The following is a 115,343-nucleotide window of genomic DNA, read 5'->3' as shown; positions in this document are numbered from 1 at the left end:
AGAAACCATCGCTGCCATTAATTGTTGCGGAACAACTTTAAAAGGCAGTCGGTGGATGTCGGAATTGGGATTGCAGGCTATGTCGGCGGCGCGCTGCAATTCTGCTATGGTAATGTCTCCGAGTCCGAGGTTGTCTAAAGTTTGGGGTAATCCAATCTCGCTGTAGAATTTTAGCAGTTGCTGTCTGGCGCTAGCGGCGAGTTGATTGTTTTGCAGCATTTCTTCTAGTCGCAGTTGTACTAAAATGCCGTAAGCGACTTTTTCGCCGTGCAATGTGCCGTGACTTGCTAATAGATGAGTTAGGCCGTTGTGGACTGCGTGGGCGGCGACGGTGCGACATTGGGCGCCGCCAATTCCGCCGATTACTCCTGCTAGCAATACGGCTGCATCTGTGACTTCTTGCCAGGTTTCGTTACCGGGTTCTTTGAGGGCGGCGGCTGATTTTTGGAATAATATATCGCGCAGTATTCTAGCTTGTTGAACGGCGGAAATGATCAGGGTTTGTTCGGAGTGTCCGCTGCTGACTGATGCTTCGTACCATTTGGCGATCGCATCTCCAATTCCTGCTACTAATGTCCGCTGTGGTGCGGTTTGAATTAAGCCGTAGTCGAGTATTAATAAGTCGGGACATCTGGCTAATGTGACATCGTATTGGAATGCACCTTGTTCTGAATAAATGTTAGAAAGGGCTGTCCAAGCTGCACAGGTGGCTGCTGATGTGGGTATGGTGACAATCGGGAGTTTGCACTGATAAGCGACGAGTTTGGCTGCGTCTAAGGCTTTGCCGCCGCCGACACCGATGATGAAATCGGCTTGATGGGTTTGGGCTGCTGCGCGCAGGGTTTCGAGGCTGGTTTCGCTGCAATCCTTGCCGTAGGCTGTTTCGGCGGATTTTAACTGCTGCTGTTCGAGGATTGGTTGCAGGTAGGTTTGGGCGGCGGTGAGGGAGTTGCTGCCGCCGACGATTAGCGGCCGCTTTCCGAAACGGGCGATCGCATCTCCGGCTTGTGCGATGGCCGATCGACCCCGCAATACACAGGCGGGAGCAATTGTCAAGGAATAAATTGCAGTTGGGGTGGCGGTTTTAGTGCTTTGGGTTTGAGTCATCGAACCACTGGATAAGTGACGAGAAGGTTGACGCTTTGCAGGATTGCTGGATTTTCTAGGATAACTCTAATCTATGCGGAAATGGTAAGTTTTATAAAGTTTTTATTAAGTATTGTTGGGCTGTTGGGGGATGGGAGAGGGGAGTTGAGGGGCGATCGCTATGATAAATTTAGGAATATAAGCAATTTCAAGGATAGGGCAATGCTGACTAAACAAGATTGGGACTGGTTAGCAGTGTGTTCTCATTATCAAACGGCTGTCACAGTCCAGACACTTCTCAAAGAAGGAAAATCTATGGAAGCAACGGCAGGTTTAGAATCTTTAATTGAAGCAATGGGGAGAACCGAAAAACGAGCATTAAAAAGCCAGTTGATTCGTTTAATGCTTCATATTATTAAGTGGAAATCTCAACCTGAAAAACGAACTGCTAGCTGGGCTATTAGTATTCGTTCGGCGCGGCGAGAAATTGAAGAAAGTCAAGAAGAAATGCCGAGTTTAAATCGTGATTTTATTGAGTCTATCTGGGAGAAATGTTTTCAAGTGGCGGTGAAAGATGGCGAGGATGAAATGGGTAAAAAATGTCAATTAACCTCACTTGCTTGGTCTGAAGTTTTTGAGGATGAATATAGTTTTGAGAGTTTTTGAATTCTGTCATCCTCCCAGTCTTCGCCATCGAGTACCGAAAACTCGCTTAATTCAGGATATGTCAAAAAATCTTCGGCTGTAGCAGGTATAAATGGTGCTAGTATTTTATGGCGTTCTGCTATTGGCAGGCTAGCAATTTCTCGCTTGTGATAGCTTGAGACTAGGTTCGGTTATTGACGAACTGTTAGACTCGGAACTTTCGCTGAGTAACTGCTTTTTCTGTTCCGTTTTTTGCACGAGGAATTGTGCAAAGTCTAGCACTTCTTGTTGTTTCTCCCTTGGCAACAGTCGCAGATTCTCTAACACTGTTTGCTCAAAATTAATTGTTTCTGACATTTCAATTACTTCCCTTAAGTGTTTCTCGGTTTATTTCTCACGCAGTCAAGTTTTGTAGTTCCATGTTTGCAAATCGCGCCAGAATCTTCATCTTTCCGTCTTACTTCACCCATCACACCGCCAAATCTTAATACTCTCATCATTACTGCCACTAACCAGAGTGTTTCCCTCCGGGCTAAAACAGACAGCATTAACCCCGGATGAATGTCCCATGAGAGTGAAAATTGTTTCTCCATCTTTTAGATTCCATAGTTTGATTTTATTGTCATAACTGCCACTAACAATAATTTGCCCATCCGGGCTTATAGCTACAGAGTTAACATAGTCTGAATGCCCTCTGAAAGTGCTAATTTCCTGTCGGCTTTTCAGATGCCAAAGCTTGATTGTGTTGTCTCCACTACCACTAGCAATAATTTGTCCATCCGTGCTGAAAGCGACAGAATAAACTGACTCTGAATGCCCAGTAAAAGTGCAAATCTCCTGTCGGGTTTTCAGACTCCACAGTTTGATAGTTTTGTCGCAACTGCCACTAGCAATAGTTTCTCCATCTAGGCTGATAGCGACAGACGAAACCGAGTTTGAATGTCCAGTGAGAGTGCGGATTTCCTGTTTGGTTTTCAGATTCCACAGTCTGATAGTATGGTCACCACTGCCACTAACAAGAGTTTCTCCGTCTGGACTAAAAGCAAGAGACCGAATTAAACCTGAGTGACCCTTGAGAGTGCTAATCTCTTGTCCAGTTTCCAGATTCCACAGCTTAATTTGTTTGTCATAACTTCCGCTAGCTAAAATTTTTCCATTAGGGCTAATGGCAACGCAATAAACCGCACCTGAATGCCCAGAAAAAGTACGAATCAGCTCTCCTGTATGGAGATTCCAAAGTTTGGTGCAATTTCCACTGCTGTTACTAGCAAAAGTCTTGCCATCTGGACTAATAACTACGCAATCAACAGATGAAATAGCTACGCCATTAAGAGTTGTTACACATTTGAAGGAGTGAGCTTTTCTAATGATTTTTTCTTCTATTTGGTGTTGGCGTTGGGCTTCAGCTTTGGCAGCTTTTTCTATTTGTTGTTGGCGTTTTACTTCAGCTTTGGCAGCCTCTTGAGATTGACGTTCGGCTTCTACTTGCTCAATCAGCTTTTTTAACTCCTGTTCATACTGTTCTCCCTGTCGCCGCTGAATATCCTGAAGAATATCAAAATAAGGTTTCACCCACTCTGCTGCCAACCCATCTTCAGCCAATTCCTCCTTTAAATTAAACAACTGAGGTTCATAGCAGGGGTCAATATTGATATAATACAAATCCGCTAAAAATCCCGCCAGTAACTTGTGAATCGCCACAATCAACTGCCGAATCATGCGGAGGGCTTTTTTCTCACTTACCCCAGATGCTAAAAGTGCATCTTTTGCCTCTTCCCAGTCAAAAACTTTGGTAGAAAACAGGGAAACTTCCTGATTATTCAGGAATCCCCAAAAGCCGACGCGGAAAGTTACGGCATAATCGCTGATATCGCTATATAAAATTGTAGTCGGAACCGGAGATAAAATTCGCTGCAAGCGTTCCACATCAATATCACCGATAGACTCAGTGAAATAGTCGCTATAAAACTTAACCGGGCGTAAGACATCTTGTTGAGGATAATGCTGTCTGAGAAAATCTCCCACACTTCTCATCTCAATTGGCAAATCTTGACAGAAGGTTTCCGGGCATCGCTTGCTAATTTTGGGCGGTGATAGTAAGATTAATAGGCGGTGTTGCTGCTGGAGTAAAATCTGCTTAGTTTCCTCTCGATTTAACTTAGAAAACCAAGTATCTTTATCCCAAATTGTTTGAATTTCAGCCAGCTTGACCTGAATATCCTTTGCTTGCAATTCCCGCATCAAATCCCGCTGCAAGGCTGCCAACTTCAGTCTGTCTCGCTGTTCCTGTTCCTGCAACTCAAGGCGGCGTGCTGTTTGTGCTACTGTTAGCTTTAACAATTCCCTGTCTCTGGTATCTTTGGCCTTCGCGTATTCCAGCATTTCTTGAGAATAACGCTGTTTTGCTTGCTCTATCTCAGCCGAATCCGATGAATTATTGGGAGCGGGAATCAGAATATCTCGGTACTTTTGAGAGTTATTGCCGAAGGCTTCTCCTAGTGTGTAGCCGATATTTCTGGCGATGGGTGAGAGCACTTCCGAGATGTAGGGAGCGATAGCGAAAATTGCTTTGGCGAGCATAAATGTGGGTGAGGATGCGGTTATTAGTAGTGTAGCAGCTTGTAAGTTGGGGGAGGAATATAACCAACTCAATCTTTTTTTTCATCACTCTTTATCGTAGGTAAAGGAGAGATGAACTTTCTACGTGGGGGATTAGCACGTCTATGACCAGTGCTGCTTGCTTGATATAAATAGAGCGAATCATTGAGTTGAACTCCATCGACGCTTCTAATTTTTTCTTGATTTTCACTGTTTTTCGCCCTAGTGACAGGAACCGTTATAGAAGCAATAAATGGCTTTTTTGAAATTTCTTTTCCTGCCCAATTTCCCCTCCGTTTTTGGATAAATTGTGGCAAGTCTGACCTTCGCAGAAGGGCATATAAATAATTACCTAACCGCGATTTATAGGGATTTATAACCCGTTGCAGCAATTGACTAAAATAAACAATTTCGTAGTCATCCCCCAATTCCTTCTGAAGTTGTCTCCATAAACTAATACCTTCTCTTTCAAAAGCTATCTCTTCCTGTGTACTCGCAAAACCAGCCGAAGCCGGATCATCCCAGTCAATAATTCCATCATAAATCTTTTGCCAATTGAGTAACCGTTCAATTGTTGCCTCACTCAGCATTAACTCTCTTGGATCGATATCGCCAACGTCATCCATATCCCAGAGAGGATAATAGTTATAATCAGTCATCAGCTTTATTCTTGTGTACATGACTATTTTTCCTGAGTTAAACGGCGGATTAATGTTGTTTTGGTAGGGTTTGCCCCGACAATATAGCCATTACTAGCTATATCTACAGAAATGTATTGAGTATCGTCATTAAATTGTACCTCATAGATAGCCCTAGTAGTTCCTTGAGTTCCTAAAAATCTGCCCCTAGTAACAGCAGCGATAACTGCATCAATAATCTGATTTTCAGAAATGCCTCGATTGGCAAAGTCATTAGCGTGTTTATTCCGAATGTGTTGCCACCCAGAACGATCATTACCACTCTCCAAAAAAACAATTTTAGCATCCGACAATCTGGCAATCCCGAGAATGTCATCTGGGTTATGCTTAACTCCACTGGCCAGCAGTTGGGCAATTAACTCCTCTCTCTCAACCTCATTCGTCAATGAAATTACCTCTAAACGTGCGATAATTTGAGATTATCACGAACTCCCTAACATGATCGAACAATCAACCGCAACCTACCGCACTGAAAGCGACTCGATGGGAGACAAACAAATCCCATCTACTGTGTACTACGGTATTCAAACTCTGCGCGCCGTCGAAAATTTTCCAATTAGCAGCCTTAAACCTTTATCAACTTACGTCGATGCTTGCGTTTTAATTAAAAAAGCAACGGCGATCACCAATGGCGAACTCGGCTGCATTCCCCAAGACATCAGTCAAGCAATTGTCCAAGCAGCAGATGAAATCCTAGCTGGCAAATTGCGCGATCAATTTGTAGTTGATGTCTACCAAGCCGGCGCCGGAACTTCTCACCACATGAACGTTAATGAAGTTCTTTCAAATCGCGCTTTAGAAATTATGGGCGATGAAAAAGGCAACTACAAGCGCGTTAGTCCTAACGATCATGTAAACTACGGTCAATCGACAAATGATGTGATTCCGACAGCGATTCGTATCGGCGGATTGTTGGCACTGGAAAAGACTCTGTTTCCGGCTTTGTCCGATGCCGTAGTCGCCCTAGAAAACAAAGCAGAAGAATTCAAAGATATTGTTAAATCTGGCCGCACTCATATGCAAGATGCCGTACCGGTTCGACTCGGCGATACCTTCGGCGCTTGGGCGCAAATTCTCAGAGAACATACCTTGAGAATTGACAGGGCATCCGATGATTTGAGATCTCTGGGATTGGGGGGAAGTGCGGCCGGAACAGGCTTAAATACTCACCCAGAATATTGTCAAAAAGTTGCTGAAATTCTCTCGGAATTAATCGACCACCCCCTGAAACCAGCAAGGCATTTAATGGCAGCTATGCAGAGTATGGCACCGTTTGTAAATGTCTCCGGTGCACTGCGAAATCTCGCTCAAGATTGCGTTAAAATGTCCCACGATTTGCGTTTGATGGACTCAGGGCCGAAAACGGGTTTGAAAGAAATTCAACTGCCTCCTGTGCAACCTGGTTCGTCTATTATGCCGGGAAAATACAACCCTGTGATGGCAGAAATGACATCGATGGTTTGTTTTCAAGTTATGGGTTACGATAGCGCGATCGCCCTGGCCGCCCAAGCGGGACAATTAGAATTGAACGTGATGATGCCCCTGATTGCTTACAATCTCATTCACAGCATCGAAATTTTGGGCAATACCATCAGCGCGCTGACTACACAATGCCTCGCCAAAATTGAAGCTAAGGGCGATCGGTGTCTCGCTTACGCAGAAGGCAGTCTCGCCCTCGTTACCGCCCTCAACACTCACATCGGCTATCTCAACGCCGCCGCCGTCGCCAAAGCATCTCTAGAAACTGGCAAATCTCTGCGGCAAATTGTGTTAGAACAGGGTTTAATGAGTGCAGAAGACTTGGCAAAAGTTCTAGATTTAGAGAAAATGAGTGCGATGCCAACATCTTCTGCTAACGTATAGGATCTCGCAGGTATCAGTTAGACACTAGAAGGCTGAACTCGATTTAATTCTGCCTTCTGTCTTCTGAGTTCTGCCTAAGCCCTGTCACAGGTTAAAGTTAAACAATTCAGAATTCAATTTTCTTAGATTTAATTCTGGATTTTTTATAGTCTAAAGTTTGGGAGCAAAATTTATGCGCGCAGGTTCTTTTGCAAAATTAACTCAAGATAAAGAGAACACAACTCAAGTGACATTTCATTATGTGGAAGGTCACGCAGAAACCTTTACTATTCCGATGCCTGCACAAGAATTCCAAGAGGAAGTGCTGCATTTGTTAAATCAACCTTGGTTGACTTTCCATTTAGCAGATCAAACGGTTTTTATCTGCACTGCCCGGTTGGTGAAAGTAGAAGTAAAACCGGCGATTCCTGACCTGCAAGGTCAAGGAGTATTCTCTAACTCGCTGCGAGTTAGTACCATGCAGCGGGCGGCAGTTGGTAGATTGCCGATGAATACTTAGGACTCATTTGTATTGAGATTATTCTTGGTAAGGTGCGCGCGGATCACCCTGCTTAGGGTGATCAGTGCGTGCGTTACATTGAGATTATCCCCGCATCGATAACCAATTACAAATTAATTCATAATTATGTGTGCTGTTAGTTTAATTCGTGCCAATTCATACGATCGCCAAATCTTGCAAGCATCTTTAGAAAGTTTGCTGGCACCCTTGGGCGGAATTTCGGCTTTTGTCAAATCGGGCGATCGGGTTTTACTCAAACCCAATCTGCTGACAGGTTCTCGCCCTACAAAAGAATGCGTCACCCGCCCGGAATTGGTTTACTGCGTCGCTAAAATGGTCATTGAAGCGGGAGGAAAACCCTTTTTAGGCGATAGTCCAGCTTTTGGTAGCGCTATGGGTGTAGCCAAAGCCAACGGTTATTTGCCGCTGTTGGAAGAACTGAATTTGCCAGTAGTTGAGTTTCAAGGAAAACGCTACGAAACTGTCAGCGAAGATTTCAATCATCTGCGAATTTGCAAAGAAGCAATGGAAGCGGATGTAGTGATTAATTTGCCCAAACTCAAATCTCACGTTCAATTAACCGTGACAATGGGCGTGAAAAATTTGTTCGGCTGCGTCCCAGGCAAAATGAAGGCTTGGTGGCACATGGAAGCTGGCAAAGATAGCGCCAGATTCGGTGAAATGCTTGTAGAAACTGCCCGGGCAATTAACCCAAATTTGACGATTTTGGATGGCATTATCGGCCACGAAGGTAACGGGCCAAGCGGCGGCGAACCTAAGTTTTTGGGAATTTTGGCCGCCTCTGATGATGTGTTTGCTTTGGACAGAACTTTAGTGGAAATCATTAATGCCGATCCTGCGGCGGTTCCGACTGTAGCTGCGGCGATGAGATTGGGACTTTGCTCGAATTTAGAGGCGATTGATTTTCCGCTTTTGCAGCCGGAAACTCTCAAGGTTTTGGATTGGAAGTTGCCCGAAACCATGATGGCGATCGACTTTGGTATGCCCCGCGTGATGAAGTCGGCTTTCAAACACCTTTATATCCGGTTTATTAAAGAAAAGTTCAGCATCAAGGCTTCGCATTAGCGAAGACAGAAGCGTAAAATTTCTTTTTTTTATTCCTTCTGCTTTCCATTGCTAATTGTAAAGAAATATTATTATTTTACAACATATCTATTTATGTAAAGTTTTAATAAATTTGTTATAAGTTTATGGTTTAAGTAGGTAGGCGGGATTAAACCGCATAATGTAACACTATGTAAACAAGTTTAAGTCAGCCAGTTAGTAGGTAGGCGGGACTAAACCGCATAATGTAACACTATGTAAACAGGCTTAAGTCAGCCAGTAGAGAGCATTTGGAGACTTGACCCTCATTTACCTAGGGGCGTTTTTTCGCGCCGACTTACTTAAAGCATTTGCCTCGCGGTACTCGCAACTCACGCTCATTCTTGCTAGCTAGAAGCAGTTAGATAATTTCATTTAAGTATAAACACTTGTAACAGCCCTTGGTTTAACCAAATTTACCCTACAATTGCGCTTTTCTTTATAATTGACCGCTCAATTATAAAGATTGAGTAAAGCTCGTAAAAGGTTATTGACAGTTATACGTAGATCGCAGATGATGGCGACATATCAAACAGACCTTACCTTAAATAATAAAGGTCTAATCCAGTTGCTGCGTCCATCTTAAGTATTAGATATCTCCCAAACAGAGTCTGAAATGTTGCTTGTATCAGGCGGCGAAATTTAAATTCGGTAGATGTCTGTTATATAGATCGATCAACAGCCCTTGCCAAGTACAGCAAAGATTCACTACCGCATCCGTAAAAACTTCAAATCAGGAACTACCTTCCCTATGCTGACTAACAACAATCTGACAATCGTACAGCCACTAAAAGCCAAGTTTTTGCCAAACGGTGAAGTTTTACTCACCCGCAAATTGATTGAAGCAGTTGGTGAGTTAGCCAAGTATTGGTCGGGTGATATTACTGTGATGATGGAAGAAACGAAAGAAGACAACGACCAGATGGATGCAAAAATATTCAAACTTGATCTATTGCCATTCAAACTGGAAATAATTTGTTTTGATAAAATTACCCCAGCTTTACTACATCAGCATCAGAGTGCGCTGGTATTGGCAGCCCCGGAATACAGACAGAACCATATCAGTAAAGTGTGTAAAATAGCGGGAGTACCGTGTATTTACGTTTCCGAATACAGTCTGAAAACTCGCAAACAGATCGTGAATGTGAGTACGAGAAATCCCCTGATTCGCTTGCGGAGAATAATCTGGACTTACAGTCAGGAATATAAGCAGCGCAAGGCGATCGCAATGGCAGAGGGATTGCAGTGTAATGGCACCCCTACATACCAAGAATACAAGCATCTCAATCGCAACCCAGAGTTGTTCTTGGACACGCGGATTAGAGAGGATATGTTAGCAACAAAAGCTGACATTGAACGGCGCACTGAAAACCGCTCTCAAGATATGCCTCTCCGGCTAGTATTCTCAGGTCGCCTTATTAAGATGAAGGGGGCCGATCATTTACTTGAGGTTGCTAGAGAACTCAAACAACTGAAGGTGAAATTTGAAATGTTCATCAGTGGTATTGGTGACTTAGAAGAGATGATGCACCAGCAAATAGCTGCAAATCAACTTAATGATTGCGTGAAAATGCTCGGAGTGCCTGACTTTAAAACAGATTTTTTCCCCTTTGTTAAGAACAATATTGATTTGTTTGTTTGCTGTCACCGGCAGGGCGATCCTTCTTGTACTTACATAGAAACTATGGCTGCTGGCGTGCCAATTGTTGGGTATGCTAACGAAGCATTCCAGGGAATTGCAGAAATGTCGGAGACAGGATGGGTTGTGCCAATGAATCAGCCTAAACAGATGGCGAAGAAAATTGCAGCACTCAGCTACAACCGGGAAGAAATTAAATCGATGTCGTTGAAGTCGCTGAAGTTTGCTCAACAGCACACATTTGAGAAGACTTTTCAAGCTCGCATAAAACATATGCAGGCTATTGCTTACTCAACGCGGCCTCATCCAGTCACCGAAAGTCAAGTATGTGAGGCTCCCGATATGGTTTTGGCGTACACTCAACTGCGTTAAGAATCCTTCTGCCTATGATTGAGACAGGTTTCATTAAGGTAGCCACGGTAATTGGAGGTCTTGTAAAGGCAAGGGTTGGGGTGAGCGATCGCCATTAGATTTAGATGTTTTTTTCAAACTTAATAGCATCAAATTCTACTGGGCGATCGCACTTCTTCCATATGTTCTCAAGTCTCCTTTAACGGGTTAAATTTTCTTGGCAACTACCCGCTTCCACAGCAACTCTAAACCATCGAGTGACCAACTTATTTTCCTTTCCACCGGAACTGGCAAAACTAACAGGGGTTTTAGTTTAAATCTTGTTAAATCAAGTGCTTCATTATTTACTAGGTATATGCACAAATGCTTTTATTAGTATCATACTTTAGAGGTATATGATGTTTCTAACTTAATGTATACTTTAATTATTGCTGAATTCTTGACTAGAGAAAAACTTACTCTCCGCCCGCTCGCGGAAGGTATAGTTTTTTATCAAAAGTGACAAAGCCAGCTAAATGCGTTAACTTAAATTCGATGTTACCTGTAAACCACGCCTCAGTAATGAATGGTATTCCCAAAATTTCATAAATTTTAGGCATTCATCTCCTGTATTGAGGATAACACAATTATCACTCGCACATAAAGTCCCGGAGTGATCTAACATAAGCGGTTATTAATACATCCAGTTCCTAAGTAAGGAAAACTAAAATGCAAAGTCAAACGTGCTTAAGCCCTACCGTCGTCTGCCCGATATCGGGACAGAGTATGAAACCGTGGCTATTCATACCCGGTGATTGGCGCAGACCTCCAAACAATGAGTCATTTCAATTGTACTGGTGCGAAAAGTCACAACTTGGGTGCATTCATCCTCTACCCGAACTCAACAAAATCGCCAGCTTCTACGACATCGATGAGTATTATACTCATCATATAGACTTTACAGGCTTCGGATCTGCCTCTTCTATTTCCTTCTTCGATAAATTGCGTACCCATCTAGCTTGGCGTTTCGATCGCGGAGTAGATGTCACAAGTAAATGGTGGAAGCAACAGTTCGGGACTGCTTCCTCCTCGATCTTAGAAATTGGTTGCGCCAACGGGCACCTGCTGCAAGAACTGCGAGCAGATGGTCACAAAGTCTGGGGCGTAGAACCCGATCAACAAGCTTTAGTGTTGGCCCAGCAGCGAGGTCTTAATGTACTTTATGGTACTGCTGAATCTTTGCCCCCGGAAGTCCAGTCTAGACAGTACGACATAATTGTGATGAACCACGTACTCGAACATACCAGAGATCCTTTACTTGCACTCCGCAATGCCATGCAGTTGCTCGTGCGTGGCGGCAAATTGGTGATGGAAGTACCAAATAACTCTTGTATTGGGCTGAAGTCCTCAGGGATTGCATGGATGCATCTAGATGTACCAAGGCATTTGTATTTCTTCACACCGCAGAGCTTTCGCGCTATCTGTGAAAAAGTAGGATTTGAGATAATTTCTACCCAGTTTAATGGCTACTATCGCCAATTTGAAAACACTTGGATCAATGATGAAAGAAAAATTTTCAGTGTGTTCGATTCAATGGCATCTCATCAGATAGTAAAGCCCAAGGAAAACAGTAAAGTCCAAGCTTGGAAGCTACTGCTGAAAACAATTTTTGCTGCTGATGAAAACAAGTACGACTCGATCCGGATTGTGGCACAAAAGCCATAGCAATATCGAGGTAAGGGCAATAAACTTTGGCTTTGATTATCAAGTTTGGTTACACACTCACCATACTTTTGCGAGCCTCTGCCATCATCGCCCATGCCAGGAGTACAGTCAAACCAAATGCGACTATTGACCCAGCAATCCACCTGACTCGATCGAGACTGACGCACAAACTTTGTATGTAAGGTGTGCAGTCCGCAGCTTACCACATAGATAATGTAAAAAGTGTTTTCTGGCGTAATATAGTTTCGGGTTGCATCGCAATAATATATTGGGATAATGTCAGTGGGAGCTTAAGAGAGCGCTCCCAAAATCGCGTTCTTTTAAGCTCCCACTATAATTCGGAGGCCACCGGATTTGATATAAATTTTATTGAATATGCGATCGCAGTTGCACCTCAGAACGATTAGTTACGATATGTTTGCTTTTTTAATTTTTTCTTGTGAGTACCCATAATTCACAAGAAACTTTTAAATTTCAACCATATAATACTTCTTCTACAGGCGGCGTGGCGTCTGTGGGGTCGAACTGTTTGATTTTCAAAGCTTGTAGCAAAAACAGCCAGATATAAAGCGGATTCAAAAAAACATACCGCTGCCAAAGGCGCCGAGGTTCCTTAATCATCCGAAACAGCCATTCCAAACCTATTTTAGATAAAAAGTCAGGAGATTTAGCCAAATTACCCGCATGAAAATCGTAAGCAGCACCTACAGCAATCAGCGGCATTGATAACTCATCGCGGTATTCGTAAGCCCAGACTTCTTGTCGCGGACACCCCAAACCGACAAAAGTAATTGCTGCACCGCTGTTGCGAATTTGCTCTGCAATTTCTTGTTTCTCTTGGGGCGAAACGTGCCTAAATTTAGAAGGCTGAGTTCCAGCAATAATTAACTTGGGAAAACGCTGGCAAAGATTGCGAGATAAAGCTTCCAGTACAGAAGCTTGAGATCCGTACAAATAGATAGGTAATCCTTCTTCCGCCGCACGTTCGCAGATTTGTAACATCGCATTCGGCCCGCAAACTCGATCGGGCAATTCCGTATGGTAGAGCCAATTTAAAGCCCACCTGACGGGCTGTCCGTCTGGCAATACTAAGTCAATGTGATTAATCCGATAACGATGAGTGCTGTCGAGGACCCCAGTCATTACCCCGTGAACCGCTAGAGCAGAAACTGACATTGGTTTTCCGGCGCTGGCTGCTGCAATAATTTTGCTAACAGCCGCTTCATAATTAACGGCATTTACTAATATGCCCAGTACATTCTTTTTCCCTTTATCAATCATGGAGCACCTCTTTAAGTCAACGCTCGCAGTTACACTCATAAATCTCCCCTAAGATTTGTTTAACCTTGTATTCTTCAATCTTTTACCGATATTCCCAGCACATTCTTTTTGCCCCGCTCAATCATTGGAATCCTCTTTCAGCCAACGCTCGCGGTTACATTCATAAATCTCCTGTAGGATTTGTTTAACGTTATATTTCATTTTCCAGTTGGGATAGTGACTGGAAAATTTTGAATTGTCGCTAATCCACCAAATGTGATCGCCAATGCGATTCCCTTCAGCGTAAGTCCAATTAAATTTGCGTTCTGCAATTGCCTCACACATCTGAATCGCTTCTAACATCGAACAATTGCTGTACCGGCCTCCTCCTGTATTATAAACTTGGGCGCTTCGGGGAGCTTTATAAAATTCATAAAATGCCGAAATTAAATCTGCGCTATGAATGTTATCGCGAACTTGCTTGCCTTTGTAGCCAAACACGGTGTAAGGAGTTCCCGTGACAGCACACTTCATCAAGTAGGCTAGGAAGCCGTGCAATTGAGCTCCTGAGTGGTTTGGACCCGTCAAACAGCCGCCGCGAAAACAAGCGGTGTTCATATTAAAATATCGACCGTATTCTTGGACTAAAACGTCAGCAGCTACCTTAGAAGCACCAAACAAACTGTGCAGGCACTGATCGATTGACATATCTTCCCGAATACCGCTTTCGTAAGTATGGCCTGGTTCAATTTCCCACCTGTATTCTAATTCAATTAAAGGCAAACTGTTAGGCGTATCGCCGTATACTTTATTGGTAGAAGTGAAAATGAAAACCGCTTTAGGACAGTACAAACGAGTTACTTCTAGAAGGTTGAGAGTGCCGTTGGCATTGACGGTAAAGTCTATTTTCGGAGCACGGGAAGCCCAATCATGACTGGGCTGGGCTGCTGTGTGAATTACTAATTCGATCGACTCGCCGTACCGCTGAAAGATATTGGTAATCGCTTCATAGTCGCGAATGTCCACATCTAAGTGATAATACTTGGTACCCAAAGACTTTTCTAGCAGTTGGCGGTTCCAGTTTGTAGAACCATCAGCACCAAAAAAGAACTGGCGCATATTATTGTCGATCCCAACTATATCTAAGCCTTGTTTGGCAAAGAACTGACACGCCTCAGAGCCAATTAAACCCGCCGAGCCAGTAATGATTGCAACGCCCACGTTTCACCGCCTGAAAAAATATAGTTTTCTTTGTTTTGCCCGATCGAACCCATCAGAAGTTATCCTGATTTTCCATCGAATACATCTTCGCACAATTGGGCAAAGAATAAACCTTTAACATCCCAATCATAGATTTCCCTGACGCGCGTTTGACCCGCTCGACCCAAGCGATCTCGCAATTCACGATCGTGGGCTAAACACACTATAGCTTCTGCTAGACCTTGCACAGTGCGATCGGGGTCAGTAGCAGCCACTTTAATCCCCGTTTGAGCCGTCACTTGAGTAGCCGGTCCGCCCAAATCCAAACAAATCGTGGGACGACCAACCCCCATCATTTCCGTGCAAACAAAACCACCAGAGTCATGCAAACTCGGATGGAGGAGAACGTGAGACTCCCCCATTTTAGAAAGAGTTTCAGTGCGAGATAAAGTTCCCCAAAAAAATACTTTATTTGCCAGTCCCAATTCTGTGGCCAAAGCTTCCAAACGCTGCCTTTCCGGGCCGTCTCCGACAATCCAGTATTCCGATTGTTCCAGCTTCGCCTCCGCAAATGCACGGAGTCCCAAGTGCACCCCTTTCCAATGTAAGAGACGACCAACACTGATGAATCTAATTGGTTGCTCAGGCGGGGTAGAAAATTGCTCTAGTTCTTGAATTTCCTGCTGCGACAAACCGACTTGCGAGAAAATCTTCACGTTTTTTGCTTTGAGAAATCGCAGTCTGGCTGCGGTTTCTTCCGTAGTCGCCAGCGCCACGGCACTGCGACGCGCCGTCAGACCCACAAATGGATCGCGTTCTCCTAGCCTTTGAGCCAATGCCCGCAGCGTTTCGTAAATTTTTCCCCGGCGGCTAAAATCTTGCCAAAAAGCCTTTGGTGCTGCTTCTGCACCCCCCACCGGCCCCCAAATAAAAGGATGTGGCAACAGCGCCAAGAAACTGGGAGACCAATGTTTGACATAAGTTACGTGATGTACTATGTCAAAACCAATTTCGCGATCGAGCTTCCGAGCGATAAAATAAGCCCAGATTTGCCACAGATAGTAGTGAAGTTGCAGCAATCCTTGTTTCCCCTTCCAATCTTCGCTCCACCCAAACGGATCAAAATAAACAAAGTGCAGGTTTGGCACTGGGTTCCGCTCTAGTTCGGCTTCAATGTACGATCGACAAAACGTGCGAGTAAACACCCAACTTTCGTGATGTTTAGCAGATTGGATAACAGTATTCCATCCTACTCCCTCTTCGGAGCCGAGATTCGGTTCGCAAGCAAACGCAGATAATAAAACTTTCATGGCTAAGTGGTAATTGCTAATTGGTAATTGCTAAATTTTTCCTCTTCCCTCTTCCCTCTCTCCGTTAAATCCTTTACACTCATCCGTTTCCGAACTTGCTTCACCTATTCTCCATCAAAAAAGATGTAACTTCGACGTAAGCTTTAGCTGCTGTTTCGGGAGTTTTTTGAGAAATTATCTGTCGTGAACGCTCTCCCATCGACTCAATCAAATCAGGATCATCTAGAAAAATTTGCATTTGAGCCGCTAAGTCTTGAGCACTGCTAGGGTCGAAAATATAACCGTTCTCCCCTGAAATAATTAACTCACAGGAAGCTGCACCATTTGAACACAATACAGGTTTTCCCAACACCATCGCTTCGGGTACAACCATACCCCAGACATCCTCAAAAGTAGGAAACACAAAAATATCAGCTTGCTGAAAATAAGCACCTAAATTTCCATATTCCACCCATCCCGCCCACATGACTTGCTCTTCAAAATCGCACTCTTTAATAAATGCTTCCAGTTCTTCCCGCTGATCTCCCTTGCCAATAATTAACAGCGAATAATCAACATAACCTAGACTTTTAAGAATAGCGCAAGCTTCTAAAAGCGTTTTAATTCCCTTTCTCGCCGTTATGCGCCCTACATATAGAAAAATCGGGCGTTTTAACTGCAAGTTGGGTGGCTGAGTTTGATCTAATCGTTTCAGCAACGCTCCCGCATCAGGTACGAGATAGGTTCGGGTAAAAATTTTATCCTCCGGTACGTTTAGAACTTCCATCAGATATTTTTTACCTGCATTGCTATTGGCAACAAAAGCATCGGCAAACCGCACAAGAATGCGGCGCACAAATGTCCTAAAACTGGAATCTCGAAAGTCTGTATTTGGGGAACTACCATCGTAAATGATCGCAATTTTCCACCTCAGTAGCGGTTTTAAAAACGCAACAATTACAGTCCACAAAGAGAAAGCTTGGGGAAAGACCACGTGAGGTCTAAATTTTAGTAAATAGCCGATAATACTAGGCGATACTACAATGAATCCGCGATCGTATCCTGTTTCTATCTTTTCCGTCTCGACAAATGTAGTCTCCCCTACCAACTGAATTGCCGATGCTCCCGGCAGCGTAGGATCGAACCCAGACCAAACACGACCAGTATAAAATACAGTATTCTTAAAAATTTTTGTAAATTCCCTCAAAACAGGCTGCCAGTAAGCTCCCAGTTCCACTTCCGGGACAAGCCAAGCAATGCGGAGTTCATTTCTATCAACCATCCTATTCACCTTGAGTTTTGTTTTTAGTCAATCCCAGTTTACTCAACACTGAAAGCCAAACTAACCTGCGATAAGGTAGCAGCCAATAAATTGGCCACAACCAGCCACCATGCCGCTGAGTAAATACTTTCCACTCTTGAGCCGGTTGCAGAGTAGTATCTTTGAAGGATAAACCTTTGGGTTTACTCATTTTATCTAATCCTTCACTTAAATTATCAGCAGCCGTTTTGGTCACCTGGGGGTTGAGATAACAAGTTCCTAAATAGCCAGGAGCGATCCAAACTGTACATCCTTTCTGTCTGGCTCGTAAACCATAATCCCAATCGCCAATATAATGGACAAAAGCTGGATCGAGGTTGCCGACCTTTTGCACAACGCTGCGGGGAATTAATACGCAGTTGCCGTGCATAGTATCGCACACCTGAGGCTCTTTTGTTGGTTCGAGGATACCATATCGGAAGGGGTGCAAAGGGTTATTTCGCACAACACCTCCGTATGTTGTTTGACCCGTTTCCGGGTCGCAGGTAGAACCGCCAATGATGGCTTTGGTTTCTCCTTTTTCTAATAATTTTTGAGTTGTTTCTAGCAAGACACTTACGGTGTCTCGATAAATAAGAGTGTCATCATTTAACCATAAGTAGTAGTCGGGATCATCTTTCATTGCTTCGGTGAAAGCCCCACGCATTCCCCCGTTCCAAAATAAGTTCCCATCGCCGGAAAAAATATTGACTTGAGGATAGATTTGACGAACTGCCTCGCTGGTGCCATCGGTACTAGCGTCATCGACTAAATAGGCTAAAATATCAACATCTGCTGGAAGTGCCTGCTTAAAAAGAGCCTGTAAGCAAGCTAATGTTTTCTCTTTGCGGTTGAAGCAAGTTAAAAGGGCGGCGATTTTAGTACGGTTCATTATTCGCAATTTGGTGGCTTTTAGCGATAGCCAGGTAAAATTTACTACGTAAAATCTGATTTTTTCTTTGGAGTGGACACAAGATCGTTAAAAACAGACAAATAGCGATTTGCTTGTATGTCTAAAGTAAATTCTTGTTCCACTTTCTGGCGGGCGCGAATACAAAGTTTTTGATGCCGATTGGGATCTTCTAAAACCCAAGCAATTCCTCGCGCTAAGTCTTCTGTTTCATAAGGTTTAGCTAAATAGCCATTGGAGCAGTGTTCGATCAGATCGGGCAGTCCCCCAATATTAAATGCGGCGCTGGGGATGCCACAAGCAAGGGCTTCCATGACTGTATTGGGCAAGTTATCTATCACGGAAGGGGCGACAAAAATATCTGCTGCTGCATAAACCGTTGCTAGGGAAATATCATCTGCGAGTTTCCCCAAATAGTGAGTTTTAAAACCCAGTTCAATGGGATTTTCGGGTTGAGAAGAGCCAAAGACCAGCAACTCTATCCGATCTTTCCAGCCTGATTTACTGAGGCTTTGTAAAGCGGGTACGAGCAAGTTAAATCCTTTCCAGCGATCGCCTGTTCCACTTGCACCTCCAAAGAGTACAATTTGTTTATCTTGAGGTAAATTCAGGATTTCTCGCGCCCAGTGACGATTTATGGGTTTGTACTTTTGAGTATTGATGCCATTAGGAATTATTTCAACTCGAAAATCTTTGAATAAAGAACTAGAATGAGCGCATTTCGCTAACCAAACACTAGGGCTAACCAAAGTTAGGTTAAGCTTATCCCAAGCTTTAGCTTTCCGCTGCCACACCCACCGCGACAAATCCGAATCTTTATTACTGTGAAGTTGCGGACAACTACCACAAGATTGAGTGTAGCGATTGCAATCTTCACTATAGTGACAGCCACCTGTAAAAGGCCACATATCATGCAGCGTCCAAACTAAGGGCTGCTTAAACTTGGGAATACTTTCTACTTGTAAATAGCCCCCACAAACCCAGTGTAAATTAATAATATCAGGAGCGAGTAGATCCAGTCGATTCGATAGAGCGTCTGGCAGCAGTTCTGTAGAAAATATAACGGGGTTTCTCTTAGGGTAGAGCCGCAATGGTGCGTTAGATAAAGTTGAAATAATCTTGTCAAACTTATTCGCAATACTATTCTGTGACGAAATTACATTGCGATCGGCACTACTCTTATTTTTTACCAGCATTTGCGAAGACACACCAATCCCCTGGAAACCTTGGTGGAGTCGATAAGCGGCGCGGGCAGCCCCCCCTTCACTATCAGAACTATTGAGAAGTACAACTTTCATTTCCCCTGCCTCTCCTCTAAATTTCTAGGTGACTTTGCCTGATTTTTTCAAAAGTTTATTGACTTTTTTTTGCACCTTCCTTAGCAAGGGCGGATCGTAATCATATAAAGTGTTTTCCGTAAAATTATCTGCTTGCACATCCCGAATGGCAAAGGCTGGGTGTTTCATGGGAAATGTTATAGCTTCTACAGGCATATTATTATAAGGACTGTTGACATCATCCGTATTAGTTCCCCCTACACCATGTCCGATATTAGAAGCTAAATTGACATTTGCAAGAATATTCATACCATTTTGAATAAAACTAGCAAATGTCCACTGAAAAGCCCAACTCTGTAATTTTTTTTCATAACAAAGCTGAAAAGTATTTGTCCAAACTTTTACAGCATGGGAGTCTCCTAGTACATCCATCAAAAAATTACCATCCCGAATTTCCGGCCACAACTTCATATCTAAATCATAATGCTGCCAAGCTCGCCTCCAACTCGCCCAGCTCCAGCAGTGATTATAGCGAGAAAAGTAGTAACTATAATCAGTTCTTTTTCGCCCAAACTGAACATTTTGACCAGAGATTGACAGAATCCGCTGATCGTCTCGGTAACGCTCCAGCAATTCTTCAGCGAAGCGGAAAAAAGTAGGATGAGGGAGACAGTCATCCTCAAGAATAATTGCCTCTTCCACTTGATCAAACACCCAGTTCATACCGCTAGAAACCCGCAGGCGACAACCGAGATTTACGTCTGCGTAATTCTTCAAAACTTCGCAGTCCCAATCTACTTGGTCAATAATAGCTCTAGCAGCAGCACATTCTTGATCTTCTCCAGGCCTATCTGGACGTGGGCCGTCAGCAATTACTAGCAATTTGGGAGGTTTGGCATGACGAATTGCCTCAAATACTTTAGCCGTTGTATCTGGACGTTTGAAGATGATAAAAGCGACGGGTGTTTGGATTTGGTAATTGAACATTTATGCGACTATACTTTTTCTAGTAGTCTTCAACATCGGAATTAACAAGCTCAGCAGTCATCTGTGATTTAAAATTAAACCACTTCTGGAGCATCACAGCCGCTATGTATGCCAGTGTATCATTGCTAGTCTGATAGGGCAAAAATCTATAGCGAAAACTAGCCATTCTGGGGTCACGTTCTTGGTATAAAATATCTTGGGCAAAGTTCCCCCAACGCTCATCTATCAAATCAATTGTCATACCAGCATGAGCCGAAGGTAGCAACATATTAGAGCCGTGAAGACCAATTACTAAGCGGCTTTGTGAATAAACACGGCATATTTCCTTTTCAACTTTTTCATTAAAACTATCCACTCTGTAATCTTCAATCCATTCTGGAAACTTAGTTTTTGTCCCCAAACCAGCTACTGCAAATTTTGCTTCTGGTACTTGCAACCTAATTTTCTCAAATAACTGCTGAATTTTTAAATTTTGCAATGGCAATGCCCTTTCTCGTTGATTTAGCTTTTTCAGAATTCGGAACAGCAAACCGTTAACTAATAAACGATCTTCCCGCCAAATAAAAGTGATTCTTGTTTCTGGCTCCTCAAATTTGTGTTTGGGAACTCTAGTAAACCGCGTGATGTCAAACTGGCTAGGATGAGAATGGGCTTCGCTGACATAAATTTCATCAAAGCGTTTAGTTTCTTCCTCTACAAACTCGGCGAAGCTGGGATAGTAAGTTTGACCATTTTTTAAAGAAATAGGTACTGTCCAGACTTCTGCAACTTCATCAGGAACCATCCACCTTAGAAACTTAGGAACTATCACAACTAACCCGAAGTCCGAGTTGCATTCTAAGTGCCTTTGTGCATTTAGCAACTTCAGCAGGGAATGACCATAAAGATGATCGATACAGTTTAAGATAATTACCCGCTTGCTGGGTTTAAAAATCTCTTTTACAATCTCCAGTTTTTCTGAGTGAGGATTTTGGAGTGAATTGAGTAATGGTTTGCCTAGCCATTCTTTTATGTTAGCAAATTTTGCAAAAACTTCACCTTTGTTTGTATCAACTTGGACAGAGTTTCTGACTCCATGACCTACTCTTAACTCGTCGAGTATTTCGCTACCACATCCCGCACACTTACAGTCCAGAACAATATGTATCCCTTGCCACAAAATTTTTTTGGCATTGAGTTCAGTGTCGCAATAGGGGCAATTCGAGCGCTGTTCGATTTTAGGTTTAATTTGAATCACTTTACTAATCCTCTGATTCTACAAGCTGCCTTGTATAAGTTAAGCGAGCGCCAGATGAAAGTTGCGAATGGGCGCAATTCCTTAATCAAGAAATTGACTAATATAATTACGTAAAAATAAGTTATCAGAGTAGCTGTGGTTGCTCCCAAAGCTCCATACTTAGGAATCAGCAAAAAGTTCAACCCTACATTTAAAGTAGATCCGACTACAGTCAAATAAAGACCGTAGCGCAACTGACCTTCTATGTTTAAATATGTGCTCCGTGCTACTCCAAAGTTACTGCCAAATTGCGCCCAAACATAGATTCCAAGCACCGCTGCTGACTGTGCATATTTGTCACCGTAAAGTAGATGCACTATCCAGGGAGAAAGTAATGATATGGGTAGGGCAACTCCCAACCACAAAAATATCATTATATCAGAATAAATTTGAAATTTATTTAGATATTCTTCATAATTTGTCTTTCTCAAATTCGCTAATTTGGGAAAAATAGAGCTGGATATGATCATCGGCAAAAAATCGCAGATTTCCGAAATTTTAACAGCGGCAGCATAATAGCCCAGTTCGGCATTTTTATTCATCGCACCGAGCATTATCTGATCTGTTTTTGAGTACACATAAACTGCAAATCCCGACAAAATTATTGGCCAACTCTCCGATAGCAGTTCCTTACACTTTTCCCAACTGAAGTGCCAATCCTTAATTTTATTCCCCGTAAGCTTATAAAAATATACATAAGCGATTCCTACCAATGCGACCTCTGTCAATCTAACCCAGGCGAAGGCAAGCAGGGGGGCTTTAATTGTTACTAACGCAATTCTGACAGCAGCAACTAAAAAACATACCGAATTTTTAGCCAACACTGTATATTTTGACTGGATTTGGGACTGGAACCAAAAATTGATAGCCTCAAAAGCATTAAAGATAGTTCCTGCTGCGATGATACCTACCAGCCACCGAGTCAGAGTGTCGTTGGGCTTGACTAGCGCAATCACGGTGACAGTTAACAACAAAGTGATGCAGCCACCAGTAAATTGCAGTCCGAAGGCCGTTCCCAGGGTCTCATTTTTGCATTCTGGGTCGCGAGCGATATTCCTCACTACCAGAGTACCCAACCCCATCGTTGCCACCGAACTAAACAGCGACACAAAGGCGATCGCGTAGTTGAGCAATCCAAATTGTGTCGGACCAAGATAGCGAGCTACCCAAAGGCCGACAAACAGGCCTAGACCCATCTGCAAGATTTGATCAGTGAACAGCCAAGCTATGTTGCTGAGTACCTGGCGCAGATTAGGGCCGAGCCTTTGACTGACCGCAGTTAACTTATCTAGCATCAGAATATTTTAAATCTTTACAAAACACAAACGCGGTTCTAGCAGGGTCGGCAATCTCGCAAAACTAGACTGGTTGATCCTATAACAACATATCACAACTTGAGGGAACATCTCACTTTTGCAGCAGACCTAGAAATTGGAGTTTTTAGGCAGAAGGCAGAAGGAAAGAGGAAGAAGGAAGGAGCCAGAAGAAGTGTTTTGACAAATATGAGATGTTCCCCAACTTGACCCACGCTCCGCCCAATAAAGCTTACTTCAATGGACAGTGCGAGCTAAAGAACGCCTTTGAGGGTTACTGGTGCTAATGTTAGAACTATTGTTAGCATTATCTATCGCAAGTCGAACAGTCAACATTACGTAACTCAGCCAAGGATTTCCTATATCTATAATATAACCTTCTGTGATGTTGCTCATAATAATAGAGACTAGAAAACAAATAGGTATTCCCGCTCCTTCCAACGTGCTACGACTCAAATACCGAACTGCGTAAGCTAAATTGAGCAGCAAGGAAGTCATCATTAAAATTAATCCCGGCCAACCGAAGGCTAACAATATCCCAATCCCCCCATTGTGAGGGTTTTCAGGTTGAAATCCACTAGGAGTATAAATAAAATAAGCAGGAGTACCCGCTCCTAACTTATCTTGTTGAAAAAATCCATCGTATCCGTAGCCAAACCAGGGACGCTGATTGACGGCAGCCATTAACTGCGGCCAGAATTCTGTCCGCCCAGTTAGAGTCAAGTCCTTGCCTAACCCACCTACAATAATATCCTCTAGGTTGTCTACTACAAAAACAGTCATAATTATGCTGACGACCAGGAAACATATAATCGCAGTAAATGCCCACTGAAAAGTTAATTTTTTTAAAAAATTTAGTGAGGACACTGCAATTATTAATATGATAGTAATCACTAGAGCAGATCCCGATTTATTAGCCCTTACTAGGTAAAATGAAAAGAACATCATTCCCAAAGCAATCCAGCGGTCTTTCTGAGTTTTAGCTCCTTGAGAATAGTGCAAATACCAAAATGCCGTACAGAGAGCTAAGACTCCCCCCAAAGAATTTTTAGATTGGGTTAAGCCGACAAAATCGCCTGATCCAGGGGGTTTCATTACAAAACTTGCCAAACCGATTGCCGTGTATCCCCAGCGCCAAAAACGAGATAAATCCTCCCATTTATATTGGGCTGCAATGTAAAACCCGAAAGCAGTAAATCCTGAAAAAGCTAGCCCTGCTCTTAGAGTTTCTTCAGGAACTAGAGACCATAATGTAGATAGTAATGGAAGTAATGTATAAAGTAAAAAAAAAGGATTCATCCTCAATATCTTGGCAAAAATCTCTATAAAATTGCTACTAAAAACTTTAACCCTTGAAGTTAAAATTAATACTACCCAGGGGTAAAAAAAATAAGGTATGAGTTTTAAGATTCCACCATCGGGATCTTTCAAGTTAACAAAATGCAAGTAATTAAAAGGAGGTTGTGTCAGAAATGGAGAGATAAAAATGTAAACCCCAGCAAAGCTTTTTTCTAAAGCCAAACCTACTTTTTTATAACTAGCAAATTGAAATAATAGTAGAGTTACTATCACGACTATAGCAATTAGCATCCATGTCAAGGAAGAAGTACCTAAAATCAGCTCTTTCACCATATTTGGTATAGACACTGGTTGAGTCATAATTGCTTTCCTTTGTCATCAACAATATCAAATTATATAGATATAAAATATAGCCGTCAACCCGCAACCACGCTAACACAGAAATTAGCGATAAAGCCAAAATAGAGCATCCTTTTTTCGGCGATAGCTTAAAATAATGAGCTTTTTGCCCCGCACTCAAAAGGCTACACTTATATAAATCATAGTCAATAAAATTAGGTGGTGTATGGTTAACACCCATTTTCCAAAACAGATAGCCCGGTCGGTTGTGGGTGTTGTCTTGTTTGCTTCCACTGTTATCGCTGACGCCAGAAGCACCCCGGCACAACTTCCCATCCCCCTAGGCGCAGACCAAGCCCAGACGGTTCCGCCCGTTAGGAGAGCGCCCGAAAGCTATAAACTCGGCGGTGGCGATCGCATCCAAGTAGAAATACTCGAAGTACCCGAACTCAGCCGCGGCTACGAAGTCCTTTCCGACGGTTCAGTCAACCTGCCCCTGATCGGCTTGGTCTCTATCCGTGGCCGCACCTTAGTAGAAGCCACCAACATCATCCGCAACGCCTACCGCCGCGTCCTCAAAGACCCCATAGTCACAGTCAGCCTCGTCGCCGCCCGCCCTCTCAACGTCGGCGTCATCGGAGAAGTAACCAGGCCCGGAAACTTCACTATTACCCTAACTCCTGGGCCGGGAGCCTCGCCGAGTGTCCAGTACCCCACCGTCACCCAAGCGATCAGACTCGCAGAAGGCGTCACGGGTGTCGCCGACATCCGCAACATCCGCGTCCGCCGTCCCCAACGAGACGGCCCCGATCAAGTGCTCAACGTCAACCTGTGGAAATTCTTGCAAGAAGGAGACATCTCTCAAGACATCATTTTGCAAGACAGAGACACAATCGTGATTCCCACAGTCGCCAACTTCAACCAAGCAGAAGCTCGTCAATTTGCCACAGCAAACTTTTCGCCACCCCCAGAAAAACCTCGATCGATCTCCATTGTTGGTCAAGTCACCCGCCCAGGGGCTTACGTCGTCATCGGTGGCAACACCACAAACGACCTCAGCCGCGAAGGTTTCCCCACCGTCATCCGGGCCATTCAGCTAGCCGGCGGCATCACCTCCGATGCCGACATCCGGCAAATCCAAGTGCGGCGCGTCACCAGAAGAGGCGAACAAATTATCCCAGTCAACCTGTGGCAGTTCCTAGAGTCCGGCGACGGCGCCCAAGATACCATCCTCCAGGAGGGAGACACGATCATCGTTCCCAAAGCTACGATCGTCAACCCTGCAGAAGCTGGTGTGCTCGCCAACACTAACTTTGCCCCCGTCGGCATTAACGTTTATGTAGTAGGAGAACTCAGAACATCCCTCGATCCCTTAAGGCTCCCAGCTAATGCCACACTGAATCAAGCTTTAATTTCCAGAGGATTTTTTGGCTACGAGAATACCAGAGCTAGAAGGGATAAAGTTGAGCTAGTCCGCCTCAATAACGACGGTACAGCTACTAAACGGACGATCGAAGTCAATTTAACTCAAGGAATTAACGAAGAAACAAATCCTCAACTTCGCAACAACGACATGATTATCGTATCTCGCAGGGGGCTCGTCAATTTTGTCGATCGCATGAACGCTGTAATAGGACCTGTCGGGCCAGCTACGGGAGTGTTAAATTTTATAAACGTTCTCCGATTTTTATTCAGGTAAGAAGGCGGCGGGTGAGGTGGATAATTCCTGGCAAAGGCTAGAATAAACGAAACAATAAGATTACCCAGCCGCGACCTGGCCGCTTCAAAAATATCAACCTCAAAAACATCAACCTCAAAAATACCCTGGCTGAATATGGATAGCAGACAAGATTACCAACCCTTCACACCCAAATCGAATGCCAAACTGCCTGAGTTATCGGCTCAGAACTACAGAGATCACTTCGTAGAGGAGAGAGAAGAAGAAAAGCTAGACTTGTCCTGGCTGTTAGGCGTCGTGCGCCGTCGCTTCCTGGTCATGGCAGCAGCCACCATAGCTTTGAGCGCCCTGGCAGGAACAGCGATCGTCGCCACTTCTAAAAGCATAACGGTCGAGTATGAAGGCTCCTTTTCCCTGTTAGTAGAACCAGCCACGGCTGAAGGTTTGCAATCCAAACAATTAAACAACACCCAAGCTGCCGACTTAGCAAGAATTAATATAGAAGGAATTAGCTTACTAGACTACGAAACCCAAATTAGGATTTTGCGAAGTCCCAAAATGATGCAGCCAGTGATTGAGGAATTGCGGGCTTCGTATCCCAAAATGAACTATAGCGAACTGATCTCAAAAATGTCGATCCAGCGCATCAGCTACACGAAAGATGGCAAACAGCAAGGCACAAAAATTTTACAAGTTCGCTACAAAGATTCAAACCGAAAAAAAATTTACCGCGTATTGGACAAAATTTCTAAAGCTTATCTAGATTACAGCTTGCAGCAACGGCTGATGGGCATTAATCAAGGTATTAAATTTATAGATACGGAGATGCCCAAGCTCCGAGAAAGAGTGGAAGTTCTGCAACTGCAAGTCCAAAGACTGCGGCAGCAAAGCAACTTGTTTGAACCTCAGATAGAGGGAAAATCTCTGTCTGAACAAGTTCAAAGCATTCGGGGTAAGCAAGTAGAAATTAGAGTTCAGCTAAAAGGGATGCGAAACCTCTACCAAAGCTATGAAAAACTACTCAACGAAAATAACCCTCAAGGGCTGCTGATGACCCAAGGACAAGCTTACGGCGCACTCTTAGGTCAAATTCAGAGAATCGACTCGGAATTGTCATTAAAATTAGCTCAGTACAGAGAAGACAGTTTGCCAGTTTTAGCGTTGCGAAAAAGTCGGGAAGAACTGGTTTTAACCGCCACTCAACAAGCAAGAGAAGTGGTGATGGGAAATTTAGAAACCCAAATTAAAGAAGTTGAAGCGCGTGATCGCGAAATGACTGCTTTGCAAAATGCTCTCAACCAAAAAATCAGAAACTTTTCAGTTACAACCCGACAATACGACAATTTACAGCGGGAACTGCAAGTAGTTACTAAGAGTTTGTCGGACTTCTTGGCAAAACGAGAAGCCTTGCGGATTGATGCGGCTCAGCAGCAAATACCCTGGGTGCTGATAAATCCTCCGGAAATTCCGCTAGACAAATTTGGCAGGCCTATAACAGCTACCGTCAAACAAACCAAAAAACAGTTAGCGCTGGCAGTAATTTTAAGCAGTCTACTGGGCATAGCAGTCGGCTTGCTCGTAGAGGTACTAAATACTGTGTTCCACACTCCAGAATCACTGAGAATGGCCACAAGATTGCCAATACTCGGGGCGATTCCGTTTACCAAAAAAGTCAAGCGCAGACCGCCAGCCAGACAGAGAAAACTAACATCGGCTCGATCGAACTCGAAAGTGGAAGTAGTCGAACTGGGCGAACCTAGAGATACTGGTTCGATGAGCGGGGGACCAAGTATTTTGAGCGACTTGGACTATCAATTTTTAGAAGCATTTCGATCGCTCTACACGAACATTCACTTGCTCAGTGCAGGCACGGCGATTCGATCGCTCTTAGTCGGCTCAGCCGTAGCCGGAGACGGCAAATCTACAGTAGCTTTGCACCTGGCAGCCACAGCAGCAGCAGTCGGACAGAGAGTATTGTTAGTAGATGCAGATTTGCGCTGCCCGCAACTGCACGCTAAGTTAGGACTGCCAAACGTGCGTGGCCTGGGCGATGCCATCTCCACGGATCTCAGCCTCAACGACGCAATTCAACGAGCCCCGAACCAAGAAAATTTGTTCGTACTCACCGCCGGCCAAATTCCCCCCGATCCGATCAAGCTTCTTTCTTCCAAAAAAATGCAGTATCTGATGGAGCAATTTCAAGCATTTTTTGATTTAGTAATTTATGACACCCCGCCACTAGCAGGCTTGGCAGACACCCACTTGATCGCAGCTCACACAGACGCTACGATTATGGTCGTCCAAATTGGGCAAACAGACCGAGCGCAAGTTCGCAAAGTTTTAGAAGAATTAAAAATTTCTGGAGCTTCCGTCTTGGGAATCGTTGCTAATGGCTGCAAAAACACCGGTCACAGCTACCGCCAGCGCCCGGTCGTTTTAGACACGCTCTACGACCAAAAACTATCGGCTTTAGGTACGAAAAATCCTAAGTAGACAAATGTTGATGCAGGCGGCCGAGCGCCGCCGTCCTCAACCGGAAACGCACAACCAAGCTATACCCTCATTTTTGGATAATAGTACCATTTGAGAAAGAAAATGATAGACTAACGGACATAGCCTTGTGTGTCAACCGAGATTGCGCGGATCTTTAAATTTGGCGGTAATTACTCAGAAAATGATTGAGAAATCAGCAAAAGTGGGTAAACTACATCTAGCAAAGCGCAATCTCAATCAGGAAAAGCACCTTTGAAGGTGAACGTTAGTGTAAACGTTAATGTGAACGTTTCAACCCAGAAACTTGGTAGGGATTATTCTATGAGTACAGTTATGGTTGTTGATGATAGCGTCACTCTGCGGGAGATGATCGCCGACTTGCTCAAAGGTAGAGGACTCAACGTCACGGTAGCGAGTGATGGCGTAGAAGCTCTAGAGCAAATCAAGGCTAACCGCCCAGATTTAGTCGTTCTGGATATCGTGATGCCCCGGATGAACGGCTACGAAGTCTGTCGCCGGCTCAAAAGCGACCCTAAAACCCAAAATTTGCCGGTGGTAATGTGTTCTAGCAAAAGCGAAGAGTTCGATCGCTATTGGGGGATGAAACAAGGAGCCGACGCTTACATCGCCAAGCCATTTCACCCTCAGGAATTGGTCGGCACTATTAAGCAATTGCTGCGAGGTTGAGGTTGAGGAATAGGGACAGGAAAAAAATTGTCTTGAGCGCTTATTATTTCTGCTCCCGTAGCCTCTCTAAACTACTCGATTGACAATAGTCCAAACATCCCCGTCCGATCGCACGTAGGGAACAGTAATACTCTTAAAACCAGTAATAAAAGGCTTGTAATAAACCTGCCAGTAGCTGGGACTAATTTGGTCGGCGATAGCTTTGAGTCCCTTCACTTCCGCCGCCAGTTCCGCCGCCAGTTCATTAATCCGTTCCGCGTGTCCGTGAGCGAGCGCTCTTCCTTCTTCAACTTGCTGCTCCATCGGAGTGATTCTTTGCAACTTTACCGATTGCTGCTGTTTCTGAGCCAGTTGAGCAGACAGAGCCGCGATCGCGTCATCTATACCCTTGACTTCTGCCGACACTTGTGCTTTTTCCCTCGCGTGACGCCGATAAGCATCGGCGATCGCTTGGGGCGAATCACCGGCTGGGACAGCATCGGCAATAGTAAGCTGCTGGCGTTCCAGTCGCAATTCCTCTATTTGAGAGTAAATTGCCTCTATATCTGTCTGAATTTTGTCCACCTAATTACCGCGTGGTTGTTGGATATTTTAGCATATTAACACAAACCCCTCACCTAATCGGCATAGAAATTGCATATTTTAGGCTGGCTAGAAGCAAGGTCCCACAAGAAGAAGTTAAATAGTTTGAAAAATACAAATTTTTATATTTCTCAGTTGAGCGATTCCGTCGATATCCAGTCGGGTTAATCAGGTCGTATCCGGTAAAATTAGCATTATACATTTGTAGTCAGGAATGCAAGTAAGAGCGATTTTTACGAGGATTAAAGCCGTCACTAAAAACACAATTCCTAATTCCCAATTTCCAATTTCCAATTCCCTATTATTAATAGAATTTTTTAAGTTGTTAGCCCTTGCTGCTTCAACTGGACTATAGTCTCTACCAAGACATCCGGTTGAACAGGTTTAGACAGATGTCGGTCAAAACCCGCAGCAAAAGCACGATCGCGGTCTTCATCCCTAGCATAAGCCGTCAGAGCGATCGCCCAAAATTTCCCTGTCTGCGTGTTCAAAGAACGCAGCCTTCGTACCAGCGAATAGCCGTCTTCCTCCGGCATTCCAATATCGCTGACCAAAACATCCGGGCTAAACTGCGAAGCCACCTCAAACGCCTCAGCAGCAGACGATGCAACCCTGACAGTGGCCCCGGAATCTGCCAAGACAAACCTCATAAATTCCCGCGAATCAACCTCGTCATCAACCAGCAAAATCTTAACTCCCAGTAAATTACCAGCGCCAGCCCAAACCTCCGCTTCCTCGTCTGGGATCGAATTTACCTGCATCGCAGGGAGACGGAAAGTAAAAGTCGATCCCATATTCAGCCCCGGACTCTGGGCCCAAACCGTGCCGCCGTGGAGTTCCACCAACTGCCGCACGATCGCCAGACCCAGCCCCAAACCGCTATAATTGCGAGTAATCGTAGCATCCGCTTGCCGGAAAGAGTCAAACACGTAAGGCAAAAAATTCGGTGCAACCCCAATTCCCGTGTCGGTAACAGCCAGCTCAACCTCCGAATCAACTCTCGAAAGCCGGATTTCAACTCGCCCCCCGCGCGGCGTAAACTTAATCGCATTTGTCAGCAAATTCCAAATTACTTGCTGTAAGCGGCCAGGGTCTCCTGATACCCAAAATCTCCGATTTAACTGAGATTCAGGATTTCCAGAAACCTTCCCAAATTCGGAAAATTCAGCAGTCTCTAAGCCCAAATCTCCAATTGCAAACCGCAAATCGATCGACTTAGCATCGGCAGCCAACCGTACCGTATTCACCGCTGCTTCCACCATCGAAATCAAATTTACGGCACAAGGATTCAACGTCAACTTGCCGCGAATAATTCGCGAAATATCCAGCAAATCATCAATCAATTGAGTTTGCAATTTAGCATTTCGCTCGATCGTTTCTAAAGCCCGCCCAGTAGCAGCCGGACTCAAACTGCGTTGCTGCAGCAGTTGCGCCCAGCCCAAAATAGCGTTTAAGGGCGATCTCAGCTCATGAGAAAGAGTTGCCAAAAACTCATCTTTCATGCGATTTGCCTGCTGAGATTCCTCGTAAAGTCGGGCATTGTCGATCGCCCCCGACACTGCCTGAGCCAACTGCATTAAAATAGTTTCATCATCTTCGGCAAACTCCCCCTCATACTTGTCCGACAACTGAATCAATCCCAGATTTCTGCCGTCCCGAGTCGTCAGCGGTACAGCCAGCCAGCCCCGCATCGGCGGGTGCTTCGCCGCAGCCTTACCGAACCCCCGCCAGGCCGGGTGAGCCTCTAACTCGTTTTGAGTCATTCGCATCGCCTGTTGCTGCTGCCAAACTTTTTGGTAAATTCCTGTACCATCTGGCTCCTCGCAGTAATCTTGCCACGCTGCGTATTTTTCTGACATGGAAAACTTGCTAATTCCCGCATCCCAGTTGGCGTCAGGGTTGAGGTTGACCGCTACCTGGTGGACTTCCAGAATTTGGCGGGCGCTATCGGCAGCTAACTGAAGTATTTCTGCCACCGACAGCGTGGAGTTGATAGCAACTGACGCGGAGGTTAACTTTTGCAGGCGCCGCAAATACGACCGCTCGCGCGCCAACGCCCGCTCGCGGTCGTATTCTAACTGTTTGCGATCCGTAATGTCGATCGCCACCCCGGACAGCCGAAGGGGTGTGCCGGATGCGTCAAAAACCACTCGCCCTTTGTCGTGAAGCCAAATCACTGAGCCGTCGGGTCGCACTTTGCGGTATTCCGACTCGTAAACTCCCGTGCCGCTTAATGCCACATCCACATCTGCCAAAAACCTTTCCCGGTCTTCTGGATGCACCGCATTCTTTTTTTGTTCAAAAGTACCAAAGGTGCTGTCTGGCCCCAAACCCATCTGTGTTTCGGCATTAGAGGAACGGCGGACTTCCCCCGATACGACATCCCAGGTAAAAGCGATGGTGTTAGCTGCTTCTAGAGCAAAGCGCAAATTTTCTTCGCTTTCTTGCACCCTCGCTTCCGATAATTTGCGATCCGTAATATCCCAAACCACGCCGATCGATCGCACCGATTTACCTGTATCATCATCAAAAAACTTGCCCCTACCCGAGATCCAGTGCAAGCTGCCGTCGGGCCAAAAAACTCTAAATTCGTACTTGTATTCTATTTTGTTTTCTAAAGCAAAGGCAACAGCGTGGGCGATCGAGGTCTGGTCATCCGGGTGAATGCAGGCAAAAAACGCTTCGTAAGTTCCCGGAAAACTGCCTTTTTCCAACCCGAATAACAGTTCGTGTCCTTCCGACCAAACGACCTCTCCAGTTAATACATTCCAATCCCAAGTTCCCATTTTCGAGGCTTCGATCGCCAATCTCAGCCTTTCCTCCGAAATTGCCAACTGCGCCGACGTTTTCGCGTAGTTCTCGCGCAACTGCTGTTTTTTCAAGCTTTCGCCCACTGCCCCCGCCAGCCGCTTTAAGTACCGCCCTTTGAACACGTAATCGCTTAAGCCTGCTTTCATAGCTTCGACTGCCACTTGTTCGCTGCCGCTGTCAGTACACATAATTACCGGACAATTTGGGTAGCGGCTGTGAACTTTTTGGAGAATAGTTAATCCGTCGCTCCAGTGCAGTTGGTAATCGGTAATTACTATATCAAAACCCCCGACTGCCAGGATTTGTTCGAGAGTTTGGATATCAATAACCGATTTAATTTCTAAATCGGAAAAACTTTTCCTCAGTTCTCGATCGATCATCAGGCGATCGTTTGGGTTGTCGTCGATTAACAGAATAGACAGCATTCGGCTTTTAGTTTTTGTATTGGCGCATACATTATTAAATTTAACAATATGTTATTAAGCAATCTCGACAATTTAAATATGCACTTGGCTGGTTAATTAGACTTGCCAATAAGTTTATGATAGTTACTTGTATTTTATTATATTTTACAGCCTGTAATATACTCAACCAGCCTTTTAGGAGCATCGCCCACAAGCAAATTAATTAAGTGGTTGTAGAACAGATCGGAAAGCCTGCTCAGCCGGGAACGGTGCAAGATCTCCGTTAACTCTCACTATACTACTTGTTTATTCTGTGTGCTGGTGTGAAGAAGCGCGTTGATTGATTCTGTCAGCTACAGCAGAATATTGCTGTTAAAACCCTCTTTCGTAGAACCTCATCTTTTTTAAATCCCGATTCACTGCGCGTTGCCGAACTTGCTTCCTCAACTCTCGCACTTGCGTAATTTTACCCAGAAGCGGGTACCGATTCCCAAAGTCGATTTCAGCCCGATCGCACCCCCCATGCGATCGACTCCTTTGCGAGCGATCGCCAGCCCAATTCCCATCCCCGGATACATTTCTTGACCGTGCAGGCGATCGAACAACCCAAAAATTCTCTCTTGAAATTTTTCTGCAATACCAATGCCGTTGTCTTCTACCCAAAGATAGATATATTCCTCCTCAGCTTCTGCATAAACTCGTACCTGCGGCTCTATCCCAGGCTGCACGAACTTAATAGCATTGGAGAGCAAGTTAGCCAAGACTTGCAGCAGCGTACCAGGATGGGCCAACACCGTAGGTAGCGGTTCAACAACTGTTATCCGAGCTTGTTTTTGGGCAATTTCAGCCTCTAGTTGCGCGATCGAGCCAGCCACAATTAAATTAAGAGAGACTGCTTTTAGCGGCAAATTAGCTTTGCTGAGGCGGCTGTACTCTAACAAATTTTCGATTAAAGTATTCATCAGACTTGCAGCGTCATTAATCCGATACAAGTAATCCTGTGCGGTAGCCTCCAACTCGCTGGCTTTCTCTTTAAGCAACATTTCAGAAAAAAACGAAATTCCCCGCAGCGGAGCGCGCAAGTCGTGAGAAACTGAATAGGTAAACGATTCGAGCTGTGCATTAACTTCTTCTAACTCAGCAGTACGCTCTCTCACCCGCTCTTCCAAAGTTTCATTAAATTCCCGCAAAGCAAGTTCAGCCTGCTTGAGATCGGTAATATCTTCAACCAATCCCTCGATCGTACTTTCACCTTCTGTGCTGTAGAGATATTGAGTAAACCGAATCCATTTTACTCGACCGTCTGCCAAAGGAAATGTAATTTCGAGATTTTGAGACCGAGACTCCGCTGAATCTAGCGGCTGCAAAAACAATTGCCGCCCATAAATGTCTTGGACATCTGCTAAATTGCTGGCATCAAACAAGTGCAAAAAAGCTTGATTGCTTTCCAAAAGCTGTCCCTCGGAAGTCGAGCGAAAAACTCCGACATTTAAGTGTTCTAACAGAGAATTAAGCCGATTTTCCAGGCGGGCTACTCGTTCCCAGGCGGCAACTCTATCGAGTACGCCGCGAACCGCAACGCGAAGGCGGACGTAATGCTTCGGCGACTTGATAATGTAGTCGTCCAATCCGGCTTTCATCGCCTCTACAGCAATTTCTTCGTTGCCAGTATTCGTAAACATTACAATCGGGCATTCTGGATAACGGGCTTTGATAGTTTTAAGCACATCTATACCGTTCGTCCAGCGTAGTTGGTAATCGGTAATTACCAGATGGAATCCGCCTCTATTCAGTGCTTCCACCAATAATGTATCGTCGGAAATTTCCGTTATTTGCACTTGCGAGAATTGCCGCTCTAACTCGCGTTTGACGAGCAGCCGATCCGTTGGGTTGTCGTCAATTACCAGAATGTGTAACACTTTAACAATTTATAATGGTGCCGTTAGCTAGAGTGCCGAGCGCTCACTCTTAATAAAAATATTGGAGGTTGCACTTTTAAAAGAAAAAATGACGGGCTTCCTCACTAAAAACTTAATTCACTCGTTACCAGAAACAGCCTGGTAACGAGGAAACAAGCAATAAAAATCGGTAAACAGCCACTACAAACCACGAAATTCTATCGGTTCCGGCAGTTCGGTATAGTTGAGCCAATACTCCCTAAAACTCTGCATCATTTCTAATAAAGAAGCAAACCCGACTGGTTTAACTAAATAAGAATTTACCCCTAAATCGTAAGCTCGCTTGACATCAGGTGTTTGCCTAGAAGAAGTAAGCATAACCACCGGCAAGCGTTTTAGTTCCGGCTGCTGTCTCAGCCACAGCAGAACTTCGTGGCCGGAGCGCCTGGGCAATTTCAAATCTAGTAAAATTATCGCAGGTAAAGGATAGCGATCGCGATCGCTGTACTCTCCGTCACCATTTAAATAAAAAACCGCTGCATCTCCATCTCGGACAATTTGCAGCGAAGTATTAGCAAAAGTCTCATTCCGAAAAGCCCGCTGCATCAACAAAACATCAACGGGGTTATCTTCCACCAGCAAAATCGTCTGCGTTTGGGTCATGCTTCCTCAGTTGTATCCAAAATCGACTTCCTTGTCCTACTTGAGATTCCACTCCAACTTGACCGCCCATGCGATCGACTCCTTTTTTTACAATAGCTAATCCTATACCAGTTCCGGGGTAAGATTCGATACCGTGCAGCCGTTCAAAAACCCGAAAAATGCGTTTTTGATGTTCTGGAGCAATACCGATGCCATTGTCTTCTACCCACAGACGGATTATGCGGACTGGCAATAGGCAACTGGCAATCAGTAACTGGGAATGTTCCCACTCTCCCACACTTCCCCTTTCCAATTTTCCCGCTGTATCGCTGTCTGTCTCTCCCTCTTGAGGCAGCTCAAGTTCCTCGGCCCATATCTGCACTTGGGGTGGTGCGCCTTCCACAAATTTTATAGCATTGGTGAGCAGATTGGCGATTACTTGAACTAAAGTAACGCGGTGGGCAATTAGCGCAGGCAAGGGCGATTGAACACTGATTTGAGCGTGCCTGGATTTAGCGTCAGCTTTTACCATAGCAATTGCCTCGGCCACAGCAGATTCTAAGTCTAAAACTTGCAGCGATAAATCACTGCGGCTCAGGCGGCTGTAAGCTAGCAAATCTTGGATTAATTCTTCTAGTTGTTGCCCAGAATTAACAATTTGCTGGGCGTATTCTTGACCAAGTTCGTCGAGGATGTCACGGTAATCTTCTAATAAAGCTTCAGCCAATCCCTGCATTCCCCGCAGGGGAGCACGCAAATCGTGGGCTACGGTATAGGCGAAAGCTTCTAATTCTTCGTTAGCTGCTTGAAGTTGATTGGTGCGCAGCTCCACTCGCCGTTCTAATGTAGCGTTGAGCATCCGAATTTCTGCTTCTGCTTGTTTACGCGCAGTTATATCAAGGGCGGTACTAATTACTAGACTTCTGCCGTCGTAAAGCTGGCCTAAAGGTGCGGAATAAAACTCCCAAATTCGAGTTTCGCCGCTGGCTGTGGCAATCATATATTCGCCTTCAGAGATGCGGGCGTTTAATTGGTGCAGCCGATCAATATCTGCTTGCACTAGGGATTTACGGCTGTGGTAAGCTTTTTCTGTCCAATCTTCAATTGTGGGAATTTCTGAGTATTCGTACCCTGAGAGTTCTGTCCAAGCGCAGTTAATTTGCAAAACTTCTCCGTTTTCAGCGTGCAGCATAATTGGCAGCGGTGCCTCGATAATGGCGCGGCGGAAACGTTCTTCGCTTAATTGTAGGGAGTGGCGATCGTGTTCTAGCTGTTCTAAAAGTTGATTTTGCTTAATTTCGGCCTGATCGCGCAAAGTTCGATCGCGCTTCACCAAATAGTAAACCAACACCATCAACAAAAAATTTACTAAACTCGCAACGGTAAAGCTCAGGATTGTCAAATTAGCGCTTTTTTTAGATTCTCGGGCGCGCTGCTGCAATAGCTGAGTTTCTTCGGCAGTCATGGCGGCTATCTGCTGCCGAATGTCCCCCATGATTTCCTTTCCCCTATCGGTTTTTATTTGCCGCACGGCTGCTGCTAAGTTTTGTTTGCGTCGCAGATTGAGGGTTTTTTCAAGGTCGGCTAATTTAGAGTCGATCGCAATTTTCAAATCGCGAACGCGCTGTTGCTGCGGCTTATTGTCGGCGGTTAGCTGTTGCAATCTGACTACTTGCTGGTTGATGCGGGCGATCCCGCTGTGATACGGTTCTAAATACCGTTCTTCTCCCGTCAGCAAATAACCGCGCTGTCCGGTTTCAGCATCTTTTAAGGTAGAAAGCGTAGCTTCGAGTTCGGTTAAAACTTGGTGAGTGTGGCTTACCCAGCGTTCGTTTTCGAGTAACTTGAGAGTGTTGCGGTAGGAAGTTGCCGCATTGAAAATTAGCAGCGCTACGACCATTCCGATACCTGCGGTGATTTGGGGAGTCAGCGATTGTTTCATGAAATACTCGGCGTGCGAGTCCTGCTTTTTTTTATTGTAGCTGGATTAAGAATACCCAAATTTTTCGCGCGGTCAGAAACGGCGACTAAAGCCTATAAATTTAAGGCTCAAATGTGCGATCGATCTTGTGTCTAGTTTAGCCTCACTCCTCATCGCATCCCTCTTAAGTCGGAGATTCAATAAATCGCTCTCTTGCGTTTCGTGGTTCAGGAAAACACCAGACAATCTAAGATAGCCTGCAAAGCTTAATTCGCCTTTTTTGTATCGAGTTTTGTATCGTTCGTGTTCCTTGGGCAGTTTCAACTGGTGGCGCAAAGAAAAAAGGTTTTACGTATTGACTCTAGTTGATTTTTGGGGTATATTTTAGATAATGGGAATAGTCAAATAAATTTAATTTTAGCTAATATTTCCATTATTAAATAATACATTATCCAACTAGCCAAGTCAAGCTTTTTACCACCAAAAAAAAGGCGAATTTTTAATATCTTATTTAAAAAATAATCTTTTGGAAGCAGGGAGAAATTCACAGAGGCGATGACGCGGGTGAAGAGTATCAGAACTCAGAAATGCGAGCGATCGGGTAATTGCAGAGAATTAATGCGTTGAAGTTAGTTTAATTAACATCAGAATTATATCTTTTTGCGAGCGAGACGCTCGATCGCACTCGCAAAGAGACACTCGCCCTGCACTGAGAAAAATATGCTTCCGAGTGCAGGGCCGAAACAATATAATTACACAATCGCAGCCGCTGCTTTCATCGCGAAAATGCGATCGATCGCATCTTCAACAACCTTATCAGGCGTAGAAGCACCCGAAGTCACGCCGACTACAATTTTACCATCCGGTAGCCAACCTTCAGTTACGACCAAATCGGCCCCCAAAGGCTTGTGTTCGATCCGATTTCCCGGTAAAATGCGCTCCGCACAATCAATGTGATAAGAAGGAACAGTTTTGTCGATCGCAATTTCCTGCAAATGCGTAGTATTAGAAGAATTAAAACCCCCAATCACCAGCATCAAATCCAACTTTTCCTCAACCAAACTCAACATAGCATCTTGCCGTTCCTGAGTCGCATCGCAGATAGTATTAAAACTCTGAAAATGCTCGCTCAAATTCTCCGGCCCGAACTTCCGCATCATCGTTTTTTCAAACAACTTGCCAATATTCTCGGTCTCAGTTTTGAGCATAGTAGTTTGGTTAGCAATTCCAACCATTTCTAAATCCCGATCCGGGTCAAAACCAACAGAATAAGCCTTACTAAACTTAGCAAGAAACTCATCGCGATCGCCCCCATGCAAGATATAATTGCTGACATATTCAGCTTCTTGCCAATTCAGCACAATCAAATACTTATCAGCAAAAGAACTCGTAGCAACAGTTTCCTCATGCTTGTACTGACCGTGAATAATCGAAGTATAATCCTTTTTTTTGTGCTTTTCAACAGTATTCCAAACCTTAGAAACCCAAGGACAAGTAGTATCAACAATCTTGCAGCCCTTATCATTAAGCAACTGCATTTCTTGGACGCTTGCTCCAAAAGCAGGTAAAATTACCACATCGCCACTATCGACAACAGAAAAATTTTTCTGCCCATTCTCAACAGCAATAAAACCAACTTCCATATCCCGCAAATGCTCATTGACAGACGGATTATGAATAATCTCATTAGTAATCCAAATCCGTTCCGAGGGGAAATGCTGGCGAGTCTCGTAAGCAATAGCTACAGCGCGTTCCACCCCCCAGCAAAAGCCAAAAGCCTGAGCCAGCCGGATCGTAACTGCGCCGCGTTCGAGTCTGTAATTATTGTCGCGAATTTGCTGGATCAGACTGCTTTGATAAGCCGTCTGCATTACCCCAGCTACCTCAGCTTCGTGTCCAAAACCCTTGCGGTGGTAGTTTTCAGACTGTTGGAGCGATCGTTTAAAAGCTTTAGTATCCATGCGGTATCGAGTTGAAATCTAGGTTAATTACCTTTGATTTTAGAACCATTGGAGAATTCTCATCTCAAATTTGAAAACCCCGTCTGCAACAATTGCAAAACGGGGCAACCCAACTACTATTATTGACTCTGACTGCCAATCACAGATTCAAACCTTCTTCTGCACAAAATCCCGCAAAGAAATCCGGTTTATTAGAAAAATCGGGGTTGGAAGTCGATAAATCTCCAAAGAAACTGGGTTTTACAGGCTGGAGTGCGTCAGTCTTAGGCTATTTTCAAATCTTCTTAGGCGCAAAAGGAGAACTCGATTCAAACGAACTGAAACCGCCGGCAAAATCCTCACCGTAAGCTTCTTCCCCATGCTCGCCGATATCCAAACCTTGGTCTTCAGCAGATGACGGCACTCGCAGTTCCATAAACTGCCCCAAAATTTTCAGGATCACAAAAGTGCCCACAGCCGCAAACACGTAAGTAACTACAACGCCTATAAACTGGGTCACGATTAGCCCCGGATTCCCCGCAAACAGCCCGTCATTGCCGGCAGCATTAACCGCTTTAGTCGCAAACACGCCAGTCAGAATCGCGCCTATAGTTCCGCCGACGCCGTGAATCGGGAAGGTATCCAAAGAGTCGTCAAATCCCAGCTTAGCCCGGAAACTAACGGCAAAGAAGCAGCAAACCGAAGTGATCGATCCGATCAAAAGCGCTCCCACTGGAAGCACGAATCCAGCCGCAGGTGTGATTCCCACCAATCCGGCGAGGAAACCGCTAGCAATTCCCACTGCTGTCGGTTTGCCTCTGAGAACCCATTCCACAATAGTCCAAGTTAAACCCCCGGCTGCTGCAGAAATCATCGTGGTGACAAAAGCCACTGTTGCTAAAGAACCAGCTCCCAAAGCGCTACCGCCGTTGAAGCCAAACCACCCGAACCACAGTATCCCAATTCCCAACAAGACGTAGGGTACGTTGTGGGGGGTGTGGGGCTTGTTCAAGTGGTCTTTGCGGGGCCCGATCATCCAAGCTGCGACAACCGCAGAAACACCGGAACTAATGTGCACGACTGTGCCGCCGGCAAAGTCCAGAGATCCGATCGCCTGCAGCCAGCCTCTACCCCAAACCCAGTGGGCTAAAGGAGAGTAGATGAAGGTAGACCACAGCAGCACGAACCAGAAATAGGTTTTAAATGTTACCCGTTCGACTATCGCCCCGGAAATCAAGGCTGGAGTGATGATGGCAAACATCATCTGGTAAACCATGAAGACTTGGTGGGGTATTGTCGGTGCATAGCCGATCGGATCTGGTGTGTCCGCCGTGACCTTGTTCAAGAACATCCAGTCGAAGCCACCGATAAAGCTTTCGATCCCTTGACCAAAGCCTTCGGACGCTGGAGTAGAAACGTCAAAGGCTAAACTGTAGCCCCACAACGTCCAAGTGACGCCGATCACTCCCATCATGACTAAGCTCATCATCATGGTGTTGAGGACGTTGCGCGATCGCACCAGTCCCCCGTAGAAAAACGCCAGCCCTGGTGTCATTAACAGCACAAGTGCTGAGGATACCAACATCCAGGCCGTATCGCCGCTGTCGATCGGATTCGGCGCCACCGCAGCAGCGGCACCAGCATCTTGAGCTAAGGCATTGCCCGTCAGCGGCACGCTTAACAGCCATAGCGCCATGATGCCGATCGTTAAACTTTTTTTGATCACGTTAGTTGTACCTTTTCATACTCAGCAATTTTCAGGGAAGACCGAGCCGATTTTAGATGTGAGGATTTTAGATGCAATAGTTATTTGGTTTTAAGTCCCTGTTTTAGCGGAACAAATCTTCAATAGATAATTCCCCAATCCTCAACCCCCCGGCTTCGTATAGCCGGACTCATCTAAATTCGTCAACTATCAATCTAATGGTCTATGCCTTTTGGATTGCACCATTTGTACAAACTGTTGTTCTGTATCACCCTATACTAAATAGCTAACTATCATATTTCTTAATCTATCAGTGGATACTTGACATCGCCAGTGATAGCAGAGTAACCCGAGAGGAAGAGTTGAGGAGAGGGTAAGAGTTTTGAGTTGGGGAGAGTGGAAGGAGGAGAGGGGGAGAGTTGGGGAGAATGTTACTTTATCCTTTATCTTTCTAACTAATGACTAATAACTCATGACTCATTTTTCAACTGCATCTGATCGAAGAGTTGCAGGGCCGATCGCCAAACCAGATAACCTTGATCGTTAAGGTGCAACCCATCTGTGCTGAGTTCAGTTGGCAAATTGCCGTCAGCATCCGCAAACAGCGGGTACAAATCCAGATACAAAACATTTTCCGAACTAGCAATTTCTTTCAGCCGTCGATTTATTGCCCTAATCCGACTGTTAGGAATCGCCAACAGCCGATCGCGATTTTCCCAAGTAGCTTGTTCCCCGCTGTGGGGCAAAATTGACTGCACAACAACTTGTGCTTTGGGGTGAGCCCACCGCAAATCGCGAATAATCTGCCGCTGGTTGTCCAAAATCCCTTCGTCGCTGGTCCCGCGCAACAAATCGTTAATCCCAATCATCACAAACACCGTATCCGGCGCAGTTCGATCGAACAACTGCAACCGCTTCAGCAAACCCACCGAAGTCTCCCCCGAAATCCCTTGATTCAGCCAAATTCGATCTACTGGTAACAGCTTGGTCGGAAACCACATACTTAGAGAATCCCCAGCCAAAACACTCAGTCTTGAGGGTCGATTCGCCGCCGCCGCCTCAGCTTCGCGACCCAACTGCGTCACCCACTGCTGGTAAGTCCATTTATGTCGCGGCCCGGGAACGGGCACGTCTAGCACTGCCTTTGCAGAGATAGCCGGTTGGCCAATTTGTTCCTCAGCCGCTTCTGCCGTCACCGCATCATTCGCCTGGAAGCTTTCTGTCAAGTTGTTTCCCCGCAGAAGTAGTTGAGCGACTGTAACTATCAGTACCCCGTTCGTCACCAGAGATAGCAAAGCCCAAACCGGAACAGTTTTCGATCGGCTAACTTCCATCCCTAAGAGGGATTTATGAGTTCTACTTCTGCTACCTCCTCCAAACTTCTCCATAAACTCAAGCTATTTGCAGGCCTCACACCGAATAATTTGCACTGATTGCTGCATCAAATTTTACCACTCAATTAAGCCTTAATTCTTGTAAGAATCAAGCACTGTGCTGTGTTGGGCGCGACGGCGATGCAGAACTTTGCTTTTTCGCACTACTTTACCATAAAAAATCTGCTTACCAAACTTTCTGGCTCCGCAATCGGATTTGTCCAACCCGCAGACCGGGACAAAAATATATCTAAAACTTACCAAAATTACCCATTTCTGATGCTAAAATCCAAAAATGAAAAAATTAACTATAACTGAAGCAGCCAAACTTAAAGGTGTGAGCGCTTCCACCTTGCGCCGGTGGGAAGCCGAAGGCAAGCTAATACCCGAACGCACCGCTAACGGTCACAGACGCTATGACCTAGCTAATCTTCTCGGATTAAAACCCAACGGTGCTTTAACCATTGCTTACGCTCGGGTTAGCAGTCACAACCAAAAAGATGATTTAGACAGACAAAAACAAGTCTTGGAATTGTTTTGTGCATCTCAGGGGTGGCAATTCCAAATCATTGAGGATGTAGGTTCTGGGGTTAATTACAGTAAGCGGGGTTTACAACATCTAATTAGGGCGATCGCAGACAATCAAGTAGAAAGGTTGGTATTAACTCACAAAGACAGACTGCTGAGATTTGGTTCAGAACTAATTTTTAATTTGTGCGAACACTTTGGGACAGAGGTAGTGATTATAAATCAAACCGAAAATACTAGCTGTGACGAGGATTTAGCTAAAGATATACTAGAAATAATCACTGTTGTCTCCGCCCGCCTTGATGGCAGCAGGAATCCCAAAAACAAGCGCGTCGTTGAAGAACTTAAAGCAATTGCCGGTAAACTCTAATCAATACATCAGTTTGCAAAGTTCGTTAGTTACAGATTCTCAACTCCCAATTACCAATTAGCGGCCCACATCTCATGCAATCGCCAACTACTCTATGTAAGGTGTTGCATAATAGCGGGATGATTTGGATTTTTTTGTCGCATGGACTCTCGTAGCGCGAAGGCGTGTATTTTCACAGCAGGCGGGACACCCCACCATAATCATCCTCAAATTGTGCAACGTCATATGTCAGCCATTAAAGGTCAACTAAAAATAAAATTATGCCCGCGTTCGCATCGAAGATTGAAACGCGAGCACAACGATAGACAGCCATAACTTAGCAGCTATTTCAGATTGTGGTTTTTCTGAATAAAGGCGTGAATTAGCTGATAAATAGCTAATCTAGGACACAAAAGCTGAATTGGTCGAGATCTTCGCCCGCTCTACAGTTTGGTAGTCTTGCCCCCAGAACCCCCACCATAACCGCCGTAGCTGCTCTCACTTCTGTTATCCAAGCTGGTTTCCTTCACAAACCCGGTGTAAGCTTCCATCCCGTGTTCGCCGATATCCAAACCTTCAGCCTCCTCTAAAGCAGAAACGCGGATACCCAGCAAAGCTTTGAGTGCCATCCAAAAAATCGTAGTCAGCAGCACCGTCATCCCGCCTACAGAGATAATGCCGACCAACTGCGCCCACAGTTGACCGAAACCTCCGCCCACAAGCAATCCGGCTGCCGGGCCTGCGGTATAAAGTCCAGTTGTAGGCCCGTCAGCAAACAAGCCCACTGCCAGAGTTCCCCAGATGCCACAGACTAAGTGAACTGAAGTTGCTCCTACAGGGTCGTCAATTTTCAAGTTGTCGAAGAAAGTTACTGCGAAAACTACCATGATACCGGCGATCGTGCCGATTATGGCAGAGTTGGGGATGTTGATCCAAGCGCAGCTCGCTGTTACCCCGACTAAGCCTGCGAGGATGCCGTTGATAATCATCGAAAGGTCGGGTTTGCCCAGGTAAAGCCAAGCAGTAATGGTTGCAGCAGCTCCCCCGAAGGCACCTGCGGTGTTGGTGGTGAGCGCAATGTGGGCGATCGCATTTGGATCGACTGCCATTGTCGAACCGGGATTGAACCCGAACCAACCCAACCACAGAATCAAACAGCCCAGGGTGGCAATGCTCATATTGTGTCCCGGCATCGCCACAGTATCGCCGTCGCGGTACTTGCCGATCCGCGGCCCCAAAAATGCCGCTCCCATCAAAGCAGCCCAACCGCCTACCGAGTGAATCACTGTCGAACCGGCAAAATCGTAGAAGCCTGCTTTTGCCAGCCAGCCGCCGCCCCAAATCCAGTGTCCGGTAATTGGGTAAGCAATTCCTACTAGCAGCAAGCTGAAAATTAAGAATTCCAGGAATTTAATTCGCTCTGCAACGGCTCCAGAAACGATCGTCGCAGCAGTCCCCGCAAAAACTAATTGGAAAAAGAATTTAGCGTTGAGGGGGACTCCCGTCCAGTTAAGCGACTCGAAAATGCCTTGATAAGCGTCTCCTGTGGCGGGGCTGTTGTCAGCTACGTTCCACAGGAAAAATCCGCCACTGCTGCCGATAAAACCGTTGCCGTTGCTGAACATTAAGGCAAAGCCGATCGCCCAAAATGCGATCGTAGAAAGCGCAAAAACAATTAAGTTTTTGGACAGCACATTAACGGCATTTTTTTGGCGACAAAAACCGGTTTCCAACATACAGAAACCCGCGTTCATAAAGAACACTAGCATCGCCGCCACCATGACCCACATGGTATCCATGCCCACCTTAAGGCTTGCTAATTGTTCCTCGGTGGTTGGCGCGGGAGCTGTTTGGGCTACCGCCGCATATCCCCACACCAAGACGATGATTGCAGCTAAAGGTATGCAGGCTTGCCAACTTGGAGTGAGGCGGGCGATCGCCCTTTGTAATTTCTTGAACCTGTTAACTTTGGTCAAAAAGTTAGCTGCTGGCAAATTTAAAGCCTCCCGCCTGACTTGTTTCGACTTTTTCTTTCCGACAGTCATTTTAATCACTTTTACCCTCTTTACGGCTAGTAAGCTCAGCAATATTCGGAAAACGTTCCAATCTTACTACAAAAGTTTATGGATTATTTGTTGAGATTGAGATAGTTATGATAGCCTAGCTCTTCTAGTTGATTTTGTTTTTTCAGTACAGATTCGGACAAATTTTTGCGGTACAGCAGGACTCGCTCTAGCAATTCTGGCTGATGAGCTGCCAGTATCTGAACTGCCAGCAAGCCCGCATTCTTAGCGTTACCGATCCCCACTGTTGCTACGGGTATCCCGGCTGGCATTTGCACGATCGAGTACAGCGAATCTACCCCTTGTAGGTGGCGGCTCGGTACGGGCACGCCAATTACTGGCAAGGGGGTTAAAGATGCTACCATACCTGGGAGGTGCGCCGCTCCCCCGGCACCTGCGATAATGACTTTCAAGCCTCGTTGGTGAGCGGTTTGGGCGTATTCCACCATGCGCTCAGGGGTGCGGTGCGCCGAAACGATGGCCACGGAGCAAGCAACACTGAATTCTTCGCAAACTGCGATCGCATCTTTCATGGTTGGCAAATCCGAATCGCTACCCATGATAATTCCAACTGTCGCTTGATTCATAAAATTTTCAGATTTTAGATTTCAGATAAGTGCTAATTTTATAATGATTGCGTTAACTCAAATTTAGATATTTTGTACCAAAACTGACCCTTAAAAGCAATTTTGCCACAAGCCCCCGTCTGAGCAGCCCTGGAGCCAGCAAAAAGCAAAAAGCTCTCCCTCCTCATCGCCAGCCACCGGATTTATCCGTAGCGAATATTAAATCTAAAATCTAAAATCTAAAATCTAAAATCTAAAATCGGATGACTGAAGCCACAACCCCAACTGCCGCCCCCACAGATATTCTCAATGTTCGCCTCCCCGGTTGCAAGGATTTGCAGATGCTTGCTATTGACGAAACGGGCATCATTCAAGAAGTTTGGCCGATGGACGCCGTATTTAAACGGATTTGTCCTCCCCATTTGCACGTGCTTGATGTAGGAGGCGATTGGCTTTCTCTAGGCGGTGTTGACTTGCAGATTAACGGCGCCCTCGGTTTTGCTTTTCCCGATTTAGAAAGCAAGCATATTGAAATTTTGCCGAAAATTTGTCAATTTTTGTGGAATCAGGGAGTAGATGCTTTTTTGCCGACTTTGGTGACAACTTCGCTGGATAAGTTTAGGCGCTCGCTCTCGACTATAGCTGATTATATCCGCACTGTACAAACCGTTGCTCCCGCAACAATTAAGCCTAAAACAGCGGAAATTATCGGTGTTCACCTCGAAGGTCCTTTTCTCAACCCCCAGAAGCGAGGAGCTCACCCAGTTGAGTTTTTGTTACCGCTAACTATAGAAAATGTCAAGCAAGTTTTAGGAGATTGTGCCGATATTGTCAAAATAATTACTTTAGCGCCGGAGTTAGACAGCACTGGCGAAGTCATTTCCTATTTGCAAAGTTTGGGAATTTTCGTCAGTCTCGGACACTCCCAAGCGACAGCAGACCAAGCACAGCAAGCATTTGAGCGGGGAGCTTCAATGGTAACTCACGCTTTTAATGCGATGCCGAGTTTGCACCACCGAGAACCGGGTTTGTTGGGAGCGGCGATTGTTTATCCGGGCGTAAAATGCGGTTTAATTGCTGACGGGAAACACGTTTCTCCGACAATGATTGATTTTTTTCTGCGCGCTGGTAGGTATGAAAAAGGCGTTTTTTTAGTGAGCGATGCTTTGGCTCCTTTGGGTTTGCCTGACGGTGTTTATCCTTGGGATTCCCGACAAATTGAAGTCAGAAAAGGTACAGCTTGGGTAAGATTAGATTACCACTCGCCCCTAGAATCTGCTACTTTGGCGGGTACAACTCTGCCGCTGTTGGCGGGAGTGCAGAATTTGGTGAAGTGGGGGATTTGCGACGCCGATAGTGCGATCGCCCTGGCAACTGAATCTCCGAGAAGGGCGATCGGAATTTCGGGAATTATTGGCAAATCCGCAACTCAATTGTTGCGCTGGAATTTAAATGCGGCGACAAAGGAATTGACTTGGCATCGACTTTTTTAGCCTGTTATACCATTTTAGATTAAAGAATTGAAAAGGTGGGAACCGGCGCACTGGTATTACCCGATAGATTTTAGATTTTAGATGTGCCGTTTTCATCGAAAATCTAAAATCGCCAATCTAAAATCTGTTGTTGCAAGTTGCACATTTTCCGAACCGGATTGCTATATAATATCTAACCGTTGGCAATAACTCAGCAGCAGGCAGATCGATGAATTTGGTAGACGACAAGACTATTGTTAGACAGTATTTTAACTCGACGGGATTCGATCGCTGGCAGCGAATTTACGGTGAGGGCAAAGTCAATAAAGTTCAGCTAGACATCCGCACCGGGCATCAGAAAACGGTGGATACAGTCATCGAATGGCTGCAAGCTGACGGCAATTTGCCCGGGCTTTGTGTCTGCGATGCCGGTTGCGGTGTAGGCTCTCTGAGCATTCCTCTGGCTGACGCTGGGGCAATTGTTTGCGCTAGCGATATCTCTGAAAAGATGGTAGCAGAAGCTTACGATCGATCGACAGCAGTTCCCGGCAAGCTCTACAACATATCCTTCGCCGCCCAAGATTTGGAAGCTTTAACCGGCAAATTCCACACAGTGATTTGTTTGGATGTGCTAATCCACTATCCTCAAAATAAGGCGGCAGAAATGATCGCTCACCTGAGTTCGATCGCCGAATCGCGACTAATTCTTAGTTTTGCACCCAAAACTTTAGCACTCACCGCCCTCAAAAAAATTGGTGAACTTTTCCCCGGTCCGAGCAAAACTACTCGGGCTTACCAGCACCGCGAAGCTGATATTATCAAAATCTTAGAAAGCAATGGTTTTGTTATTAACAGAACAGCGATGACTAGCACTAGCTTTTACTATTCTCGCTTGCTGGAAGCTGTGCGAAAATAGGTTAAAAATATCTGCAAAAAAGCTAATTTATCATCAGCCTAGGGTGCGCCCCGCGCACCTTCCATTCCCAGAGTTAGGCCAGTGAACATCTCTACTATGCGATTGCTTCGCGGAGGCTCGCAATTACAAGTAAGGCACGCACCGCGCACATTTGATATCAACAATTAGATGTTTTTCCCTCCTCCTTCTTCCTTCTTCCCAATTCAATAAATATTATGTCAACGCTAATTTTAATTCGCATTTTTATAGCAGCGGCAGCCGTATTCGGAGGTTTATCCGTTGCAGGCGGTGCCTTCGCCTCCCACGCTTTGAAAAATCAATTGAGCGATCGAGCTTTAACCATTTTTGAGACTGGCGCCCGATATCAAATGTACCATGCCCTGGCTTTATTACTCGTCGCTTTACTCTTGAGCCGCGCCCAAGAGCCTCAAACCTTTTTTGCAGTGGCTGGATGGGCTTTTATTGCGGGCACAATCATCTTTTCAGGCAGTTTGTACGCCCTGAGTTTGAGCGACATCAAATGGCTGGGTGCAATTACGCCACTGGGGGGAGTTGCTTTTATTGCCGGTTGGGGATGTTTGGCAGTCGCAGCTTTTAGTTTTAAATAGGCAATTGGTAAATTTGAGGCAATTCCCAATTCCCAATTCCCAATTCCCAATTATCTAATTTTCAAAAACATCGCTGGAAAACATCTCAGTCAGAGTACGCAAGTAAGGTACAAATACCGTTAAATCTTCAGCAGGAAGCCGCTCGCATATTTCCCAAAATAAAATCAGCAGCATATCCTGCACTAACTCCCAACTTACATGAAGTTTCGGGTACAACATCACGCAAATTGGAAACAATTCTTGCTGTACCGGGTGAATGCTACCTTCCAAAACGCACCAGCACAAATAGCTTTGAAAAATCTCGACATCCCGGATACCAGAAATTTTTATCTCGCGATCGCTCAAATACCCGCTGCTGCTGCGGTATCCTTGATGCTGGGCACTAGCTCGCTCGTACACTGCACTAGCAATCTGAGTCGTGTGCTGCAACAAATGCTGAACGGCTAATAGAGCTCTTGAATTCGGGGGCTGATCCGCCGCAGCCTCATTAATCTCTCCGTAGGGAATGTGCAGATAGTCGTCTACAACTTTTAAGTAGGGCGCAAATTCCGCTCGCTCTGAATCCGAAAGACATCCTAACAAGATTTTGCTAGTGTATTGAAACTCCATTGTCACAAATCCCAGCACTAACGGATCTGTCTCTGAGTATTTTCGCCTCACTTTGATAATATCTTTTCCCACCAGCACTGACAACCGGAAAACAGGCTCTCTATCCGCATAAGCGTCTATAGCTTTCTGATATAAGGTACGAGTGTCGGCGGAAATTTCTAAAGGATTAATTAAGCTCTTATCGATCGCGTGCCGCTCTATTTGTTTCCCTAAAAGAGCTTCTACTCTACTCCAAGCTATCTCGCTGGCTAATTTCAGGGTATCTGTCAATTTGTCAACTATTGGGGCTCTATTTCCCTCAAAATTAATTAAATCGAGGCTTGGGAGAATTTGGCGTGGCGTTTGCTTCTCTCGTGCCACTACTGTACTGTAATATTTTTTTGCCCAGCTAACTGCGAAGGAAGAAACGCTGACACCTCTAGCTTTTGGGAGTTTGTCAGTGTCCGGTCCGGTAATACCTTGGGACGCCTGACTTACGCCCTGTTGAAATTGGTCTGCTGTTGGTAAAGATTTTGAAGATATTTGTGAAATACCCGTCATAATAAACCTCGTTTTTTTATTAAGTCGCACCCGATCTATTCCCCTAATTTTTAACGTTGTTAACTACAATTTTCTGCATTTGTACGCTGACAGTCATCAGCCATTACGCTTAAAGCTATAAGCCATTTGGCTCGACTGCTTGCATCTTTTATAAGCTGCACGTTAATAACATTATTTATTGTGAGATCGATCACCATCACCCTGTGATCGCGACCCTAATCGATTTTTTTGACCTATAAAGAAGGCTGGAAATAAATTTAATTTGTCTTAAAAGCTGAGAATTAAAGTTAAGCCTGCTTAAAAAAAACTGCTGCTTGAAATACCTTATCTTTGTTTTGGAGGGCTTTGGGCGAGCGCCCTAATCTCTTTAAGAAGCTAGGCTACAGCACGATCTAGGGGTGACTTTGGTTAATTTATTTCTCTAGCTGAATTAGAAATGTATTTTTAGTCTGGGGATTGTTAGGAAACCATAACAAATTTAACGATCGGCTTTTCTAAATAAAAAATTAAATTTGAGATGAAAATCTGATTTATGTGCATTTAGTTAATAGCATTGCCAGGGCCGTTTTTTTGCGATCGGTTTTTTAGCTTCGCCGTGAAGCGAAGCTATCCCCTAGGGAATCACCCCCAATCGATCGTCGTCCATTCGATCGGCAAACGACCCTTCACAACCGAAATTAGCGACTGACTAGCCCGATAACTCCCACATTTTGCCAACTCTGAGTTTTTTGAGTCCTCTCCCGGAGGCCGAAGCCTGTCTCTAAAACGATAGGATGAGGTTGATGCGGGCCCCACGGGCGATCGATCCTCACAAACAGCACGGCCAGTACGTCTTTAAGGCTATGGCTTCGGGTAGGATTAGTAGGACGAGAGGAAGTGGATAAAATGAGCGCTAGCAGCAATTCAACAGAAATTAAGTTCGGAACCGATGGGTGGCGGGGGCTGATTGCCCATGACTTTACTTTTGCCAACGTGCGAAAAGTCACCCGGGCGATCGCCAGTTACCTAGAAACCGCTTACAGCAAAGACCGCCCAGTTCTAGTCTCCTACGATACCCGCTTTCTGGCAGACGAGTTCGCCCGCACCTCGGCGGAAGTATTGGCAGATTTGGGATGGACTGTGAAAGTAGTCGATCGAGATTGCCCCACACCAGTTATCGCCTACAGCGCCAAGCATCTCAACTCTGCAGGAGCCCTGATGTTCACGGCTTCGCACAATCCCGCACCTTACTGCGGCATCAAATACATCCCCGACTACGCGGGCCCGGCAACCCCGGAAATTACTGATACAATTGTGGCAAATATTGCTGGTGCTTCTGATGCCCCAGCCAAAGGCAGCCACAACGATAAAATCTCCAGTTTTGACCCGAAACCCGAATATCTGAAGTTTCTTTATACTTTGATCGATGTGGAGCGGATTCGCTCTGCTAAGTTGAAGGTGAAGTACGACGCTCTCTACTCGACTTCTCGCGGCTATCTCGACGGCGTTTTGGAACACTGCGGCTGCGATGTCGAAAGTTTTCACACCTACCGCGACGTGCTGTTTGGTGGCGGAATGCCGGAACCCAAGGGGGAACAGTTAGTTGAGTTGGTGGAAGCTGTTAAGAAGGATTCGGCGGATTTGGGTTTAGCTACCGATGGCGACAGCGATCGCTTTGGTATTGTTGACGAGTTGGGAAATGTCTTGACTCCAAATACTGTACTGTTGCTGCTGGCGCGTCACTTGGTTAAGAATAAAGGATTGACTGGGGCGATCGTCCGTACAGTCGCAACTACCCACTTGCTGGACAATTTGGCCGCCAAGTACGGTTTAACAATCTACGAAACCGCAGTGGGTTTTAAATACATCGGCGAAAAAATGCGGGAAACTGCGGTGCTCATCGGTGGCGAAGAATCTGGCGGTTTGAGTGTTTTGGGTCACATTCCCGAAAAAGACGGGATTTTGGCTGATATGCTAGTTGCTGAGGCGATCGCCTATGAAGGCAAACCGCTTTCTCAGCTAGTCGAAGAAGCCATTAAAGAAGCCGACGGCCCCCTGTACAACAAACGTTTGGACTTGCACCTAGAAGAAGCCCACAAAGCAGCCGTTTTGGAATCTTTTACCAAGAATCCCCCCACAGAAGTAGCAGGTATCGGCGTTAAGGAAATCGGCCGCAAAGACGGAATTAAACTTTATCTTGAAGACGGTGGCTGGGTACTGCTGCGGCCTTCGGGAACCGAACCCTTGATGCGCGTTTATATGGAAACCAATTCTGTGGAAAAAGAAAGCCAAGTTGCTCAACACATGGAAAAGGTAATTTCCCAGTTAGAACCTGTTTAAATTTCTACCTATTGCAACGGGGGTTTTTCCCCTAGCGCTTGGGATTGTGAGGTGCGCTTGGCGCACCTTACGTATTTTTCATAACTCTGGCAACGCCTCTGAACATTAATCATCGATACTGTGGGGCCAGTTATATATTTGCAATACACTGGGATTTGTTTAAGTTTGGGAAGTGTAAATTTATTTAGGTTTGTTTAATTTTTAATTAATTTAAAAAAATTCTCTATTTTTTCCGTCTCTACTTGACTTTTCCCCTAATCTTATTGTATATATATTATATAATGGGGTGTTTGCAAAAATAAAAATTTTACATATATTTCAATTATAAAACAAGTATACAAGTTGAATTATTAGCCTGTCAACCCGTTTATGAAAACAATTCCTCTGCTCGTCATTAGTTTTTTAGTAGCAATTTTAATAAGCGCGATCGGCATTATCTCAGTGCAAAACGCCGCCCCAGTATCCTTAAACTTTATCTTTTTTCAATCGATACAAATGCCCGTAGGAGTAGTATTGGCAATGAGCCTGAGTGCAGGACTTATCGGAGGTGCGCTACTGCAACCGCTGTGGAACCTTTCAGATTCCCAAAACTCGCGTCCTAAATTTCAGGCAAATCCAGAAGAATCCGACACCGTACAATATTAAATAGATTTGATCCCTTACAGGGAATATACCTGACCGTCAATCAACAGCCGAGTAATTCCCTTAGCTCGCAAATAAGGCGCTGCTTTTTGCAGCATACTGCTATCAGGAATCTTGAAGACCCTTTGATTGCGAGTAGCAAATCGGCGGGCCACTCGGTGATTGTCAAACACTGCCAGGGTTTTCTCGCGAATTTCCGCCACCGGAATTTGACCCAGTTCGCCAAAAGCTTTTAGAGGTCTGGTGATTAACTCCGCTGCCCGATCGACCACCAAATAACAAATTTTGGGCAGAGATGCTTCGCTTAAAGGCAAAACTTGAATTAGTCCTGTACCCCGAAGCTCGATCAACTCGCCCGAGGATAGTGAACCCAGGAGACTGTCTTCAAAAAGAGAGTCTTCATCCTCTACATCTTCGTCGAAGTCGTCATCTAAATCGTCTTCATCCTCCGCATCCTCCTCCTCATCCTCGTCGTCGTCCTCGAAATCGCTAAAGTCTTCACCTGCCAGCAGCCCTTCTGCTGGCAGCATTGCCTTTAGTTCACCAGTCACAACAGCGCGGTGGCTTCGATCGGCAAGATTGGCTGCTGGGGCATCTGGCACATCAGAAACCTCCAATTCTGCAACTGGTTCAGGGACTGATTCAGAACGCTTTCGGATCGTCGGTCTCGAATTTGAGGCTGACGGCAGGACAGGGACTGACTCCGACAGGGGGACAGCTACAGGATCGATTTCGCCATCTGGCGACGACTCAGTAGTCGCCTCTGTCGGTTCAGAAACACTTGTGCGATCGGACAAACGCTTTTGTTTTTGCTGGACTAGAAATTCGTATTCCGGCTCCGACAAAGCACCCTGAAGGATGCGCCTTACAGTCGAACTGCTCACTCCGTAGCGCTTTGCCAGAGTGATAGTATTCTCGTTGGACTGTCGGTACAGCCTGATGAGTTCGCGTTTGTCTGAATCGGAGAGTTTTGTAGGCGTCATGCCAAGTTTTCCAGCAAAAAGACGTGAAAAGACGCAGGCTAGCAGTCAGCGAACTGTGATTTTTGATTTTCGATTTCAAGCTCAGAGATGCCGACAAGGGCAAAAAAGCTTTCGCGTCCCCATCGCTTGCCGAAGCAACCCCAATCTCAAATCGCTACGCTGTGCGACGACTGCGCCTGCTCTGACGAGAGCGGGTTGAGATGTCATGTTCCAAGATAGCTCCAATCCCAAACAGGATGGCGCTGAAAACAAAAAAGACTTCCAGCAAGCTGCCACTTTGATAACTACCCTCAGCCTGAGTATCGCGCCATTTAAAGTACATATCTGCGATGTAAAGCGAAAAAGTTGCAGCCGCAATCATTCTCCAAGATTGGGAAAAACGTCCTCCCCAAAACGCCAGCAGCAATGCAGTAGCAATAATCAGCAGAAAAACGTCCCCGACGATGTAAAACAAATTGATTGCATTTTTGTGAGGCGCCAGTTGCTTGTCTAGTGCCATCACCCATGCGGGAGCTTTGATTTCTGCTTCTTCTTCTTCTTCGGGTGCTGATGCAGGATCAGTCGCTGTTGCTCCTTTTGCCTGCAACTTAGACGAATTTTCCAAAGCAGGCGCTCTTCCTGTTGCAGTGGTTGCTGGTTCAGATTCTGTCACTACTTCTTGAGTGGCTGCCGGAGCCATTCCTAGCTGGGCCCTCCAAGAGTCAGGTGCAGCAACCCAGATAGCTACAGCAATGCCGAAGGCTGCAATTCCCGCTAACAAACCCCACTGCCAAATTTCTAGATTCAGTCGCTTGGAAGTCACAGCTACAACCATGCCCCCGATCAGGACCACATAGCTGCCCAGATAAAACGCATCTGCAGGAGACACGTCCGGGTCTAACTCGAAATACAGTTCCCAAATCCCAAAAAGCACGCCTGCTATGAAATAGAACAGCATCCCCAGACCTATGCCCAGCCAGACGTTGCGCCCGCTGACCATGTGCGGGCTTTGCCAGTTTCTAAAACAGACTAAAGCCGCTCCCAAGTATGCTCCGCATTCAAAAATATAAGTGCCGATCGAGTACCAAAGAGGTAAACCTTCTTCTGCTGAAAGGGGGACGCTGAACAGCAAAAAGAACAGCAGCGCCATGACAGCCCAGACAATGCCCGCAATCACTAGGGTCTGAGCTGACAGTAAAGATGAAGATGTAGATGACTTTTCTGAAGTGCTACTCATAGGGATTCCACGAGACCTAACTAGCGGTTGAACGCACCCCATCTCAATCTTTGATTCTAGATGAGGATGCTTTCGCCAAAAAACCTTAAAAAAACCTTGCTCTGACGCTTCCGGAATAACTGGCGTCCTCAGTGTGTCGTGGGGACTTTTGCCCTCGTACACTCTAGAAAGACTAAGCAAGAATAATATCTATTTACTAATTCAAGGAATCAGTAGTTAGTCGATCTTGTACCCGGAAATATAATGATAGAAATACGGTATATGTCTCCACCCTTAAGGCTTTTACAGTACCCAATCTATCTCGGAAATTCTACCCTCAAATGTTGAGGTATCTGTTTTTTTTGCTTTCACACTTCCCCACTTATATCAATGATTGTGGGTGGGGACTGCGATCTAAACTTAGTTAAATTGCCAGACCATAGGTGGCATCCAAACCGAATCAACAATTTGGTTGGTCAATACAAGTTGGCAATCCAACCTGTATATCGCGTACCCCCTACAGTGCAATTATCTAAGCTAAATTATCTCAGTCCAATTGTCTGAGCAATTGTCAAAGATTTTCTATCCTGCGATCCACAATTTGTTGAGGGCGGATTGTTTCAGCCAATCTAGAAACTGAGTCCGATCCGGGCCGGGCATATCTTGCAGCACATCGCTGACTCCCTCAGCGAAGTCCGTATTGCCAAAATACGATTTCCCCAAACGGTGGAGTTCTTGCAATAAGGTTTTGAGATGCTGATCTTGCCAAGGAGGCACCTTGTGAGTTTGCAAGGGACTAACGGTTAGCCAGTTTTTGATCGCATCAGGGGAGTCTGCCTGGGGGAAGTTTCCCTGCTGAAATACCTTGGCGATATCTTTCTGAAACGATGTGGCTTGCCTTGCGCCTAAGAGGTCTTCTACATCGAAGTAAACAGCTTGAAGGAGCAGCAGACAACCCTGCGCGAACAGTGGTGCTTTGGCTGCTTCATTCCCTGCCGGTTCTTCACCGGCAAGCTGATCTAAACGGACTTTTCCCCAGACGCTATATCTATCCGGCTCTTCTAGCAGAACACAGGCTTTGCCTCGGTTGTCGGTTAAGTCCCGCCACAAGGCTCTGGCGTCTTCTGCTTGCTTGCCGTTGAAGGCGCTGATCAGGCGAAAAGTCTGCCCCTGATAATTGAGAATGGGAATTTGTTGATCCCGTTTTGGGTGTTGAAAATTTGTTATTTCAACATCCTGCCGTTTCAGAATAAACATGACACTGCGATTTGACTCCTGTCATGGCCGAGGTGCTGTGCTTTTGACACTCCCCATGCCTAAAGGCAAAGGGATTCTTGATTCAGCGAGTCCACTTAAATTAGCAGGATTGCTCCCGATCACCTAGAGATGGTTCTCTCCTCAAGCGTTCCGATACTTTTTTGCTAACAAATGCTAACAAATATCTGAGCTGAGATAGTCTCTCAGCCTGGGCGTATAAATCAATGCACGAAGGAAAATCCCCCGCGCACAATTTACGACTGCTGTACTGGCAACGCTTGATTTTCGCGCTCGTGCCGAGCGGGCGATTGACTGTTTTGCTTTGATGCCGTAGAGGAAGCTTATATAGAGGCTCCTTAGCATCAGGGATTTTCACCTGAGTCTTTCAATCCTAGTTCTACCACATTTTTATCAAATATCAAGTCGAGCAGAATGTTAGCAAACATAACTAAACATCAGCTAATTAGTCATTCTGTCTCAACTCATACCTAAAATCAGGGAACGAGCTCTGGTTTTTAGGTAATGCGGTCAGCGTTTTAGGCTTTGGCACTAGGGGATGTTAACATAACCCATAGAAATCTGGGAAAAAGCACCTGTGACTCTTGTGGTGTCTGAGTTCCGTCTTAATTGGGAGAGATATTCGATCGACCAAATAGTTGGGTTTCACCTCGACCTCTAAATACTTTACCCGAGTTCACGTCCTACCTAGTTTTGATTGTAAATTTACAATTGTGCTGTTTGCAGGTGAGTCCCTCCAGCTTTTGTCAGATAGAGTCTTGGAGGCACAGACACTCTCATAACCTTGGTTTTTTTTCCCGAACCATCGCGCTGCACGCCATATTTTTGTACATCAAAGCGTTTTCTGCGTAAGTCATCACATAATTTACTTGCTCGATCGCACACTGCACCGATACAATAATCTTGTTAGCGATTTTTGAGTTGGGTGCGTAACTCAGTTGGATAGAGTAGCTGCCTTCTAAGCAGCGAGTCGCAGGTTCAAGTCCTGCCGTACCCGTTAAACAAATTTAATGATATCAAGGGTTTCAGCACTTTTCTACCGCCAAGGAAACATAGGCTGAGATCTTATTTGCTTGGGATTGGTTTCCGATGCCCGAATCCGAAACAAATCCTTACAAAAGCCCCGCCTGCCAAACTGGGCGAATCTGCCTGCTTCTGGGCGATCGACACTGCTACCATTCTGAGTAGATGTTTGCCCCAGCCGATGTGATATCATAAAAAGTCTATTGTGTCAATAGCATAGATCCTGCGATGTTCCAACAGCACCAGCAGCAGGTTGTGGGCCGAGTAGCCCTCAGGGGTTATCCTTAGTAATCAGGCTAGTTTCCGATAGGTTTGGATATGTTCCCAACAACTCTATTTCATATTCCCCAAAATTTAATGCTATTACTCGACCGCAGCGCGATCGACCGATTAAAGCCCCTATTGGCGCAAGCAACCGGAATGCCTATAGTTGCATCGGAAAATACGGCAACAATTGCGCTCGTATTGGTTGCTATGGGAATTCTGGGTTGGGGATTTTATCGCGCCAGACCTTTTGGCAAACTGGGAATTTTGGCTTGGTTGCAGTCTGTTGCGCTGATGAGTCCCTGGCTGCTGTTCTTTGGTTTGTTCGCCGCCGGAATTTACCTCAATCTAGTGGCGGTATTGTTGCTGCTAGTGGCATCGACGGGATTGTACATTTATCTGGGTCGGCAATTGCGTAAGGCTGCATCCGATACAGTGCTGCCGCGGCCGGATGCTGGTGAGGTAAAGTCCCAAAGCGATGCTTTCTCGGCCCCTGACTCGCAGCCGACACCTGCCAAAGAAACCATTAAGATCGTCACCTCGTCGCCTGCGAATAATGAATCAGAAATAATTCCCGTTCCAGTTGAAGACCTCAAAACAATTAAAGGCATCTTTGGCATTGATACTTTCTTTGCCACAGAAACGATTCCCTATCAAGATGGGGTAATCTTGAAAGGCAATCTCCGGGGAGACCCAGAACAAGTACACTCACGTTTGACGGCAAGTTTGGAAGAAAGATTAAACGATCGCTACCGTCTATTTTTAGTAGAAAATCAGGACGACAAGCCCGTAGTTATTATCTTGCCCAGCACCAACGACCCGCAGGCAACTACCGTATCTCAAAAAATTCTAGCAGTCGTGCTGCTGCTGGCAACAATTGCTACTAGCTTAGAGACAGGCGGTTTGCTGCTAGGTTTCGATTTCTTTAACTCGCCGGCTAGATATCTAGAAGTTCTGCCAATTGCAGCCGGAATTTGGGCGGTTTTAGGCGCTGGGGAAATTGCTCGCCGAGTCCTGGCAAATCGGTACAAGGTTGGCTTGAGTTGGCCGTTTTTTATACCAACTTTGCAGATAGGTTGTTTTGGAGCGCTCGACCGTTTTGAGTCGCTGCTGCCCAACCGTAAAGTTTTGTTTGACATCGCTTTTGCCGGGTCAGCGGCTGGGGGAATAGTTTCTCTGCTAATGCTGGTAACGGGTTTGCTGCTGTCTCACCCCGGCAGTTTGTTTCAAATTCCCGCAGAATTTTTCAAGGGCTCGGTTTTGGTGGGATCTTTGGCAAAAGTGGTTTTGGGTTCGGCGTTGCAGCAGCAGATTGTTGACGTTCACCCGCTGGTAGTTATCGGTTGGTTGGGCTTGGTAATAACGGCGATTAATTTGATGCCGGCGGGACAGTTGGACGGAGGTAGAATCGTGCAAGCCATCTACGGTCGGAAAATAGCCAGTCGCACTACTTTGGCGACTTTTGTGGTGCTGGCCATCGTTTCTTTAGTTAATCCTTTGGCTCTGTATTGGGCGATCGTGATTCTGATTTTACAGCGGAATTTGGAGCGGCCGAGCCTCAACGAGCTGACTGAGCCTGACGACGCTCGCGCGGCTTTGGGTTTGCTAGCTTTGTTCTTGATGATTGCTGCCCTGTTGCCTTTGACTCCGGCTTTGGCTGGCCGTCTGGGAATCGGGAACTAGCAGTAGTCGGGCATCTTTGGTAATAGGCTCTTGGGTTGCGGTAAATTAGTGGAATATAGGAATTGAGCGATCAAACTGGGAAATGAAGGGCGATCGGGTTCCTAACTACTAATTTCCAATTAAGACCCCCGCCCAAGGCAATTTATCTACTACCAAAAGTTGATTTATTTATAACCCAAAATTTGTTTAAACTTGATCGATTAAGTTTAAATAACTTATCTGAGCCTATAGGATAAAGTCATGGCTAATCAACTTCCTCCTGTATTGGTAACTTTTGATGCAGATGTTTTAATGACTGGCAGAACCCAAGTGTGGCAAGAATATTCCAAGGTGGGAACTTGCTATATCCCGGAAGTAGTGTACGACGAAATAGATCGTCTGACAGGGCAAGCGGTGGAAAAAGCTCAAGAGCAAGTAGCTAGAGAGTTTATGCGATTTTTTGCCGACAGTGGCTGGATTGCAACTGACGCTCAGGAAACACACCGAGCTCTCGAACCTTCGATCAAAAATCAAAGCAAGCCAGCAATGCTCGTGGTGGCTACGGCTCAGTGCGTTTACGGTTTGGCTCAGGAACACCCGGAGGCATTGGTGATTTTTGTGTCCAATAGCCAGCCTCTGCTGAAGCGGCTGGCTTCTGTAGGCGCTACGAATCTCTGCGGGATTACCGGGGCGATGCTGTTAAATTGGGCGAGGAAAGGGGAACGCCCGCCGGCGGCGACTCAGCAATTGCAAAGTTTGATGCGTACCCTCGCCGAACGCAAATCGACTCAGCGCCCTAATAGCAGAATTCAGGATGCTGCTGTTGGCCAAACGGGGGCTTCTGCTAGCAAGTTAACGGGAACCCGTGGCGCTTCTGAGCTAAAATCGCCCAGCAGTTTTACTAAAACTAATAAAACGGGTTTGACTGAGAAGCGCAGTGCGAGTTCGCGCCCCAAAACGCCGCGGCGCAGTCGCGAGGAGTCGAGAGATTACGAGCCGGCTGTATATCGCATTAAACATATTACACCTCCGAAAAAAAGGAACAGCGGTTTTCTGTCTACTGTGTTCAATTTTTTGGGAGCGTTATTTTTCTTGACGGTAGCGGTAGGTATTTTGTGGCGAGTGTTCGATGTTAGGGGTTTTAGAAAGACTTTTGTGCCGGCTCTACCACAGCCTGTGCAACAATTTGTTAAGTCGATCGACCCTAAATAATCTGGTTTTCTGAAACTTTCACCTTCAGATACGGCTGACTTGTGATTTCGGTCCTCGTTAATCTTGCACCTGGGGAAACGGGAATAGCACGCTTGGTTCACATAATCGGTTCGCTCCCCTAAATATAGCGGTAAGGTTCTTGTGGCGTACGCTACGGTTAGAATTTCTGACATTAGTCCGCTGGGAATTTTCAAGGGCTACTATCACAACACAAGATGAACGCTTAACTTTAGTGCTCTAAAAATCCATCGCCATGCTGAACGGGAACGAAATAATTAGTGGATTAGCACTGGCTTTTGCGAGTTTTGCTTATGCTTTAGTATTTTTTGTTCTTCTTCCCTTTAGACAGTACGATTATGCAGCACCACTTGGGGCAATAGCAATGGCAATCGTCCTTACTATTGCAATGAATTGGCTACTATCTGCATCGTTGCTAACTGGCTGGAGTTGGGTGGCTGCATTATTTGGTTTTCAGATAGCCCTCATGTTTTTTGGTAGCGTGTTTCTGGAAGATGGGCTGTACCTGCCAAATTTGTTGTTTTTTGGAACTATGATCGTAGGATATACGAGCGTTTATACCAGTTTTTCACAACAAAAAACACTGGTAATTATGGGTTTATGTACAGCGTTTTTCCTAGTTTCAATGTACTTATTTTGGATTGGTGGCTATTTGATCAAAGGCAAAAATCCGTTTCAGGGTTCTTCTACCCAGATGCTGCCGCTGTTGAATCAAAGGGTAGAAATTATCACCGACAATCCCAAACATTTGTATTTGAATGGCAAAACTGGCGAGCTCACGCATATTGACCGTTATGAGGTGACAGTGAAACTAGATTCTGGAGCAGACGAGAGATTGATGTGGCCCTATGTCAATGTTTGGTGGCAGGATATTAAGGCTGCTAGCGAACAGAAATCGCAGTAATTTATATCGTTTCCGCTGGGATCGGAATAATAAAATCGAGTTAACGCTTAACACTCAACCATCCAGTTTTTCGACCCAGAGTCAACAGTCAACAATCATGATGAGTGCAACCGGAATTGATATCATTCACTCTTTAAAGCTGGTGCTGTTCCTTCCACAGGTCGAATAATGATCGGTTTATTAGTAGATTGTTGCTGAAAAAGTGCCTTGAGTGCCAATTCAAGATTTTCTGCCATGACAATGCGGTTTTCGTAGACAGCAATAACTCTGACTAAAGTTGGCAAACTATTGCGTTCGGCTTCTAAGTAAAGAGGTTCCACATACAGTAAAGATTGTTCTATGGGAATTACTAATAAGTTTCCTTGAAGTGCTTTGGAACCCTGGCGATTCCAGAGAGATATTTGTTCGGAAATAACTGGATCTTGGTTAATTAAAGCTTCAATTTGTTCCGGGCCGTAAACTAATCGCTGTTTGGGGAATAAATACACCAGCAATTTTCCGTAGTCGCTACCATCAGATCGCCCTGCAATCCAAGCAATTAAATTGTTACGACTTACTGGTGTAAATGGAAGCAGCAAAATAAATTCTTCGGCTTTTTCAGTTGGCAGCTTCATAATCAAATAATACGGTGCTACGGGCTGCTGTTCGCTGCCATAAATTTCATTGGGAACTCGCCACAAATCCTCCCGATTGTAAAATACTTGCGGGTCTTCCATATGATAAGTTAGCAAGCGTTCTGATTGAATGCTCAGCAAATCTACTGGATATCTGATATGTTTTCGGAGAGCCGGAGGCATTTGGTCAAGGGGTTTGAAGAGTCCTGGAAATATAGCCATCCAACTCTTAATAATCGGATCGGAGGAATTGGCAACGTAGAAATCAACAGACCCGTTGTACGCATCAATCACTACTTTAACGGAGTTGCGGATGTAGTTAAACTCATGATTTCCGGGGTCAGAATACGGATAGCGATCGCTCGCTGTATAGGCATCGATAATCCAGTAAAGATAGTTGGGAGATTTATCAGTGGCAGAGGGTGAAGCTTTAATCTCGTTACCCTTTTCATCTTTTTCTTTTTCTATATCATCATTGCTAAGATTGGCGTTAGCTACTACTAAATACGGGTCGGAATCGTAGCGCAAAAAAGGAGCGATCGCCCGGACTCTTTTATTAATATTGCGACGGTACAGCAATTTAGTTTCTGGCGTAAAATTGCGCGTCAGTGCCATTTGCCAATTTTTGAGATAATTAGCAAACAGCCAGCGCCGCCACATAGAACCGATCGCAATTCCGCCCCTACCGCTGTAAGTATTGTAAACATTGTCTTCGCCGCTGGGGTAGTCGAATTCTTTGACTTTTGTGGGCGCCATCGCTTCTGTATCGGTGATTTCGCCGTAGTAAATTCGCGGGTATCCGATCGGAATACTGGCCCGAATTCGATCGCTAGTTACTTCCAAAGCAGTCTCTCCTTTTTGGGCGGCCACTCCAATATCTTTGACAAAATAATCTGGTAAACCGCCGACACCGACTGTATTTACCGGAGAAAGAGTAAAGCCGTAACCGTGAGTGTAAACTAGGTGTTTGTTCACCCAAGTTTGAGCTTCGGGGGCAACTGCCGTGTAATCTAATTCCCGCGCTGCCAGAAACACTTGTTGGCTTTCAGAATCTCCCTTTTTTGCTTTTTCATTTTTGATTGTGTAGCGCTCGATATCGGCATCAGGAAAGGTATAATAGGGTCGGATTTGCTGTAACTGTCGGGTTGTTTGCAGCAGCGGTCGCTTGTCCCACAGCCGGATGTTGCTAATAGTAAGTTTATTTTTTTCTAAGTCTTCATAAGTAAGTTTCCCGGCGGGATCGAAAGTTTTTATTTCTATATTGTTGAGGTCAAAGGCTTCTTGAGTAAAGGCAATGCTGCGCTTGAGGTACGGTTTTTCTCGTGCTAGTTCGTTTGGTTTAACTAGGAGTTGCTGCACAATTGTTGGCAGCAGCAAACTTCCCAAAAAACTTAAAGTTATCCACGCTAAAGTAATCTTTTTTATGAGTTCATTTTTAACTTTGAGTTGGTAAACCTGGCACAGCATCAAAAGTGCGATCGCCCCCGCCAAAATACTCAAAAATTCATAACAGGGCAGCCGCACCGTCACGTCAGCATAATTTGCCCCGTAAGTAACGTCTCCCCGCGAATACAGCAATGCGTAGCGCCCCAGCCAGTAGCGGAATGCGGCGGCTAGCATGGAAGCTGCCCCCAACCCGTACAAGTGCCGCTGCTGCGATCGAGAAAACCCCGAAAATCTCCCTTGACTCAGGCTATTTCCCGACAGCAAATATGTTAAAGCACAAGATACTAAACTGTACCAAAATACAACTGTCAGCCAGAAGCCTAGCAAATCTAAGATTGGCAAAATAAATACATAAAAGCTAATATTTTCATTAAAAAGAGGGTCGGTTGTGTTAAAATTAGTAGGGTGAAAATATTGCAAAACATTTGTCCAGCGACTGGTGGCAATAAGCCCGATCGCCAAACTGAGAAAAAGGGCGATCGCCTGCAGCCAAAAATCAGGCTTAATTGCCACAGCTAACATTGCCCCCACCAGCAAGCCCAACTGCCACCAGTGAGAAAATAGCTGCACCGCCCCATGCTGGATTGACTCAATTCCCAACTGCACGGGCGGTGCAGGCAAATTGCCAGCTATACCGAAATAGGTGAGGCTGTTTGCAGCTAACAGCCCGCAGTGAATTACTATAAAAGTTGCGATCGAACTCAATCCGAATACCGTCAACAGCAGCCAGGAAAAGGTAATTTGGGATTTAGCAACAGGTAATTCGTAATTCTTCCCAGTTTTGTTAGCCCTCAGTGAAGCGAATAGCGCCCCCGCAACCGGCGATTTTATTTCCTCTGCGGGATGTTGCAGGCGGCGGGCTAAAGCTAAATTTCCGAGCAAAAAGACAGAAGAAACAGCAATTGCGATCGTCCCCAGCAACCCTTGAGTTTTCAGCTTTAAGAGAAAAACCTGAAGATATCCAACTTCCTGAAACCAGAGAATTTCTGCCGCAATGCGGGAGGCAAACTCCAAAACCAGCCACAACCCTACAATCGATAAAATTAATGGATAAATTCGCCTTCTTAAAGTCATAACAATCAGCTAGAAGTAGGGACACTGCATTGCCCATATCTGTCAACTTAACCCAAAATCTCACTCTTAGACGTAAGTCCAAGGCTAATAGATCAAGTCCTCGGTATGAAGAGTAATTAACTAATCACTTCTTCAATCCTATGCAATAGGACTTGAGCTTTGAGCCAGCGCTTGAAACCCTGTCTGACTGATAGTTGAGTGCTAAGTTGATAGCAATGGACAAATGCCTAAGTCCCTACACATATAACGTGCAATTAACCGAATGTGAATCGAAAATTGAATCGAAAAAACTCCAGCTAGCTGTACTGCTGATTGACATCCACATCCAAATTAAACAGTGTTTGCAAAGTTTGCATCGCTTGTCGCCGCGCCTCAATATCCTGCTGAGCGCGCAACTGTACCATCGGATCGTGCAAAATCTTATTCACAATCCCCCTTGTTAAAGATTCAATCACGTCTTGATGTTTCTCCGAAAATTCCGAACCCAGACGCGATAAAGCTTTTTCTAACTCTTGTTCCCGAATCAATTCTATCTTATCGCGCAAACAGCTAATAGTAGGAACCGTTTCCAGACTGCGCCACCAGAGATCAAAAGCCTCTACTTCCTGTTCCAGCAAGCCCTGAGCTTCCATTGCCATTTTGCGGCGGCTTTCGTGATTTTGAGCTACCACTGCTTTCAAGTCGTCCACATTAAACGATCGCACATTAGCGAGTTCATTCGCATCCGAGTCAATGTTGCGTGGCACAGAAATATCCACCAACATCAAAGGGCGATTCGGGTCTAAAACAGCTTCCAATTTAGCTTTATTTAACAGTGGCTCGGTAGCTGCGGTACTGGTAAAAACCAAGTCAGAACTGGCAATTATCTGCATCATTTCCGAGAGCTGATACAGGTGCAATTCAGCATCTTTAAACTGACCGGCTAACTCCAGGGCGCCCCGCACAGAGCGGTTAACGATCGAAATATGGCTAGCTCCTTTTGAGAGCAAATGCTGCACCAAAAGCCGCGACATTTTGCCAGCACCGATAATTGCAATTTTGCTGCTTGCTAAATGCTGACCCTTCATTTGAGCCAATTCTGCCGCCGCCGAACTGATAGAAACTGCACCGGTACCGATGCTAGTTTCGGTGCGAACTCGTTTCCCTGCTGTGAGAGCTTGCTTGAATAAGCGCTCTAAAATTCTGCCTACACCTTTGTACTGCTGGGCGAGTTTGTGAGTTTGTTTCACCTGAGCCAAAATTTGTCCTTCTCCGAGCACCAAACTGTCGAGACCAGAAGCGACTCGCATCAAGTGCATCACCGCATCTTCGTGCAGCAAAATAAACAGGTGAGGGCGCAAAGACTGCAAAGGAACTTTACTGCATTCTGAAAGGAACTGAATAACCTCTCGTACACCAGGCTCCGACTCGCTGGTAACAATATAAATCTCTAAGCGGTTGCAAGTGCTGAGGATGGCAACCTCTTGAATGTGCGGGTAGCCGCGCAATTGGGCGATCGCCGCTTCAACTTTCTGTTCTGGAATGCTTAGTTTTTCGCGAACTTCGACCGGCGCTGTTTTGTGGCTGAGACCTACGACTGCAATATTCATATCTGTGATTTGTCACTATTTCTTTCTTAGTTGTTAACAGTCACCTGTTATTAGTTCTTAGTTTATCGCTAATTGCTAATCATCGGTGACTGTTAACCGTTAACTGTTAATTGTTAACATTTAACTGTTAACCACTAACTAATCACTAATTCAATTGCAAAGATTTCGGCTGGTCAAACATATGGATTGTATCCACAAACCGAGCTGTTTTCGACTGAGAAGAAATTACCAAACTTTCAGTGCGAGCGCCACCGCCAAAGAAGCGAACTCCATCCATCAGCGTTCCGGGAGTAATCCCGCAAGCTGCAAACAGAACTGTTTCTCCAGATGCCAACTCTTCAGCATTGTAAATCTTGTCTGGGTCTGTGATGCCCATCTCTTTAAGTCGAGCGATATTGCTCTCTTTGCTTTCACCGATCAAACCAGTTTTTACAACAGCCGGATCGTAAATTAACTGTCCTTGGAAGTGACCGCCCAAGCAGCGCATTGCTGCTGCGGAAATCACACCTTCGGGTGCAGCGCCAATACCCATAAGTGCGTGGATGTTGGAACCAGAAAACGCGCAAGAAATCGCTGCCGAAACGTCGCCGTCGCTGATCAACCGAACTCTTGCACCCGCTTGCCGAATTTCATTAATTAAATCTTTGTGTCGGGGGCGATCCATGACCACCACCACCAAATCTTCAATACTGCGGCCGAGACAATCAGAGATAATTTTGAGGTTTTGAGTCGGCGTTTTGCGAATATCTACATGATTCTTAGCAGCCGCAGGAGCAGCCAATTTGTTCATGTAGAAATCCGGTGCCGCAAACAAACCACCTTTTTCAGAGATTGCCAAAACTGCCATCGAACCGTTTTGACCGTAAGCGACCAGGTTAGTACCTTCGCAGGGGTCAACAGCGATGTCAATTTCGATCAATTCATCTATGTTGCAGACATCTTTGGCATCTTCGCGGGTACAAATACCTACTTGTTCACCGATGTAAAGCATTGGTGCGTCATCGCGTTCGCCTTCGCCGATCACGATGCGGCCGCGCATATGAATTTTGTTCATGCGCTCGCGCATGGCTTCTACAGCCACTCTGTCGGCTTCATCTTTCTCGCCTTTGCCCATCAAGCGAGCGGAGGCGATGGCTGCCTGCTCAACTACTTCGATAATCTCTAAACCGATTACATTGTCCACGAACTAGATCCTCCCAACTGCTGATGCGTGCCTTGTGCTCTTTTGCACTCCCAGCCATCAAGTTTATCAGAGGCGGGGATCTCTGCGAGCGCAAGCACTTGCTTAGTTTGTGTTAACTTTTGCTTCTTTGAGACTGGGGCTGGAAAATCTGAGTCGAACCAGCTCAAGGATCTGATCCCCCCATTACTTCACTCTGGCTTGGAGGATCGCACGCTAGCCCCGTCTGAGCGCTAAATCGCGGAGTCCAGAGGTTCCGGGGAAGCGAGGGGCTGTTTCAGGCAACTTGTCATCCCGAGTGCCGTTAAAGGTTTTATGATTAGTTTGCGATCGCACGATTGCTCAGAAACCTGGTGGCTAGACCGGATTTATCGTTACTAAACCCAATATTTTGGTAGAAACCGGGTTTCTGAGGGTAAGTCCTAATGATGATCACAAATCAAATGGACAGCCTCAAATCGGGACGCAGTAGACTTTATCAGCGGGAAACAATAAAAAATGATGATGAAAGCCCAAGATATTATGACAACAGAAGTTGTTACCATTCGCGGTTCAGCCACGGTAGCTGAAGCGGTGGCGATGATGAACGATTTGTGTTTGCGCGCGTTGATTGTGGAACGCCGCCACGAACAAGATGCCTACGGCATTGTTACGGAAACGGATATTGTCTATAAAGTAGCAGCCTACGGAGTAGATCCGAAAAAAGTCCGCGTCTTCGAGATTATGACCAAACCGTGCATCACGGTGAATCCAGACTTGGGCGTGGAATACGTGGCTAGGTTGTTCGCGAATACCCGAATCCGTCGGGCGCCGGTGATTAAGGACGAGCTAGTGGGCATTATTTCGGTCACGGATATCTTGACAAAAAGCGATTTTCTTGAGAAGCCGAAGAGTATTTTATTTGACGAACAAATCGAACAGGCAATCGCGGATGCCAGAACTATCTGTGCCGAGAAAGGCGCTACTTCTAGAGAGTGCGCGGTAGCGTGGGATATTGTAGAGGAAATGCAGGCTGAGGCTTCTCACCAGCGATCGATGAAGCTTGAGAAAACGGCTTTTGACGAGTATTGTGAGGAAAATCCCGAGGCGGCTGAAGCGCGGATGTACGACAGTTAATTTAGTCATTAGTTATTAGTTATTAGTTATTAGTTATCAACTCTTATTTATGGATTGATAACTAATAGCTAACTATCGGAAAGAGCTTTTTTTCTGATAGCCTCACGAAAAATAAAAATCTTAAGTGTTTGGCTCAGTCATACAAAACACGTTCAGCTTATTCCCCTCAAGATCGCGAAAATATCCCGCATAAAACCCCGGCAACACGCCTCTTGGCCCCGCGGCTCCTTCATCCTTAGCCCCAAGTTCGATCGCTTTGTTATAAACTAAGTTGACTTTTTCGGGACTGTCAACTTGAAGAGCTATCATTACTCCATTGCCAACAGTTGCTCTGTTACCATCAAAGGGTTTTGTAATAGCAAGTGCGGGTCGCTCTGGAGAAACGCTCCATGCGATAAATCCGTCGAATTCCATGAATCGTCGAGCGCCAATTTCAGCAAGCAAAGCATCATAAAACTTGGCTGCACTTTCAATATCGTTGGTACCGAGTGTAACGTATCCGATCATATTTTTGGTCTTCTAACTGAGGTTAAGATTAAAAAAATGCTTGAGCAAATAACAACTGAGTTAAACTGATCCTTATAAAACCAAAGCTACAGCTCAAACATCATTTTACATCATAACTCAAACTATCTCGGTTTTGTCCGCTGCAATGATTTATTGTTGATCGCTAATACATTCGGGAGTGTCTCTAGTGGGGCTATTGACGATCGCACTTACCGCTTTTCCTTTCATGGCTTCGGAAGCATAGGGCTTTAACAAGGGCAAAACTTCCTGAGCATTTTTAACAGCAGGATCTAGCCACTGTTCCCAATCGCTGTCGGGGAGAATCACCGGCATTCGATCGTGCATCGGCTGCACTGTTTCGTTAGCCTCGGTAGTAATTATACTGCAAGATACAATGTTTTCTTTTTCGGGAGATTCCCAATTTTCCCACAAACCGGCAAAAGCAAAAGGTTCGCCGTCTGCCTTTTGAAAATAGTAAGGCTGTTTGTTCTTTCCCTGCTGCTGCCATTCGTAAAAACCATCAGCGACTATCAAACATCGCCTGTGCTTGATGGCGCTGCGAAAAGCAGGTTTTTCGGCTACTGTTTCCGATCGCGCATTGATCATCTTGCTGCCCATTTTCATGTCTTTTGCCCAACTTGGAATCAAACCCCAGCGCATAAATTGAAACTGTCGCTGCATTTTTTCTTTTTCAACTGTTACTGTGGCAACTGCTTGAGTTGGGGCGATATTGTATCGCGGTTTGATGTCGGGAACTTCCGACAGTTTGAATAACTCGGCGATGATTTGACCTGAAGTAGTTAAAGTGTATCGTCCACACATAATTTATAATTGGTATTAACAAAAAGGTAGATTGCGATTTACCGTTGGGCGGGGCTGGTTTTCGAGATTATTAGTGTTAGGCAAAGATGGTTTTTAAAATCGGCCCCTACGACACATTGCTAAATTGTGGAACATTCGCAGACAACCATTCGGCGCGCAACTTTTCAATAGCTAATTCTTTAAATTTAGCTTCTACTTCAATCCAAGGAGCTTGATAATAGCAATTAGGCATTTCTGTAATTAAATCACTGTGGCGCGGATCGGCAAAAAATTCTCGGCCATTCGATATGTGTACTAATTGCCATTCAGGAACAGACCAAGTTGTGCGGGCTGCTGCGAGCATTTCTGCCACGCTGGGATCGTCGTAATTTTCTAAATGTTCGTGAATGACGTGGTGGTGGGCGTCAAAAACCATTGGTACGCCAGTATCGAGACAAACTTCTAAAATTTCCGAGGAACTGTAAGCGTATTCGTCATTTTCAAAGGTTAAGCGCGATCGAATAGATTCTGGCAAGTCGCGGATGACTGATGTGAGCTGCGAAGTGCGATCGCTCTTGCCGCCGTGAATGTTCATCAGTGCCTGGGGCGATCGGGGCTGTCCCAACATATCTAAAATTAAAGCATGAGTCGCGAGAATTTTAATGCTGTTTTCAACCACAGAAAGCTTGTCGGAACTGAGGACGACAAATTGATCCGGGTGGAGTACCAAGCGGATGCCCAAAGAAAGAGCGCGATCGCCCGTAATCCGCAATTCCTCAGTCATGGAGTGTAGCACTGCTTCCCCCAAATCTGTATCTGCAAAAGGGAACAGTGCAGAAGTCATGCGGTAGAGCTTTATCTGATTAGCAGCACAGAAGTCGATCGCTTTGTCAAGGCGCTTTAAGTTGTCTGTATAAAGCTCGCGCAATACTGTTTCTTGTTCTGTTTCCGAAAGCTGTAAAAGTCGCTTCCGCGTGACAGTGCGAAAGCGAACTGCATCGGATGTTGTAATGCAGACTAACCCCAATTCCGGCAATTTTTCCTTTTGAAATAGTTGATTAATTTCGCTCATTTATCAATAATTCCCAACTTGAATTTTAGGTTAAATAGTTTTGTAGTAAGGACTTTAGTCCTTTTTTTTAAAGCTCTGAGGTACTAATGAACCTGCCAAAATAGTCCGGCAGAGATTGAAATCCCTGGCGGACTATGGGGACAGGTGCAAGATGTAATTAGTACAAACCTAATTTTTCTCAAACCTCTAATCAACCACGTCGCAGATAGCATATCGATGACAATTTAATCGATATAACTATTGCTGTTCTTCGCCAGACTCAGCCTCTTCGTCGGGCCGCGCGGTGGCAACAGGATTTTCCATTGCTTCGTTATGGAATGGATAACCGGATGTTTCTTGATTTAGGGGGTCAGCGGGTTGGTCGTCAGGGGATGTAATTTGACCGTTAGTGTTGGTATTGGGTTTTGTGGAAGAGCCTTTATGGCTGGCGTGACCGCTACTCATCTTTTTTTCCTCAATTAGGTTTATGGAACAATTCCTAGCTTAGACTTAGCTGCTGCGGGCGATCGCCTATCTTAAGTCAGAGATGTTGCTTAATAGTTGAGGATGCTATAGCACTCCTGGCATCAATTGTGAAATCTTTCTCTTCTATTCTCAAGATTCGCGTCAATAGCGTGTTCGCGATTCGTTCACAAAAAAAGCCAGTTGCGCCTTTCCCGAAAGGATTGCTATATCTCCTGATTTCCCCCATTTCCCCTTTGCAATCAACTCCGCAAACGCCCTGATCTGAGAATGCTAATAATTAACCAAAAACCCAAAAAACTCGCCGCCCCAAACAAACCAGTGCTCAGAAAAGATAGCTGAGAAGTTTGCGCGTTAGAAGAAATAATTGCCGCCCCCACAATCAGCGAACCCACCACAATGCTAAAAGAAAGTCTGTTCGCAGAATCCCCCAGAGTGCGGCGTAGCGGATCGAGTTCTTTTAGTGTCAAGTTCCACTTCAAAGTTTCCGAAGTAACCCGGTCTAAAAGCACTTCCACCTGGCGCGGAGATTGCAAAGATAAGCTTTTGAGATCCAGGGCTGTTCTCAACAGAGCTTGTATCGGGTCATCTCCTAATAACTGACGCCGAAACATATCGGTCATCAGCGGTTTGACCTGCTCTACAATATTAAACCGGGGATTAAAAGAGCGCGCCAGTCCTTCCAAATTCGCTAGAGTTTTTGCATACAAACCGAGATTGCTGGGCAGCCGAATTTTATTTTTGCGGGTGATTTCCAGCACCTCATAAAAAATTTCCGACAAGTTCATTTGCGACAAGCTCACATTGTAATACTTGCGTAGCATTCGAGCCAAATCGTTCTCTAGATTAACTAAACTTGTCGGCTGAGCAAATTCTGCCATTTCCAAAGTTAATTGAGCGCAGCGCTGAGCATCTAAATCTACAATTGCCAGCAACATTTCTGTCAAATTCTGCTGAGTGCGCGGGTCTAATCTGCCGACCATGCCGCAGTCCAGCAAAGCTATCCGGCTGTCGGTTAGATAAAATAAATTGCCGGGATGCGGGTCGGCGTGAAAGAATCCGTCGATATATAACTGCTGGAAGAAAACGCGGCAAAGTAGCGTTGTAATTTCTTCGCGTTCGGCATTTATATCTCCTTTGTGGCGAACTCCTTGCAAATCGCCTAACAAAATCGGGACTCCGTTCAGCCACTCCATTACTAAGAGTTTTTTTGTAGTTAACTCCCAGTTAATTTCTGGTAGGACAACTTGTGTGGGGTCAAACCATTTACTTTTAGATAAATTGCGGCGCAGTTCGTCTGTGTAGCTGGCTTCTTGAATGAAGTCTAGTTCTGCACGCAGGGCGATCGCAAATTCTTCAGCTAGGGCGACAATATCGTATTGTTGACCGAAGTCTGTGAGCATGACAAGTTCTGCCAAACCTCGGAGGACGGCGATGTCTTGTTCGATGACAATATCAATACCGGGGCGCTGAACTTTGAGGGCGACTTCGCGGCCGTCTTTTAAAGTAGCTTTGTGGGTTTGAGCAATTGAACCTGCGGCGATGGCTTGAGTGTTAAATTTGGCGAAGGTATTTTCGAGAGATTGTGTCAGTTCCTGGCGGACGATTGCTTCTACTTGCGACCACGGTACGGGCGGTACTTCCGCTTGTAGCGTGGAGAGAGTTTCGATATAACTGGCCGGTAAAAGGTCGGGACGGGTGCTCAGCAATTGACCCAATTTGACAAATACTGGGCCTAATTCGACGAGGATATTGCGGAGAACTGCTGGAGTTGGGAGACTGGGTGCGTCGGTTTTGCGGCCGGTTAGGAGGCTTTTCATGTAGTCCCAACCGTTGCGGAAGACGACCTCTAGAATTTCTCCTTTGCGAGAAGTGTTTTGAACTAGGCTAAACAAGGGGCCTCCGGGTCGATCGGGTTTAAGGGCTATATAACTACTAGGATAGCGCTGTTGACCGGGCTGACCAGTGTCTTGGGGAATAACTTGGGGGAAATAGTGGGAATGGGCGTGACAGCTTTCGGGTGTGGGGGCGATCGGTTTTTGGCCGTGGCATTAATCCTCATGGTAATATACAGTTAAAGCAGACATGATATTTTTATAATTAAGTTTATTAACTTGTAAAGATTTGTCAAAGAATTGAATGAGTAAGTTATTACAAAGCGGATTTTCAATGTGTTTAATAGCGTATAAGAGACATGATTGCCATCCAATTTCCTACCAACTCGATCGAATTATCCATCCACTTAACTGACGAGCAATTTTTTCAGCTTTGTCAGAACAACCGCGATTATCAATTTGAACGTACAGCATCCGGGGAATTAATTATTATGCCACCGACCGGCAGTGAAACTAGCAAGCGCAATATGGATCTATCGTATCAACTTCGATCCTGGAGTCGGCAAAATAATCTAGGAGTTGCCTTCGACTCTTCTGGAGGCTTTAGGCTCCCCAATGGTGCCGATCGCTCTCCTGATGCCTCTTGGGTCAAAAAAGAACGCTGGGATGCTTTAACACCGGAACAAAAAGACAGTTTTGCTCCTTTGTGTCCCGATTTTGTTGTTGAGTTGCGTTCTCGGACTGATTCCTTGAAAAAACTTCAAGAGAAATTGCAAGAATATATAGATAACGGTGCTAAATTGGGTTGGTTAATTGACAGGCAAAATCGGCGGGTAGAAATTTATCGCCCCGGTCAAGATGTTGAAATTATCGAAAATCCTGCCACTCTATCAGGGGAAGATGTACTGCCAGGTTTTGTCTTGGATTTAGCAGAAATTATGTAACATTCCGGGACGCAAAAAGTGAAGATCCAAACTATTGGTAGCGGTAAGGTACGCAGTGCGTACCCTACAGAATTAGTTACAATAAATTTTTCAATTTATCATCTTCTCCCAACACTTTGATTACCTGTTTAATCTCCTGCGTCCTGTCCTTTTTCACAATCAAAGTCACATTGCCATCTCTGACAACTACCACATCTTCTAAACCAATGGTGACAATCACCTCATTCTCATCGGCAGCATAAAAAATGCCACCTTTCGTATCAATTCCGACGTGTTTTGCTAACTCCACATTCGGCTTGTCTCCTTGCAGCAAACGGCCGATCGCATTCCAATCTCCCAAATCATCCCAGCTAAAGCCTACAGGCAGAACACAGGCTTTTTGCGTCTTTTCCATCAGCGCGTAATCGATGCTTATTTTTGCTAATTCCGAGTACGCCTGCGCGCCTTTTGCTTCCAAAGCTGCCATCATTTCCGGTACATGATTTCGCAATTCTGTCAAGACTGTTCCGACTCGAAATACAAAAATACCGCCGTTCCAACTAAACTTGCCGCTGGCGACAAATTCTTCAGCAGTGGTGCGATCGGGCTTTTCCGTAAACCTCGCCACCCGATAGGCCGGAAAACCCCCAAAACTGCCAATTTCCTCGCCTTGTTCGATGTAGCCGTAGCCGGTGGAAGCATAACTCGGTTTTACTCCCAAAGTGGCGATCGCATCCTGATTTTTCGCCAACTCTGCCGCCGCCTCCAAAGTCTTGATAAACTCCTGTGGTTCCCCAATCCAGTGATCCGCCGGGAAAAAACCAACAACCGCATCCTCACCGTAACGCTTCGCAGTTTCTATAGCAGTCCAGGCCACCGCTGGCGCAGTATCGCGGCCCTCCGGTTCCGCCAGCAAATTCTCCGGTGGTAACAGTGGCAACTGTTCGCGAACCCCTGCAGCCAACATTTCCGACGTTACCACCCACAAATCGTCCCAACCGTTACCTAATTCCAAAAGTCTTTCCGCAGTAGCCTGCAGCAAACTCTTGCCGCTACCGTCGAGACTCAAAAACTGCTTGGGCCGCTGCTTGCGGCTCAGCGGCCAAAAACGTTCGCCCTTACCACCGGCCAGAATCACAGGAATTAAGGTTCTACTCATTGTTTAAAGTTTAAATAGTTCACGTCCATTTTGCCCTGATACCCGAGATGGTGTTTGTAAAGAATTACTGAGGCAGAATGATGATTGACTGTTGACTGTTGACTGTTGACTGTATCACCCTAAATGTAGGGCGCGCATTGCGTACCTTACCCAATATAAAACAACAAAACTCTCGTTAAGGAATCCTTGAAAATTGCTATAGCGACTAGCAATTACCATTACCTATTACTTCGACAATTCGATATTGAGTTCGTTCACGACACGGCGTTTGAGCGGGATAGATTTTTCTCTGGGCAGCAAGTCAAATACTTTCCGGAAAGCATCATCTACCTTTTCAAAGGGTATTTGTCCTTTCTCATTAAAAACTACTTTCCCCGATTGGTCTAGGATGACAGTTTGAGGTACGAAACCTTCGTAATAATGGCTCGGCTCGGTGATTTCTGGTGACGGTTGTGGAGGCAAAGAGTCAATTGTTATGGGCATAAAATCGGCTTCGCGGCCGTAAAATTCCTGGAGTTGAGAGACGACGATCGCGTATTGCTTGGAGTCGCTGCTGTCATCAGTGTAAAAAACTAACAGTACGGGTTTATGGCGTTTGAAAGAATCTGCAATCTTGACTTTAGGAGGAACTAGGGAACCGTTGCCGGCGTAGAGGGCAAAGATTGTACCGTCAAAGCGATCGTCGGTAAGAGTTGCTAAAGCTGGCGCCGTGCCGCTTAGCAGTAGGAAGCTAAGTGTGATCGCTACTGTTACAAGACTGGCTGACAAGATTCGCCTCAGCCAGCGGATGCCAGAAGCAGCAGTAACAATTGAATTTTTGTTCTCAGGAAATATCATAGGTTGTGGGCAGTTGCTGTAACGAAAGCGAAATCAGATGCAAAAACTTTCCTAAGTCTATCAGCAAAATGTAGGCAAATGTTGTTGAGTAGGTTAAAGTAGTTTGGGCTCGATGATCATAAATTGCTGATACTTGCGATCGACAAGGCGATTCTACAGGCCGAAGATCACTATGTGCGATCATCGACTTTTCAGGGGCGGACTGGAACTGTCCGCGCCACAATAAAATTTATTTGTGGTGGGGTGGGCTTCTATCTTCCCAGAAGGCTGCATGATCTTAAATTAAACTGATTACTAGAAACTGACAACTGGGAATTCACAACTAATGATAGCTTTGCTTGACGCACTCCTCGCCCAAACGCCCGCTGCTGAGGTTTCCGGGCCTGCTCAAATCAATCTGGTGCAGGCGATTGTTTTAGGAATTGTACAAGGATTAACAGAGTTTTTGCCCATCAGCAGCAGCGCTCATTTGAAGGTAGTGCCGATCGCCCTGGGATGGGGCGATCCGGGGGTTGCTTATACTGCTGTAATTCAGTTGGGCAGTATTGTCGCAGTGCTTTGGTATTTCTGGAAAGACTTGACAACTATAACTTTGGGTGCTGTAGATGCTGTGATGCGGCGCGACTACAAATCGCAAGAGTTTCAACTGGCGCTGGGATTTGTTTTGGGAACAATACCTCTAGTCTTTTTTGGGCTGCTAATCAAGGCATTGGTTCCAGATTTTGATAAGTCGCCGCTCAGGAGTTTGACCAGCATCGCCATTGCTTCGATAGTCATGTCGCTACTTTTAGCAACAGCAGAAAAAATTGGCAAGCGCAATCGCACTTATGAAAAGTTAACTGTTAAAGACGGTATTTTGATGGGATTAGCTCAAGCAATCGCATTGATTCCGGGGTGTTCGCGATCGGGTTCCACTCTAACAGCAGGATTGTTCATGGGATTGGAAAGACCTGCCGCCGCGCGGTTTTCTTTTTTATTAGGAATTCCCGCAATTACTCTGGCTGGATTAGTGGAATTAAAGAGTGATTTGGCACAAGGAATCGGCGGTTCTGGAGTTGCAGCTTTGATAGTGGGAACGATTTCGGCATTTGTGTTTTCTTATTTGTCGATCGCCTGGCTAATGAAGTTCCTGCAAACTCAAAAGACGTGGATATTTGTATTGTATCGGCTAGCTTTTGGCGTAGCCATTTTAACGGCGCTCGCAGGTGGGGGGCTGAGAAATATGTAAAACAGGACTGACTTGAACCTAATTATAGCCCTTCTCAAGGGCGGTGAGTTATGTCCGGTAATGGGTAAGAAAGCAATCGCTCGCCCTCGCACCTTACTCACACTTTTTTGCCCTATATATGCCGTAAGATCTGCAACTTGACAAGCATGAGAGTTTAAGGCTTTGACAAAGGTATATTCGGCTCTCAACGCTGTATTGTGACGATACATATCTTTTTGTTCCACACCTCGGTTGCCCATCCAAAAACGGACACATTTGTTGCGGACAAACTGAGCGGTTTTAATCGCTTCGTCGGCAGCAGCGTATTGAGTTGTTTTTGCCTTAGCCTTAAACTCTAAAAGTATCATTGACGTGGAAAAACTTTACGTAATTATTGTAGGATAGAAAAGCCGTCAAGCTAAGAATGGGACTTGTATCCTATTAATTTCGGTAACGCTAAAAGGAGAGTGGCTGTGAAAAAAATAGCAGTATTTGGCAACGCTGGAGGCGGTAAATCAACTCTCAGCAAGAGATTATTGGACATCACTGGGCTGCCGCTTTACGTCTTGGACAAGATTAAATATCGATCGGGCGGCATTGAGGCCTTACAGGAAGACTAGAAGCGCGCCCATTAGGAAATTTTGCAGACTGACAGATGGATTATTGACGGGTTTGATTCCATGGAAACCGTCTGGCTGCGACTTGATGAGGCGGATACTCTGGTTTATTTCGCTCTACCGCTATACGTGCATTTCTGGTGGGTGACTAAACAACTGATCTCAGGTCACTTTAATCCGCCCGAAGGCTGGCGAGAAAATAGTCCCACATTCAAGGACTCGATGATCGGTTACCGCGTGCTTTGGTTGTGTCACAAATTTTTGACTCTAATGATATCGCGAATATATCGATCGGGCGCGAAGTAGCAAAAGTGTTGATAACATCAGATATACTGAACAGATTTCCCAATTTTTTGAGTCTACTGAAAATGAGACCAAGATTAAAGATGGTGAACTAATATAATCAACTTAATGACTCAGTTACGGTTCACATTAATACGATTAATTTATGGAAGCCACACTGGAAGCTAAGTTGCGATGCCGATCGAGAGATGGCTGCCACTACCCGCCAAGCCGTACTGGAAAAAATTGCAGGCGATCGCACGTTAATGTTTGCCTATCATTTTCCGTATCCGGGAATCGGACATTTGCGAGCGCGCGATCGGGGCGGATTTGATTGGCAACCCGTCAACTGGCAATTTGAAAGTTAATCCTGCTTGTGGAAGTCATGCAAAGGTTATCTGCCGCTACTAACCTTTGCCGTTAGACAGCTATCGTCCATAATGTAGTATGATAAAATATTATCGATTTCTAAGCTTTGGGATTGGTAGCTCAATTGGAAGAGCGCTGCGACTGCATCGCAGAGGTTGGGAGTTCGAGTCTCCCTCAGTCCCACCTTTTTGGGGCAGATAATTCAGATGAATATCCCACCAGACCAATTAGAAATCTGCCTCAATGTTCTGCAACAAATTTCCGAAGATCCAGCGGTCATTGGCGAACACGATCGCTTCAAAAGTTTGATTGCCAAAATCTATAAAAAGGGACGCAAAGGTTGGCGTCAAACTCAACAACAACAACGACGAGTTGAAGATCGCCAACTCAAAGCATCAACCGTCATAGTGCAGCACCAGCACCAACAACAGCCATTCGCTGCGTTACCAGAATCAACAACCCGAGCGCAGCATTTGCACAAGCCGATCGTTTGTTACATTTGCAAAACACCCTACACGCAAATTCATTTTTTTTATCATTTACTCTGCCCAAAATGCGCCCAATTCAATTACCAAAAACGACAACAGCGAACCGATTTAGTTGGGCGAACTGCATTAGTGACAGGCGGACGGATCAAGATTGGCTATCAGATGGTATTGCGGCTGTTGCGAGATGGTGCTAAGGTGATTCTCACCACAAGATTCCCCCATGACTGTGCCGATCGCTACAGTCGAGAACCTGATTTCGAGCAATGGCGCGATCGCCTGCAAATTCGCGGACTCGATCTGCGAAATATTCCAGCAGTGGAAACATTTGTCCGGGATTTACTCGATACTGAATCAGCTCTGGATATTATCATCAACAATGCTGCTCAAACTATCAAGCGTCCGTTGGCATTTTATCAGCATCTCTTAGATCGAGAACGAGAAGCATCACAAATACTCAGCATAAACGCGCAAGCATTAATCTCGCTCGATGGCAATACATTAAAAGGAAAATCTCCCCGACAGCACTCTCTTTTACTTGAAAGTCAACTCAATTACAAAGATAGTGTACCGGGTGCGATCGCGGATTACTTCCCGCGCGATCGCTTCGATGCTGACGGACAACAACTGGATATTCGCCCGGAAAATAGCTGGTTGCTAAAACTCGATGAGGTAAACACGATCGAGTTACTTGAAGTACATTTGGTAAACGCGATCGCACCCTTCATTCTCAACAGCCAACTCAAACCATTACTACTTCGTTCATCCTTTACCAGACGCTTTATCATCAACGTTTCGGCAATGGAAGGACAATTCAACCGCTCCAGCAAAACACCCTATCATCCCCATACCAATATGGCAAAAGCAGCTTTGAATATGATGACGCGAACCTCGGCGGTTGATTGTGCCAGATCTAATATTTTCATGAGCAGCGTCGATACGGGTTGGATTACCAATGAAAATCCTTATCCTAAAAAAATACGAGTTCAAGAAAAACAAGGATTTTACACGCCATTAGATGCGATCGATGGGATGGCAAGAATTTACGATCCGATCGTTCAAGGTATTGAAAACCCCGCTCCTCCGATGTACGGTCATTTTCTTAAAGACTATACCCCCTCTCCCTGGTAACAAATGATGGTAAATACCGATTTTCACTGTCCGTTACCCAATCCTATAGAGTCTTCCTCCGAGGTAGTAATCGAGCTAAAATCCTTAATTGATTACCTGCAAACCGATCGGTCGATCTCTCAAAAAATAGTCTTCCCGCGCGGCACAGTCATGCCCGATGGACGACTCGATTTGTGCAAGCAAGGTTTGGGTGCGCTGGGATGTCATTTAGTAACTGAAGCATTGGCAAACAATAATGCGATCGCTAGCTTATTACTGGGAACTAATGGTATTGGCGATCGTGGTGCTAAAGATGTGGCGCGATTGATTCAACGCAACAACCGTTTAGAGATTGTCTATTTAGGTTGCAATGCGATTTCATCCACAGGTATTGCGGCACTTGCCGCAGCGCTGGCGCCGAATCAATCTGTAACTGGGTTGTGGTTAAAACGCAATCCGATCGGCCCTGCAGGTGCATATTATCTAGCGGAAATGTTGCGTCACAATACCAGTATCCGCACGCTGGATTTGGTCAATACCCAAATAGGAGATGAGGGATTTGCCGCCATTTTAGAGGTTTTGACTTATACCAATCGTACTGTTGAACGGCTGTACTTGGGTGGCAATCAAATTCAAGCAAACCAGGCTGCTTTACTGGCCGCTCTTTTAGCTGAAAATCCTGTAATTACTGGCTTATTTCTTAATGTCAATCATTTGGGCGATCGAGGTGTTACAGTTTTAGCAGGTGGATTGGCAGAAAATAAAACAGCGCTCGATTTAGGATTGGCTAGCAATGGCATTGGGGTAGAGGGTTGTGAGGAATTATTAGCAGCACTGCAAACTCACCCCGCGATCGGCAATCTGGATTTAGGTTACAGTCCTTCTACACAAGTGTTAAAGGCACGGCCCAATCAGATTGGAGATATCGGTGCAAGCGCGATCGCGAATTTCCTGAGAGACAACCGAACTTTATTTAAGCTAAATCTGGCAAAAAATGGAATTACTGAGGGGGGAAAAATAGCATTAATTAGTGCTTTAGAAATCAATCGAAAATTACGTTATCTGATTTTAGATGGGCCACCAAATCGACGAATTGAGGTTTTGTTAGAGCGCAACCGGATGCTGAATTTGGATGACGAATTACACAAGCCTCGTAGCGTTGTTTCGATCCAAAGTGTATATCGTTGAGCTTAAGCCGTATTGACTGTCAATCTGGCAGATCGTAAAATACCTGGTGCACGACAATCTGTGATTAATATTCAAGAGTATTCGGAACAATGCCTATTTCTCGTAGAACCTTTTTCACAGGGGCGATCGCCACTTCCTTCGCCCTACCCACCGCCGGCCGTTTGCTGGCACAAACCCCTCCGCGCGCGATGCCCGGCAATGCTGGCATCTATCGATTTAAGTTGGGAAACTTCAACCTGATTTCGATTAGCGATGGAACGTTGAGCGTCCCGGCAGCACTCTTTGCCGGCAATGCCAAACCAGAAGAGTTGCAAGAGGTTTTAAAACAGGGTTTTCAAGGGGAAACGCTGTCAGCAGATTGTAATGTTTTATTGGTGGATACCGGGCCGAACAAAGTCTTAATCGATACGGGCAGCGGCTTGTTGAACGGACCAACTGTTGGCAAACTGATAGAAAACTTGCAGCAGGCACAGATTAAACCGATCGATATTACTGCGGTGATTTTGACTCACGCGCACGGAGATCATGTGGGTGGTTTGAATGGGAAAAGCGGGTTGACGTTTCCCAATGCCCGCTATTTCATCAACAAACAAGAGTGGAATTTTTGGACGGCTAAGTCGGTGGATTTGCCCAAGTTTGGCGGACCTGCCGAGATGAAACAGCAGGCGATTGAGGTTGCTAAAAAACAGTTGGGTTTGATTCGCGATCGCGTCACTCAATTCGATGTTAACCAAGAGTTTTTGCCGGGATTTACAGCCATTCCTGCCTACGGTCACACGCCCGGTCACGTTGCGATTAGAATTGCATCGGGAAATACTGTGATGGTTCATACGGCCGATACGGTTCACATTCATACAATTAACCTGTGGAATCCAAGCTGGAAACCGATTTTTGATGCCGATCGAGAGATGGCTGCAACTACCCGCCAAGCCGTACTGGAAAAAATTGCGAGCGATCGCACGTTAATGTTTGCCTATCATTTTCCCTATCCGGGTATCGGACATTTGCGCGCGCGCGATCGGGGTGGATTTGATTGGCAACCTGTCAATTGGCAATTTGAAAGTTAATTCTGCTTGCGGAAGTCATGCGTAGGTTATTGGCAACTACTAACTTTTGCCTTTAGACAGTTTCATTGTACTCTATAATTGAGCAGTAAATTCTTGCTAAGAAATGCTGTAAATCGACGATAAAAAATTATGCAGCAACAGAATTGGCAACCACCAGAATATATCCAACTCAAGGGTCAATTTGTCACGCTGAAGCCCCTCCTGCCAACAAGAGATGTAGGTGAACTCTATTCGATATCGCATGGCACTCCTGAAAAGCAAGCGGTGTGGCACTATCTGTTCTATGGTCCGTTTGAAAGTCCCTCTGCCATGCAATACTGGATGGAAACAGAAATGATTGGTAAGTCCGAGCCTTTGACTTGGACAGTCTTTGAAAACTCCAGTAATACTCAAGTGGGGATTGTCGCATTACAAGCGATCGTTCCCAATCACAGTCGAGCAGAAATCGGTCATGTGTGGTTTAGCCCTGCAGTACATAAAAGTAAAGTTAATACAGAGTCACAGTTTTTATTACTTCAGCATCTTTTTGACGACCATTCATACCGTAGAGTTGAGTGGAAATGCGATGCACTTAATCATGCTAGCCGAACTACAGCCGCCAGAATGGGATTTCTCTATGAAGGGCGTTTCCGACAACATATGATTGTGCGTGGCAGAAATAGGGATACTGATTGGTTTGCAATGACAGACAAGGAGTGGGGACGCTGTAAAGTGAATTTTGAAAAGTGGCTCTACTCAAACGAAAAACTCTCGTTGATGGTACTCAACAATGGCTGAGGTTAACTTGGAATTATGATGAGGATTTCTGGCACTATAATATACAGCAGTTTTCAGCGGTACAGAGAAACCGGGTTTCTGGGGTGTGCTTCATAAACTTGGAATCTGTTATATGCTACACCAACTACCACGATTCGGCTTTAGCCGACGCTAAGCGATGTCTACCGAAACATTAGTTAACTGGCTCGAAGAGAGTACCGAATTAGGCATATTATCCCGCGAGATTTTACACGCAATCGCGCGTGAAATGGAAATGGCAACTTTTTCCGCCGGATTTCGAGTGGTAATTGAGGATACGCCTGTCACTAATCTCTATATTTTAGAACGGGGACAAGCCGATCGCTACCGCAGCAAACAACCGGGATTAATGTGGGCGAGTAGTTTGTTGCCGGGGGCGATCGTGAATTTATCTGCCCTGCAGCGAGCGCAACCTGCCGATAGTCGAATTATAACTCGGACAGAATGTCAATTTTGGGTAATTAGTGCCGATCGCTGGCGCAATTTGCTAAAAAGGTATCCACGGATCGCCGAAGCCTACGCTCAACGTTTGGCGGCGAAATTAGAGCAGCTAGAAGCAGAAATTGCCTACGAACGAGAGCGTCAAAATGCCCTCCGCAGCTATCTAGTACCTAGGGCGAGACGGGGAGTCATTGGCAATAGTCGTTATGCAGTGAAATTGCGCCAACAAATTCGCACGGCATCGAGTGACAGCCGATCGGTATTAATCTCTGGCGAACCTGGTTTAGAAAAGGATAATTTAGCTGCTTTAATTCATTTCGGTTCCCATCGCCGCAACGAGCCAATTATTCAGATTAAAAGTGCTTTACTTCAGAGCAATGGAGCGGAATTATTCGGGCGGTTGGGCGGCAAACCGGGGCTGTTGGAATGGTTGGGAGAAGGGACGTTAATTTTAAATGACGTGCAAGAATTACCCGCTCAATTATGCCCCCAAATTCAGCAATTATTAACCGAGGGAACCTATACGCCAGTTGTCAAGGAAGGACAAATACCGCGACCACCGCGTTCTAGTAAGGCCCGGATAATTTTAATCTCAGAAATTGTGCAGCCCAAGCTAGATAAGCTGACACAACACAAGATTAAAGTCCCATCCTTGCGGGTGCGAAAAACAGATTTAGAAGCACAGGTTAACTATTATCTCAATATCATTGGTCGCAAAAAGAAATTAGTTAAGCCCCAAGTCACGCCGGAAGCAATTCGCCGCTTGCAAGCCTACGATTTTCCAGGAAACTTGCAGGAATTGCAGGGAATGGTCGATCGCGCCTTAGTTCAAGCACAGGGGAGTCAGGTATTAACGGAAGAAGTATTTTGGGCCCAGGCAGCTAAGAAACAAAAGTTTCGGCTGAATTTATTAAATATTTATCCAAAATTTCGGCAATTTTTACGGAGCGATTGGTATCCCGATCGCGTGAATTATTGGTTTACCACCTGGGTGTTTGCATTGGTGGTAATTATCCTGTTTGTTGCTCCCCAAGATCGACAACATAATTTTGCCCTCAATATCTTTTGGGCGTGGTGGTGGCCGTTAATTTTATTATTATTCCCCATCATCGGGCGATTGTGGTGTGCTTTTTGCCCTTTTATGATTTATGGGGAAATCGTCCAAAAACTATCGCTGAAAATTTTCCCTCGAACTCTCAATAAATGGCCGCGCCAACAAGCCGAAAAATGGGGTGGCTGGCTTCTATTTGGACTATTTACTCTGATATTTCTGTGGGAAGAGTTGTGGCATTTAGAAAATACCGCCTATTTATCCAGTTGTTTGTTGTTGCTCATCACCGCCGGAGCGGTAATTTTTTCCCTAATCTTCGAGAGGCGATTTTGGTGTCGTTATTTATGCCCGATCGGGGGAATGAATGGATTATTTGCTAAACTCTCAATTATCGAACTTCGCGCCCAACAAGGAACCTGCGCGGCGGAATGCAGCACCTACCAATGTTACAAAGGCGGCCCCGGCTTGGGGGAAGGATTAACTACTAATGGATGTCCGGTTTATTCCCATCCAGCCCAATTAACCGATAATAAAGATTGCGTGTTGTGCATGACTTGCTTGAAAGCTTGTCCCCATCGATCGGTAGAATTAAATTTGCGCCCCCCCGGCATCGAATTGTGGACAACCCACGTTCCCCATAGCTATGAAGTTGCCCTGTTATTTCTATTATTAGACGGTATCTATCTCCATCGCTTACCGGAAATAAATCATTTGTTAGGACTGGGCATCAATTTAGAGCAATTTTTACCTCATTTAGGACTGTCGCTCGCGGTGTTAATTATCCCGCCGCTAATTCCCCTAATTGCCTATGGAATCATGCAGGCAATTTATCGATGGGGACAAGCAGAAACCGTGCCACTTACCACCTACAAACCCCTATCATTTGTCTTCCTAGCTTACGGTTATTTACCCCTAGTTTGGGGCGGTAGTTTGGCTCACTATTGGCGGTTGGGTTTGCAGGAAGGTGGGCGAGTAATTCCCGTAGCTTTTGCAACTTTCGGACAAATTAGAGATGATTTGCCGAGTTTTGTCGGCGATCCGGCGGTGATTAGTTTTTTGCAAGGCTTGACTTTAATTGTATCATTGTTGGTGACAATATTTGTGACTCAAAAAATTGCCAAGCGATCGATTAAATCTTTGATTCCACAACATTTAGCGAGTTTGTGCCTGATGGTGAGTTTGTGGTATGCGATCGTGGGAAACTAAAATAACCATCATCAAGTTCGTAGTGCGGACTTGAGTTCGCAGGATTTTGCGGACTCAAGTCCGCACTACGAACCCTCTCGATCGCTGGTAATCGACCGGACATGATATGATATGCCCATGCAAAGCAATATGACGTTGAGCAGCAAGTTTTCACCAATCTTGGCAGCAATCAATGACCGGACAAACATTACCGCTTTTTTATCTGACCCGGAAGATTTAGAAAGCACAGTTTAATATCATGATTGAGGTTGCTTGAAACTGAGATTTTGCGCCTGTCACATAAACCTGGTTAGGAGCAAAAACTCTGCAACAAAACCTATATTTTTAGTCAAAAATCGGGTGGCTCAATGCTTATTGAAAATGCTGAAATATTTAAGCTGAAACAAACTATGTCAATACCGACAAAAGGAACAAGAAAAATCCTAGTTGATGGGGAGCCTTTCATCTGGCTCATCCGCAGAAAACCTACTTATACACAAGAATGCTTTCAGGGCGGAAATCTTCATGTTGTTCTCGAACACGCTGAAGAACCGGGCGGGCGTGTTAGTTATCCTCACCGATCGACCTCATCCTCAAAACGGGAGTATAAATCACTCTGAAATACCAGTAAGACCCTCTGATGTAGCACAATGGATACGGCAAGCGGTGCAACTCGGATGGCAGCCTTAGCTACCCGAAATAACTTTTAAGGTGCCGATTGCAGGACTGTTTATGGAAAAAATATAATGCTGTTTATTGAGTAACCACACAAGTCAATTCTGTTAAAGACAATTCACTCGCCTCGGCGGAATTTAGCGATCGCCCGAGCGCCAAATTCAGCCTAGACAAGTTAAACTGTAAACATTCTCCGCTAGCCACATCCTAAACTATGACCGCACATCAGGAATCCATCATCGACCAGTTCACTCGTCAGGCAATTCCATTCTCTAAATTGTACGCTCACACAAATCAAGAGTCTCTGTACCTGCTGAGAGAAATGGCGAGTGTATCTGACAAAGACACTGTTCTAGATGTTGCTTGCGGTTCAGGTATTGTTAGTTGTGCTTTTGCGGAAGTGGCCAGTCACGTTACTGGCATTGATATCACACCAGCGATGCTCGAACAAGCCCAGATTCTGGCGCAACAGAAAAACTTGATTAATCTGTCCTGGCAACAAGGAGATATTGAAACACTACCATTTCCCGATGCTACTTTTTCTCTTGTTCTGAGTCGTTACGCTTTCCATCATTTTTTGCAGCCAGATGTTGTTCTATCAGAGATGGTTCGCGTATGTCGTCCAGGTGGTCGAATCCTGATTGCTGATGTTGCTTTGCCAGCGGATAAAGTGAATGCTTATGACCGGATTGAGAAGTTGCGCGATCCCTCTCATACTCGCGCCTTGACTCTGGAAGAGTTTCCCAAATTAGTCGCAGATGCCAATCTTCAAAATGTTAAATTGGCTTTTTACAAGGTAGAACTTGGGCTAGAACAACAGTTAGCTGCTTCTTTTCCCAACCCCGGCGATGACCAGAAAATCAGAGAAATTTTTAGAGAGGATATTGGTGTTGATAGTCTCGGAATTGGCGCGCATTTTCGAGGAGAGGAAATTCATTATGCGGTTCCAATCGCTGTCATCGTTGGCGATAAAATAGCCTAAGTTTTATCAACTCAAAACAAGTGTAACAGAGTCCCAATAATAACAAATAACTAATGGGCAATCACTAATAAATATGAGCGACTTATCAATCCGACCAGCCTTAATCACCAAAGTTATCCCCGACAGCATCGGCGCCGAAATCGGATTTGAAGCAGGAGACTCAATCGTCGCCATCAACGGTCAAAAACCCCGCGACTTGATCGACTATCAATTCCTGTGCGCCGATGAATTTCTAGAATTAGAAGTATTAGACACTAAAGGAAAAACTCACAAGTTAGAAATAGAAAAAGATTATGACGAAGACTTGGGAGTGGAATTTGAAACGGCTCTTTTTGACGGACTAATTCAGTGCAACAACCGCTGCCCTTTTTGCTTTATCGACCAACAACCACCGGGCAAGCGGGAAACTCTGTATCTTAAGGATGATGACTACCGCCTCAGCTTTCTTTATGGTAGCTATCTCACTCTCACAAATCTGACTCAAAAAGAGTGGGACAGAATCGAACAAATGCGGCTTTCTCCTCTCTATGTTTCGGTCCACGCTACTGAACCAGAAGTACGAATTAGGCTGTTAAAAAATCTCCGCGCTGGGAAGATTTTAGAACAAATCAAATGGTTTCAAGAGCGTCGCTTGCAAATTCACGCTCAAGTAGTTGTTTGTCCTGGTATTAATGACGGCGAACATTTAGAACGCACTTTGTTAGATTTGGCAAAATTCCATACGGGAAATATCCCGGCTGTAGCATCGGTGGCTGTAGTGCCGGTGGGTTTAACTCGCTTTCGCCCTGCCGAAGATGAACTAATCGCAGTAACTGCGGAAAAAGCGCGAGAAGTAATCGAGCAAGTGCAAAAAATTCAAGTGCTTTTGAGTAAAGGAAAAGGTGGGCAAAAGGCGAAAAAGCAGAATTCAAAATCGCGGTGCATTTGGCTGGCTGACGAGTGGTTTTTAATAGCGGGTTTAGATTTGCCGTCGGCTGCCGATTACGAAGATTATCCGCAAATTGGTAACGGTGTGGGTTCGATTCGCCAGTTTATCCAGCAGTTTGAAACGGCTTTTGAGAAGCTGCAACCGATGCCAGTCGCTCCGCCGCGCAAGTTAGTTTGGGTGGTCGGGAATGCTGTCGAAAAAGCTTTTGAGCCGATCGTACAACAACTCAACCAAATTCCCGGCTTGTCCGTCAACATGGCAGCACTGTGCAGCCACTACTGGGGACAAACTATCACTGTTACGGGTTTGCTGACCGGGCAAGATTTACTCGAAGCTTTGCAGGGGCGAGACTTGGGAGATGGCATCCTGCTGCCGTCGGTGATGCTAAAACAGGGGGAACCGCGTTTTCTCGACGATATGACCCTCGAACAGCTCGCCAGCTCGCTGAAAACCCGGATTTTGCCGGTGAGCGGAGTAGAGGAACTAATCTCGGCGGCGATCGGTCTGGCAAATGCTGAAGTTAAATTCTAAATTTTGAATCGAACATTCAAAAGTTAAGATGAGTATGGTAATTGTGACTTGTAACCGTCGAGTTCAGGCTACAGACTAGAAACTTGAGACCTCAATCTTGCTCTAAAATTGTCTCTAGGATTGCAGAGTAATTAAAAAATTATGCGTGTTTTTCGTCAAATCGTGGTAGTCGGAGTGGGCGCTGCAATTACTTTGGGCAACGCCGCACAGAGTGCTTCAGCACAGCCTCCGGCTCAATCTCAGGACAGTGTGGCCCTTAGCAATCAGCTCGAATTAGGGCAGAATGTTCGATCGACCTCAAACACAGCGGCAGAATCCGCATCACAGGCCGAACAGTCGATCGCCCTTAATCCCCCAACTGGAACCGAGCAAGCATCAAAGCCTCAACAGGCTGCTCCGGCTTCCCCATCAACTCTGTCTCAGGGCGGTTCAACGCCTCTTAAAGGCTTGGAACCGACACAGACTCAGCAGCCTTCCCCGAACCCTCCCAACAATATTCCTGTGCCCAGTTCCCCGGTACCCATTCTCCGGGGCACTCCGAACGAAAGTTTCCCCCCTCTCCCTCCGAGGGGCCTCTTAAACACCAATCCTCCGGCTTCCCTGGAACCCAACCCGAATCCGCTGCAGTTTCCGACAAACCCGGAGGATGTCAGGATCGAGCAAACTGAGTCAATTACCTTACAGCAGGCGATCGACCTCGCCCGCCGCAACAGCCAAGTTTTGCAAATCGCCGGACAGCAAGTGGAACAAAGCAGAGCAGCTTTGCGCGAACAGCAAGCTGCTCTTTATCCAGACCTGAATTTTCAAATGGACGCCAGCCGTTCAATGACTGCTGGCGGAGAACTCGGAGTCCGGCGATTGCAGCGCCAGTTAAACTCTCGGGCTAACGGAACCGGGCAGCCCGCCCCCCAAGCCGGCACAAATTTCGGCAGCAACAGTCTCAACAGCACTTTGCAGTTGAGCTACGACATCGATTTGTTCGGAAGACGGCGCGCTAACATCCGCGCGGCAGAGGAACAGGTGCGCCTTCGGGAACTGGATGTGGAACGCCAAGCCGAGGAACTCCGCTTCGACACTGCTGAGGCTTACTACAACTTGCAAAACTCCGACGGACAAGTTGCTATCCGCCAAGCTTCGGTCAGAAATGCCCAGCAAAGTTTGCGGGATGCCGAAGCTTTGGAACGGGCAGGGGTGGGAACCCGGTTTGCTGTGTTGCAGGCTCAGGCAAATTTGGCTAACGAAGTGCAACAACTGTCAGTTGCTCGTCGTGATCAGCGAGTTGCTCAGCGGCGTCTGGCTGAGATTTTGAATATCAGCCAGTCGGCGAACTTGACAGCGGCTGATCCGGTAGAGCAAGCGGGCTCTTGGAGGCTGTCTTTGGAAGAGAGTATCGTGCAGGCTTTTAAGAATCGCCCCGAGTTGGAACAGCAGTTGGTGCAGAGGGATATCAGCAAGCAGCAGAGGCGATCGATTCAGGCGGGGCGTTTGCCTCAACTGAGTGTTGGGGGTAGTTACAACGTGCTGGGGCAAGACCCTGACGACCCGGACCCGTTTGCTGCTCGCGGCTGGGCCGATGGTTATTCGATCCGGGCGAGTCTGACTTGGAGTATCTTCGATGGGGGCGCGGCGAACGCCAGGGTGAGACAGCGGGATGCTGATATTACGATCGCCGAAAGTCGATTTGACCAACTCCGCAATCAGGTGCGCCGGGAAGTGGAACAAGCTTATTTTGGCTTAGAGTCGAGTTTTGAGAATATCGAAACTTCTGAGGCGGGGGTTTTGCAGTCAAGGGAAGCTTTGCGTTTGGCGAGACTGCGGTTTCAAGCTGGTGTGGGTACTCAGACAGATGTGATTCAGGCGGAAACTGATTTGACTAGGGCTGAGAGAAACCGATTGTCGGCAATTGTCACCTACAACCTGGGGCTTTCGTCTCTCCAGCGGGCTGTGAGCAATCTTCCGACTAATAACCTCTCGGATGCTCCTTGAGATTGGGTTGGGGCGATTCCCTACGGGATAGCTACGCACGCGCGTCCTTTAATCACAAAGGCAATTAGACATCGGGTATTAAACGTTGGACACATTAGTTAATATTTTGTAATAGAGTTCGATGTCAACTGCGTTAAGGAATCGGCAATGGCCAATATCAAGTTTGTGAAGGAAAATCAGGAAGTCATCGCAGCAGACGGAGCCAATTTGAGGCTCAAAGCTCTAGAAAACCGCATCGATTTGTACACATTTTCGGGAAAGATGATGAATTGCGGGGGCTACGGTCAATGCGGCACCTGCATTGTGGAAATTGTCGAGGGCAGTGAAAATCTGTCGCCCCGCACTGACTTTGAGAACCGCAAGCTCAAGAAAAAGCCCGAAAACTATCGGTTGGCTTGTCAAGCTATGGTCAATGGCCAGGTGAGCGTGAAGACTAAACCGTGAGTTTCAGAAGGCAGAAGGCTAGAGATGCTATAGATGGAGAAGGAAAGAAAAATGCAGAATGCAAAAATTGTGTTTTTTTTCCTATTTCACTGTATAATCACGCCTTTTGCTCGCCTAGGAAAAGAAACTTGGTTTCTAGGACAAATAAGAGATTGGGCAGCAAGGCATCCAGGCAGAAAGCGGGTTTCGACGCTTGTCCGTCAGCTCTTCTTCTGTCTTCGAGTTTGCCTTTTGCCTTTGAGTGATATCCTAGTTGTGTGTGTTTTTCTATTTTCCGATAGAGGCGAGCGTCTTCATGGAAGTTAACGATTTAGGGTTTGTGGCAACCATTCTGTTTGTATTGGTTCCCAGTGTTTTTCTAATCATTCTGTACATTCAAACAGCTAGCCGTCAAGGTAGAAAAGATTAGCAACTGCTGCTATTTCTGTCTGGCTTTGCTGCTTGCAAAAAAAAGCGCCAACAGCTTTTTGCTGAGGCGCTTTTTTTATTAACTGTTGAGTGTTAGCTGCTAACTCTTAACGATGAGATTCTAGCCGACTGTGCGGGCTAGCAAGACGGGACAGTTGGCATAAACTCGCACGTAGTCTGATAGCGAATTTCCCAGGAGTCGATCGATATCCACAAAGTTTTTGGCAACGTTGGGTCGCCGATCCGGGGAACCGATTACCAACAAGTCGGCATTCAAGTCGTCTGCAATCCGACAAATTTCTTCCCCTGGCTTCCCTGTAGCACTCACGCAGCGGTAGCTAACTCCCATTTGTTTGGTTAGCGCTACTGCCGGGGCTAATACGGGGTCTTTTTCAGCACTTGTTGTTAAATCTGTGCTGGCTTTTCCCGTCAAATCTTTGGTGACGTGTACTAAAATTATCTCTCCGCCACTGACTTCTTTGACCAAAGATAGCGCAAGCTGTAATGACTGTTGGGCAGCTTCTGATTTGTCTACCGCTACCATGACGCGCTTGATTTTTTTGACGTAGATGTCGTCTTTTACTAACAACATCGGTCGGGATGTTAGCTGGAAAACGTACTGGCTGACTGAGTTTTCCAAAATCGATTGCAGCCGTCCGAGTCCCCGGGAACCCATAATTACTAAGTCGGATTGTTCTTCTTCTGCGACTTGGCAAACTGTGGTTTTCGGGTCTCCCTGTTTGAGCCGCGGGTTGACTTTGCTGGGATCTATTTTCAAAGACTGGACTGCTTGTGCTAAAATCTTTCCTCCTTCTTCCAACTTCTCGGCCATGCCATCGGAGGTTACTTGCGGCGGCACGACGTGCAAGACGGTGACAGAGGTTTGTTGCAAGGAAGGGATGTCCATCAACATATTAAACATCTCTTCGCACAAGCCGCGACCGGCTACGGCTACTAAAATTTTTTCTATCATGGTTTTGGCGGTAAAAACAGTTGAGTTTTCTTGTGCGACGTTAAACTAGGGCGTTGGTACTCTAGTTTCTTACTGTCAAGCATAAGCCTGAAGTTTGTCTTATGATTTGTAGAAATGTAGCGTTTTGGAACGATTTGTAAAGTGTTAGAGAACGATCGAACTCAACCAGAACTCGCACCGGCTGGTGCTATTCAAAATCGGCCCGGGATGGACTCTGAGGGCTGGTTTGAATATTTGGTGCGAGTGTATCCTCATCATACTGACTACAGCGGTGTGGTTTGGCACGGTACTTATATTGCTTGGATGGAGGAAGCTAGGGTGGAAAGTTTGCGCTCTCTCGGCATCGAGTATGCAGACTGGGTGGCGCAGGGTTTGGAATTGCCCGTGGTGGAACTTTCGCTGCGCTACCACCGGGCTGTACAAATGGGTCAATCTGTGGCAGTCAGAACGCGGATCGCTGCTACCGAGGGTGTGCGGCTGCTTTGGGATTACGAAATTCGATCGGCTGATACTCAGGAGTTATATGTGACAGCACAGGTAACTTTGGTTGGTGTCGATCGCGACAAGAACAAGATTATCCGGCAATTGCCACCGGCACTAAAGGAGGCTTTGACAAGGCTTTCTGTTAAACCTTCAACCTAAGCTGCTTTTAACTATAAAAAATAGTTTTTGCAGCCCTAGTAAGTAGAGTGCGTGACTTTTGAGTTACTCTCTTCGTAGCCTAAATTTTCTTTAGTCACGCACCCTACACAACTGCCTTTTGCCTTCATTGGAACTCTTAATAATGTCAAAAAAACTGGAATTACCAGAGCCAAATATTGAACTTCAGCACAATATTTTGGAAAAAACCGAGTTAAACTCTGCCTTAACAACTGAAGACCAAACTATTGTTTTGGGAAAGCCGGACAGTTTAAAAAACGGTGAATTAGCTGAAAGTCAAGGCAAAATTTGGGCGATCGTTTCGCTGTCGGCGGCGCTGCTAGCGGTGTCGCTGGCGGCGATTTTTATTAGGTTGAGCGAACGGGAAATCAGCCCGAATGCTACTGTTTTTAACCGTTTGTGGATAGCAACTGTAGTATTTGGACTATGGAATGGTGCGGGTGTTGCGCGTCGCCGAATGTCTGGGGCTGAAGTTGAAGAGCGATCGAGCTACACTCTGCAGGATGTGATGCTGTTAACAGCGGTAGGCGTGGTTTCTTCTGCTTCTGTGGGTTTCTGGGCTTGGTCACTGAGTCAGACTAATGTCGCTAATTCTACTGTACTGCGAAACTTAACTCCTTTATTTACTACTTTGGGGGGATGGCTGCTGTTGGGGCGGCGCTTTGACAGCCGATTTTTGGTGGGACTGGCGGTGGCTTTGTCTGGTGCAATTGCGATCGGTATGGACGATTTGCAAACGGCGGGAGACAATCTTTCCGGCGACATTGCTGCTCTTTTATCGGCGATGTTTTATGCAGGAAATCTGCTTATTTCAGAACATTTGCGAACCAAGTTTCCGGCAACAACTATATTGATGTGGCGCTGTTTTATGGGCAGTATATTGGTTTTGCCACTGGTTCTGCTGGCGGGCGATCGAATTTTCCCTTATTCTTGGCAGGGATGGCTGACTGTAATTGCTTTGGCGGTGATTTGCCAAGCTTTCGGTCAGGGACTGCTTATCCACAGTCTAGGTCGTTTGTCCTCGGAATTTGTAGCTTTTTTCCTGCTGCTAGAACCCGTAATTACGGCTATTATGGCTTGGGTGCTGTTTTCAGAAAGTTTGAGCTTGTTTAATTGGTTTGCTTTCTCTGTGGTTTTGGCTGGAATATATTTGGGAAAATCCAGCGGTTCGGTCGCTCAAAAATGAAACAAAAAGGAAAAAGACTTCAATGATTCCCCGATCAATTAGCCGGAATCGCTGGCATTATGACTTTAGTTTGCTGCCTCAATATTTGGAGGTACTCTTTGCTAAATTGCGGATTGCTGTGGTGTTCGGCGGCGACTGCGCTCGCCCGGATTCTGTGATTTACAAAACTCACAATCCTCGCGCTTGGAAGAGTTACGAAGTAGTCGCCCGCGAGATTGCTAAAGCATTAGCAGAAATTGGCTTTCAGCAAGTATTTGTCATGCCTGATGACATGAATTTGCCGGAAGTACTTCAACAAAAAAATATCCATTTAGTGTGGCTGAATACTGGCGGAGTCCAGGGCTACAATCCTGTTTGTCATACTCCCGCATTGTTGGAAATGTTGGGAATGCCTTATGTCGGTCACAATCCTTTAAATAGTTCAACTTTAGATAACAAACACGCTTTTAAACGGGAACTGCAATCAGTCGGAATTAAAACCGCTCCCTTTATGACTTGGCATCCTTCTCAAGGAATTTTGCATCCTAATTTGCATCAGCGTTTTGCCATTGCTTTTGGTGACTATCAAGGGCCGTTTATTGTTAAACCAGTATCCGGTCGCGCTTCACTGCACGTTCATTTTGTAGACAATATTGAGGGTTTGTCTCAGGCGGTTTCGGAAGTTCACCGACACACTCACAATACTGCTTTAATTGAAAAGTATTTGCCTGGACGAGAATTTTGTGTAGCGGTCTGCGGCTATGTTACTTATGCTAAAGGCAGATTTTATAAAAATACTAAACCCTTTGCTTTTTCGACTGTAGAGCGGGTGCTGGAGGCGGAAGAACGCATCTTTACTTCTATGGATCAAAAGGCGATTACGGCCGACCGAGGACGGTTGATGGGCGGTGACGAACCTGAGCTAAAACAAGAGTTAATTGAGTTAGCTCGAAAAATTTATTGGGAGTTTAGTTTGAACAGTTTGGTGCGGATCGATGTCCGAAGTGATGCTGATGGCTCGCTTTATGTTTTGGAAGCAAATCCCAAACCGGATCTGAAACATCCAGGGGAAAATGTGACGAGTTTGGTAGCTTTAGGTTTGGCGGAATACGGGATGAGTTATAACGATTTAATTTTTAGTTTACTGGCGGATAGGTTGGATTATTTGTTGACTCAGCATATCCAAATTATTCCTCATATTGTGGATTTGCTTCATTAATCGGACTGGCAGGGTGCGCTGGGCGCACCTTACCTGTAAACAAAAGGGCTTTGTAAAGAAATATAAATTGTTGAGCCAAGTGAACACAGGCTGGCAAGTTGTGATAGCTTTGACTAAGATAGCGATTTGTAGGTGTCCATTTTTCTGTCAGCATCAAAGTCACTCAATTTATATTAATTAGATAAAACAAATGCAAGCATTACTTTTATTTATAGGATTTGGAGGCGGGGCATTAGTCTGCTGGCTAATTTTGAATAAGCGAAATTCACGCAATTTGGTGCGGATGAAGGGTTCGCAGGAGGCTATATCGAATTTGGCGGCTCAGTTGGATGCCCGAAATTCGGAATTGCGGCAAAAGGTTCAGAATGAAAATAAGTTAAATTCTGAATTATCTCAGTTGCAAAGTCGGTTTGAGGCTGTGACTCGCGAGCAAGATATTTTAAAAAATCAAGTGTCGGAAATGGAAGAATTTTTGGCAGGAATTGCCCAAGATCGATCGCAAATTGATGCTCTGATTGCTGATTTGCAGTTTCAGCTAGAAAATGCTCAACAAGCTGAGTCCCAGTTAGCAGAAGTGGCAGAACTGAAAGAGCAGTTAGAAGTTGCGGAGCAGGAGCGATCGCAACTTAACGCTCAATTGCTGGAAATGCAAGCAGAGTTAGAGACGGTGGATGCAGAACGTTCTCAATTTCACGCTCTGCTGTCTGAATTTGAGAGTCAGTTGGAAACGGCTAGCCAAAGCAGATTGCAGGTACAGTACCAATTGTCGGAAATTCAAATTAAGTTCGATCGCTCCATTGAAGAGCGGCAGCATCTTCAGTCTCAACTTTCGGGTTTGCAAACTCAACTGCAATTAGTCGAAGAAGAGCGATCGCAATTTACTTCGGAATTGTCAGATATCCAAGCTCAATTGGATAGTGCAGAGCAAGAACGCGAAATACTCAACTCTCAATTGCAAACCGCTCGCCAACAAGCAAAGCAACCTCCATTTGAATTATTAGAACTGCAAAGACAGTTAGAAGCAGCTAATCTGGAGAATATGCAGTTAAACTCTCAAGTTCATGAAGTACAACTTCAATCGGAAATGGTTGTTGTAGAGCGAGAAAGACTGCTGTCTGAGTTGTCAGAATTGGAGTCTCAGATACATGGCAAGGAGGGAGATAGCTCGCAACTCCAGTCTCAGTTATCAGAACTGCAAGCTCAATTAGAAACTGCTCACACAGAACGATCGCACCTTTATTCTCAACTGTCGGAATTGCAACGTCAAATCGAGACAACCAACCAGAGTGAAACTCAACTTCAATCTCAAGTATCCGACTTAGAATCTCAGCTAGATAGTGTGCGTCAAACTCGCTCTGAATTAGAATCTCAGCTAGAAACAGCTAACACAGAACGCTCGCAACTTTATGCTCAACTCTCGGAAATTCAAAGTCAAGCCGAGACAGCCCACCAGAATCAAAATCAACTTCAATCTCAAATTTTGGAGTTAGAACACCAGTTAGAAAGTGTGCGTCAGAATCGCTCTGAATTGGAATCTCAGCTCACTGCTCAAATCTCGCAATTCCAAAGTCAAATCGAGACGGCTAATCAGAACCAAACTCAACTTCAATCTCAAGTATCGGACTTAGAAAATCAGCTAAATAGCCTGCGTCAAACTCGCTCTGAATTAGAAGTTCAGTTAGAAACAGCTAACACGGAACGCTCCCAACTTTATTCTCAACTCTCGGAAATTCAAAATCAAGCCGAGACAGCCAATCAGAATCAAACTCAACTTCAATCTCAAGTATCGGACTTAGAACATCAGTTAGAGAGTGTGCGTCAAACTCGCTCTGAATTGGAATCTCAGCACACTTCTCAAATCTCGGAATTCCAAAGTCAAATCGACACAGCCAATCAGAATCAAGCTCAACTTCAATCTCAAGTATCCGATTTAGAAGCTCAGCTAGAGAGTGTGCGTGAAACTCGCTCTGAATTGGCATCTCAGCTCACTTCTCAACTCTCGGAATTCCAAAGTCAAATCGAAACAGCTAATCAAAATCAAACTCAACTTCAATCTCAAGTATCCGACTTAGAAAGTCAGTTAGAAAGTGTGCGTCAAACTCGCTCTGAATTGGCATCTCAGCTAGAAACTGCTAACAGAGAACGATCGCACCTTTATTCTCAACTCTCGGAAACTCAAAGTCAAATCGAGATAGCCAACCAGAATCAAGCTCAACTTCAATCTCAAGTATCCGAGTTAGAACACCAACTAGAGACAGTTTATGAAGAACGCTTGCAGCTAACACCGCAACTTTCCGAAGCGGGCGATCGACAATCTGAGCATTTTGACTCGAAGTCAGGGCAAATTGAAGCATCTACTTCTGAACCGAAAGTTTTGAAGAGTCAAAAATTTGTTGTTTCTCAGCAGGGTCAAGGCGATTATACTACTATTAGCGAAGCGCTGAAAAATGCAGCACCGGGCACGCGCATTGACGTGCATCCAGGCGTTTACCGCGAAAGTCTAATTCTCGACAAAGCGGTTGAAATTATCGGCAGCGGAGAAGTCGATCGCATTGTGGTTGAAAGTATCAACTCAAACTGCATTAAAATGGCAACTGATACTGCTTTAGTGCGGGGTTTAACGCTGAGCGCGACGGGGCAATATTACGCTGTAGATATTCGCAAAGGCGAGTTAATCGTAGAAGACAGCGATATCACTTCTGCGGACTATTCTGTGGTGGGAATTTGCGGCCCTGATGCAAATTCTATCCTCCGCCGCAGTCAAATTCATGATGGGGTATGGAACGGAATTTTTATATCGGATAATGGGAAAGCAACGGTTGAAGATTGCAGTATTTTTGACAACGGCAGTTTGGGAATAGGTGTCGGATTGGGAGGAAAATTGATCGTGCGCCGGTGTCGGATTAATGGTAATGAAGGTGAGGCGATCGCCGTTTACAGAGATGGCATTGCTACCGTGGAAGATTGCGATTTAACGGGCAATGCTGGGGGTGCTTGGCGCATTGCAGATAACGGATACTTGAAGGGTAAAGGCAATCAAGAATAGAAGAAGGAAGAGGGAAGAGGGAAGAAGGAAGAAGGAAGAGAAAAGAGCGAAGAGAATTCCCAATTAGCGATTCCCAATCCCCGATTGCCAATACCCAATTACCAATTCTAAATGCCTAACAATCGAGCTGGATTGTGTTTCGTCATTAAATTAATTTCGTGCGGAGAAATGCCTTCATTTATCAATTTTTCCACAAATAATTTGTAACCTTCCGCCGGCAAAGGATCGGGTTTTCTTCCCAAATCTGTACTCATAACAAAATGCTCGGCTCCGATTAGTTTAATGGCTGCTGCCATCTTAGTAATAGAAACTTGATGCCAGTTTTTGTGTGCCTCATCAGCGGCATTTTCTCCCATCAAATCGTTCACAAATGCGAGTTCTAAGAAAGCTCCGGCTGCGGCGGCTATTTGCATATTTTCTAGGGACAAACCGGGTACATCCGCCATTGCATGGGTAATCAGGATGTTTTTAATATTGAGCAGGTTGGCTTCACCCACAACTGCCATCACTTCTTCTGAGGAAATATGACCGGTTTCCAATATCAAATTCTCTTTGGCTACCATCTTCAACACCGCTGCTGTTTCCGGTAAAACCCTGCCATTTTCCGCAGCTTTAATCCCAATTCCCGACTTGTTAAAAACCTGCAAGTGATGCTCAGCATCAACCGTTGGCAGCCACACTACTTTACCGTATTTGCCACCGATGCGGTGCATTGCATCTACAGCGTCGGGATTAATGCCACCTACGGAATGATTGAGAACAACTCCCCCAAAAACTTCGATTTCTGGTACTATTTTATTCACCAAAACTGCCCGCGCTGCGGTGCTGGCATAATGATTTTTCAATACAACAGCTTTCATCTTCGCACTAGCAGCTAATTTCGCTACTTCAAAATCATCCAACCTGCGAGGAATCACATCAGGAGAAGAATGAATGTGAAAGTCGATCGCACCTTCGATCGTACTCTTTGGCAAATTGACCATCGGCGAATCTCCGACAGCATAAACTGGCAGACAAAACCAATAGCAAACCATCCAAACTAACGTAAAAAAAACAGCTTGCATTCCTCCCCTCTTCCCTTCTCCCCTCTGCGTTCTCTGCGCCCTCTGCGGTTCATTCCCTCTTAATTCTCTCAAATAAAAGATTGAATCGCATTTGCCAAAGCTTCTGCATTCTCTTCGTGCATACCCAAAGAACCGGGAATAACTCGCGATTCAACACTCGGTAATTCCGTTAATGCTTCCATTTCAGCCTTTGATTTGGGCGGCGCATTTTCAGCAATTACAACCATCACCGGCACGGCTAATTGTTGAAATTTATCTGTAAATTCCGATCGCACTTTTGCCGTATCTAAACCACCAGTCACAAAGGCAGCGGAACCGTATCGAGCACCGGGTTTTTGCGTCACTTGCCATTTGCTTTGGATGAAATCGGGCGTGACTTTAGCTGCATCAACATAGACGTGGCGGCGGTACATCAAACTGAGGAATGACGGTGCAGTGTTGAGTTTGTATAGGAATTGTCCCAGTAAGGGCGATCGTACTAATTCTCTCACGATTCCATGCCACCCGCTTTGCTGTTTGCTCATCGTCGGCAAAGGCCCGCGCCAAGTCGGCGCAGCTAAGACAATCTTTGACCAAACATTCGGCTGTGATTGCGCTAATTGCATCACATAACCCGCAGCGTGACCAGCAGCAACTACAGCAACCGGACTATTAACAATTGCCTCCACAAAATCCTTGAGAAATTGATGGTATAATTGCGGTTGATAGTCGGTTCGCGGCCGATCCGAGTCGCCAAAACCCGGCCAATCTAAGCTCACCACTTGAAATTTAGGAGCTAACAATTCTGCTAAAGGACGCATTTCTTCTCGCGTCGAAACCGTACTGAAAGCCGGCAGCAGCAATACAGGATTTCCGTCTCCTCTGGTTTCGTAAATAACTTTGATTTGCGTTTTTTCCCAATTCCAGATATATTCTTGAACTGCGGCGGGATAGTTGCCAGAACCTGATTTTGTTAAATTTGTAGTTTGAGTCATGGCTGTTTATTCTTTTAATTGGCTTCGGCTTGCTTGCTCAATTCACAAGCAAGTGCCTTATTTTTCATCATTTGAAAGATGTTGTAAAATCCGTTAGCGCGGGAAGGTGTCAGACTCACATTCAACCCCGTGTCTTGAATAAAATCTGGGGTAATTGTGACAATTTCAGCAGGCGTTAATCCGCTCAAACCTTCCACCAGCAAGCCAACTAATCCTTTAACTAACTGAGCGTCTGAATCGCCTTGATACAAAACTTTTCCGTCTGCCAAATTTGCAGTAACATAAACTTGCGACGCGCAGCCAGAAACTTTGTTTTCCGGCAGTTTGTCGCTTTCGGGAAATGCTGGGAGTCTTTTGGCATACCACAGCAGTTGTTCGTAGCGCTGTTTGGGATCGGAATGTCGCTGAAAGCGCTGGACGATTTTAGCTAGGGCTGGGGGTAGCGCGGTGTTTGCGGACATGATTCACTGGTAGCGGTTTACTTCGTTAATATTATACATTTAATTTTGGTGGCGGGTGCGATCGCCTGCTCCTGTGCTCCCACTGAAGCCGTCTTCAGGTGAATCGGTTATTGTTATTGTAGTTAACGAGTTCGAGCATTCAAAACAGAGGAAATATGGGATTTAGTGCTGTTAATCAAGATTGTGGTGTAATGTAGTGAATCTGCAAAAAATCTGGCTAGAATATCGAGTTTTTCAGGCCGTTGTGTTCTTAGGATTGGGTTTGCTATTAACCATCGCCCTTTCGCTTTCTTTTGGTGCGGTATCCATGAGTGCCGCTCAATTGTGGCAAGCATTTCTGCACCAAGGTGATGCTGTCAATCAGACTATTTTCTGGGAATTGCGTTTGCCCAGAGTGGCGGCAGCACTGACGGTTGGTGCGGCTTTAGGAATGTCGGGGGCTTTGCTGCAAGGTTTGCTCCGCAACGGTTTAGCCGATCCTTTTGTATTAGGAATTTCGGCTGGTGCGGGGTTGGTTGCGATTACCATGCTGACTTTGGGAATCTTTCAAACTTGGGTGCCTTTGGCGGCTTGGATAGGTGCTATTTTAACTTCAATGCTGGTCTACTTTTTAGGAAAAACTAAAACCGGGATTTCTGTGGAACGTTTGGTTTTAGCTGGTGTGGCTGTGAGTTCTCTGTTTGGGGCAATACAAACTACACTGCTGCTGTTAGCTGAAGACAGCCGCTTGCAAGCTGCTTTGAATTGGTTGATCGGTAGTTTGAACGGTCGCGGTTGGTCGGATTTGCAGGTGGCTGCACCTTATATTTTGACTGCTTTGCTGCTAGGATGTTTCTTAGGGCGAGCGATAAATTTGCTGGCTTTGGGCGACGATTTAGCTGTTGGTTTGGGGGTTTCGCTGGTACGATCGCGCTTATTGATTGGGGGTGTTGCTACTTTGCTAGCTGCGAGTGCTGTCAGCATCGGCGGATTGATTGGTTTTGTGGGATTGGTTGTGCCTCACGGTGTGCGTTTGTTGGTTGGTAATGATTATCGGTTTGTGTTGCCGCTGAGTGCGATCGGCGGTGCTTGGGTGTTGACTTTTGCTGATTTTTTGGCTCGTTTGGGTGCCGTAGAATTGCCTGTGGGTACGGTTACGGCTTTGTTGGGTTCTCCGCTGTTTGTCTGGCTGCTTTATCGGCGTTCTAGTTCTTAAAAAGAAGGAAGAAGGAAGAAGGAAGAAGGAAGAAGGAAGAAGTCCGAGGGAAGAAGGAAGAAGTCCGAGGGAAGAAGGAAGAAGTCCGAGGGAAGAAGTCCGAGGGAAGAAGTCCGAGGGAAGAAGTCCGAGGGAAGAAGTCCGAGGGAAGAAGGAAGACGCAAAATTAATTACCGATTACCGATTACCAATAACCAATAACAAAATATCATGTCTTTAGAAATTCAAAATTTAACTGGTGGTTACGGCGAAGTTGCGATCGCCCACAACATCACTTTATCTTTACAACCTGGTGAGTGGTTGAGTCTCATCGGTGCCAACGGTTCTGGTAAGTCTACTTTCTTGAAGTTAGTTAGCCGCATCCTAACTCCGCAGCAAGGAAGCGTGTTGCTTGATGGCAAAGCAATTCATACTCAACCTGCGGCTGTTGTCGCTCAAAAATTAGCGATTTTGCCACAGCAGCAAACAGTACCGGAAGGTTTGACGGTAAGGCAATTAGTTAGTTTGGGGCGTTCTCCTCATCAGGGTTGGTGGCAGTGGGAATTGAGCAAGGAAGATGCGGAAAAGGTTGAGGTTGCTATCAGTCAAACTGGGATTGAGGAATTTCGCGATCGCCCTGTTGAACAACTCTCAGGAGGCGAACGGCAGCGCGCTTTCCTCGCCTTAGCTTTGGCTCAAAACCCGCAAGTTTTGCTATTAGATGAACCTACTACTTATTTAGACATTTGCTATCAGTTGCAATTGTTAGATTTGCTTAATAAACTAAATATAGAACACAAATTGACGATTATTACGGTGCTGCATGAAATTAATTTAGCTGCTAGGTACAGTTCGCGAATTGCTATGTTAAACAAAGGGGAACTGTTTTGTGTAGGAACTCCCGCACAAGTTTTAACTCCTGATAATTTAGCTAAGACTTTTGGCGTAAAAGCTATCATTTTAGAAACTTCCGTAGGCTTGCAGATTTGTGCGATCGCTCCTACTCTCCAGACTTAATATATTTATACTAAGTATAAGTCTGGCGCTCGCACTAAGTTCTCAATTTCTTTATAATTATTTCAATTAACTTATTGCCACCATCCGCTGTTCTATCTGAGTGGCAAAGGCTTTAAGCTATTGCCTAATCTTGATTCCAAAGGGTCGAATAAAACTTAAGAGATACTTAAAAAATCCGCATTCAGGCAATAAAAGCGGATTTTTATACAAAATCTACCGTAAACTATTGATATTTAAATCATTAAGCGCTAAAGTGCGATCGAACTTCCCGTCTAAGCGTTTCCGGTTGCAGCGGTATTGTTCAAATGTCCAAACAGTCAACAGTCAACAATCATTTCTGAGTGCGATCGAACTTCCCGTCAATTCTGTCTCAACCTGGTCTAAACTCGCTGTAACTCCAGCCAAAACTATGTACAAAACTTTTTTTTATCGTACCGCTATCCTGTTGCTTAGTTTAGCATTTACCGCTTGCTCCGCCGCCACTTCACCCCAAATTCAGCAATCAACTACTGCTGGTTCGCCAGCAAATCAACCACAAACAACTAACAGCGAATCAGCACAAAAAGTTGTAGCTTTAACACCTTTAACCGCCGATATTATCCATCAACTGGACAAAACCAAACTTGTAGGAATTCCCGGCAGCGCATTAGTCAGCAGCAACCCCAAATTTACAGGGATTACCGCAGTCACTGCCGAACGCACCCCTCCTAATTTGGAAAAAATCATTGCATTGAAACCGGATTTGGTGGTAGGTGCGTCGGGATTTCACGACCAAACAATGCAAAAATTGCAGCAGCTTGGAATTAAAACTTTACTAACTCAAGTTGATAGCTGGAAATCGCTAGAAGAGTTAACAACCACTTTAGCTAAGTCCCTCAATACGAATCCTGAACCTCTTTTAAAACGCTACCAAACATTTTTAGCAGACATCCCGAATCAAAGCCCCGCCACTTTAGTTTTGGTAAGCAGACAACCGATTTTATCGCCGAATCAAAGCAGTTGGGCTGGAGATTTGCTGGGTAAGTTTAACGTGAAAAATGTCGCAGCCCAATTGCAAGGAGATAGCCCTATGCAAGGCTACGTCACGCTTTCAGCGGAAAAGGTTTTAGAGGCTAATCCTGAAGTTATCATTGTAGTCGATCGGGGAGAAGGAATTTTAGACCAATTTAAATCTGATTCATTTTGGAATCAACTAACAGCCACAAAAAATAATCGAGTTTACGTTTTTGACTACTACGGATTGGTCAACCCAGGTAGTATCGAAAAAATTGAGCAAGCAACTTCTCAACTTAAACAAGTTCTAGCTAAAAAGTAGAGCCCCGATTTTGAGAGATAAAAAAACTCTAGAAATCCTGCAACAAATTGACTACAATTTCTCTAAATGTGAGAAAGCTAAAAGCACTCAAAAGCGCGCAGCGATCGGAAACCTGGTTTTTAACCCTGACTTCCTATGCTGTCGGATAGCCCTCAAGAAGCTAGATCCAGAGGTGGCAAACCGCGCAACTGCCGCAGCGAGTTAATACACGCCTGGCAGTCGCAGCCAAACAGCGCCGCCGCCGCATCACTTTCTTCTTCCGTAAAATCCAGCATTGCTACCTGTTCGTCACCCGGCCGCTGCCAACTGATTCTTACTTTAGAATTAGCAGCAGTAGCTTTGGCTGGGAGGCGCACGCAAGTCATGCGCTGAGTGTGGGGCGATCGCACGCATTGAGGCGAATCAGCCGATTGGCTTGGTGTTTCGCCAATTTGAGCGGGATTTGCGATCGCGCTTAAAGACATCACAGATCCAAACAGCGTTGGACTTACCAATAAAGTGAGGAGCAATCTATTCATTTGTCGTCCTTAAGAACTTTAACGTATACAGTAGCCGATTATCTGTGGCAATTCAACAAGGTTTTCGTCCGATATCAGTACGATTTGCCGTTATTAAGGCTTAAAAGCCGAATATTTGCCTCCCAAATATCGAATAATTTTCCGCGTATTAGCAACCAGCATTTTCTGATAAGTATCACCTTGGCTCCCCATTTTAAGATTTGTTGCAATTTGAGTAAGTTTAGCTTGCCAGTGATAACAAATTCATCCAATCCGGGTAAACTGATTTCAGCAAGGGTTACTCGAAGCAGCGAACAAGTTTACCTCAGAAACCAGGTGGGGCGTGATGAGTACAGTTTTAGTGGTGGAAGATTCCCGCAGCCAGCGGGAGTGCATTTCACATCAGTTGAGATGCAGCGGATTGAATGTAATTCAGGCATCTGACGGTGTGGAAGCGCTGGATAAAATTGAGAAAAATTGCCCTGATTTAGTATTATTAGATGTTATAATGCCCCGTCTAGACGGCTACGGGGTTTGTCGTTTAATTAAAGCTAATCCCGAAACTCGGAACATACCGGTGGTATTTTTAACAGGCAAGGGACAGCAGTTAGCTTTATTTGCGAGGTTCCAGGGCGATCGCGCCGAGGCTTATGTTAGCAAACCTTGGCAGCCGAGGGAACTTTTGGCAACCATCAAAAAAGTTTTGCTTAATGCCAATATTAAGTTCGATCGAGCTTCAGCCGACGCTTGGACAGAATACGGAATTTTAAACTTAAGTACAGTCGAACTGTATCAAAGCCATGCCGATGCTTGGACAAAATACAGCGCCCAAATTATTAAATTGTACGATTCCAGCTTAGCCGCTTTCGAGCAAGCTTTGGCCATTGAACCGAGTCACTCGAATGCAAACAAGTATCGCAACCGAGTCCAGACCATCCGGGCAATTTTGATGCAAAAATTAGAGCAAACTAAACCTTGCAAAGTCTGCGATTATTATTACGGTAAGGATGGCATCAATTGTGCTGTGCATCCTGCTGGCCGCCCTCAAGAACTGTGTCGAGATTGGGAATTTAATTAAAAAAAAATGAAAACAAATAACCGCGCTAACTTAGAAAAGCTGCTGCAAGAAAGAAACGAATATCCCGAAAGAATGGCTGAAATTGATGAGAAAATCAATGCCACTTTTCGCAAAAATTACGCAATTTTAGTAATGGATATGTCGGGATTTTCGCGCACGACAGTCCGCCACGGAATTATTCATTTTTTGGCAATGATTCACCGGATGCACGGAATTGTCAAACCGATAATTTCCGAATACGGCGGCACTGTAGTTAAGGAGGAAGCAGACAATATTTTTGCAGTTTTTCCCGATGTAAAATCGGCGGTGGAAGCTGCGATGGAGTCTTTGAAACACACAGCGGCTGTCAACACGACACTGCCGCCGGAGATGGATATTTACCTCTGTATTGGTATTGGCTGTGGCGATGTTTTGATGCTGGAAGGAGAGGATATGTACGGATCGGAATTTAATCTCGCATCCAAGCTGGGAGAGGATTTGGCGGAACGGGGAGAGATTTTGCTAACCTCAGCAGCCTTTGAAAAGTTGGAAGGTGACAAGCAAGATTGGCAAAAAGTGGAGCTTTCGGTTTCAGGTTTGGAATTGGTAGCCTACAAGCGGCTGTAATCGGCTTAATTTCTCTGGTATTCTCGTTCCCCTGGCCTGCTGGAAAATGAGAACATGACTTGCGCCAGCCTTGACTAGAAACCCGGCTTCTTCGCAGATATCGGGCGACTCAGCCATTTTGGTATAAACCGGGTTGATGAGGCTAGATTCTTAGAGAATATCGAATTTAAATAAAATTTAAAATCAGATGATTGAGGAACACAAAACTTGGCAATCTATGAACTTATCCGCTATTGAACAGCGGCTGGCTTGGCTGCAGCAACAGCCAGACAAAGTTATTTTTTGCAAAGAGTCTGGTGTTCACTATGTTGCAGTCACAAAAGAGCGATCGCACATTAAGCTATCTTTAGTAGAAAAAGTAAATCGGCAAACAGATTTACTGCAATCTATTTTCGATCTCAACAATCCTTTACATCTAGTGTCTGAATATACTCAGGCGATGATGTTGGGTTTAGTGTGGCAAAGCCAACCTCAAAGAATCTACATAGCTGGATTTGGCGGCGGCAGAGTTCCTTTAGTTTTGCACCACTATTTGCCGGACACTATTATAGAATGCGCGGACATCGATCCGATCGCGATCGAAGCAGCTAAAAAGTGTTTTGGAGTGCAATTTGACGATCGGCTAACTGTAAAAATGCACGACGGCAGAGAGTATTTAGAGCAGCAAAAATCAGATACTCAGTACGATATCATCATGATCGACGTAGCTTTTGGCAACGGCTACTTTCCGCACCGCCTATCCACCAAAGAATTTTATAAAATCTGCGAAAAACACTTGTCAAGCGAGGGAGTTGTACTAGCAAATCTGCTGCACAGAGATGAGTTTTATGCCGAAAAAATCACAACTTTTCAAAGTGTGTTTTCTCAGGTGTGCGTGTGTGTTTGCCAGGAAAGTAATAGCATTTTGATTGGTAGCAACAGCAAGATTTTGGAGAAAGATGAGATTGTTGCCAAGGCAAAATATTTGCAAGATAGCCATCAATTTTCCTTTCCATTAACAGACAGGGCGCTTGAGATAAAAGTAGGTAGAGAATTGGCAGAGGCCGTACCTACTTTAGACAAAGCTCAAATTTTTCATGACGATTCGCCGCCCGCTGGTTATTTTGATTGCTGGTTATTTTGATATCTATAATAAGTCCCGGTTTACTCTTTGTGGAACAGGCATCTTGCCTGTTGCTGATACGCAGTTGATCTCACCAAGGGATTGAAAGAGACTGTGGGATGAAATTGCGCTCAGAGTGCGATCGGATATAACCATCGACAATAGGGAAACTGAGGACACGGCATTGCCCTTTCCCTACCCCAACATAATCAATCTTCCTCGATAATAGATATAACCATTGCCCGATTTATTTTCGCAAAACGGCACCGCATCGTCTCCTGACTGTAAGGAGTATCAATTCCGATGCCACCGGATTTGATATAACTCCTATTTCATATATTCAACCATCTGCTGTTCCAGCTTAGCCAACAATGTATCAACATCTGTTCCGGCTTCCTCAAAACAAACAGGAGGTTCAGGCTTAGGTTCAAAAAAAATTAACTTGATTTGACCTTCGCCGATCGCCAAAATCGCCACTTCTGTCTCAGGCTTGTGAGCATTCAACACACCTACAACTTCCTGAATATGACTTCTCACTTGACGGTTCAACTCCTCAACCGCTTCTTTCTTACAATACACAAAACGCGCAGTTTCTGCAACATCAATTGCCAAAATCTCCTCGCTTTCTTCTCCCCTTTCCAGAAATAGCCCCCAAGCCAAAGCAGCCAATTCATTTTGATTAGCTTTCACGAATTTATCTAATTTGCGGCTCCAGCTATTTTCGTTGGGTTTGGACTCAGGGCTATCAAATAGAAACATTTTCTCTTCTTGTTTGTATAAACTAATATTTGGCAGTCAGTTGTCAGTTAGCAGTTGGCTGTTGGCTGTTGGTTGTTGGGTGTTGACTGTTGTCATTAGTTACCCATGCCCAATGGCCCCTCCCCAATTACAAATTAGCAATTCCCAATTACCCAAAACCGCTGCGTTTCTATCTTATACCAGATTGCACGCGCCAGAGCGCCGCATAAATTCCGTCCTGTTCGATCAGTTGTTCGTGCTGCCCCGATTCTACCACCAGCCCCTCTTCCATGACACAAATGCAATCGGCATTGCGGACAGTAGAAAGACGGTGGGCGATCGCAATTGTAGTGCGATTTTTGGTAATTCGTTCGAGCGATCGCTGAATTGCCGCCTCAGTCTCGTTATCCACCGCTGAAGTAGCTTCGTCAAGAATCAAAATCGGCGGATTCTTCAAAACAGCCCGCGCAATTGCAATTCGCTGCCGCTGCCCCCCCGACAATTTTTGACCGCGTTCCCCTACAATAGTGTTGTAACCGTCCGGCAATTGGGCGATAAACTCGTGCGCTTCTGCAATTTTAGCAGCATTTACTATCTCTAGATTAGTTGCCTCAAAACTGCCGTAAGCAATATTTTCTGCCACCGTACCGTGAAACAAAAACACATCTTGACTAACCAATCCGATCGCTCTCCGCAAATCTTTTAAATTCAGGTTATTCAATTCTATACCGTCGAGATAAATATTGCCGTACTGTACCTCGTACAGCCTCAAAATTAGTTTCACCAGCGTACTTTTTCCCGAACCAGTCGCGCCAACAATCGCAGTAGTTTTCCCCGCCGGCAGAGTCAGGGAAAAATACTGCAAAATCGGCTTTCTTTGATTGTAAGAAAAGGTAACATTTTTAAATTCCAACTCACCCTTAATCGAACTAACCGGCCGCCGAATATCACCGGTGCGAATTGCGATCGGAGTATCCAACAAATTCATCACCCGATTAGTAGAAGCCATTGCCCGCTGGTATTGATCCAGAGTATCTCCCAGGCGAGTCAGCGGCCACAGCAACCGCTGGGTCAAAAACACCAAAACGCTGTAAGTTCCCACAGACAACCTGCCCGCCACCACCTCCAAACCGCCCAGAAATAGCGTTGCAATAAACCCCAAGAAAATCACAACCCGAATCAGCGGAATAAAAGCTGCCGAAAGTACGATCGCCCGTCGGTTGCTTTCGCGGTAAGCTTGGCTTTGTGTTTCGATGCGCTGAATTTCATAATCTTCGGAAGTAAAACTTTTAATAGTAGTAATTCCCATCAAATTATTCGACAGTTGCCCGTTCAGAAAACTCACCTTTTCCCGCACATCAGCATACAGAGGAGCGAGGCGATTTTGAAAGGCGATCGAACCCCAAATAATAAAAGGTATCGGCAGCATTGACAGCCCAGCAACACCAGGAGAGGCAGCAAAAAAAGCCGCCCCAATCACAACAACCGTTGTCATTACCTGAATCACCTCATTAGCACCGTCGTCCAAAAAACGTTCTAGCTGATTGATATCATCATTGAGAATAGAAATCAAACCGCCCGTGCTGCGCTCTTCAAAATAAGCTAATTCTAATTCCTGCAAATGGCTGTAAGCTTCCAAACGCAAATCGTGTTCTATATCCTGAGCCAAATTGCGCCACAAATAATCATAGGCATATTCAAAAAGAGATTCCAGCGTCCAAACAACCCCGCTCAAAAGAGTGATAATTGCCAGTTGCCAAAAGACATCTTTTATGCCCCACTGAGCAAGGATAGAATCTTGCTGTTTCACCACCACATCAACGGCAATACCGATTAATGCTGGCGGCGCTAAATCGAAGAATTTATTCAGCAGCGAACAGATACTTGCCAGCCAAGCTTTCAGGCGGTAGCGACGCCCGTACTTCAGCAGCCGCTTTAGAGGATGGACAGGTTTTGATGGATTTGGTGATGCTTGAAAATCATTCATAGGGCATGGGGCATCGGAAATAGGGCAGAGAATTAAAAATTAGTAGGGCGATCCGCGCGCACCTTACCCTTGTTTAATTTTTAATTCTCAAATGCCCCGTTCCTAAGCTTTAAACGTTAACACTGGCTTCATTTTAGCGACTGCACCAACTATTTGCGCCTCAACCTGAACGTCAATTACTGGTTGAATTGGCTTGTAAGCTGCCGGTGCTTCTTCGATTCTGCGTTCTTCGCGCCAGGTAATGCAATCTACGCCTTTTAATCCCAAAGCGGAGTCAGTTTTGTCAGCACCTGCGCGACTCATATCGAAACGCGATCGCGCCCTTCCTGCCCCATGAGAAGCCGATCGCAAAAATCGATCGTTCCCCTTCCCAACCAGCAAATAAGACGGCGCGCCCATCGAACCCGGTACAATTACAGGCTGGCCGGAATGTGCGGGACAAGCGCCTTTGCGCGTTACCCAGCCACCACCTTCAGCTAAAGTGATATTGTGAGGCACATCGTATACTAAAGGAGCTTCCACATCGCCGAAAACTTGCCGCAAACGCCAGCGCAGAAGTTCTGCTAGCAGCAAACGGTTGATAAAACCGTAGTTAGCGGCTGTTGCTTCCGCTTGCAGGTAGCTGTTCACAAGTTCGGGATTTGCTGCCACAGACAGCGGGAAAAGCCGGGAATCAGGATGTTTCAGAGTTTTCGGCCAGGCGTCGCAAGCTCGATCGCGCCACATTCCGCCGATATATTTGCCGACATTCCGCGAACCCGAATGAATCATGAAAGCGATTTGTCCCGATCAAACTCCCCAAGTATAAGCCGTAGCTCGATCGATAACTTCCTCAACCACTTGAATTTCGACAAAGTGATTGCCGCCGCCGATGGTAGCTAACCCGCCATCCCTGACTAAGCCGTCATTTGGGACTAATTCTTCGGGAGCCCATTTGACATCGCCATTCATGGAACCGCCGAGGAAAGTGCGATCGCACTCTGCGGCCAACTGCTGGAAATCCGAATTAGCCGCGCTGCCGGTGGGCTCGTCGGGCATAGCATCCAGCCATCCGGGAATCCCGTGTTGGAACATCGCGCGAGCAGTTTTTGCAGTCATGCTGACATCGCGAGTACCGAAGAAATAATCGCCTTTGAGCAATTCTACAAATCGATCGCGCTGACTGAGGAATTGTTCGATCGACAAATCCGCAACGTGTAACCGCATCCCGCAGTTAATATCGGAACCGGTAGCCGCTGGAATCACCATTCCTGCTGTTTGGACGATCGAGCCGATCGCCACCCCCGCATCCCCCGGATGGAAGTCAGGAGTAGCGCAGGCGCGGCAAACGCAGCCGCCTTGAGGGTGTCGAACCTTCGCCAAATTTGCTAACTGTTTGAGCGCCTTTGCTTCCACAGGAAAATCCTCTGGGAGCAAAACTTCTGCTGTTGTGGCACTGGCATCTTGCCAGTGTTCTTTCAGATAACTATTGAGACAAATCGAGTAGACTTTATTGTCGTAACTAACATCAAGACCTTGCCGAGACAAAGCTCGCAAAAGCCTGTTCAAGTTTTTTGGCTGCTGCATAAATAGTCTGTTGCGGGTTGCATAGCAACCCCCAAGAGTTGAAGAGATTTTTTAGGGAACAAAAGACTTGGGTTCAGCAGCCACAATCTTTTTTAAGATAAGTTGAAAGGCAACTTTTCTAATTACTCAACATATAACCTATCATTTTTGATATGTCAACCCTTTCATTGAATTTTTAATAAATATATATGATTTACCCAGCGGTGTCAGAAACCCGGTTTCTCCCTAAAAAAATGGCATCCAAACCAAAGATTTTGCGAAGAAACCGGGTTTCTTGGGCCAGCGCGTCCGACCGCATTCCAGTCTTCATTGCCAGGCAGTAGGGGCAATCCCCCGCGGTTGCCCCTCCCCACTTAAAGATAATATCTAACCGTTGTTACAACCCGACTTTTTTTAGCCCGCAAAGCCGCTTTCAAAAAGAAAGCAGTTTGATTGTGCAGCAGTCCCTCCCACCAATTTCGCGTCACAAAAGCCGGAATTATCAGCGTTAAATAAACTCCCGGTCGCTGCTCTTCAAACAAAGTCAAAAAGTGCGTCAAAGCCTCACTGACAGAACGGTAAGGCGACTCCAGAATTTCCAAAGGAATGTCTGACTGCAAATCTTTCCAAGCTAATTGTAATTTTTCTCGATCGGTCAAACCAATATCAACGTGAACTGCCACAACTTCATCAGCAATTAAACGAGCGTAATCGAGCGCCTCGAAAGTTCCCTTGTGCAACTGCCCGACTAACACCACTGCCGGATGTGTCACCGTCTTAACTTTAGGTCTGCGAAGATAAGACCTCGGTTCTATTCCCTGAATGCTCAAGCGAGCAGCTACATACCGATAGTGCCGGTGAATAGCTAAAAATAGAGTGACTACGATCGGAATAGTTACTACGACAACCCAAGCTCCCAAAAAGAATTTTGTAGCGAGAATTACACCCAAAACTCCCGTTGTTGCCACTGCACCAATACCGTTCATCACAGCACTAACTTGCCAACCTTTACCTCGTTCCTTAAACCAGTGAATTACCATTCCCGATTGGGAGAGAGTAAAAGAAGTGAAAACTCCAACCGCATACAGGGGGAGCACCGCACTTGTATTGCCTCGAAAGATGATAATTAAAAGAGCAGCGCAGAAGCTTAGCAGATTAATGCCATTAGAATAAACCAGGCGATCGCCCAACAGCGACAATTGCCTCGGCAAGAACCCGTCCCGCGCCAAAAAATAACAAAGTCGCGGAAAATCCGCATAACTCGTATTCGCCGCCAATAGCAAAATTAACAGAGTTGCGGCCTGCAAATAATAGTAAAATATGCCGACTCCAAAAATATCTTTCCCTAAGATAGAAAGGAGCGTTTCATGTTCGCTAGGAATCACGTGATAAATATTACCCAAGTAACTAATTCCCACAAACATCACTCCCAGAATTACCCCCATATAGGTCAAAGTCAGGCTCGCATTTTTCCATTCAGGAGGCTTAAAAGCTAACACCCCGTCTGATATGGCTTCAACTCCTGTCAGGGCAGTACAGCCCGCTGCAAACGCGCGCGCCAGCAGGAATAATCCCAAAGGCTCCTTAGCCGGAATATTTTCTAATGTCTGGAAAACCTGACCTGTTGCCTGTTGATATAAACCCGTGCCAATCAAGATAAAAATTACCACGATAAAGGCATAGGTAGGAACCATAAATATATTGCCAGATTCTCGCACGCCCCTGAGATTGGCAAACATGACTAAGACAATAAAAAATAAACACAGTTCCACTCTATACGGTTCCAATCCGGGAAATGCTGAAGTTAAGGCCGCAACCCCAGCCGAAATACTGACTGTTACAGTTAAAATGTAGTCAATCATCAGTGAAGCTGCTGCGACCAAACCGGGATAAATACCTAAATTTTCTCGCGCCACAATGTAAGCACCGCCGCCGTTGGGGTACGCTTTAATTGTCTGTCGGTAAGACAGCGCCACGATCGCCAACAGTAAAATAATAATTCCAGAAATAGGCAGGGATAAACTCAAACTGCTACTCCCCGCTAGTAATAGCACCAGCAGAGTTTCTTGAGTAGCGTAGGCAACAGACGAAAGTGCATCTGAAGCCAGAACAGCTAGTCCTGCAGCGTTGCTTAGGCGTTCATGAACCGATGCGCTAGTCGGGAGAGATTCACCCAGTAAAAATCGCTTGAGTCGAGAATAAGTGTACATTAAAACTCAATATACAGGCATCCACAAATCATAATCGAGGCGGGGCCAGTTTGAAGTATTTTTTGGCTCACAAGTGGTAATTCTGTCTCGCTTGTTGAGTCAGCTTCAGCTTGTGTTCAAGAGCTTGCCAATTTTCGGCTGCGATATCGGTGATGAAGTCGTCGAGACTGTCGCGGTAAATAGAGAGCGATCGCAACAATTCCTCTCGATTGTACTTTGCCACCATC

The 115,343-nt window shown here is 45.5% G+C and carries 95 protein-coding genes, 2 tRNA genes and 1 pseudogene (2 of these 98 cut by a window edge); 49 read left to right on the top strand and 49 right to left on the bottom strand.

The annotated features are described in order from the left end of the window. On the bottom strand, positions 1 to 1,107 hold the 5' portion of the coding sequence (locus QUA42_RS03340; RefSeq protein WP_333135113.1) for an iron-containing alcohol dehydrogenase family protein. It extends 39 nt beyond the left edge of the window; the window shows 1,107 of its 1,146 coding nt (coding positions 1-1,107); it begins with the start codon at positions 1,105 to 1,107; its stop codon lies beyond the left edge, outside the window. A gap of 201 nt (positions 1,108 to 1,308) precedes the next feature. On the opposite strand from QUA42_RS03340, the gene QUA42_RS03335 reads away from it, so the two are divergent. Further along, positions 1,309 to 1,752, top strand: a complete 444-nt coding sequence (locus tag QUA42_RS03335; protein WP_333135111.1) for a DUF29 domain-containing protein — start codon at positions 1,309 to 1,311, stop codon at positions 1,750 to 1,752. Positions 1,753 to 1,881: 129 nt separating this feature from the next. Here QUA42_RS03335 and QUA42_RS03330 read toward each other — a convergent pair whose 3' ends face one another. The 4 genes from QUA42_RS03330 to QUA42_RS03315 form a co-directional block, all read right to left on the bottom strand. Then, positions 1,882 to 2,088, bottom strand: coding sequence for a DUF2281 domain-containing protein (locus QUA42_RS03330; RefSeq protein WP_333135110.1), 207 nt, complete (start codon positions 2,086 to 2,088; stop codon positions 1,882 to 1,884). Positions 2,089 to 2,193: 105 nt separating this feature from the next. After that, positions 2,194 to 4,311, bottom strand: coding sequence for a WD40 domain-containing protein (locus QUA42_RS03325; RefSeq protein ID WP_333135108.1), 2,118 nt, complete (start codon positions 4,309 to 4,311; stop codon positions 2,194 to 2,196). A 68-nt stretch (positions 4,312 to 4,379) separates the two neighbouring features. Continuing rightward, positions 4,380 to 5,009 (bottom strand): hypothetical protein, encoded by a 630-nt coding sequence (locus tag QUA42_RS03320; RefSeq protein WP_333135106.1) that lies wholly within the window; start codon positions 5,007 to 5,009, stop codon positions 4,380 to 4,382. Between the two features lie 2 nt (positions 5,010 to 5,011). Then, a complete protein-coding gene (locus QUA42_RS03315; RefSeq protein WP_333135105.1) occupies positions 5,012 to 5,413 on the bottom strand; it encodes a hypothetical protein in 402 nt (133 codons plus the stop codon). Positions 5,414 to 5,465: 52 nt separating this feature from the next. Here QUA42_RS03315 and QUA42_RS03310 point away from each other — a divergent pair, with 52 nt between their 5' ends. The 6 genes from QUA42_RS03310 to QUA42_RS03285 all read left to right on the top strand — a co-directional run bounded on the left by QUA42_RS03310 (position 5,466) and on the right by QUA42_RS03285 (position 12,369). After that, the gene (locus QUA42_RS03310) at positions 5,466 to 6,890 is read left to right on the top strand and encodes an aspartate ammonia-lyase (RefSeq protein WP_333135103.1); all 1,425 of its coding nucleotides are present in this window, start codon (positions 5,466 to 5,468) and stop codon (positions 6,888 to 6,890) included. 172 nt (positions 6,891 to 7,062) lie between these two features. Continuing rightward, complete coding sequence (locus QUA42_RS03305) at positions 7,063 to 7,389, top strand: hypothetical protein (RefSeq protein WP_333135101.1); 327 nt, start codon at positions 7,063 to 7,065, stop codon at positions 7,387 to 7,389. A gap of 126 nt (positions 7,390 to 7,515) precedes the next feature. After that, positions 7,516 to 8,475 carry a DUF362 domain-containing protein gene (locus QUA42_RS03300; RefSeq protein WP_333135100.1) on the top strand — a complete coding sequence of 320 codons (960 nt, stop codon included), beginning with the start codon at positions 7,516 to 7,518 and terminating at the stop codon, positions 8,473 to 8,475. A gap of 769 nt (positions 8,476 to 9,244) precedes the next feature. Next, the gene (locus QUA42_RS03295) at positions 9,245 to 10,504 is read left to right on the top strand and encodes a glycosyltransferase (RefSeq protein ID WP_333135098.1); all 1,260 of its coding nucleotides are present in this window, start codon (positions 9,245 to 9,247) and stop codon (positions 10,502 to 10,504) included. Positions 10,505 to 11,248: 744 nt separating this feature from the next. Next, positions 11,249 to 12,187 carry a class I SAM-dependent methyltransferase gene (locus tag QUA42_RS03290; protein ID WP_333135096.1) on the top strand — a complete coding sequence of 313 codons (939 nt, stop codon included), beginning with the start codon at positions 11,249 to 11,251 and terminating at the stop codon, positions 12,185 to 12,187. A gap of 26 nt (positions 12,188 to 12,213) precedes the next feature. After that, positions 12,214 to 12,369: a hypothetical protein gene (locus QUA42_RS03285; protein ID WP_333060801.1), complete on the top strand. Its 156-nt coding sequence runs from the start codon at positions 12,214 to 12,216 to the stop codon at positions 12,367 to 12,369. 292 nt (positions 12,370 to 12,661) lie between these two features. Here the strand turns inward: QUA42_RS03285 and QUA42_RS03280 are convergent, their stop codons facing one another. The 10 genes from QUA42_RS03280 to QUA42_RS03235 all read right to left on the bottom strand — a co-directional run bounded on the left by QUA42_RS03280 (position 12,662) and on the right by QUA42_RS03235 (position 24,658). Continuing rightward, positions 12,662 to 13,468 carry a WecB/TagA/CpsF family glycosyltransferase gene (locus QUA42_RS03280; RefSeq protein ID WP_333135094.1) on the bottom strand — a complete coding sequence of 269 codons (807 nt, stop codon included), beginning with the start codon at positions 13,466 to 13,468 and terminating at the stop codon, positions 12,662 to 12,664. 117 nt (positions 13,469 to 13,585) lie between these two features. Continuing rightward, complete coding sequence (locus tag QUA42_RS03275; RefSeq protein ID WP_333135092.1) at positions 13,586 to 14,668, bottom strand: NAD-dependent epimerase/dehydratase family protein; 1,083 nt, start codon at positions 14,666 to 14,668, stop codon at positions 13,586 to 13,588. 59 nt (positions 14,669 to 14,727) lie between these two features. After that, positions 14,728 to 15,957 carry a glycosyltransferase gene (locus QUA42_RS03270; protein WP_333135090.1) on the bottom strand — a complete coding sequence of 410 codons (1,230 nt, stop codon included), beginning with the start codon at positions 15,955 to 15,957 and terminating at the stop codon, positions 14,728 to 14,730. Positions 15,958 to 16,057: 100 nt separating this feature from the next. Further along, the gene (locus tag QUA42_RS03265; RefSeq protein WP_333135088.1) at positions 16,058 to 17,218 is read right to left on the bottom strand and encodes a glycosyltransferase family 4 protein; all 1,161 of its coding nucleotides are present in this window, start codon (positions 17,216 to 17,218) and stop codon (positions 16,058 to 16,060) included. 1 nt (position 17,219) lies between these two features. Continuing rightward, positions 17,220 to 18,128 carry a glycosyltransferase family 2 protein gene (locus tag QUA42_RS03260; RefSeq protein WP_333135086.1) on the bottom strand — a complete coding sequence of 303 codons (909 nt, stop codon included), beginning with the start codon at positions 18,126 to 18,128 and terminating at the stop codon, positions 17,220 to 17,222. A gap of 44 nt (positions 18,129 to 18,172) precedes the next feature. Beyond that, positions 18,173 to 19,444 carry a glycosyltransferase family 4 protein gene (locus QUA42_RS03255; RefSeq protein ID WP_333135083.1) on the bottom strand — a complete coding sequence of 424 codons (1,272 nt, stop codon included), beginning with the start codon at positions 19,442 to 19,444 and terminating at the stop codon, positions 18,173 to 18,175. 24 nt (positions 19,445 to 19,468) lie between these two features. Then, the gene (locus tag QUA42_RS03250; protein ID WP_333135081.1) at positions 19,469 to 20,410 is read right to left on the bottom strand and encodes a glycosyltransferase family 2 protein; all 942 of its coding nucleotides are present in this window, start codon (positions 20,408 to 20,410) and stop codon (positions 19,469 to 19,471) included. A 19-nt stretch (positions 20,411 to 20,429) separates the two neighbouring features. Beyond that, positions 20,430 to 21,647 (bottom strand): hypothetical protein, encoded by a 1,218-nt coding sequence (locus tag QUA42_RS03245; RefSeq protein WP_333135079.1) that lies wholly within the window; start codon positions 21,645 to 21,647, stop codon positions 20,430 to 20,432. Then, positions 21,644 to 22,981, bottom strand: a complete 1,338-nt coding sequence (locus tag QUA42_RS03240; RefSeq protein ID WP_333135077.1) for a flippase — start codon at positions 22,979 to 22,981, stop codon at positions 21,644 to 21,646. The genes QUA42_RS03245 and QUA42_RS03240 overlap by 4 nt, the downstream gene beginning before the upstream one ends. 255 nt (positions 22,982 to 23,236) lie before the next feature. After that, positions 23,237 to 24,658, bottom strand: a complete 1,422-nt coding sequence (locus QUA42_RS03235; protein ID WP_333135075.1) for an O-antigen ligase family protein — start codon at positions 24,656 to 24,658, stop codon at positions 23,237 to 23,239. 205 nt (positions 24,659 to 24,863) lie between these two features. On the opposite strand from QUA42_RS03235, the gene QUA42_RS03230 reads away from it, so the two are divergent. The 3 genes from QUA42_RS03230 to QUA42_RS03220 all read left to right on the top strand — a co-directional run bounded on the left by QUA42_RS03230 (position 24,864) and on the right by QUA42_RS03220 (position 29,495). Further along, positions 24,864 to 26,336, top strand: coding sequence for a polysaccharide biosynthesis/export family protein (locus tag QUA42_RS03230; protein ID WP_333135073.1), 1,473 nt, complete (start codon positions 24,864 to 24,866; stop codon positions 26,334 to 26,336). A 135-nt stretch (positions 26,337 to 26,471) separates the two neighbouring features. Further along, positions 26,472 to 28,808, top strand: coding sequence for a polysaccharide biosynthesis tyrosine autokinase (locus QUA42_RS03225; RefSeq protein WP_333135071.1), 2,337 nt, complete (start codon positions 26,472 to 26,474; stop codon positions 28,806 to 28,808). 321 nt (positions 28,809 to 29,129) lie between these two features. Continuing rightward, on the top strand, positions 29,130 to 29,495 hold the full coding sequence (locus tag QUA42_RS03220) for a response regulator transcription factor (protein WP_039886668.1): 366 nt from the start codon (positions 29,130 to 29,132) through the stop codon (positions 29,493 to 29,495). A gap of 66 nt (positions 29,496 to 29,561) precedes the next feature. On the opposite strand, the gene QUA42_RS03215 is transcribed toward QUA42_RS03220, so the two are convergent. The 8 genes from QUA42_RS03215 to QUA42_RS03180 all read right to left on the bottom strand — a co-directional run bounded on the left by QUA42_RS03215 (position 29,562) and on the right by QUA42_RS03180 (position 42,786). Next, on the bottom strand, positions 29,562 to 30,059 hold the full coding sequence (locus QUA42_RS03215; RefSeq protein WP_333135069.1) for a hypothetical protein: 498 nt from the start codon (positions 30,057 to 30,059) through the stop codon (positions 29,562 to 29,564). Positions 30,060 to 30,394: 335 nt separating this feature from the next. Next, entirely contained in the window at positions 30,395 to 33,313 is a 2,919-nt protein-coding gene (locus tag QUA42_RS03210; RefSeq protein ID WP_333135067.1) for a PAS domain-containing protein, read from the bottom strand. Positions 33,314 to 33,735: 422 nt separating this feature from the next. Continuing rightward, positions 33,736 to 35,211: an ATP-binding protein gene (locus tag QUA42_RS03205; protein WP_333135065.1), complete on the bottom strand. Its 1,476-nt coding sequence runs from the start codon at positions 35,209 to 35,211 to the stop codon at positions 33,736 to 33,738. Between the two features lie 180 nt (positions 35,212 to 35,391). After that, complete coding sequence (locus tag QUA42_RS03200; RefSeq protein ID WP_333135063.1) at positions 35,392 to 35,853, bottom strand: response regulator; 462 nt, start codon at positions 35,851 to 35,853, stop codon at positions 35,392 to 35,394. Then, positions 35,816 to 37,774, bottom strand: coding sequence for a CHASE3 domain-containing protein (locus QUA42_RS03195; RefSeq protein WP_333135062.1), 1,959 nt, complete (start codon positions 37,772 to 37,774; stop codon positions 35,816 to 35,818). The genes QUA42_RS03200 and QUA42_RS03195 overlap by 38 nt, the downstream gene beginning before the upstream one ends. A 731-nt stretch (positions 37,775 to 38,505) precedes the next feature. Then, positions 38,506 to 39,714: a 4-hydroxy-3-methylbut-2-enyl diphosphate reductase gene (locus tag QUA42_RS03190; protein ID WP_333135061.1), complete on the bottom strand. Its 1,209-nt coding sequence runs from the start codon at positions 39,712 to 39,714 to the stop codon at positions 38,506 to 38,508. Between the two features lie 274 nt (positions 39,715 to 39,988). Then, positions 39,989 to 41,389 (bottom strand): ammonium transporter, encoded by a 1,401-nt coding sequence (locus tag QUA42_RS03185; RefSeq protein WP_445301285.1) that lies wholly within the window; start codon positions 41,387 to 41,389, stop codon positions 39,989 to 39,991. A gap of 479 nt (positions 41,390 to 41,868) precedes the next feature. Beyond that, positions 41,869 to 42,786: an SGNH/GDSL hydrolase family protein gene (locus QUA42_RS03180; protein ID WP_333135057.1), complete on the bottom strand. Its 918-nt coding sequence runs from the start codon at positions 42,784 to 42,786 to the stop codon at positions 41,869 to 41,871. A 280-nt stretch (positions 42,787 to 43,066) separates the two neighbouring features. Between QUA42_RS03180 and QUA42_RS03175 the strand changes: the two genes are divergently transcribed. Continuing rightward, positions 43,067 to 43,669, top strand: coding sequence for an IS607 family transposase (locus tag QUA42_RS03175; RefSeq protein WP_333135055.1), 603 nt, complete (start codon positions 43,067 to 43,069; stop codon positions 43,667 to 43,669). Positions 43,670 to 44,091: 422 nt separating this feature from the next. On the opposite strand, the gene QUA42_RS03170 is transcribed toward QUA42_RS03175, so the two are convergent. Together QUA42_RS03170 and purE are read right to left on the bottom strand one after the other, a co-directional pair. Continuing rightward, on the bottom strand, positions 44,092 to 45,693 hold the full coding sequence (locus tag QUA42_RS03170; protein WP_333135053.1) for an ammonium transporter: 1,602 nt from the start codon (positions 45,691 to 45,693) through the stop codon (positions 44,092 to 44,094). A gap of 83 nt (positions 45,694 to 45,776) precedes the next feature. Beyond that, entirely contained in the window at positions 45,777 to 46,298 is a 522-nt protein-coding gene (purE, locus tag QUA42_RS03165; protein WP_333135051.1) for a 5-(carboxyamino)imidazole ribonucleotide mutase, read from the bottom strand. A 242-nt stretch (positions 46,299 to 46,540) separates the two neighbouring features. Between purE and nagA the strand changes: the two genes are divergently transcribed. The 3 genes from nagA to QUA42_RS03150 all read left to right on the top strand — a co-directional run bounded on the left by nagA (position 46,541) and on the right by QUA42_RS03150 (position 49,273). Then, positions 46,541 to 47,770 carry an N-acetylglucosamine-6-phosphate deacetylase gene (gene nagA / locus QUA42_RS03160; protein ID WP_333135049.1) on the top strand — a complete coding sequence of 410 codons (1,230 nt, stop codon included), beginning with the start codon at positions 46,541 to 46,543 and terminating at the stop codon, positions 47,768 to 47,770. 208 nt (positions 47,771 to 47,978) lie between these two features. Continuing rightward, entirely contained in the window at positions 47,979 to 48,665 is a 687-nt protein-coding gene (bchM, locus tag QUA42_RS03155; protein WP_333060764.1) for a magnesium protoporphyrin IX methyltransferase, read from the top strand. A gap of 215 nt (positions 48,666 to 48,880) precedes the next feature. After that, positions 48,881 to 49,273: a DUF423 domain-containing protein gene (locus QUA42_RS03150; protein ID WP_333135047.1), complete on the top strand. Its 393-nt coding sequence runs from the start codon at positions 48,881 to 48,883 to the stop codon at positions 49,271 to 49,273. Positions 49,274 to 49,327: 54 nt separating this feature from the next. Here QUA42_RS03150 and QUA42_RS03145 read toward each other — a convergent pair whose 3' ends face one another. Beyond that, on the bottom strand, positions 49,328 to 50,422 hold the full coding sequence (locus QUA42_RS03145) for a hypothetical protein (protein WP_333135045.1): 1,095 nt from the start codon (positions 50,420 to 50,422) through the stop codon (positions 49,328 to 49,330). An 885-nt stretch (positions 50,423 to 51,307) separates the two neighbouring features. Here QUA42_RS03145 and QUA42_RS03140 point away from each other — a divergent pair. Together QUA42_RS03140 and QUA42_RS03135 are read left to right on the top strand one after the other, a co-directional pair. Further along, positions 51,308 to 52,741: a phosphoglucomutase/phosphomannomutase family protein gene (locus QUA42_RS03140; RefSeq protein ID WP_333135043.1), complete on the top strand. Its 1,434-nt coding sequence runs from the start codon at positions 51,308 to 51,310 to the stop codon at positions 52,739 to 52,741. A gap of 369 nt (positions 52,742 to 53,110) precedes the next feature. Further along, complete coding sequence (locus QUA42_RS03135) at positions 53,111 to 53,386, top strand: LapA family protein (RefSeq protein WP_333135041.1); 276 nt, start codon at positions 53,111 to 53,113, stop codon at positions 53,384 to 53,386. Positions 53,387 to 53,400: 14 nt separating this feature from the next. On the opposite strand, the gene QUA42_RS03130 is transcribed toward QUA42_RS03135, so the two are convergent. From QUA42_RS03130 to QUA42_RS03120, 3 genes are all read right to left on the bottom strand, one after another. Next, positions 53,401 to 54,366, bottom strand: coding sequence for a hypothetical protein (locus QUA42_RS03130; protein WP_333135039.1), 966 nt, complete (start codon positions 54,364 to 54,366; stop codon positions 53,401 to 53,403). A 154-nt stretch (positions 54,367 to 54,520) separates the two neighbouring features. Beyond that, positions 54,521 to 55,582: a hypothetical protein gene (locus QUA42_RS03125; protein WP_333135037.1), complete on the bottom strand. Its 1,062-nt coding sequence runs from the start codon at positions 55,580 to 55,582 to the stop codon at positions 54,521 to 54,523. 561 nt (positions 55,583 to 56,143) lie between these two features. Next, positions 56,144 to 56,818: an Npun_F0813 family protein gene (locus tag QUA42_RS03120; RefSeq protein ID WP_333135035.1), complete on the bottom strand. Its 675-nt coding sequence runs from the start codon at positions 56,816 to 56,818 to the stop codon at positions 56,144 to 56,146. Between the two features lie 941 nt (positions 56,819 to 57,759). On the opposite strand from QUA42_RS03120, the gene QUA42_RS03115 reads away from it, so the two are divergent. The 4 genes from QUA42_RS03115 (at position 57,760) to QUA42_RS03100 (ending at position 61,919) form a co-directional block, all read left to right on the top strand. Beyond that, a tRNA-Arg gene (locus tag QUA42_RS03115) sits at positions 57,760 to 57,833 on the top strand. A gap of 446 nt (positions 57,834 to 58,279) precedes the next feature. Next, complete coding sequence (locus QUA42_RS03110) at positions 58,280 to 59,806, top strand: site-2 protease family protein (RefSeq protein WP_445301284.1); 1,527 nt, start codon at positions 58,280 to 58,282, stop codon at positions 59,804 to 59,806. Positions 59,807 to 60,046: 240 nt separating this feature from the next. Further along, entirely contained in the window at positions 60,047 to 60,997 is a 951-nt protein-coding gene (locus tag QUA42_RS03105) for a hypothetical protein (protein ID WP_333135031.1), read from the top strand. A gap of 253 nt (positions 60,998 to 61,250) precedes the next feature. Then, a complete protein-coding gene (locus QUA42_RS03100) occupies positions 61,251 to 61,919 on the top strand; it encodes a hypothetical protein (RefSeq protein ID WP_333135029.1) in 669 nt (222 codons plus the stop codon). Positions 61,920 to 62,041: 122 nt separating this feature from the next. Here the strand turns inward: QUA42_RS03100 and QUA42_RS03095 are convergent, their stop codons facing one another. The 3 genes from QUA42_RS03095 to glpX form a co-directional block, all read right to left on the bottom strand. Beyond that, positions 62,042 to 65,053 carry a UPF0182 family protein gene (locus tag QUA42_RS03095; protein WP_333135027.1) on the bottom strand — a complete coding sequence of 1,004 codons (3,012 nt, stop codon included), beginning with the start codon at positions 65,051 to 65,053 and terminating at the stop codon, positions 62,042 to 62,044. A 296-nt stretch (positions 65,054 to 65,349) separates the two neighbouring features. Next, the gene (locus QUA42_RS03090) at positions 65,350 to 66,642 is read right to left on the bottom strand and encodes a glutamyl-tRNA reductase (protein ID WP_333083528.1); all 1,293 of its coding nucleotides are present in this window, start codon (positions 66,640 to 66,642) and stop codon (positions 65,350 to 65,352) included. Between the two features lie 145 nt (positions 66,643 to 66,787). Then, complete coding sequence (gene glpX / locus QUA42_RS03085; RefSeq protein ID WP_333065996.1) at positions 66,788 to 67,825, bottom strand: class II fructose-bisphosphatase; 1,038 nt, start codon at positions 67,823 to 67,825, stop codon at positions 66,788 to 66,790. A 495-nt stretch (positions 67,826 to 68,320) separates the two neighbouring features. Here glpX and QUA42_RS03080 point away from each other — a divergent pair, with 495 nt between their 5' ends. Continuing rightward, the gene (locus tag QUA42_RS03080; RefSeq protein WP_333135025.1) at positions 68,321 to 68,938 is read left to right on the top strand and encodes a CP12 domain-containing protein; all 618 of its coding nucleotides are present in this window, start codon (positions 68,321 to 68,323) and stop codon (positions 68,936 to 68,938) included. Positions 68,939 to 69,058: 120 nt separating this feature from the next. On the opposite strand, the gene QUA42_RS03075 is transcribed toward QUA42_RS03080, so the two are convergent. From QUA42_RS03075 to QUA42_RS03055, 5 genes are all read right to left on the bottom strand, one after another. Beyond that, positions 69,059 to 69,445, bottom strand: a complete 387-nt coding sequence (locus QUA42_RS03075; RefSeq protein ID WP_333135023.1) for a VOC family protein — start codon at positions 69,443 to 69,445, stop codon at positions 69,059 to 69,061. 150 nt (positions 69,446 to 69,595) lie between these two features. Beyond that, complete coding sequence (locus tag QUA42_RS03070) at positions 69,596 to 70,267, bottom strand: SOS response-associated peptidase (RefSeq protein WP_333135021.1); 672 nt, start codon at positions 70,265 to 70,267, stop codon at positions 69,596 to 69,598. A 106-nt stretch (positions 70,268 to 70,373) separates the two neighbouring features. Then, complete coding sequence (gene uvsE, locus QUA42_RS03065) at positions 70,374 to 71,318, bottom strand: UV DNA damage repair endonuclease UvsE (protein ID WP_333135019.1); 945 nt, start codon at positions 71,316 to 71,318, stop codon at positions 70,374 to 70,376. A gap of 237 nt (positions 71,319 to 71,555) precedes the next feature. After that, positions 71,556 to 71,762, bottom strand: coding sequence for a hypothetical protein (locus tag QUA42_RS03060; protein WP_172190898.1), 207 nt, complete (start codon positions 71,760 to 71,762; stop codon positions 71,556 to 71,558). A gap of 260 nt (positions 71,763 to 72,022) precedes the next feature. Next, complete coding sequence (locus QUA42_RS03055; RefSeq protein WP_333135017.1) at positions 72,023 to 73,675, bottom strand: AarF/ABC1/UbiB kinase family protein; 1,653 nt, start codon at positions 73,673 to 73,675, stop codon at positions 72,023 to 72,025. A 299-nt stretch (positions 73,676 to 73,974) separates the two neighbouring features. Between QUA42_RS03055 and QUA42_RS03050 the strand changes: the two genes are divergently transcribed. Continuing rightward, on the top strand, positions 73,975 to 74,559 hold the full coding sequence (locus tag QUA42_RS03050; RefSeq protein WP_333135014.1) for a Uma2 family endonuclease: 585 nt from the start codon (positions 73,975 to 73,977) through the stop codon (positions 74,557 to 74,559). A gap of 76 nt (positions 74,560 to 74,635) precedes the next feature. On the opposite strand, the gene QUA42_RS03045 is transcribed toward QUA42_RS03050, so the two are convergent. Further along, positions 74,636 to 75,697 carry a mannose-1-phosphate guanylyltransferase gene (locus QUA42_RS03045; RefSeq protein ID WP_333135012.1) on the bottom strand — a complete coding sequence of 354 codons (1,062 nt, stop codon included), beginning with the start codon at positions 75,695 to 75,697 and terminating at the stop codon, positions 74,636 to 74,638. Between the two features lie 225 nt (positions 75,698 to 75,922). Further along, positions 75,923 to 76,534, bottom strand: coding sequence for a thylakoid membrane photosystem I accumulation factor (locus QUA42_RS03040; protein ID WP_333135010.1), 612 nt, complete (start codon positions 76,532 to 76,534; stop codon positions 75,923 to 75,925). Positions 76,535 to 76,859: 325 nt separating this feature from the next. Between QUA42_RS03040 and QUA42_RS03035 the strand changes: the two genes are divergently transcribed. The 16 genes from QUA42_RS03035 (at position 76,860) to psbM (ending at position 92,286) form a co-directional block, all read left to right on the top strand. Further along, complete coding sequence (locus QUA42_RS03035) at positions 76,860 to 77,762, top strand: undecaprenyl-diphosphate phosphatase (protein ID WP_333135008.1); 903 nt, start codon at positions 76,860 to 76,862, stop codon at positions 77,760 to 77,762. Positions 77,763 to 78,214: 452 nt separating this feature from the next. Then, positions 78,215 to 78,361, top strand: coding sequence for a hypothetical protein (locus QUA42_RS03030; protein ID WP_333135006.1), 147 nt, complete (start codon positions 78,215 to 78,217; stop codon positions 78,359 to 78,361). A 60-nt stretch (positions 78,362 to 78,421) separates the two neighbouring features. Then, on the top strand, positions 78,422 to 78,664 hold the full coding sequence (locus QUA42_RS03025; RefSeq protein WP_333135004.1) for a hypothetical protein: 243 nt from the start codon (positions 78,422 to 78,424) through the stop codon (positions 78,662 to 78,664). Between the two features lie 185 nt (positions 78,665 to 78,849). Continuing rightward, complete coding sequence (locus tag QUA42_RS03020) at positions 78,850 to 79,008, top strand: hypothetical protein (RefSeq protein ID WP_333135002.1); 159 nt, start codon at positions 78,850 to 78,852, stop codon at positions 79,006 to 79,008. A gap of 109 nt (positions 79,009 to 79,117) precedes the next feature. Then, positions 79,118 to 79,192, top strand: a tRNA-Ala gene (locus QUA42_RS03015). A 23-nt stretch (positions 79,193 to 79,215) separates the two neighbouring features. Then, positions 79,216 to 80,625, top strand: a complete 1,410-nt coding sequence (locus QUA42_RS03010; protein WP_333135000.1) for an SDR family NAD(P)-dependent oxidoreductase — start codon at positions 79,216 to 79,218, stop codon at positions 80,623 to 80,625. A gap of 3 nt (positions 80,626 to 80,628) precedes the next feature. Continuing rightward, positions 80,629 to 81,792 (top strand): ribonuclease inhibitor, encoded by a 1,164-nt coding sequence (locus QUA42_RS03005; protein ID WP_333134997.1) that lies wholly within the window; start codon positions 80,629 to 80,631, stop codon positions 81,790 to 81,792. 89 nt (positions 81,793 to 81,881) lie between these two features. Further along, complete coding sequence (locus QUA42_RS03000) at positions 81,882 to 82,859, top strand: MBL fold metallo-hydrolase (protein WP_333134995.1); 978 nt, start codon at positions 81,882 to 81,884, stop codon at positions 82,857 to 82,859. A 129-nt stretch (positions 82,860 to 82,988) separates the two neighbouring features. Next, positions 82,989 to 83,636 (top strand): GNAT family protein, encoded by a 648-nt coding sequence (locus QUA42_RS02995; protein WP_333134993.1) that lies wholly within the window; start codon positions 82,989 to 82,991, stop codon positions 83,634 to 83,636. Positions 83,637 to 83,793: 157 nt separating this feature from the next. Continuing rightward, positions 83,794 to 86,352, top strand: coding sequence for a sigma 54-interacting transcriptional regulator (locus QUA42_RS02990; RefSeq protein WP_333134991.1), 2,559 nt, complete (start codon positions 83,794 to 83,796; stop codon positions 86,350 to 86,352). A 504-nt stretch (positions 86,353 to 86,856) separates the two neighbouring features. Next, positions 86,857 to 87,021, top strand: coding sequence for a hypothetical protein (locus tag QUA42_RS02985; RefSeq protein ID WP_333134989.1), 165 nt, complete (start codon positions 86,857 to 86,859; stop codon positions 87,019 to 87,021). 199 nt (positions 87,022 to 87,220) lie between these two features. Further along, positions 87,221 to 87,988 (top strand): methyltransferase domain-containing protein, encoded by a 768-nt coding sequence (locus QUA42_RS02980; protein WP_333134987.1) that lies wholly within the window; start codon positions 87,221 to 87,223, stop codon positions 87,986 to 87,988. A 73-nt stretch (positions 87,989 to 88,061) separates the two neighbouring features. Beyond that, positions 88,062 to 89,447 carry a TIGR03279 family radical SAM protein gene (locus QUA42_RS02975; RefSeq protein ID WP_333134985.1) on the top strand — a complete coding sequence of 462 codons (1,386 nt, stop codon included), beginning with the start codon at positions 88,062 to 88,064 and terminating at the stop codon, positions 89,445 to 89,447. 141 nt (positions 89,448 to 89,588) lie between these two features. Beyond that, the gene (locus QUA42_RS02970) at positions 89,589 to 91,433 is read left to right on the top strand and encodes a TolC family protein (RefSeq protein ID WP_333134983.1); all 1,845 of its coding nucleotides are present in this window, start codon (positions 89,589 to 89,591) and stop codon (positions 91,431 to 91,433) included. A gap of 147 nt (positions 91,434 to 91,580) precedes the next feature. Beyond that, positions 91,581 to 91,877 carry a 2Fe-2S iron-sulfur cluster-binding protein gene (locus QUA42_RS02965; protein WP_333038569.1) on the top strand — a complete coding sequence of 99 codons (297 nt, stop codon included), beginning with the start codon at positions 91,581 to 91,583 and terminating at the stop codon, positions 91,875 to 91,877. 295 nt (positions 91,878 to 92,172) lie between these two features. After that, on the top strand, positions 92,173 to 92,286 hold the full coding sequence (gene psbM / locus QUA42_RS02960; protein ID WP_015177760.1) for a photosystem II reaction center protein PsbM: 114 nt from the start codon (positions 92,173 to 92,175) through the stop codon (positions 92,284 to 92,286). A 120-nt stretch (positions 92,287 to 92,406) separates the two neighbouring features. Here psbM and QUA42_RS02955 read toward each other — a convergent pair whose 3' ends face one another. Then, the gene (locus tag QUA42_RS02955) at positions 92,407 to 93,258 is read right to left on the bottom strand and encodes a universal stress protein (RefSeq protein ID WP_333134981.1); all 852 of its coding nucleotides are present in this window, start codon (positions 93,256 to 93,258) and stop codon (positions 92,407 to 92,409) included. A gap of 141 nt (positions 93,259 to 93,399) precedes the next feature. On the opposite strand from QUA42_RS02955, the gene QUA42_RS02950 reads away from it, so the two are divergent. The 4 genes from QUA42_RS02950 to QUA42_RS02935 all read left to right on the top strand — a co-directional run bounded on the left by QUA42_RS02950 (position 93,400) and on the right by QUA42_RS02935 (position 99,348). Next, the gene (locus QUA42_RS02950) at positions 93,400 to 93,900 is read left to right on the top strand and encodes a thioesterase family protein (protein WP_333134979.1); all 501 of its coding nucleotides are present in this window, start codon (positions 93,400 to 93,402) and stop codon (positions 93,898 to 93,900) included. Between the two features lie 142 nt (positions 93,901 to 94,042). Continuing rightward, a complete protein-coding gene (locus QUA42_RS02945) occupies positions 94,043 to 95,104 on the top strand; it encodes a DMT family transporter (RefSeq protein WP_333134977.1) in 1,062 nt (353 codons plus the stop codon). A gap of 22 nt (positions 95,105 to 95,126) precedes the next feature. Beyond that, a complete protein-coding gene (locus QUA42_RS02940) occupies positions 95,127 to 96,302 on the top strand; it encodes an ATP-grasp domain-containing protein (RefSeq protein ID WP_333134975.1) in 1,176 nt (391 codons plus the stop codon). Positions 96,303 to 96,492: 190 nt separating this feature from the next. Next, a complete protein-coding gene (locus tag QUA42_RS02935; RefSeq protein ID WP_333134973.1) occupies positions 96,493 to 99,348 on the top strand; it encodes a right-handed parallel beta-helix repeat-containing protein in 2,856 nt (951 codons plus the stop codon). Between the two features lie 107 nt (positions 99,349 to 99,455). Here the strand turns inward: QUA42_RS02935 and QUA42_RS02930 are convergent, their stop codons facing one another. The 3 genes from QUA42_RS02930 to QUA42_RS02920 all read right to left on the bottom strand — a co-directional run bounded on the left by QUA42_RS02930 (position 99,456) and on the right by QUA42_RS02920 (position 101,847). Further along, on the bottom strand, positions 99,456 to 100,412 hold the full coding sequence (locus QUA42_RS02930; RefSeq protein ID WP_333134971.1) for a DUF6282 family protein: 957 nt from the start codon (positions 100,410 to 100,412) through the stop codon (positions 99,456 to 99,458). Between the two features lie 68 nt (positions 100,413 to 100,480). Then, on the bottom strand, positions 100,481 to 101,386 hold the full coding sequence (locus QUA42_RS02925; RefSeq protein WP_333134969.1) for an alpha/beta hydrolase: 906 nt from the start codon (positions 101,384 to 101,386) through the stop codon (positions 100,481 to 100,483). Positions 101,387 to 101,400: 14 nt separating this feature from the next. Further along, the gene (locus QUA42_RS02920; protein WP_190661405.1) at positions 101,401 to 101,847 is read right to left on the bottom strand and encodes a SufE family protein; all 447 of its coding nucleotides are present in this window, start codon (positions 101,845 to 101,847) and stop codon (positions 101,401 to 101,403) included. Positions 101,848 to 102,043: 196 nt separating this feature from the next. Here QUA42_RS02920 and QUA42_RS02915 point away from each other — a divergent pair, with 196 nt between their 5' ends. The 4 genes from QUA42_RS02915 (at position 102,044) to QUA42_RS02900 (ending at position 105,353) form a co-directional block, all read left to right on the top strand. Then, complete coding sequence (locus tag QUA42_RS02915) at positions 102,044 to 103,042, top strand: iron ABC transporter permease (RefSeq protein WP_333134967.1); 999 nt, start codon at positions 102,044 to 102,046, stop codon at positions 103,040 to 103,042. Further along, the gene (locus QUA42_RS02910) at positions 103,008 to 103,262 is read left to right on the top strand and encodes a hypothetical protein (protein WP_333134965.1); all 255 of its coding nucleotides are present in this window, start codon (positions 103,008 to 103,010) and stop codon (positions 103,260 to 103,262) included. The genes QUA42_RS02915 and QUA42_RS02910 overlap by 35 nt, the downstream gene beginning before the upstream one ends. Continuing rightward, a complete protein-coding gene (locus QUA42_RS02905; RefSeq protein ID WP_333134963.1) occupies positions 103,253 to 104,038 on the top strand; it encodes an ABC transporter ATP-binding protein in 786 nt (261 codons plus the stop codon). Before QUA42_RS02910 ends, QUA42_RS02905 begins: the two co-directional genes overlap by 10 nt. 226 nt (positions 104,039 to 104,264) lie before the next feature. Further along, positions 104,265 to 105,353, top strand: a complete 1,089-nt coding sequence (locus QUA42_RS02900; RefSeq protein ID WP_333134961.1) for an ABC transporter substrate-binding protein — start codon at positions 104,265 to 104,267, stop codon at positions 105,351 to 105,353. A gap of 152 nt (positions 105,354 to 105,505) precedes the next feature. Here QUA42_RS02900 and QUA42_RS02895 read toward each other — a convergent pair whose 3' ends face one another. Beyond that, positions 105,506 to 105,871 (bottom strand): hypothetical protein, encoded by a 366-nt coding sequence (locus QUA42_RS02895; RefSeq protein ID WP_333134959.1) that lies wholly within the window; start codon positions 105,869 to 105,871, stop codon positions 105,506 to 105,508. 325 nt (positions 105,872 to 106,196) lie between these two features. On the opposite strand from QUA42_RS02895, the gene QUA42_RS02890 reads away from it, so the two are divergent. From QUA42_RS02890 to QUA42_RS02880, 3 genes are all read left to right on the top strand, one after another. Continuing rightward, complete coding sequence (locus tag QUA42_RS02890) at positions 106,197 to 106,928, top strand: response regulator (RefSeq protein ID WP_333134957.1); 732 nt, start codon at positions 106,197 to 106,199, stop codon at positions 106,926 to 106,928. 6 nt (positions 106,929 to 106,934) lie between these two features. Further along, complete coding sequence (locus QUA42_RS02885) at positions 106,935 to 107,534, top strand: adenylate/guanylate cyclase domain-containing protein (RefSeq protein ID WP_333134955.1); 600 nt, start codon at positions 106,935 to 106,937, stop codon at positions 107,532 to 107,534. Between the two features lie 187 nt (positions 107,535 to 107,721). Beyond that, positions 107,722 to 108,657 (top strand): fused MFS/spermidine synthase, encoded by a 936-nt coding sequence (locus QUA42_RS02880; protein WP_333134953.1) that lies wholly within the window; start codon positions 107,722 to 107,724, stop codon positions 108,655 to 108,657. A 306-nt stretch (positions 108,658 to 108,963) separates the two neighbouring features. Here the strand turns inward: QUA42_RS02880 and ccmS are convergent, their stop codons facing one another. The 5 genes and pseudogenes from ccmS to QUA42_RS02855 all read right to left on the bottom strand — a co-directional run. Then, the gene (ccmS, locus tag QUA42_RS02875) at positions 108,964 to 109,395 is read right to left on the bottom strand and encodes a beta-carboxysome assembly chaperone CcmS (RefSeq protein WP_333134951.1); all 432 of its coding nucleotides are present in this window, start codon (positions 109,393 to 109,395) and stop codon (positions 108,964 to 108,966) included. A gap of 169 nt (positions 109,396 to 109,564) precedes the next feature. Further along, a complete protein-coding gene (locus tag QUA42_RS02870) occupies positions 109,565 to 111,361 on the bottom strand; it encodes an ABC transporter ATP-binding protein (RefSeq protein WP_333134949.1) in 1,797 nt (598 codons plus the stop codon). Positions 111,362 to 111,463: 102 nt separating this feature from the next. Beyond that, positions 111,464 to 112,927, bottom strand: a pseudogene (locus QUA42_RS02865) (RtcB family protein). Positions 112,928 to 113,280: 353 nt separating this feature from the next. Beyond that, complete coding sequence (locus tag QUA42_RS02860; protein ID WP_333063862.1) at positions 113,281 to 115,116, bottom strand: APC family permease; 1,836 nt, start codon at positions 115,114 to 115,116, stop codon at positions 113,281 to 113,283. Between the two features lie 67 nt (positions 115,117 to 115,183). After that, a protein-coding gene (locus tag QUA42_RS02855) for a prephenate/arogenate dehydrogenase (RefSeq protein ID WP_333134947.1) crosses the window boundary here: on the bottom strand, positions 115,184 to 115,343 show its 3' end. It continues 680 nt past the right edge of the window; 160 of the gene's 840 nt are visible here — the last part of the coding sequence; its start codon lies beyond the right edge, outside the window; the stop codon is at positions 115,184 to 115,186.

It is taken from the genome of Microcoleus sp. Pol11C2, from assembly GCF_036701505.1.
Taxonomy (GTDB): Bacteria; Cyanobacteriota; Cyanobacteriia; order Cyanobacteriales; family Microcoleaceae; genus Microcoleus.
Note: the sequence above shows the minus strand (reverse complement) of the source record. Positions and strands in the feature narration are given on the sequence as shown.

Bases quoted from the DNA above. Each gene is read 5' to 3' on its own strand.
- QUA42_RS03260 (WP_333135086.1), bottom strand. From the start codon at position 18,128: ATGAACCGTACTAAAATCGCCGCCCTTTTAACTTGCTTCAACCGCAAA.
- QUA42_RS03150 (WP_333135047.1), top strand. From the start codon at position 48,881: ATGTCAACGCTAATTTTAATTCGCATTTTTATAGCAGCGGCAGCCGTA.
- QUA42_RS03230 (WP_333135073.1), top strand. From the start codon at position 24,864: ATGGTTAACACCCATTTTCCAAAACAGATAGCCCGGTCGGTTGTGGGT.
- QUA42_RS03305 (WP_333135101.1), top strand. From the start codon at position 7,063: ATGCGCGCAGGTTCTTTTGCAAAATTAACTCAAGATAAAGAGAACACA.
- QUA42_RS02945 (WP_333134977.1), top strand. From the start codon at position 94,043: ATGTCAAAAAAACTGGAATTACCAGAGCCAAATATTGAACTTCAGCAC.
- QUA42_RS02905 (WP_333134963.1), top strand. From the start codon at position 103,253: ATGTCTTTAGAAATTCAAAATTTAACTGGTGGTTACGGCGAAGTTGCG.
- ccmS (WP_333134951.1), bottom strand. From the start codon at position 109,395: ATGTTTCTATTTGATAGCCCTGAGTCCAAACCCAACGAAAATAGCTGG.
- QUA42_RS03050 (WP_333135014.1), top strand. From the start codon at position 73,975: ATGATTGCCATCCAATTTCCTACCAACTCGATCGAATTATCCATCCAC.
- QUA42_RS02995 (WP_333134993.1), top strand. From the start codon at position 82,989: ATGCAGCAACAGAATTGGCAACCACCAGAATATATCCAACTCAAGGGT.
- QUA42_RS03140 (WP_333135043.1), top strand. From the start codon at position 51,308: ATGAGCGCTAGCAGCAATTCAACAGAAATTAAGTTCGGAACCGATGGG.
- QUA42_RS03080 (WP_333135025.1), top strand. From the start codon at position 68,321: ATGATGATGAAAGCCCAAGATATTATGACAACAGAAGTTGTTACCATT.
- QUA42_RS03240 (WP_333135077.1), bottom strand. From the start codon at position 22,981: ATGCTAGATAAGTTAACTGCGGTCAGTCAAAGGCTCGGCCCTAATCTG.
- QUA42_RS02980 (WP_333134987.1), top strand. From the start codon at position 87,221: ATGACCGCACATCAGGAATCCATCATCGACCAGTTCACTCGTCAGGCA.
- uvsE (WP_333135019.1), bottom strand. From the start codon at position 71,318: ATGAGCGAAATTAATCAACTATTTCAAAAGGAAAAATTGCCGGAATTG.
- QUA42_RS03190 (WP_333135061.1), bottom strand. From the start codon at position 39,714: ATGGATACTAAAGCTTTTAAACGATCGCTCCAACAGTCTGAAAACTAC.
- QUA42_RS02955 (WP_333134981.1), bottom strand. From the start codon at position 93,258: ATGATAGAAAAAATTTTAGTAGCCGTAGCCGGTCGCGGCTTGTGCGAA.
- QUA42_RS02885 (WP_333134955.1), top strand. From the start codon at position 106,935: ATGAAAACAAATAACCGCGCTAACTTAGAAAAGCTGCTGCAAGAAAGA.
- QUA42_RS03025 (WP_333135004.1), top strand. From the start codon at position 78,422: ATGGAAACCGTCTGGCTGCGACTTGATGAGGCGGATACTCTGGTTTAT.
- QUA42_RS03130 (WP_333135039.1), bottom strand. From the start codon at position 54,366: ATGACGCCTACAAAACTCTCCGATTCAGACAAACGCGAACTCATCAGG.
- nagA (WP_333135049.1), top strand. From the start codon at position 46,541: ATGACTGAAGCCACAACCCCAACTGCCGCCCCCACAGATATTCTCAAT.
- QUA42_RS03040 (WP_333135010.1), bottom strand. From the start codon at position 76,534: ATGATATTTCCTGAGAACAAAAATTCAATTGTTACTGCTGCTTCTGGC.
- QUA42_RS03000 (WP_333134995.1), top strand. From the start codon at position 81,882: ATGCCTATTTCTCGTAGAACCTTTTTCACAGGGGCGATCGCCACTTCC.
- QUA42_RS03075 (WP_333135023.1), bottom strand. From the start codon at position 69,445: ATGATCGGATACGTTACACTCGGTACCAACGATATTGAAAGTGCAGCC.
- QUA42_RS03280 (WP_333135094.1), bottom strand. From the start codon at position 13,468: ATGATTGATAAAGGGAAAAAGAATGTACTGGGCATATTAGTAAATGCC.
- QUA42_RS03090 (WP_333083528.1), bottom strand. From the start codon at position 66,642: ATGAATATTGCAGTCGTAGGTCTCAGCCACAAAACAGCGCCGGTCGAA.
- QUA42_RS03005 (WP_333134997.1), top strand. From the start codon at position 80,629: ATGATGGTAAATACCGATTTTCACTGTCCGTTACCCAATCCTATAGAG.
- QUA42_RS02940 (WP_333134975.1), top strand. From the start codon at position 95,127: ATGATTCCCCGATCAATTAGCCGGAATCGCTGGCATTATGACTTTAGT.
- QUA42_RS03250 (WP_333135081.1), bottom strand. From the start codon at position 20,410: ATGTTCAATTACCAAATCCAAACACCCGTCGCTTTTATCATCTTCAAA.
- QUA42_RS03270 (WP_333135090.1), bottom strand. From the start codon at position 15,957: ATGAAAGTTTTATTATCTGCGTTTGCTTGCGAACCGAATCTCGGCTCC.
- QUA42_RS03220 (WP_039886668.1), top strand. From the start codon at position 29,130: ATGAGTACAGTTATGGTTGTTGATGATAGCGTCACTCTGCGGGAGATG.
- QUA42_RS03210 (WP_333135067.1), bottom strand. From the start codon at position 33,313: ATGCTGTCTATTCTGTTAATCGACGACAACCCAAACGATCGCCTGATG.
- QUA42_RS03170 (WP_333135053.1), bottom strand. From the start codon at position 45,693: ATGACTGTCGGAAAGAAAAAGTCGAAACAAGTCAGGCGGGAGGCTTTA.
- QUA42_RS03020 (WP_333135002.1), top strand. From the start codon at position 78,850: ATGGCTGCCACTACCCGCCAAGCCGTACTGGAAAAAATTGCAGGCGAT.
- QUA42_RS02925 (WP_333134969.1), bottom strand. From the start codon at position 101,386: ATGACTCAAACTACAAATTTAACAAAATCAGGTTCTGGCAACTATCCC.
- QUA42_RS03100 (WP_333135029.1), top strand. From the start codon at position 61,251: ATGCTGAACGGGAACGAAATAATTAGTGGATTAGCACTGGCTTTTGCG.
- QUA42_RS03070 (WP_333135021.1), bottom strand. From the start codon at position 70,267: ATGTGTGGACGATACACTTTAACTACTTCAGGTCAAATCATCGCCGAG.
- QUA42_RS02975 (WP_333134985.1), top strand. From the start codon at position 88,062: ATGAGCGACTTATCAATCCGACCAGCCTTAATCACCAAAGTTATCCCC.
- psbM (WP_015177760.1), top strand. From the start codon at position 92,173: ATGGAAGTTAACGATTTAGGGTTTGTGGCAACCATTCTGTTTGTATTG.
- QUA42_RS03110 (WP_445301284.1), top strand. From the start codon at position 58,280: ATGCCTATAGTTGCATCGGAAAATACGGCAACAATTGCGCTCGTATTG.
- QUA42_RS03185 (WP_445301285.1), bottom strand. From the start codon at position 41,389: ATGGCGCTATGGCTGTTAAGCGTGCCGCTGACGGGCAATGCCTTAGCT.
- QUA42_RS03180 (WP_333135057.1), bottom strand. From the start codon at position 42,786: ATGGAGAAGTTTGGAGGAGGTAGCAGAAGTAGAACTCATAAATCCCTC.
- QUA42_RS03125 (WP_333135037.1), bottom strand. From the start codon at position 55,582: ATGAGTAGCACTTCAGAAAAGTCATCTACATCTTCATCTTTACTGTCA.
- QUA42_RS03045 (WP_333135012.1), bottom strand. From the start codon at position 75,697: ATGAGTAGAACCTTAATTCCTGTGATTCTGGCCGGTGGTAAGGGCGAA.
- bchM (WP_333060764.1), top strand. From the start codon at position 47,979: ATGAATTTGGTAGACGACAAGACTATTGTTAGACAGTATTTTAACTCG.
- QUA42_RS02935 (WP_333134973.1), top strand. From the start codon at position 96,493: ATGCAAGCATTACTTTTATTTATAGGATTTGGAGGCGGGGCATTAGTC.
- QUA42_RS03330 (WP_333135110.1), bottom strand. From the start codon at position 2,088: ATGTCAGAAACAATTAATTTTGAGCAAACAGTGTTAGAGAATCTGCGA.
- QUA42_RS03335 (WP_333135111.1), top strand. From the start codon at position 1,309: ATGCTGACTAAACAAGATTGGGACTGGTTAGCAGTGTGTTCTCATTAT.
- QUA42_RS03095 (WP_333135027.1), bottom strand. From the start codon at position 65,053: ATGACTTTAAGAAGGCGAATTTATCCATTAATTTTATCGATTGTAGGG.
- QUA42_RS03265 (WP_333135088.1), bottom strand. From the start codon at position 17,218: ATGGTTGATAGAAATGAACTCCGCATTGCTTGGCTTGTCCCGGAAGTG.
- QUA42_RS03320 (WP_333135106.1), bottom strand. From the start codon at position 5,009: ATGTACACAAGAATAAAGCTGATGACTGATTATAACTATTATCCTCTC.
- QUA42_RS03120 (WP_333135035.1), bottom strand. From the start codon at position 56,818: ATGTTTATTCTGAAACGGCAGGATGTTGAAATAACAAATTTTCAACAC.
- QUA42_RS02860 (WP_333063862.1), bottom strand. From the start codon at position 115,116: ATGTACACTTATTCTCGACTCAAGCGATTTTTACTGGGTGAATCTCTC.
- QUA42_RS03300 (WP_333135100.1), top strand. From the start codon at position 7,516: ATGTGTGCTGTTAGTTTAATTCGTGCCAATTCATACGATCGCCAAATC.
- QUA42_RS02895 (WP_333134959.1), bottom strand. From the start codon at position 105,871: ATGAATAGATTGCTCCTCACTTTATTGGTAAGTCCAACGCTGTTTGGA.
- QUA42_RS03290 (WP_333135096.1), top strand. From the start codon at position 11,249: ATGAAACCGTGGCTATTCATACCCGGTGATTGGCGCAGACCTCCAAAC.
- purE (WP_333135051.1), bottom strand. From the start codon at position 46,298: ATGAATCAAGCGACAGTTGGAATTATCATGGGTAGCGATTCGGATTTG.
- QUA42_RS03010 (WP_333135000.1), top strand. From the start codon at position 79,216: ATGAATATCCCACCAGACCAATTAGAAATCTGCCTCAATGTTCTGCAA.
- QUA42_RS02965 (WP_333038569.1), top strand. From the start codon at position 91,581: ATGGCCAATATCAAGTTTGTGAAGGAAAATCAGGAAGTCATCGCAGCA.
- QUA42_RS03195 (WP_333135062.1), bottom strand. From the start codon at position 37,774: ATGAAACAATCGCTGACTCCCCAAATCACCGCAGGTATCGGAATGGTC.
- QUA42_RS02970 (WP_333134983.1), top strand. From the start codon at position 89,589: ATGCGTGTTTTTCGTCAAATCGTGGTAGTCGGAGTGGGCGCTGCAATT.
- QUA42_RS02890 (WP_333134957.1), top strand. From the start codon at position 106,197: ATGAGTACAGTTTTAGTGGTGGAAGATTCCCGCAGCCAGCGGGAGTGC.
- QUA42_RS03295 (WP_333135098.1), top strand. From the start codon at position 9,245: ATGCTGACTAACAACAATCTGACAATCGTACAGCCACTAAAAGCCAAG.
- QUA42_RS03200 (WP_333135063.1), bottom strand. From the start codon at position 35,853: ATGACCCAAACGCAGACGATTTTGCTGGTGGAAGATAACCCCGTTGAT.
- QUA42_RS03310 (WP_333135103.1), top strand. From the start codon at position 5,466: ATGATCGAACAATCAACCGCAACCTACCGCACTGAAAGCGACTCGATG.
- QUA42_RS02985 (WP_333134989.1), top strand. From the start codon at position 86,857: ATGTTGTTCTCGAACACGCTGAAGAACCGGGCGGGCGTGTTAGTTATC.
- QUA42_RS02920 (WP_190661405.1), bottom strand. From the start codon at position 101,847: ATGTCCGCAAACACCGCGCTACCCCCAGCCCTAGCTAAAATCGTCCAG.
- QUA42_RS02870 (WP_333134949.1), bottom strand. From the start codon at position 111,361: ATGAATGATTTTCAAGCATCACCAAATCCATCAAAACCTGTCCATCCT.
- QUA42_RS03035 (WP_333135008.1), top strand. From the start codon at position 76,860: ATGATAGCTTTGCTTGACGCACTCCTCGCCCAAACGCCCGCTGCTGAG.
- QUA42_RS03325 (WP_333135108.1), bottom strand. From the start codon at position 4,311: ATGCTCGCCAAAGCAATTTTCGCTATCGCTCCCTACATCTCGGAAGTG.
- QUA42_RS03255 (WP_333135083.1), bottom strand. From the start codon at position 19,444: ATGAAAGTTGTACTTCTCAATAGTTCTGATAGTGAAGGGGGGGCTGCC.
- QUA42_RS03145 (WP_333135045.1), bottom strand. From the start codon at position 50,422: ATGACGGGTATTTCACAAATATCTTCAAAATCTTTACCAACAGCAGAC.
- QUA42_RS03105 (WP_333135031.1), top strand. From the start codon at position 60,047: ATGGCTAATCAACTTCCTCCTGTATTGGTAACTTTTGATGCAGATGTT.
- QUA42_RS03135 (WP_333135041.1), top strand. From the start codon at position 53,111: ATGAAAACAATTCCTCTGCTCGTCATTAGTTTTTTAGTAGCAATTTTA.
- QUA42_RS03235 (WP_333135075.1), bottom strand. From the start codon at position 24,658: ATGACTCAACCAGTGTCTATACCAAATATGGTGAAAGAGCTGATTTTA.
- QUA42_RS03225 (WP_333135071.1), top strand. From the start codon at position 26,472: ATGGATAGCAGACAAGATTACCAACCCTTCACACCCAAATCGAATGCC.
- QUA42_RS03175 (WP_333135055.1), top strand. From the start codon at position 43,067: ATGAAAAAATTAACTATAACTGAAGCAGCCAAACTTAAAGGTGTGAGC.
- QUA42_RS02930 (WP_333134971.1), bottom strand. From the start codon at position 100,412: ATGCAAGCTGTTTTTTTTACGTTAGTTTGGATGGTTTGCTATTGGTTT.
- QUA42_RS03060 (WP_172190898.1), bottom strand. From the start codon at position 71,762: ATGAGTAGCGGTCACGCCAGCCATAAAGGCTCTTCCACAAAACCCAAT.
- QUA42_RS02990 (WP_333134991.1), top strand. From the start codon at position 83,794: ATGTCTACCGAAACATTAGTTAACTGGCTCGAAGAGAGTACCGAATTA.
- QUA42_RS02880 (WP_333134953.1), top strand. From the start codon at position 107,722: ATGATTGAGGAACACAAAACTTGGCAATCTATGAACTTATCCGCTATT.